General features: G+C 69.8%; 106 protein-coding genes (2 of these 106 only partly in view). 68 read left to right on the top strand and 38 right to left on the bottom strand.

The genetic code is table 11. The features are described from left to right. Positions 1–477, top strand: partial view of a 50S ribosomal protein L10 gene (rplJ, locus tag JOE59_RS12720; RefSeq protein ID WP_179552126.1) — the 3' portion only. The gene continues 9 nt to the left of window position 1, outside the view; the window shows 477 of its 486 coding nt (coding positions 10–486); its start codon lies beyond the left edge, outside the window; its stop codon occupies positions 475–477. 49 nt (positions 478–526) lie between these two features. Next, complete coding sequence (gene rplL, locus JOE59_RS12715) at positions 527–904, top strand: 50S ribosomal protein L7/L12 (RefSeq protein WP_056005581.1); 378 nt, start codon at positions 527–529, stop codon at positions 902–904. Positions 905–1,020: 116 nt separating this feature from the next. Here rplL and JOE59_RS12710 read toward each other — a convergent pair whose 3' ends face one another. Continuing rightward, positions 1,021–1,464, bottom strand: a complete 444-nt coding sequence (locus JOE59_RS12710) for a DUF805 domain-containing protein (protein WP_204460980.1) — start codon at positions 1,462–1,464, stop codon at positions 1,021–1,023. 169 nt (positions 1,465–1,633) lie between these two features. Between JOE59_RS12710 and JOE59_RS12705 the strand changes: the two genes are divergently transcribed. Together JOE59_RS12705 and JOE59_RS12700 are read left to right on the top strand one after the other, a co-directional pair. Continuing rightward, positions 1,634–2,107, top strand: a complete 474-nt coding sequence (locus JOE59_RS12705) for a MarR family winged helix-turn-helix transcriptional regulator (protein ID WP_204460977.1) — start codon at positions 1,634–1,636, stop codon at positions 2,105–2,107. A 23-nt stretch (positions 2,108–2,130) separates the two neighbouring features. Next, complete coding sequence (locus JOE59_RS12700) at positions 2,131–3,381, top strand: MFS transporter (protein WP_307837135.1); 1,251 nt, start codon at positions 2,131–2,133, stop codon at positions 3,379–3,381. A gap of 19 nt (positions 3,382–3,400) precedes the next feature. Here JOE59_RS12700 and JOE59_RS12695 read toward each other — a convergent pair whose 3' ends face one another. Next, the gene (locus JOE59_RS12695) at positions 3,401–4,423 is read right to left on the bottom strand and encodes a LacI family DNA-binding transcriptional regulator (RefSeq protein WP_204460975.1); all 1,023 of its coding nucleotides are present in this window, start codon (positions 4,421–4,423) and stop codon (positions 3,401–3,403) included. A 268-nt stretch (positions 4,424–4,691) separates the two neighbouring features. Between JOE59_RS12695 and JOE59_RS12690 the strand changes: the two genes are divergently transcribed. The 6 genes from JOE59_RS12690 (at position 4,692) to JOE59_RS12665 (ending at position 13,956) form a co-directional block, all read left to right on the top strand. After that, positions 4,692–6,050 carry an ABC transporter substrate-binding protein gene (locus JOE59_RS12690; RefSeq protein WP_204460973.1) on the top strand — a complete coding sequence of 453 codons (1,359 nt, stop codon included), beginning with the start codon at positions 4,692–4,694 and terminating at the stop codon, positions 6,048–6,050. Positions 6,051–6,165: 115 nt separating this feature from the next. Continuing rightward, a complete protein-coding gene (locus JOE59_RS12685; protein WP_204460970.1) occupies positions 6,166–7,131 on the top strand; it encodes a carbohydrate ABC transporter permease in 966 nt (321 codons plus the stop codon). Further along, positions 7,128–8,117, top strand: a complete 990-nt coding sequence (locus JOE59_RS12680) for a carbohydrate ABC transporter permease (protein ID WP_204460968.1) — start codon at positions 7,128–7,130, stop codon at positions 8,115–8,117. The genes JOE59_RS12685 and JOE59_RS12680 overlap by 4 nt, the downstream gene beginning before the upstream one ends. 120 nt (positions 8,118–8,237) lie before the next feature. After that, positions 8,238–10,172: an ABC transporter ATP-binding protein gene (locus JOE59_RS12675; RefSeq protein ID WP_204463389.1), complete on the top strand. Its 1,935-nt coding sequence runs from the start codon at positions 8,238–8,240 to the stop codon at positions 10,170–10,172. Positions 10,173–10,284: 112 nt separating this feature from the next. Next, a complete protein-coding gene (locus JOE59_RS19125; RefSeq protein WP_204460965.1) occupies positions 10,285–12,525 on the top strand; it encodes an adenylate/guanylate cyclase domain-containing protein in 2,241 nt (746 codons plus the stop codon). 3 nt (positions 12,526–12,528) lie between these two features. Then, positions 12,529–13,956: a mechanosensitive ion channel domain-containing protein gene (locus tag JOE59_RS12665; protein ID WP_204460963.1), complete on the top strand. Its 1,428-nt coding sequence runs from the start codon at positions 12,529–12,531 to the stop codon at positions 13,954–13,956. Between the two features lie 11 nt (positions 13,957–13,967). On the opposite strand, the gene JOE59_RS19005 is transcribed toward JOE59_RS12665, so the two are convergent. Both JOE59_RS19005 and JOE59_RS19000 read right to left on the bottom strand, forming a co-directional pair. After that, a complete protein-coding gene (locus tag JOE59_RS19005; RefSeq protein WP_307837061.1) occupies positions 13,968–14,723 on the bottom strand; it encodes a DUF305 domain-containing protein in 756 nt (251 codons plus the stop codon). Further along, positions 14,720–15,403, bottom strand: coding sequence for a thioredoxin-like domain-containing protein (locus tag JOE59_RS19000; RefSeq protein ID WP_204460960.1), 684 nt, complete (start codon positions 15,401–15,403; stop codon positions 14,720–14,722). The genes JOE59_RS19005 and JOE59_RS19000 overlap by 4 nt, the downstream gene beginning before the upstream one ends. Positions 15,404–15,641: 238 nt before the next feature. Here JOE59_RS19000 and JOE59_RS12650 point away from each other — a divergent pair, with 238 nt between their 5' ends. From JOE59_RS12650 to JOE59_RS12640, 3 genes are all read left to right on the top strand, one after another. Further along, positions 15,642–17,009, top strand: a complete 1,368-nt coding sequence (locus JOE59_RS12650; RefSeq protein ID WP_204460959.1) for a cystathionine beta-synthase — start codon at positions 15,642–15,644, stop codon at positions 17,007–17,009. Positions 17,010–17,160: 151 nt separating this feature from the next. Beyond that, positions 17,161–18,354, top strand: a complete 1,194-nt coding sequence (locus JOE59_RS12645; protein ID WP_204460958.1) for a cystathionine gamma-synthase — start codon at positions 17,161–17,163, stop codon at positions 18,352–18,354. 93 nt (positions 18,355–18,447) lie between these two features. Continuing rightward, positions 18,448–19,239 (top strand): slipin family protein, encoded by a 792-nt coding sequence (locus JOE59_RS12640; RefSeq protein ID WP_204460957.1) that lies wholly within the window; start codon positions 18,448–18,450, stop codon positions 19,237–19,239. Between the two features lie 6 nt (positions 19,240–19,245). Here JOE59_RS12640 and JOE59_RS12635 read toward each other — a convergent pair whose 3' ends face one another. Genes JOE59_RS12635 through JOE59_RS12625 form a run of 3 tightly spaced genes read right to left on the bottom strand, consistent with a single transcriptional unit; the run spans position 19,246 to position 22,022 of the window. Continuing rightward, on the bottom strand, positions 19,246–19,896 hold the full coding sequence (locus JOE59_RS12635) for a response regulator (RefSeq protein WP_204460956.1): 651 nt from the start codon (positions 19,894–19,896) through the stop codon (positions 19,246–19,248). Continuing rightward, positions 19,893–21,065 (bottom strand): sensor histidine kinase, encoded by a 1,173-nt coding sequence (locus JOE59_RS12630; protein WP_204460955.1) that lies wholly within the window; start codon positions 21,063–21,065, stop codon positions 19,893–19,895. The genes JOE59_RS12635 and JOE59_RS12630 overlap by 4 nt, the downstream gene beginning before the upstream one ends. 15 nt (positions 21,066–21,080) lie before the next feature. Further along, the gene (locus tag JOE59_RS12625) at positions 21,081–22,022 is read right to left on the bottom strand and encodes a hypothetical protein (RefSeq protein ID WP_204460954.1); all 942 of its coding nucleotides are present in this window, start codon (positions 22,020–22,022) and stop codon (positions 21,081–21,083) included. Between the two features lie 150 nt (positions 22,023–22,172). Here JOE59_RS12625 and JOE59_RS12620 point away from each other — a divergent pair, with 150 nt between their 5' ends. The 9 genes from JOE59_RS12620 to JOE59_RS12580 all read left to right on the top strand — a co-directional run bounded on the left by JOE59_RS12620 (position 22,173) and on the right by JOE59_RS12580 (position 33,904). Then, the gene (locus JOE59_RS12620; RefSeq protein WP_307837060.1) at positions 22,173–23,582 is read left to right on the top strand and encodes an APC family permease; all 1,410 of its coding nucleotides are present in this window, start codon (positions 22,173–22,175) and stop codon (positions 23,580–23,582) included. After that, positions 23,579–24,523, top strand: coding sequence for a cyclase family protein (locus JOE59_RS12615; RefSeq protein ID WP_204460949.1), 945 nt, complete (start codon positions 23,579–23,581; stop codon positions 24,521–24,523). Before JOE59_RS12620 ends, JOE59_RS12615 begins: the two co-directional genes overlap by 4 nt. 75 nt (positions 24,524–24,598) lie before the next feature. Further along, the gene (locus JOE59_RS12610) at positions 24,599–25,429 is read left to right on the top strand and encodes an aldo/keto reductase (protein WP_204460947.1); all 831 of its coding nucleotides are present in this window, start codon (positions 24,599–24,601) and stop codon (positions 25,427–25,429) included. An 84-nt stretch (positions 25,430–25,513) separates the two neighbouring features. Further along, positions 25,514–26,863 carry a phytase gene (locus JOE59_RS12605; protein WP_204460944.1) on the top strand — a complete coding sequence of 450 codons (1,350 nt, stop codon included), beginning with the start codon at positions 25,514–25,516 and terminating at the stop codon, positions 26,861–26,863. 88 nt (positions 26,864–26,951) lie between these two features. After that, on the top strand, positions 26,952–28,424 hold the full coding sequence (locus JOE59_RS12600; RefSeq protein WP_307837059.1) for an MFS transporter: 1,473 nt from the start codon (positions 26,952–26,954) through the stop codon (positions 28,422–28,424). Between the two features lie 129 nt (positions 28,425–28,553). Then, positions 28,554–29,609: a LacI family DNA-binding transcriptional regulator gene (locus tag JOE59_RS12595; protein ID WP_307837058.1), complete on the top strand. Its 1,056-nt coding sequence runs from the start codon at positions 28,554–28,556 to the stop codon at positions 29,607–29,609. A 196-nt stretch (positions 29,610–29,805) separates the two neighbouring features. Then, entirely contained in the window at positions 29,806–31,350 is a 1,545-nt protein-coding gene (gene mmsA, locus JOE59_RS12590) for a multiple monosaccharide ABC transporter ATP-binding protein (RefSeq protein WP_204460940.1), read from the top strand. Beyond that, complete coding sequence (gene mmsB, locus JOE59_RS12585) at positions 31,347–32,702, top strand: multiple monosaccharide ABC transporter permease (RefSeq protein WP_204460937.1); 1,356 nt, start codon at positions 31,347–31,349, stop codon at positions 32,700–32,702. Before mmsA ends, mmsB begins: the two co-directional genes overlap by 4 nt. A gap of 86 nt (positions 32,703–32,788) precedes the next feature. Next, on the top strand, positions 32,789–33,904 hold the full coding sequence (locus tag JOE59_RS12580) for a substrate-binding domain-containing protein (RefSeq protein WP_204460935.1): 1,116 nt from the start codon (positions 32,789–32,791) through the stop codon (positions 33,902–33,904). Positions 33,905–34,001: 97 nt separating this feature from the next. On the opposite strand, the gene JOE59_RS12575 is transcribed toward JOE59_RS12580, so the two are convergent. After that, the gene (locus tag JOE59_RS12575) at positions 34,002–34,385 is read right to left on the bottom strand and encodes a glyoxalase superfamily protein (RefSeq protein WP_204460933.1); all 384 of its coding nucleotides are present in this window, start codon (positions 34,383–34,385) and stop codon (positions 34,002–34,004) included. Positions 34,386–34,524: 139 nt separating this feature from the next. On the opposite strand from JOE59_RS12575, the gene JOE59_RS12570 reads away from it, so the two are divergent. Beyond that, positions 34,525–35,100: an HhH-GPD-type base excision DNA repair protein gene (locus JOE59_RS12570; protein WP_204460931.1), complete on the top strand. Its 576-nt coding sequence runs from the start codon at positions 34,525–34,527 to the stop codon at positions 35,098–35,100. Between the two features lie 132 nt (positions 35,101–35,232). Here JOE59_RS12570 and JOE59_RS12565 read toward each other — a convergent pair whose 3' ends face one another. Continuing rightward, positions 35,233–36,030 (bottom strand): alpha/beta fold hydrolase, encoded by a 798-nt coding sequence (locus JOE59_RS12565; RefSeq protein WP_204460928.1) that lies wholly within the window; start codon positions 36,028–36,030, stop codon positions 35,233–35,235. Positions 36,031–36,230: 200 nt separating this feature from the next. Here JOE59_RS12565 and JOE59_RS12560 point away from each other — a divergent pair, with 200 nt between their 5' ends. The 7 genes from JOE59_RS12560 (at position 36,231) to JOE59_RS12530 (ending at position 46,307) form a co-directional block, all read left to right on the top strand. Further along, positions 36,231–40,652: an endo-alpha-N-acetylgalactosaminidase family protein gene (locus tag JOE59_RS12560; protein ID WP_239560240.1), complete on the top strand. Its 4,422-nt coding sequence runs from the start codon at positions 36,231–36,233 to the stop codon at positions 40,650–40,652. 541 nt (positions 40,653–41,193) lie between these two features. Further along, positions 41,194–41,427: a glutaredoxin-like protein NrdH gene (gene nrdH, locus JOE59_RS12555; protein ID WP_056005481.1), complete on the top strand. Its 234-nt coding sequence runs from the start codon at positions 41,194–41,196 to the stop codon at positions 41,425–41,427. Between the two features lie 60 nt (positions 41,428–41,487). Further along, a complete protein-coding gene (nrdI, locus tag JOE59_RS12550; RefSeq protein ID WP_204460926.1) occupies positions 41,488–41,904 on the top strand; it encodes a class Ib ribonucleoside-diphosphate reductase assembly flavoprotein NrdI in 417 nt (138 codons plus the stop codon). Positions 41,905–41,936: 32 nt separating this feature from the next. Next, the gene (nrdE, locus tag JOE59_RS12545) at positions 41,937–44,042 is read left to right on the top strand and encodes a class 1b ribonucleoside-diphosphate reductase subunit alpha (protein WP_204460923.1); all 2,106 of its coding nucleotides are present in this window, start codon (positions 41,937–41,939) and stop codon (positions 44,040–44,042) included. 57 nt (positions 44,043–44,099) lie between these two features. Further along, positions 44,100–45,122: a class 1b ribonucleoside-diphosphate reductase subunit beta gene (gene nrdF, locus JOE59_RS12540; RefSeq protein WP_056005472.1), complete on the top strand. Its 1,023-nt coding sequence runs from the start codon at positions 44,100–44,102 to the stop codon at positions 45,120–45,122. Between the two features lie 92 nt (positions 45,123–45,214). Continuing rightward, positions 45,215–45,970 carry a hypothetical protein gene (locus JOE59_RS12535; protein ID WP_204460921.1) on the top strand — a complete coding sequence of 252 codons (756 nt, stop codon included), beginning with the start codon at positions 45,215–45,217 and terminating at the stop codon, positions 45,968–45,970. Positions 45,971–46,037: 67 nt separating this feature from the next. Further along, positions 46,038–46,307 carry a hypothetical protein gene (locus JOE59_RS12530; protein ID WP_074261996.1) on the top strand — a complete coding sequence of 90 codons (270 nt, stop codon included), beginning with the start codon at positions 46,038–46,040 and terminating at the stop codon, positions 46,305–46,307. Positions 46,308–46,415: 108 nt separating this feature from the next. Here JOE59_RS12530 and JOE59_RS12525 read toward each other — a convergent pair whose 3' ends face one another. Further along, positions 46,416–46,823, bottom strand: a complete 408-nt coding sequence (locus JOE59_RS12525; protein ID WP_204460918.1) for a VOC family protein — start codon at positions 46,821–46,823, stop codon at positions 46,416–46,418. A gap of 29 nt (positions 46,824–46,852) precedes the next feature. On the opposite strand from JOE59_RS12525, the gene JOE59_RS12520 reads away from it, so the two are divergent. The 5 genes from JOE59_RS12520 to JOE59_RS12500 all read left to right on the top strand — a co-directional run bounded on the left by JOE59_RS12520 (position 46,853) and on the right by JOE59_RS12500 (position 50,238). After that, positions 46,853–47,311, top strand: a complete 459-nt coding sequence (locus JOE59_RS12520) for a DNA alkylation repair protein (RefSeq protein WP_307837057.1) — start codon at positions 46,853–46,855, stop codon at positions 47,309–47,311. Between the two features lie 77 nt (positions 47,312–47,388). Then, the gene (locus JOE59_RS12515) at positions 47,389–48,525 is read left to right on the top strand and encodes a peptidoglycan-binding domain-containing protein (RefSeq protein WP_307837056.1); all 1,137 of its coding nucleotides are present in this window, start codon (positions 47,389–47,391) and stop codon (positions 48,523–48,525) included. A gap of 7 nt (positions 48,526–48,532) precedes the next feature. Then, the gene (locus JOE59_RS12510; protein ID WP_204460913.1) at positions 48,533–48,790 is read left to right on the top strand and encodes a hypothetical protein; all 258 of its coding nucleotides are present in this window, start codon (positions 48,533–48,535) and stop codon (positions 48,788–48,790) included. Positions 48,791–48,868: 78 nt separating this feature from the next. Further along, the gene (locus JOE59_RS12505; protein WP_204460910.1) at positions 48,869–49,612 is read left to right on the top strand and encodes a formylglycine-generating enzyme family protein; all 744 of its coding nucleotides are present in this window, start codon (positions 48,869–48,871) and stop codon (positions 49,610–49,612) included. Between the two features lie 143 nt (positions 49,613–49,755). Further along, positions 49,756–50,238, top strand: coding sequence for a hypothetical protein (locus tag JOE59_RS12500; protein WP_204460908.1), 483 nt, complete (start codon positions 49,756–49,758; stop codon positions 50,236–50,238). A gap of 57 nt (positions 50,239–50,295) precedes the next feature. Here the strand turns inward: JOE59_RS12500 and JOE59_RS12495 are convergent, their stop codons facing one another. After that, positions 50,296–51,093 (bottom strand): SDR family NAD(P)-dependent oxidoreductase, encoded by a 798-nt coding sequence (locus JOE59_RS12495; protein ID WP_204460906.1) that lies wholly within the window; start codon positions 51,091–51,093, stop codon positions 50,296–50,298. Between the two features lie 62 nt (positions 51,094–51,155). Here JOE59_RS12495 and JOE59_RS12490 point away from each other — a divergent pair, with 62 nt between their 5' ends. Continuing rightward, the gene (locus JOE59_RS12490; RefSeq protein WP_204460904.1) at positions 51,156–51,755 is read left to right on the top strand and encodes a TetR/AcrR family transcriptional regulator; all 600 of its coding nucleotides are present in this window, start codon (positions 51,156–51,158) and stop codon (positions 51,753–51,755) included. Positions 51,756–51,860: 105 nt separating this feature from the next. On the opposite strand, the gene JOE59_RS12485 is transcribed toward JOE59_RS12490, so the two are convergent. After that, on the bottom strand, positions 51,861–52,262 hold the full coding sequence (locus JOE59_RS12485) for a TIGR03618 family F420-dependent PPOX class oxidoreductase (protein WP_307837055.1): 402 nt from the start codon (positions 52,260–52,262) through the stop codon (positions 51,861–51,863). Positions 52,263–52,411: 149 nt separating this feature from the next. Here JOE59_RS12485 and JOE59_RS12480 point away from each other — a divergent pair, with 149 nt between their 5' ends. Both JOE59_RS12480 and JOE59_RS12475 read left to right on the top strand, forming a co-directional pair. Further along, positions 52,412–53,644, top strand: a complete 1,233-nt coding sequence (locus tag JOE59_RS12480) for a glycosyltransferase (protein WP_204460902.1) — start codon at positions 52,412–52,414, stop codon at positions 53,642–53,644. A 149-nt stretch (positions 53,645–53,793) separates the two neighbouring features. Continuing rightward, positions 53,794–54,273, top strand: a complete 480-nt coding sequence (locus JOE59_RS12475; protein ID WP_204460901.1) for a peptidoglycan-binding domain-containing protein — start codon at positions 53,794–53,796, stop codon at positions 54,271–54,273. Between the two features lie 87 nt (positions 54,274–54,360). On the opposite strand, the gene JOE59_RS12470 is transcribed toward JOE59_RS12475, so the two are convergent. From JOE59_RS12470 to JOE59_RS12450, 5 genes are all read right to left on the bottom strand, one after another. Continuing rightward, on the bottom strand, positions 54,361–55,425 hold the full coding sequence (locus tag JOE59_RS12470; RefSeq protein ID WP_204460900.1) for an amidase domain-containing protein: 1,065 nt from the start codon (positions 55,423–55,425) through the stop codon (positions 54,361–54,363). Between the two features lie 16 nt (positions 55,426–55,441). Continuing rightward, positions 55,442–56,413 (bottom strand): hypothetical protein, encoded by a 972-nt coding sequence (locus tag JOE59_RS12465; RefSeq protein WP_204460899.1) that lies wholly within the window; start codon positions 56,411–56,413, stop codon positions 55,442–55,444. A 9-nt stretch (positions 56,414–56,422) separates the two neighbouring features. Further along, positions 56,423–60,022, bottom strand: coding sequence for an IPT/TIG domain-containing protein (locus JOE59_RS19120; RefSeq protein WP_204460897.1), 3,600 nt, complete (start codon positions 60,020–60,022; stop codon positions 56,423–56,425). A 144-nt stretch (positions 60,023–60,166) separates the two neighbouring features. Then, positions 60,167–61,927, bottom strand: coding sequence for an L-aspartate oxidase (locus tag JOE59_RS12455; RefSeq protein WP_204460896.1), 1,761 nt, complete (start codon positions 61,925–61,927; stop codon positions 60,167–60,169). A gap of 69 nt (positions 61,928–61,996) precedes the next feature. After that, positions 61,997–62,446, bottom strand: a complete 450-nt coding sequence (locus JOE59_RS12450; protein WP_204460895.1) for a winged helix-turn-helix transcriptional regulator — start codon at positions 62,444–62,446, stop codon at positions 61,997–61,999. Positions 62,447–62,575: 129 nt separating this feature from the next. Here JOE59_RS12450 and JOE59_RS12445 point away from each other — a divergent pair, with 129 nt between their 5' ends. The 8 genes from JOE59_RS12445 (at position 62,576) to JOE59_RS12410 (ending at position 69,186) form a co-directional block, all read left to right on the top strand. Beyond that, on the top strand, positions 62,576–63,556 hold the full coding sequence (locus tag JOE59_RS12445) for a LysR family transcriptional regulator (RefSeq protein ID WP_204460894.1): 981 nt from the start codon (positions 62,576–62,578) through the stop codon (positions 63,554–63,556). An 81-nt stretch (positions 63,557–63,637) separates the two neighbouring features. After that, positions 63,638–64,039: a hypothetical protein gene (locus JOE59_RS12440; protein WP_204460893.1), complete on the top strand. Its 402-nt coding sequence runs from the start codon at positions 63,638–63,640 to the stop codon at positions 64,037–64,039. 115 nt (positions 64,040–64,154) lie between these two features. Further along, a complete protein-coding gene (locus tag JOE59_RS12435; protein WP_056657317.1) occupies positions 64,155–64,412 on the top strand; it encodes a hypothetical protein in 258 nt (85 codons plus the stop codon). Next, on the top strand, positions 64,412–65,647 hold the full coding sequence (locus JOE59_RS12430; protein WP_204460892.1) for a cupin domain-containing protein: 1,236 nt from the start codon (positions 64,412–64,414) through the stop codon (positions 65,645–65,647). Before JOE59_RS12435 ends, JOE59_RS12430 begins: the two co-directional genes overlap by 1 nt. Beyond that, positions 65,644–66,531 carry a ferredoxin family protein gene (locus JOE59_RS12425; protein WP_307837054.1) on the top strand — a complete coding sequence of 296 codons (888 nt, stop codon included), beginning with the start codon at positions 65,644–65,646 and terminating at the stop codon, positions 66,529–66,531. Before JOE59_RS12430 ends, JOE59_RS12425 begins: the two co-directional genes overlap by 4 nt. 202 nt (positions 66,532–66,733) lie before the next feature. Beyond that, positions 66,734–67,366 (top strand): hypothetical protein, encoded by a 633-nt coding sequence (locus tag JOE59_RS12420; protein ID WP_204460889.1) that lies wholly within the window; start codon positions 66,734–66,736, stop codon positions 67,364–67,366. Then, positions 67,363–68,136, top strand: coding sequence for a PspA/IM30 family protein (locus JOE59_RS12415; protein WP_204460886.1), 774 nt, complete (start codon positions 67,363–67,365; stop codon positions 68,134–68,136). The genes JOE59_RS12420 and JOE59_RS12415 overlap by 4 nt, the downstream gene beginning before the upstream one ends. Before the next feature lie 150 nt (positions 68,137–68,286). Next, complete coding sequence (locus JOE59_RS12410) at positions 68,287–69,186, top strand: lytic transglycosylase domain-containing protein (RefSeq protein WP_239560238.1); 900 nt, start codon at positions 68,287–68,289, stop codon at positions 69,184–69,186. 109 nt (positions 69,187–69,295) lie between these two features. On the opposite strand, the gene JOE59_RS12405 is transcribed toward JOE59_RS12410, so the two are convergent. After that, entirely contained in the window at positions 69,296–71,092 is a 1,797-nt protein-coding gene (locus JOE59_RS12405) for an acyl-CoA dehydrogenase C-terminal domain-containing protein (RefSeq protein ID WP_204460884.1), read from the bottom strand. A 164-nt stretch (positions 71,093–71,256) separates the two neighbouring features. Between JOE59_RS12405 and JOE59_RS12400 the strand changes: the two genes are divergently transcribed. The 4 genes from JOE59_RS12400 to JOE59_RS18795 are packed head-to-tail and all read left to right on the top strand — an operon-like array spanning position 71,257 to position 75,215. Continuing rightward, positions 71,257–72,033: an electron transfer flavoprotein subunit beta/FixA family protein gene (locus tag JOE59_RS12400; RefSeq protein WP_204460881.1), complete on the top strand. Its 777-nt coding sequence runs from the start codon at positions 71,257–71,259 to the stop codon at positions 72,031–72,033. Between the two features lie 10 nt (positions 72,034–72,043). Further along, a complete protein-coding gene (locus tag JOE59_RS12395) occupies positions 72,044–73,030 on the top strand; it encodes an electron transfer flavoprotein subunit alpha/FixB family protein (protein WP_204460878.1) in 987 nt (328 codons plus the stop codon). A 6-nt stretch (positions 73,031–73,036) separates the two neighbouring features. Then, positions 73,037–74,623 carry a cytochrome b/b6 domain-containing protein gene (locus JOE59_RS12390; RefSeq protein WP_204460876.1) on the top strand — a complete coding sequence of 529 codons (1,587 nt, stop codon included), beginning with the start codon at positions 73,037–73,039 and terminating at the stop codon, positions 74,621–74,623. A gap of 1 nt (position 74,624) precedes the next feature. Beyond that, positions 74,625–75,215 (top strand): TetR/AcrR family transcriptional regulator, encoded by a 591-nt coding sequence (locus tag JOE59_RS18795; RefSeq protein WP_204460874.1) that lies wholly within the window; start codon positions 74,625–74,627, stop codon positions 75,213–75,215. 13 nt (positions 75,216–75,228) lie between these two features. On the opposite strand, the gene JOE59_RS12380 is transcribed toward JOE59_RS18795, so the two are convergent. Further along, positions 75,229–76,368: an acyl-CoA dehydrogenase family protein gene (locus JOE59_RS12380; protein ID WP_204460871.1), complete on the bottom strand. Its 1,140-nt coding sequence runs from the start codon at positions 76,366–76,368 to the stop codon at positions 75,229–75,231. Between the two features lie 164 nt (positions 76,369–76,532). Here JOE59_RS12380 and JOE59_RS12375 point away from each other — a divergent pair, with 164 nt between their 5' ends. Continuing rightward, positions 76,533–77,036 carry a bifunctional nuclease family protein gene (locus JOE59_RS12375; RefSeq protein ID WP_204460869.1) on the top strand — a complete coding sequence of 168 codons (504 nt, stop codon included), beginning with the start codon at positions 76,533–76,535 and terminating at the stop codon, positions 77,034–77,036. A 14-nt stretch (positions 77,037–77,050) separates the two neighbouring features. Here the strand turns inward: JOE59_RS12375 and JOE59_RS12370 are convergent, their stop codons facing one another. The 3 genes from JOE59_RS12370 to JOE59_RS12360 are packed head-to-tail and all read right to left on the bottom strand — an operon-like array spanning position 77,051 to position 79,592. Beyond that, a complete protein-coding gene (locus tag JOE59_RS12370) occupies positions 77,051–77,725 on the bottom strand; it encodes a response regulator (protein ID WP_204463382.1) in 675 nt (224 codons plus the stop codon). Continuing rightward, a complete protein-coding gene (locus tag JOE59_RS12365) occupies positions 77,722–78,876 on the bottom strand; it encodes a sensor histidine kinase (RefSeq protein ID WP_204460868.1) in 1,155 nt (384 codons plus the stop codon). The genes JOE59_RS12370 and JOE59_RS12365 overlap by 4 nt, the downstream gene beginning before the upstream one ends. A 5-nt stretch (positions 78,877–78,881) precedes the next feature. Further along, positions 78,882–79,592 (bottom strand): DUF2306 domain-containing protein, encoded by a 711-nt coding sequence (locus tag JOE59_RS12360; RefSeq protein ID WP_239560237.1) that lies wholly within the window; start codon positions 79,590–79,592, stop codon positions 78,882–78,884. A 134-nt stretch (positions 79,593–79,726) separates the two neighbouring features. Between JOE59_RS12360 and JOE59_RS12355 the strand changes: the two genes are divergently transcribed. Continuing rightward, positions 79,727–80,527: an alpha/beta fold hydrolase gene (locus JOE59_RS12355; RefSeq protein WP_204460867.1), complete on the top strand. Its 801-nt coding sequence runs from the start codon at positions 79,727–79,729 to the stop codon at positions 80,525–80,527. 9 nt (positions 80,528–80,536) lie between these two features. On the opposite strand, the gene JOE59_RS12350 is transcribed toward JOE59_RS12355, so the two are convergent. Then, on the bottom strand, positions 80,537–81,217 hold the full coding sequence (locus JOE59_RS12350) for a YdeI/OmpD-associated family protein (protein ID WP_204460866.1): 681 nt from the start codon (positions 81,215–81,217) through the stop codon (positions 80,537–80,539). A 102-nt stretch (positions 81,218–81,319) separates the two neighbouring features. On the opposite strand from JOE59_RS12350, the gene JOE59_RS12345 reads away from it, so the two are divergent. Continuing rightward, positions 81,320–82,699 carry an FAD-binding oxidoreductase gene (locus JOE59_RS12345; RefSeq protein ID WP_307837052.1) on the top strand — a complete coding sequence of 460 codons (1,380 nt, stop codon included), beginning with the start codon at positions 81,320–81,322 and terminating at the stop codon, positions 82,697–82,699. Beyond that, a complete protein-coding gene (locus JOE59_RS12340; RefSeq protein ID WP_204460864.1) occupies positions 82,696–84,042 on the top strand; it encodes a class I SAM-dependent methyltransferase in 1,347 nt (448 codons plus the stop codon). The genes JOE59_RS12345 and JOE59_RS12340 overlap by 4 nt, the downstream gene beginning before the upstream one ends. Before the next feature lie 106 nt (positions 84,043–84,148). Here JOE59_RS12340 and JOE59_RS12335 read toward each other — a convergent pair whose 3' ends face one another. From JOE59_RS12335 to JOE59_RS12320, 4 genes are all read right to left on the bottom strand, one after another. Further along, complete coding sequence (locus JOE59_RS12335) at positions 84,149–85,327, bottom strand: beta-sandwich domain-containing protein (protein ID WP_204460862.1); 1,179 nt, start codon at positions 85,325–85,327, stop codon at positions 84,149–84,151. A 25-nt stretch (positions 85,328–85,352) separates the two neighbouring features. Then, on the bottom strand, positions 85,353–86,816 hold the full coding sequence (locus tag JOE59_RS12330) for a Gfo/Idh/MocA family protein (RefSeq protein ID WP_204460860.1): 1,464 nt from the start codon (positions 86,814–86,816) through the stop codon (positions 85,353–85,355). Positions 86,817–87,115: 299 nt separating this feature from the next. Then, on the bottom strand, positions 87,116–87,574 hold the full coding sequence (gene sufU / locus JOE59_RS12325; RefSeq protein ID WP_204460859.1) for a Fe-S cluster assembly sulfur transfer protein SufU: 459 nt from the start codon (positions 87,572–87,574) through the stop codon (positions 87,116–87,118). After that, on the bottom strand, positions 87,571–88,866 hold the full coding sequence (locus tag JOE59_RS12320) for a SufS family cysteine desulfurase (protein WP_307837051.1): 1,296 nt from the start codon (positions 88,864–88,866) through the stop codon (positions 87,571–87,573). The genes sufU and JOE59_RS12320 overlap by 4 nt, the downstream gene beginning before the upstream one ends. A gap of 155 nt (positions 88,867–89,021) precedes the next feature. Here JOE59_RS12320 and JOE59_RS12315 point away from each other — a divergent pair, with 155 nt between their 5' ends. From JOE59_RS12315 to JOE59_RS12300, 4 genes are all read left to right on the top strand, one after another. Then, the gene (locus JOE59_RS12315; RefSeq protein ID WP_204460857.1) at positions 89,022–89,525 is read left to right on the top strand and encodes a MarR family winged helix-turn-helix transcriptional regulator; all 504 of its coding nucleotides are present in this window, start codon (positions 89,022–89,024) and stop codon (positions 89,523–89,525) included. 55 nt (positions 89,526–89,580) lie between these two features. Next, positions 89,581–90,069: a GNAT family N-acetyltransferase gene (locus tag JOE59_RS12310; protein WP_204460856.1), complete on the top strand. Its 489-nt coding sequence runs from the start codon at positions 89,581–89,583 to the stop codon at positions 90,067–90,069. Positions 90,070–90,172: 103 nt separating this feature from the next. Beyond that, positions 90,173–91,858: a 3-ketosteroid-delta-1-dehydrogenase gene (locus JOE59_RS12305; protein ID WP_204460855.1), complete on the top strand. Its 1,686-nt coding sequence runs from the start codon at positions 90,173–90,175 to the stop codon at positions 91,856–91,858. 54 nt (positions 91,859–91,912) lie between these two features. After that, on the top strand, positions 91,913–92,965 hold the full coding sequence (locus JOE59_RS12300; RefSeq protein WP_307837050.1) for a CPBP family intramembrane glutamic endopeptidase: 1,053 nt from the start codon (positions 91,913–91,915) through the stop codon (positions 92,963–92,965). 3 nt (positions 92,966–92,968) lie between these two features. Here the strand turns inward: JOE59_RS12300 and JOE59_RS12295 are convergent, their stop codons facing one another. The 5 genes from JOE59_RS12295 to JOE59_RS12275 all read right to left on the bottom strand — a co-directional run bounded on the left by JOE59_RS12295 (position 92,969) and on the right by JOE59_RS12275 (position 97,422). Continuing rightward, positions 92,969–93,898 carry a prenyltransferase/squalene oxidase repeat-containing protein gene (locus tag JOE59_RS12295; RefSeq protein WP_204460852.1) on the bottom strand — a complete coding sequence of 310 codons (930 nt, stop codon included), beginning with the start codon at positions 93,896–93,898 and terminating at the stop codon, positions 92,969–92,971. Between the two features lie 68 nt (positions 93,899–93,966). Next, the gene (locus JOE59_RS12290) at positions 93,967–94,263 is read right to left on the bottom strand and encodes a Dabb family protein (protein ID WP_204460850.1); all 297 of its coding nucleotides are present in this window, start codon (positions 94,261–94,263) and stop codon (positions 93,967–93,969) included. Positions 94,264–94,327: 64 nt separating this feature from the next. After that, positions 94,328–95,425: a DNA glycosylase AlkZ-like family protein gene (locus JOE59_RS12285; protein ID WP_204460847.1), complete on the bottom strand. Its 1,098-nt coding sequence runs from the start codon at positions 95,423–95,425 to the stop codon at positions 94,328–94,330. A 34-nt stretch (positions 95,426–95,459) separates the two neighbouring features. After that, positions 95,460–96,818, bottom strand: coding sequence for an FAD-binding oxidoreductase (locus tag JOE59_RS12280; RefSeq protein WP_204460845.1), 1,359 nt, complete (start codon positions 96,816–96,818; stop codon positions 95,460–95,462). 46 nt (positions 96,819–96,864) lie between these two features. Next, positions 96,865–97,422 (bottom strand): TetR/AcrR family transcriptional regulator, encoded by a 558-nt coding sequence (locus tag JOE59_RS12275; protein ID WP_204460843.1) that lies wholly within the window; start codon positions 97,420–97,422, stop codon positions 96,865–96,867. Positions 97,423–97,542: 120 nt separating this feature from the next. On the opposite strand from JOE59_RS12275, the gene JOE59_RS12270 reads away from it, so the two are divergent. Beyond that, entirely contained in the window at positions 97,543–100,161 is a 2,619-nt protein-coding gene (locus JOE59_RS12270) for an MMPL family transporter (protein WP_204460841.1), read from the top strand. On the opposite strand, the gene JOE59_RS12265 is transcribed toward JOE59_RS12270, so the two are convergent. Genes JOE59_RS12265 through JOE59_RS18785 form a run of 3 tightly spaced genes read right to left on the bottom strand, consistent with a single transcriptional unit; the run spans position 100,139 to position 101,709 of the window. After that, positions 100,139–100,714: a GNAT family N-acetyltransferase gene (locus JOE59_RS12265; protein ID WP_204460838.1), complete on the bottom strand. Its 576-nt coding sequence runs from the start codon at positions 100,712–100,714 to the stop codon at positions 100,139–100,141. The two genes, JOE59_RS12270 and JOE59_RS12265, sit on opposite strands and share 23 nt — an antisense overlap. 52 nt (positions 100,715–100,766) lie before the next feature. After that, positions 100,767–101,042, bottom strand: a complete 276-nt coding sequence (locus tag JOE59_RS18790; protein ID WP_307837049.1) for a helix-turn-helix domain-containing protein — start codon at positions 101,040–101,042, stop codon at positions 100,767–100,769. Continuing rightward, positions 101,032–101,709 carry a hypothetical protein gene (locus JOE59_RS18785; RefSeq protein ID WP_239560236.1) on the bottom strand — a complete coding sequence of 226 codons (678 nt, stop codon included), beginning with the start codon at positions 101,707–101,709 and terminating at the stop codon, positions 101,032–101,034. Before JOE59_RS18785 ends, JOE59_RS18790 begins: the two co-directional genes overlap by 11 nt. A gap of 174 nt (positions 101,710–101,883) precedes the next feature. Here JOE59_RS18785 and JOE59_RS12255 point away from each other — a divergent pair, with 174 nt between their 5' ends. Genes JOE59_RS12255 through JOE59_RS12245 form a run of 3 tightly spaced genes read left to right on the top strand, consistent with a single transcriptional unit; the run spans position 101,884 to position 103,477 of the window. Beyond that, positions 101,884–102,252, top strand: coding sequence for an ArsR/SmtB family transcription factor (locus JOE59_RS12255; protein ID WP_204460834.1), 369 nt, complete (start codon positions 101,884–101,886; stop codon positions 102,250–102,252). Beyond that, positions 102,249–102,683: an SRPBCC family protein gene (locus JOE59_RS12250; protein WP_204460833.1), complete on the top strand. Its 435-nt coding sequence runs from the start codon at positions 102,249–102,251 to the stop codon at positions 102,681–102,683. The genes JOE59_RS12255 and JOE59_RS12250 overlap by 4 nt, the downstream gene beginning before the upstream one ends. After that, entirely contained in the window at positions 102,680–103,477 is a 798-nt protein-coding gene (locus JOE59_RS12245) for an SDR family NAD(P)-dependent oxidoreductase (protein WP_239560235.1), read from the top strand. The genes JOE59_RS12250 and JOE59_RS12245 overlap by 4 nt, the downstream gene beginning before the upstream one ends. Before the next feature lie 34 nt (positions 103,478–103,511). On the opposite strand, the gene JOE59_RS12240 is transcribed toward JOE59_RS12245, so the two are convergent. Together JOE59_RS12240 and JOE59_RS12235 are read right to left on the bottom strand one after the other, a co-directional pair. Beyond that, a complete protein-coding gene (locus JOE59_RS12240; RefSeq protein ID WP_204460832.1) occupies positions 103,512–103,883 on the bottom strand; it encodes a hypothetical protein in 372 nt (123 codons plus the stop codon). 126 nt (positions 103,884–104,009) lie between these two features. Next, positions 104,010–104,828: an NAD(P)H-binding protein gene (locus JOE59_RS12235; RefSeq protein ID WP_204460831.1), complete on the bottom strand. Its 819-nt coding sequence runs from the start codon at positions 104,826–104,828 to the stop codon at positions 104,010–104,012. Positions 104,829–104,967: 139 nt separating this feature from the next. Here JOE59_RS12235 and JOE59_RS12230 point away from each other — a divergent pair, with 139 nt between their 5' ends. Next, on the top strand, positions 104,968–105,960 hold the full coding sequence (locus JOE59_RS12230; protein ID WP_204460829.1) for an AraC family transcriptional regulator: 993 nt from the start codon (positions 104,968–104,970) through the stop codon (positions 105,958–105,960). 3 nt (positions 105,961–105,963) lie between these two features. Here the strand turns inward: JOE59_RS12230 and JOE59_RS12225 are convergent, their stop codons facing one another. After that, the gene (locus tag JOE59_RS12225) at positions 105,964–106,662 is read right to left on the bottom strand and encodes a TetR/AcrR family transcriptional regulator (RefSeq protein WP_239560234.1); all 699 of its coding nucleotides are present in this window, start codon (positions 106,660–106,662) and stop codon (positions 105,964–105,966) included. Positions 106,663–106,851: 189 nt separating this feature from the next. On the opposite strand from JOE59_RS12225, the gene JOE59_RS12220 reads away from it, so the two are divergent. The 5 genes in view from JOE59_RS12220 to JOE59_RS12200 are tightly spaced (at most 48 nt apart) and all read left to right on the top strand, a layout consistent with a single transcriptional unit that may run on beyond the window. Next, a complete protein-coding gene (locus JOE59_RS12220; RefSeq protein WP_204460824.1) occupies positions 106,852–108,510 on the top strand; it encodes an amidohydrolase in 1,659 nt (552 codons plus the stop codon). Between the two features lie 19 nt (positions 108,511–108,529). Continuing rightward, the gene (locus JOE59_RS12215) at positions 108,530–110,188 is read left to right on the top strand and encodes an ABC transporter substrate-binding protein (RefSeq protein ID WP_239560233.1); all 1,659 of its coding nucleotides are present in this window, start codon (positions 108,530–108,532) and stop codon (positions 110,186–110,188) included. 48 nt (positions 110,189–110,236) lie between these two features. Then, a complete protein-coding gene (locus JOE59_RS12210; protein ID WP_204460822.1) occupies positions 110,237–111,193 on the top strand; it encodes an ABC transporter permease in 957 nt (318 codons plus the stop codon). After that, on the top strand, positions 111,190–112,050 hold the full coding sequence (locus JOE59_RS12205; protein WP_204460819.1) for an ABC transporter permease: 861 nt from the start codon (positions 111,190–111,192) through the stop codon (positions 112,048–112,050). Before JOE59_RS12210 ends, JOE59_RS12205 begins: the two co-directional genes overlap by 4 nt. Next, positions 112,047–113,228: the 5' portion of a dipeptide ABC transporter ATP-binding protein gene (locus JOE59_RS12200; protein ID WP_204460816.1), read on the top strand. 555 nt of this gene lie beyond the right edge of the window; 1,182 of the gene's 1,737 nt are visible here — the first part of the coding sequence; it begins with the start codon at positions 112,047–112,049; its stop codon lies beyond the right edge, outside the window. The genes JOE59_RS12205 and JOE59_RS12200 overlap by 4 nt, the downstream gene beginning before the upstream one ends.

Below are 113,228 nucleotides of genomic sequence, written 5' to 3'. Positions count from 1 at the left end.
AAGGAAGCCTCGGTTGCCGAACTCACGAACCTGTTCGAGAGCTCGACCGCCGTTCTGCTGACCGAATACCGCGGCCTGACGGTTGCCCAGCTCAAGCAGCTGCGCAACAACATCCGTCAGGACGCGAACTACGCCGTGGTGAAGAACACGCTGACCAAGATCGCCGCGAACAACGCGGGTATCTCGACGCTGGACGCCGACCTCGTCGGTCCGTCCGCCGTCGCCTTCGTGCACGGCGACTTCGTCGCCACCGCCAAGGCCGTTCGTGACTTCGCCAAGGCAAACCCGAATCTTGTGATCAAGGGCGGCGTCTTCGAGGGCAAGGCCCTCAACGCCGACGAGGTCAACAAGTACGCCTCGCTCGAGAGCCGTGAGGTTCTGCTGGCGAAGGCAGCGGGAATGATGAAGGCGACGATGGGCAAGGCTGCCGCCACCATCGACGCGCTTCGCGAAAAGCTGGAGACCGCGGCCGCGTAAGCGCCCGACGTTCTCGTTCTACAACACCAAGAAATCTAGGAGATACATCATGGCGAAGCTCACCACTGAAGAGCTGCTCGAGCAGTTTGCCGGTCTGACGCTTGTCGAGCTCAGCGAGTTCGTGAAGGCGTTCGAGGAGAAGTTCGAGGTCACCGCGGCCGCTCCCGTCGCTGCTGCCGGTGGCGCTGGCGCCGCTGCTGAAGAGGTTGAGGAGAAGGACTCCTTCGACGTCATCCTCGAGGCTGCTGGCGACAAGAAGATCCAGGTCATCAAGACCGTCCGCGAGCTCACCTCGCTCGGCCTCGGCGAGGCCAAGGCTGTCGTCGACGGCGCTCCCAAGGCCGTGCTCGAGGGCGCGAACAAGGAGACCGCCGAGAAGGCGAAGGCTGCCCTCGAGGAAGCCGGCGCAACCGTCACCCTCAAGTAGTCGCCGCCTTCGCGAGAAGGTCGCAGCTTGAGGTGACTCGCGTCACCTGAACGAAACGGATGCCCCGTGGCTCACATGAGCCACGGGGCATCCGTCGTTGGCGGTGCGGGCCGCGATCAGCGGTCGAAGCGTGCACCTGCCGGGTCCGAGTCCAAGAGGAAGAACACCAGCAGGATGATGCCGCCGACGAGGGGGACGAGGCCGATGAAGTACCAGCCGCCCGAGCGGTTCGTGTCGTGCAGGCGGCGCCACGAGAGGGCGAGCCAGGGGATGATCGTCGCGAGCAGCCAGATGCTGTAGGGGATCACGGCGACGGCGAAACCGGGCCCCGGCACCATCATGCCGTTCTCGTACGACGAGCCGGCCGCCCCGCCAGCGGCGGCGATGCCGTAGAGCACGCCGCCGATGATGAGGTTGAAGAGGAACCACCACCAGAACTCGCTGCGGCTCGCGCGGCCCGAGAACGTGGCGTACTTCTTGAAGAACCTGCTGATCGCCTGTCCGAACGACGCTCCATACAGCGGGGCGGAGAGCGGAACGGCTGCGGTGCTGTCGGTCATGGTGACTCCTTCGGTCGTGCGATGCCGTGTCGGTGCGCAGGGTGAAGCGCGGCGGCGTGCCGTGCTGGCGCGATGACATCATGGCGGCGATGACGTCGGTCGCCTCGGCGGCGCGCCGGGGCGAGGGTCCGTCCGGGATATGCATAGCCAAGCTATGTATAGTGGTGGCATGACCCAGCTCGACCTCCCCACGGTGATCGGAGACCTCGTCTCCGTGAACCACCGCCTCACCCGGCTCGCCGCGACCGTGACGGGAAACACCGAATCGCCCGCCGTCTGGCGCACCCTGAGCGTGCTGCGCGACCTCGGGCCCATGCGCCTCGGCGAACTCGCGAAGGTCAGCCGCGTCACCCAGCCGACCATGACGAAGCTCGTGCACGCGCTCGACGAACGGGGATGGATCCGCCGTATCGTCGACAGCGGCGACGCCAGGGCGATGCTCATCTCGGCCGACCCGCAGGGACTCGCCGCGCTCGACGCCTGGCGGAGCGAGCTGGCCCATTCCCTCGCCCCGACGTTCGCCGACCTCGGCGACGACGAGCTCGAGACCCTCGCCTCGGCCGTCGAGATCGTGCGCACACGGCTCGAGCGGTCTCGCGCTGCGCTGGTCGAGGCCGCGGCGAGCACCGGAGACGTCGCGTGAGCGTCGACACCCGGGCCGTTCCGGTGCAGGCCGGCCACGCGGCATCCGGCGCCTCGATTCTGAAGCAGCCCAAGGCCGTCTGGGCGGTCGCGTTCTCGTGCGTCGTCGCGTTCATGGGCATCGGCCTCGTCGACCCGATCCTTCCCGCGATCGCCGCCGATCTCCAGGCGACGCCGACCGAGACCGAGCTGCTCTTCACGAGCTACCTCGTGATCACCGGCATCGCGATGTTCTTCACGAGCTGGATCTCGAGCCGCATCGGCGCCAAGCGCACCCTGCTCATCGGCTTGGGCGTGATCGTCGTGTTCGCCACGCTCGCCGGACTCTCGGGCGATGTCGAGTCGATCATCGGCTTCCGCGCCGGCTGGGGCCTCGGCAACGCGCTCTTCATCTCGACGGCGCTCGCGACGATCGTCGGTGCGGCGGCCGGCGGCAGCAGCTCGGCGATCATCCTGTACGAGGCGGCCCTCGGCCTGGGCCTCGCGATCGGCCCGCTCGTCGGCGGGCTGCTCGGTTCGTGGAGCTGGCGCGGCCCGTTCTTCGGCACCGCGGCGCTCATGGCGATCGGATTCGTGGCGATCGTCACGCTGTTGCGCACCGACGGCGTCGAGCGGTCCGTGCCGACGAAGCTCTCGGCCCCGTTCCGGGCGCTCGCGCGGCCCGCACTCGGCATCCTCGCCGCGGCCGCGCTGTTCTACAACATGGGCTTCTTCGTGCTGCTCGCGTACACGCCGTTCGCACTCGTGCCGCTCGGCATCCACAGCGCCATCGCGCTCGGCCTCGTGTTCTTCGGATGGGGGGTCGCGGTCGCCATCACCTCGGTGTGGGTCGCGCCGCTGCTGACCGCCCGCATGCGCCGCACCCGGGTGCTCTGGTTCGTGCTGCCGCTGCTCGCCCTCGATCTGCTCGCGCTCGCCGCCCTCATCGACTCGGCGGTCGCCGTCATCGTCGGGGTCGTCGTCGGCGGACTCCTGCTCGGCATCCTGAACACGGTGCTCACCGAGTGCGTGATGGACGCGACCGACCTGCCCCGCTCCGTCGCGTCGAGCGCCTACTCCGGCGTGCGCTTCCTCGGGGGCGCCATCGCCCCGCCCGCCGCGGCGGTGCTGGCCGCGACGGTGTCGCCGTCGAGTCCGTTCATCGCCGGGGCGATCGCGGTGCTCATCGCCGCGGCGATCGTCGTGCTCGGTCGCTCGAAGCTCGCGGCCGCCGACGGCGTCGCCGAGACCGCGGAGGGCGAGGCGGAGGCGATCGGCCTCGGCGACGCCGCCTGACCGGCGGGCTCCGTCGCGCTCAGCGCGGGGCGGCCGTCGAGCTCGCGCGCACGACGAGGCGGGTCGGCATCGGCGCGCCGGAATCGGGCAGCGGGTCGGCGACGGCGCCCTCGCCGAGGAGCCGCAGCACGACGCCCACGGCGGAGCGCCCCTGCTCGCCCGGGTACTGCTCGACGGTCGTGAGGTCGAACAGCTCGGCGTACTCGTGCCCGTCGACGCCGACGACCGAGAGCTCCCTGGGCACGGCGATGCCGAGGCGCTCGGCGGCGCGAAGGGCGCCGAAGGCGACTTCGTCGGATGCCGCGAACACCGCGGTCGGCCGCGGGCCGGGGTGCCCGAGCAGCTGCAGGGCGGCGCGGTAGCCGCCCGGCATGGTCATCTCGGTCTCGACGACGTCGGCAGGCGATGGGGCGTGGCCGGCCGCGTCCATCGCATCGAGGAATCCCTGTCGGCGCGTGCCCTGCACGGTGTCGGGCCGCCCGATCGCCCCGATGCCCGCGAGGTGCGCGATGCGGGTGTGACCGAGGTGCAGCAGGTGCTCGGTCGCGAGCTGGCCGACGGCCCGGTCGTCGATCGAGAGCCGTGCCGCGTTGCCGCCGGTTCCGCCGAGGCACACGAGCGGCTTCTCTCGGCGGTCGAGCGCAGCGACCTCGTGCTCGGCGAGGTCGACGCCCACCGCGATGACCGCGTCGACGCGCTTGCGAGCGAGGAAGAACTCGAACACGCGCGCCCGATCGGGGCCGCTGTCGGAGAGGTTGTAGAGCGTCAGGTCGTAGCCGGCGGCGAGGAGCGAACGCTCGATGCCCTCGAGCACCTCGCCGAAGAACCAGCGGTTGACGAATGGAATCACCACCCCGACGTTCTTGGTGCGCCCGGTGACGAGGCTCGCAGCGTCGGGGGAGGCGATGTATCCGATCTCGGCGGCAGCGGACTCGACGCGGCGGCGGGTCTCCTCGGCGACGTAGCCCTTGCCGGAGAGCGCCCGGGAGGCCGTCGCCTTCGAGACCCCGGCGAGGCGTGCGACATCGCCGATCGCGGCCATGCGCGCCTCCCCTCGTCGGGCTGCCTCGAGCCAGAGTGTACTGCCGCTGTCGGCGAATGTGGAACCGTTTCCTGCGTGGCGTACTCGACGGGTGCGCCACGGCACCTCGCTGGTGGGAGCGCTCTCCGCCAGTTCGTGCGGTGGAACGGGGGAGTGGCCGAACCGTGACCTCCCATCCCTTGTGAGGAGGGTGGCGGGTGTTCTAGCGTTGAGGCTGGAACCGGTTCCCGGCTTCGCCTGCACCACATTCACTCGACGAGGAGATGACATGAGAATCAGACGGCATCGCCGTTGGATGGCCCCCGTGGTGGCGGCCGCGGCGGTTGGACTCGCCCTCACGGGCTGCACTGGAGACGTCGCGCCGGAGGACGCCGCCGACGTCGACTGCGCCGATTACGAGCAGTACGGCACCTTCGAAGGCAAGTCGGTCTCGGTCGCCGGCACCATCCTCGACCTCGAGGCCGACCGCCTCAGCGAGTCGTGGGCCGACTTCGAGACCTGCACGGGCATCGAGGTCGACTACCAGGGTTCGAGCGAATTCGAGGCGCAGATCGCCGTGCTCGCCGAGGGCGGCAACGCTCCCGACGTCGGCATCGTGCCGCAGCCCGGTCTCCTCGGTCGACTCGCAGCCGGTGGCTGGCTGATCCCCGCATCCGCCGACGTCGAGGCCAATGTCGACGAGTGGTGGTCCGCGGACTGGAAGCAGTACGGTACCTACGAGGACACCTTCTACGCCGCCCCGCTCATGGCGAGCATCAAGGGCTACGTCTGGTACTCGCCGGCCGAGTTCGAAGAGAAGGGGTACGAGATCCCCAAGACCCTCGACGAGCTGACCGCCCTCTCCGAGCAGATCGCGGCAGACGGCGACCACAAGCCCTGGTGCGTCGGCCTCGAATCGGGCGACGCCACCGGATGGCCGGGCACCGACTGGGTCGAGGACTACATGCTGCGCCTGCACGGCGCCGACGTGTACGACCAGTGGGTCACGCACGGGATCCCGTTCAACGACCCGCAGGTGGCCGAGGCCTTCGACGCCGTCGGTGCATACCTGAAGAACGACGACATGGTCAACGGCGGCATCGGAGACGTGTCGACGCAGGTCACCGAGGCGTTCCAGACGGCCGGTCTGCCGATCCTCGACGGAACGTGCTCGCTGCACCACCAGGCCTCGTTCTACGAGACCTTCTGGAACCCCGAGGGCGGCGACGAGAACACCGTCGCGTCCGACGGCAGCGTGTTCGCCTTCCTGCTCCCGCCCGTCAACGCCGACGACCCGCTGTCGGTGACCGGCGGCGGCGAGTTCCCGGTCGCGTTCCGCGACGCAGAAGAGGTCGAGGCGTTCCGCACCTACCTCTCGAGCGACACCTGGGCGAACAACCGGGTGAGCCTCGGCGGCGTCATCAGCGCGAACAAGGGCCTCGACCCGCAGGTCGCCTCGAGTGAGCTGCTCACGCAGTCGATCGAGATCCTGCAGGACCCCGAGACCACGTTCCGCTTCGACGGATCCGACCTGATGCCGGGCGCCGTGGGCGCCGATTCCTTCTGGAAGGGCATCGTCGCCTGGGTCACGGGTGAAGACACCGCGCAGGTGCTCGACACCATCGAGTCGAGCTGGCCGAAGGGCTAGCTGGCGCGACTCACGCCCGAGGGGCATGATCGGAGGGCGGGGATGCGAAGTCCCCGCCCTCCGTCACCCGCCGCCGACGACGACCCCGATTCAATGACGAACACTGGGAGGCACGATGACCACCGCCGATCTGCTCGGCAAGCTGCTCCAGGTGGTGATGGGGCTCGCGGTGTTCGCCGCGGTGGTCGGCCTCCTCATCTTCTTCATCGACAAGGCTCCCAAGAAGGGTCGCGACTACTGGCAGCTCGCCCTGTTCCTGCTGCCGGCGATGCTCTTCATCGCCGTCGGACTCGTCTATCCCGCGATCCGCACGAGCCTGCTCGCGTTCCAGGACTCGAGCGGTGACTGGACGCTCGACAACTTCGTCTGGACCTTCACGCAACCCGCGGCCATCCGCACGCTGATCAACACGATCATCTGGGTACTGCTCGTTCCGACGCTCGCGACGGCGATCGGCCTCGCCTACGCCGTCTTCATCGACCGTTCGCGGGGTGAGAAGTACTACAAGGTGATCCTCTTCATGCCGATCGCGATCTCGTTCGTCGGCGCGGGCGTCATCTGGGGCTTCGTCTACGACTACAACGGGGTCGGCGAGCAGATCGGCCTGCTGAACGCATTGGTCGTCGCCGCCGGCGGCGAACCGGTGCAGTGGTTGCAGACCGACCCGATCAACACGTTCCTGCTGATCGTCGTCATGATCTGGATCCAGACCGGCTTCGCCATGGTGCTCCTGAGCGCGGCCATCAAGGGGGTGCCGACCGAGCAGATCGAGGCGGCCCAGCTCGACGGCACGAACGGTTGGCAGCGCTTCATGAACGTGACGGTGCCCGGCATCCGCGGTGCCCTCGTCGTGGTGCTCACGACGATCTCGATCGCGACGCTGAAGGTCTTCGACATCGTCCGCACGATGACCGCCGGAAACTTCAACACGAGCGTCATCGCCAACGAGATGTATACCCAGGCCTTCCGAGCGAGTGAGGTGGGGCGCGGTTCGGCCCTCGCCCTGATCCTCTTCGTGCTCGTACTGCCGATCGTCATCTACAACGTCAATGTGCTCCGCAAGCAGAGGGAGATCCGATGAGCAGCGTCGCCCCCGCCGACCTCCCGGTCGGTGACAACCTCGGCTCGATCGAGGCAGCAGAGCGCAGTGAGTACGGCACGAGGACCGCGCGGGTGAAGAAGCGGCTGACCTCGCGCACCGCGACGGTCATCGCGCTGATCATCGCGGTGGTCTGGACCATCCCGACCTTCGGCCTGCTCGTCTCGTCATTCCGGCCCGCCGAGCTGATCCGCACCACCGGTTGGTGGACGATCTTCCAGAACCCGGGCTTCACGCTCGACAACTACCGTGATGTGCTGTTCTCGACCTCGTCGTCGTCACCGCAGCTCGGCGCGTACATCGTGAACTCGATCGCGATCGCGCTGCTCGCCACGCTGATCCCGCTCGTCTTCGCGTCGATGGCCGCGTACGCGTTCGCGTGGATCCGCTTCAAGTGGGTCAACTGGCTCTTCATCTTCGTGTTCGCGCTGCAGATCATCCCGCTGCAGATGGCCCTCGTGCCGCTGCTGCAGATCTTCTCGACGTGGCTGCGGCCGATGCAGGCCTGGTTGCACGAGATCGTGCCGATCATCCCCGAGCAGAACTACCTGCCCCTGTGGCTCGCGCACTCGATGTTCGGGCTTCCGCTCGCGATCTTCCTGCTGCACAACTTCATCTCGGAGATCCCGTCCGACGTCATCGAGGCGGCGCGGGTCGACGGTGCGACGCACGGCCAGATCTTCTTCCGCATCGTGCTGCCGCTCGCGACGCCGGCGCTCGCGTCGTTCGCGATCTTCCAGTTCATCTGGGTGTGGAACGACCTGCTCGTCGCCCTGATCTTCTCCGGCGGCACGCAGGACGTCGCGCCGCTCACCCAGCGATTGGCCGAGATGGTCGGCTCGCGCGGTCAGGACTGGCAGCGCCTCACCGCCGCGGCGTTCATCTCCATCGTGATCCCGCTCGGCGTCTTCTTCGGACTGCAGCGCTACTTCGTGCGCGGACTGCTCGCAGGCTCCACGAAGGGGTAGGCGAGCGGCGAACATGAGCGGATGCCGCGGGCGAGAGTCGCCCGCGGCATCCGCTGCGCTGCGCCTCCGGCGAACGGCGGGTGACGCATCGGGGACCCGGCATAGGGTGATGCCATGAGCATGCACGGGGGAGCGCCACGCGGTGGGGGCGGCGGTGGAGCCCGCGGCGGCGGAGGCGCCGGCGGTGGGGGCGGCCCCCGACGGGGGTTCGCCGTCGACGAGGACGCGCAGCGGGCCGCGAACGCCGAGGCGCCGAAGATCCCCAACCTGCTCGGCCGCATCGCCGAGCTCTTCGCCGGCCACAAGGCCGCCCTCATCACCACGGTCGTGCTCGTGCTCGTCGGCGCTGCGCTCGCGATCATCCCGCCGCTGCTGACCCAGCGGGCGTTCGACGACGGACTCTTCCCGGTCGACGCGAGCGGCGAGGTCTCCGGCCCGAACCTGCCGGTGCTCGTGTGGATCGTGGTCGCGATGATCGCCGTGTTCGTCGTCTCGGCCCTGCTCGGCGTCTGGCAGACCTGGCTCACCGCGACGATCGGCAACAGCGTCATGGGCACGCTGCGCGTTCGGCTCTTCACGCACCTGCAGGCCATGGAGCTGAGCTTCTTCACGCGCACCAAGACGGGCGTCATCCAGTCGCGCCTGCAGAACGACGTGGGCGGCGTCGCCGGGGTGCTGACGAACACGGTGTCGAGCGTGCTCGGCAACACGGTGACGGTGATCTCGGCGTTCATCGCGATGCTCATCCTCAACTGGCAGCTCACGATCATCGCGCTCGTGCTCATGCCGTTCATGGTCATCGCGCAGCGCCGGGTCGGCCAGGTACGGGCGCGCATCGCCGGCAAGACCCAGGAGTCGCTCTCGGAGATGACGGCGATCACGCAGGAGACGCTGTCGGTCTCCGGCATCCTGCTCTCGAAGAGCTTCACCCGGCAGAAGAGCGAGATCGAGCGGTACGCCGACGAGAACAAGAACCAGATCGACCTGCAGGTCAGGCAGCAGATGACGGGCCAGTGGTTCTTCGCGATGGTCAACATCTTCATGTCGTCGATCCCCGCGATCGTCTACCTGGTCGCCGGCTGGCTCATCGCCGGCGGCACGGCGGATGTCACGGCGGGCACGATCGTCGCATTCACGACCGTGCAGGCGCGCCTGCTGTTCCCGCTCATGGGGCTCATGCGGGTCGCCCTCGACCTGCAGACCTCGAGCGCCCTCTTCGCCCGCATCTTCGAGTACCTCGATCTGAAGCCGGCGATCGTCGACCGGCCCGACGCCCGCGAGGTGCCCCTCGGCCCGGCGCTCGGCCGGGTCGAGTTCGACGAGGTCTCGTTCCGCTACCCCGACGCCGACGACGACTCTCGGCCGACGCTCGACGCGGTGAGCTTCACGATCGAGCCGGGGCAGTTCGCCGCGTTCGTCGGGCCGTCGGGCGCCGGCAAGACGACGGTGTCGTACCTCGTGCCGCGCCTCTACGAGGCCTCGGGCGGGGCGGTGCGCTTCGCGGGGGTCGACGTGCGGGAGCTCGACCAGGAGTCGCTCGTCTCGCACATCGGCATCGTCAGCCAGGAGACCTATCTCTTCCACGCCTCGATCGGAGAGAACCTCCGCTACGCGCGGCCCGACGCGAGCGACGCCGAACTCGAGGCGGCGGCGCGGGCCGCGAACATCCACGAGACGATCGCCTCGTTCCCCGAGGGGTACGACACCGTGGTCGGCGAACGCGGCTACCGGCTTTCGGGGGGCGAGAAGCAGCGCATCGCGATCGCACGGGTGCTGCTGAAGGACCCGGCCGTGCTCGTGCTCGACGAGGCCACGAGCGCGCTCGACACGATCTCCGAACGGGTCGTGCAGGAGGCGCTCGACGACGCCGCCCGTGGCCGCACGACCATCGCGATCGCCCACCGGCTCTCGACCGTCGTGTCCGCCGACGTGATCTTCGTGGTCGTCGCCGGCCGCATCGTCGAGCAGGGAACGCACGCCGAACTCGTGGGCGCCGAAGGGGTCTACGCCTCGCTCTACCGTCAGCAGGAGGAGCGCCCGGTGCTCGAGGCCTGAGCACCCCCTCCCGCGATTTCGGGGGACACGAGTTCGGTCGAGCCCCTTGCGACCGGTGCACCCTGCGCCGCTAGAGTGTGGAGCATCTTGCCGGGGGGCCGAGAGGGGCGACGTGTCGACGACCGAACGAGGGGCGCCGCCCGAGGCATCCGCCGCCGACGACCAGACGACGCCACCATCGGCCGCTCCGCCGGCCCCGCCGCGCTCGCCGAGGGTGCCGAAGCCGCGCGCGTCGAAGCCCCGCCGGGTCGGGCTCAGCATCCAGTCGAAGCTGCTCATCATGCTCCTCGGCGTGAGCCTCGTCTCATCGGTCATCGTCGGCGTCATCGGCTTCGTCAGCGGGCGGGAGTCGCTGCGCGCCGCCGCCGTCGACCAGCTGACGACGATCCGCGAACTGCGCACGGGCGAACTCGAGCGGGTCTTCGGCGGGGTACAGACCGGGGTCACCCTCGACTCGCGCAACCTCAGCGCGCAGAACGCGTCGATCGCGCTGAATGCGGCGTTCGAGGAGGCGCAGTCCCGGCCGCTGAGCGAGGCGCAGCGCGCGGAGCTCGAGGCGTACTACGACGACGAGTTCAACGCGGCCCTGTCGGCGCGCGCGGGCGGCACGTATGCGTCGGGCGCGTTCATCCCGGAATCCGTCGCCGGTCAGTACCTGCAGTACGAGTACACCTCGAAGGCCTACAAGTTCCCGGGCGGCGAACTCGACTTCGAATCCGCGATCGCCGCCGGCGATCCCGGTGACGGCAGCCCGTGGTCGGCTGCACGCGAGCGATACCACGACTACTTCCAGCGGATCATCGACGCGTCTGGCTACGACGACGTGCTCCTGCTCGACACCGAGGGCAACGTCGTCTACACCGCCTACTCGGGCCCCGACCTGGGCATGAACGTCATGACCGGTCCATTCAAGGACTCGCGGCTCGCCGAGGCCTACCGCGACGTGATGGCGACGAACTCGGTGAACGCGCTCGCGACGACCGACTACGAGCGGTACATGCCCTCGCTGAACGTGCCCGCGATCTGGGTGGTCTCGCCCGTCGGCAACTCGGAGCGGGTCACCGGCGCGCTGGCGGTGCAGATCCCCATCGACGTCATCAACGACGTGCTCACGGGTGACGAGCGCTGGAAGGAGCAGGGGCTCGGCGACACGGGCGAGGTCTACGTCGTCGGCAGTGACGACCTGATGCGCAGCAACTCGCGCCTGCTCATCGAGGACCCCGAGGCGTACGAGAAGCTCGCGGTGGCGAACGGCACTCCGTCCGACCTCGCCGCGCGCGAGGTCGAGGTCGGCGGCACGGTGCTGCTGCAGCCGGTCAACACGGTATCGGTGAAGCTCGCCCAGCAGGGCAAGTCGGGCACCACGATCTCGAGGGGCTACCTGGGCCGCGACAACATCACCGCGTACACCCCGGTCGACATCGACGGACTCAACTGGGTCGCGGTCGCACGCATCGACACCGAGGAGGCGTTCGCCCCGGTGGCCGATTTCACACGCAACCTCGTGATCTCGACGCTCGCGATCCTGCTCGCGGTGAGCGTGCTCTCGATGCTGCTCGCGCAGGTCTTCACGAGACCGGTGCGGCGTCTCTCCGAGGCGGTGCGCCGTGTCGCCGGCGGCGATCTCACCGTGCAGGTGCCCGCCGGAGCACGCGACGAGTTCGGCGACCTCGGCAACGCCTTCAACGACATGAGCTCGAGCCTGCGCATCAAGCAGGAGCTCATCGACGAGCAGCGCGCCGAGAACGAGCGCCTGCTCCACACGCTCATGCCCGAAGCCGTCGCGAAGCGCTATCAGGATGGCGAGGAGACGATCGCCGAGGTGCACCAGGACGTCTCGGTCATCTTCGCCGAGCTCATCGGCTTCGACGACTTCACGGCGGCGCTCTCGAGCGACGACGAGCTCGCGCAGCTCAACTCGCTCATGCGCGGCTTCGATGAGGCGGCGGAGCGCACCGGGGTCGAGAAGGTGCGCACGCTCCGCGGCGGATACCTCGCGAGCTCCGGCCTCATCGTGCCGAGGGTCGACAACGTGCGGCGCGCGGTCGAGTTCGCGAACGAGCTGCGCACCGTCATCGCACGGTTCAACGCCTCGAACGAGGCATCCGTCGAACTGCGGGCCGGCATCGCGACCGGAACCGTGACGAGCGGACTCGTCGGGCGCACGAGCCTCGCCTACGACCTCTGGGGCGACGCCGTCAACCTCGCCTACCGGGTGCGCAGCGTCGACGGCCGGCCCGGCATCTACGTGAGCCAGGCGGTGAAGGACCGTCTGCAGGACGGGGTGCGCATCGTGTCGGCCGGCGCGATCGAGACCGCCGACGGCACCGAGACCGTGTGGCGGGTGGAGTAGCGCATGGAGGAGCTCTTCGGCGAGGGATGGCTGTTCTGGGGCATCGTGCTCGCCCTCGGCGTGCCGGTGCTGCTCGTGGTGCTCACCGAGGTGCTCGGCTGGTTGACGCGGCGGGGGAGCGCCGCTGCCAAGCCGGTGCGGCTGCTGCGCAACTGGGTGGTGCCCGTCGGGGCGCTGTTCGGCCTGCTGATCTTCGCGCTCCAGTCGCCGGCCGATCAGGTGTGGGCGAGGGTCGTCGCCACCGTGCTCGGCTTCCTCGTGATCCTCCTGGTGCTGAGCGCCCTCAACGTCGCCCTCTTCGCCAACGCGAAGCCCGGCAGCTGGCGCGAGCGCATCCCGTCGATCTTCGTCGACCTCGGCCGGCTCGTGCTCATCGTCGTCGGCGTCGCGGTCCTCTTCTCCTGGGTGTGGGGCGCGGATGTCGGCGGGCTCATCGCCGCGCTCGGCGTCACATCGATCGTCATCGGCCTCGCGCTGCAGAACGCGGTGGGCGGCATCATCTCGGGCCTGCTGCTGCTCTTCGAGCAGCCGTTCAAGCTCGGCGACTGGCTCGACACCGGCAGCGTGCGGGGCAGGGTCATCGAGGTGAACTGGCGTGCGGTGCACATCGACACCGGTGCCGGCGTGCAGATCGTGCCGAACGCCTCGCTCGCCAGCTCCTCCTTCACGAACCTCAGCCTGCCGACCGAACTGCACCGCGCCATGGCGACCGTGACCTTCTCCACCGACGACCCGCCGCACGAGGTCATCGACCTCGTCGTCGACGTGGCGCGCGGACTGCCGATGGCCGCAACGGGCGAGCAGCCCGCCGCGCGGTATCTGGGCGCAGCCAAGTACGAGGTCGAGGTGCCCGTCTCCGGGCCGGCGGCGGCGGATGACGCGGTGTCGCTCCTGCTCGCCTGGCTCTGGTACGCGGCGCGACGGCGGGGCCTCTCGCTCGACGGCGATTCGACCGACCCCGTCGCCGAGCCCGAGCAGCTCGCCGCCGCGCTCGAGCTCATCGCGCCCGCGTTCCGTTTGAACGCCGAGGATCGCGAGCGGCTCGCGCCCTCATGCCACCTCGAGCGGTACGGTACCGGGGAGGTCGTGCAGCAGCCCGATCGGGTGCCCGACATGCTGCGGATCGTCGTCGACGGCCGCCTCGCACTCTCGATCGTCACCGATCGGGGCGCGATCGATTCGGGCGTCGCCGAGGTGGGCGAGTCGGTCGGGCAGACGGTGCTCACGCGGGAGCCGTCGTTCGTGCGCGCCGTCGCCGCGGAGGTCACCACGATCCTCGTGATGCCGCTCGCGGTGATCGACGAGATCGTGCGATCGAACCCCGCGGTCGCGCGCGACATCGGTCAGGCGATCGAGAACCGGCGGCGCGCGGCATCCGATGCGCTCGCGGCCGCCGGGATCGTGCGCGGTGCCCTCGGCGGTCGCGGGTAGGCGGTCTCCGCCTACGGCGTGCGCTCGGCGAGCATCCCGGTCATGAGCTCGATCTCGGAGGTCTGGCTGTCGACGATCGACTGCGCGAGCGCGACGACGACGTCGTTCGTGGAACGGGCGAGCACCGCGTCGGCCATCTCGACCGCGCCCTGGTGGTGGGCGATCATGAGCTCGAGGAAGCGGCGTTCGGCCTCGACGCCGGTGAGGCCGCGCAGCTCTTCCACCTGAGCCGGTGTCGCGAGGCCGGGCATCGGCGCGCCGGGCACGTGGGCCTCGGGATCGGTGGTCGCATGGTCGCCGTGACCCGCCGCGCCATCGAGCGCGGGGCGCGTCATCCACGTCATCGACGGCTCGGAGCCCGCCTGCGACAGGCCCCACCCGGCGAGCCATCCGTACATCTGGCCGGCCTGCTGCGCCTGCGTCGTCGCGATGTCGTAACCGAGCAGCCGCACCTCGTCGTCGTCGGTCGCATCGCGCACGATCATGGCGAGCTCCACGCCCTGCAGGTGGTGCACCTGCATGTCGCGGGCGAACCCGGCCTCGGCGCTCGTCGTCGTGGGCGTCGGCTCGGCGAGCGTCGAGAGGCGACCGATCGAGAACGCCACGGCAGCGATGACGATGAGGGCGACGGATGCCACGGCGATGACGGCGGTCCGGCCGCCCCGGCGCGGTCTCGGCGCGGCGGTGGCGGCCTGGTCGGTCGGGTCGGCCGGGTCGTCGGCGTCGATCACGACGTCGGCGGTCGATCGCTCGGGGGCTCGAGTCACGACACCTTGCCCGGAGCGTCGTACGCGCCGGTGCAGAGCGCGCCGGGCTCCGGCACGTTCTGGCTCTGCCAGTACTCCTCGAAGAACGCGGGGATGCGCTCGTCGTCGGCGCTGTCGAGGGCGAGCTGGGTGTTCCAGCCGCTCAGCACGATCGGCGAGTCGAGGCCCTCGAAGGGCGACAGCACGACGTAGGTCGACGGCAGGTGCGACTTCAGCGCCTCGAGCTCGGTGGCGGGCAGCTCGGGGTCGTAGGTGACCCAGATGGCCCCGTGCTCGAGCGAGTGCACGGCGTTCTCGTTCGGCACCGGCTGCTCGTAGACGCCGCAGTTGAGCCACATCTGGTTGTGCTCGCCGCCGGCGGGCGGGGTCTGCGCGTAGTCGACGACGCCCTCGACGTGACCGGCGCCGTTGTCGAAGGTCTCGACGCCGTCGATGTTCGTGCCGTCGCCTCCGGCGCCGTACGAGACGGCCTGCGGGGTCAGCACGATCGCCGTGACGATGATGCCGACGACCGCGACACCGCCGACGACCGCCGACCAGATGCCGATGCGCCGGTTGCGCTTGGCCTTGGCCTCGCGCTTCTTGAACTCGGCGAGCTTGCGCTCGCGCTCAGCCGCGCGCTGCTGCTTGACGGTGTTCTGCTGCTTCACCTTGGGGGGAACGGGCGGGGTCGCGCTCACACGTAGGCCTCTCTCGCATGGTTGTCGCTTCAATCATATGAACGTACACGCTGGGAGAACGCCGGGTCGAGGCATCCGCTCGGGCCTTCGCCATGGCCGTGCGAACGGATAGAGTGGCCTCGTGATCCTCTCGCTGTGTTGTCGCTGACGAAGACGTCGACCGACCCCACGCACGCCACGATCGTTCGCCGCTCCCGTCCGCCGACCGAGCGGACGAGCCGACAGCAAGGACACCACCATGAAGTACGCAGACACCATCGTCGACCTCGTCGGCGACACTCCGCTCGTGAAGCTGCACCACGTCACCGAAGGCGTGACGTCGGCGACGGTGCTCGTGAAGCTCGAGTACCTGAACCCCGGCGGTTCCTCGAAGGACCGTATCGCCGGCCGCATCATCGATGCCGCCGAACGCGAGGGCAAGCTGAAGCCGGGCGGCACGATCGTGGAGCCCACCTCGGGCAACACGGGCGTCGGCCTCGCGCTCGTGGCGCAGCAGCGCGGGTACCGGTGCATCTTCGTGTGCCCCGACAAGGTCGGTGAAGACAAGCGCAACGTGCTCACCGCCTACGGCGCCGAGGTCGTCGTGACGCCGACGGCCGTCGCGCCCGACAGCCCCGAGTCGTACTACGGCGTCTCCGACCGGCTCGCCCGAGAGATCCCCGGTGCGTTCAAGCCCGACCAGTACTCCAACCCCAACGGCCCGCGCTCGCACTACGAGACCACCGGCCCCGAGATCTGGCGCGACACCGAGGGAAAGGTCACCCACTTCGTAGCGGGCGTCGGCACCGGGGGCACGATCACCGGCACCGGGCGCTATCTGCGTGAGGTGTCCGAAGATCGCGTGCGCATCATCGGCGCCGACCCCGAGGGCTCGGTCTACTCGGGCGGCACCGGCCGGCCGTACCTGGTCGAGGGCGTCGGCGAAGACTTCTGGCCGACGGCGTACGACCCCGCCGTGCCGCACGAGATCATCGCCGTCTCCGACGCCGAGTCGTTCGACATGACCCGCCGGCTCGCCCGTGAAGAGGGCATCCTGGTCGGCGGCTCGAGCGGCATGGCCGTGGTGGCTGCGCTGAAGGCCGCTGCCTCCGCGGGCCCCGACGACGTGTTCGTGGTGCTGCTGCCCGACGGCGGACGCGGCTACCTCGGCAAGATCTTCAACGACAAGTGGATGCGCGCCTACGGCTTCTCGAACGCCCCTGCCGGTCACACGATCGCCGAGCTGCTCGCGGCGAAGGCTGACCGCACGGCGCCCCTCGTCTACGTGCACCCGAACGACACGGTGCGCGAGGCGATCGACCGAATGACCGACACCGGCGTCTCGCAGCTGCTCGTGCTGACCGCCGAGCCGCCCGTCGTGCTCGGCGAGGTGCTCGGGGCGCTCCATGAGGAGGCACTGCTCGAACAGGTCTTCTCGGGCCAGGTCAAGCTCACCGACAAGGTCTCGGGCGTCGTGGGGGAGCCGCTGCCACTCATCGGGGTCAACGAGCCCGTGGCATCCGCTCGCTCGTCGTTCTCGGCGACGCCCGCGATGCTCGTGACCGACGGCGGCAAGGCGCTCGGCGTGATCACCCGCACCGATCTGCTCGCCTATCTCTCCGCCTGACCGTCCCGACTCATGCGTTCCTCGCAACCCGCCGCCCCGCCATCGTCCTCGATTCAGGAGATCGTCGCGGAGTCAGGTCGATGTCGCCGATGTCGTCCTGATCCCGCGACTTCCTCCTGAACCCAACGACCACTGAAAGCGATCCCATCCCATGCACGACCACGCACGCTTCGACACCCTCGCCATCCACGCGGGGCAGGAGTTCGACCCCACCACCGGCGCCGTCATCCCGCCGATCTACCAGACCTCGACCTACGTGCAGGACGGAATCGGGGGGCTCCGCGGCGGCTACGAGTACTCGCGCGGCGGCAACCCCACGCGCACGGCGCTCGAGACGCAGCTCGCCGCGCTCGAGGGCGGTGAGCTCGGCCTGTCGTTCGCCTCGGGCCTCGCGGCCGAAGACGCGCTGCTGCGCACCGTGCTCGCGCCCGGTGACCACGTCGTCATCGGCAACGACGTCTACGGCGGCACGCACCGGCTCATCCGCCGAGTGCACGGCGCCTGGGGCGTGCGGCACACGACCGTCGACACGAGCGACCTCGACGCGGTGCGCGCCGCGATCGAACCGTCGACGAAAGTGCTCTGGGTCGAGACGCCGTCGAACCCCCTCATGAAGATCTCGGATGTCGCGGCGCTCGCCGAGCTCGGCCGCGCCGCGGGCGTGCTCGTGGTCGTCGACAACACGTTCGCCTCGCCCGCGCTGCAGCAGCCGCTCGCCCTCGGCGCCGACGTCGTCGTGCACTCGACGACGAAGTACCTCGGCGGCCACTCCGACGTCGTCGGCGGCGCGCTCGTGTTCGCCGGCGGCCTGGGCGACGGCGGCGGCGACTCCTCGCGCCCCGAGCTCGCCGACCTCGCCGAGCGCGTGACGTTCACCCAGTTCGCGGCGGGCGCGGTGTCGGGCCCGTTCGACGCGTTCCTCACCTCGCGCGGCATCAAGACCCTCGGTGTGCGCATGGAGCGGCACAGCTCGAACGCCCTCGCGATCGCACGGCGCCTCGACGAGCACGCCGGCATCGAGCGCGTGTACTACCCCGGGCTCGAGTCGCACCCGGGCCACGAACTGGCCGCCCGGCAGATGTCGGGGTTCGGCGGCATGCTCTCGATCTCGCTCGCGGGGGGCGGAGAGGCCGCGCGCCGGTTCGCCGAGTCGACCGAGCTGTTCCAGCTCGCCGAGTCGCTCGGAGGTGTGGAGTCGCTCGTCAACTACCCCTCGGAGATGACGCACGCCTCGGTGAAGGGCACCGATGCCGAGGTGCCCGAGTCGATCGTGCGCCTGTCGGTCGGCATCGAGCACGTCGCCGACCTGCTCGCCGACATCGACGGCGCGCTCGCCCGCCTGTAGCGGCATCCGCTCGCCGGGTCTCCGCAGCCGGATGAGTGGGAGAATGGGAGCAGGCGCACGGCACGACTCCGGCGCTTCGGGAGATGAGCTCTCATGGTCTGGTTCTGGATCACCGTGGTCATCGTCGCCATCCTGGCGATCGTCCTCCTCTTCATGTCGGTGAAGATCGTGAAGCAGTACGAGCGCGGCGTGGTGCTGCGATTCGGCCGGTTGCACAGCGTGCGCGAGCCGGGCATCCGGTTCATCATTCCGATCGTCGACGTGATGATCAAGGTGTCGTTGCGCATCGTGACGCTGCCGATCCAGTCGCAGGGCATCATCACGAAGGACAACGTCACCGTCGGGGTGTCGGCCGTGGCCTACTACCGGGTGGCCGACGCGGTGAAGTCGGTGATCGCGATCGAGAACGTGAAGTCGGCGATCGAGCAGATCGCGCAGACGACGCTCCGACGCGTCGTCGGCCAGCACCATCTCGACGAGGCGCTCGCCGATACGGCGGCGCTCAACGCCAACATCCGCGAGATCCTGGATGTCACGACGCTCGACTGGGGCGTCGAGGTCACGCTCGTCGAGCTGAAGGACATCCTGCTGCCCGACTCGATGAAGCGCGCCATGGCGAAGCAGGCCGAGGCCGAGCGCGAGAAGCGGGCGAAGATCATCGCCGCCGAGGGCGAGTCGCTCGCGGCGGTCCAGCTCGGCGTCGCGAGCGACACGATGATGTCGCATCCGCTCGCGCTGCAGCTGCGCACCCTGCAGACGCTCGTCGAGGTGGGCGTCGACAAGAACACGCTCGTCCTCTTCCCGGCGCCGCTCATGGCCTCGATCGGCGAGCTCACGAACTTCATCGATCGGGAGGCGGCGGTCGCCCAGGTGCGCGGACACTAGGCGTGGCTAGACGGGCGCGATGCCGTTCCGGTAGGCCCAGATGACGATCTGCACCCGGTCGCGGAGCGAGAGCTTGGTGAGCACCCGACCGATGTGCGTCTTCACCGTCGCCTCGGCGAGGTGGACGGTTCGAGCGATCTCGGCGTTGCCGAGGCCTTGCGTCACGAGCCGCACGATCTCGAGTTCGCGCTCGGTCAGGCTCGCCTCGGCGGCCGCGCGCCGACCGGGATCGGGCATCCCGGGAAGCATCAGCTCGACGAACCGGCTCGTCGTCGATGGGGCGAGCACTGCATCGCCGCGGTGTACCGCTCGGATCGCCGCGGCCAGTTCGTCGACCGAGGCGTCCTTCAACAGGAACCCGGATGCCCCGGCGCGCAGCGCCCCGAAGACGTACTCGTCGGCATCGAAGGTCGTGAGCACGAGCACCCGTGTGTCGGCGTGGTGTTCGAGGATCTCGCGGGTCGCGTCGACGCCGTCGAGCTGCGGCATCCTGATGTCCATCAGCACGACGTCGGGGGAGAGTCGCGCCGTCGCGCGCACGGACTCGGCACCCGTCGCGGCCTCGCCGACGACTTCGAGGTCGGCCTGGGCATCAACGCTCGCGACGATGCCGGCTCGCACGAGGTCCTGGTCATCGACGACGAGTACGCGGATCATGCGGTGGGCTCCGCCCGCGTCGGCACCGTGGCGGTCACCGTGAAGCTGCCGTCACCCGCGTCGACGGTCGTGAGGCTTCCGCCGACCGCACGCAGTCGTTCGCCCATGCCCAGCAGCCCGAGTCCGGGCTCGATCGTCTCGGCGCCACCTCGCACGCGCGCCCGGTCGTTCGTGATGATCACGGACAGCCGATCGTCGTCCCACCTCATCAAGAGGTCGACGATCGCGCCGGGGTGCGCGTGCTTGGCGACGTTGGTGAGCGCCTCCTGCACGACGCGGTAGATCGCAACTTGCGCGGCCGCCCCGATCGGAGTCGCCGTACCCTCCGTCGAATGCGCGATGACGAAACCGAGCGAACGCGCCCGCTCGATCAGCTCGGGGAGTTCGGCGAGGGTCGGTTGCGGGAGCGGCCGCGCATCGGGCGAAGCTTCGTCATCGCGGATGCCTCGGAGCAGCACCCTGATCTCGTGCAGCGAATCGCGTGCGGTGTCTTCGATCACGGTGAGCGCCGAGGTCGCTCGCGCCTCGTCGAACCTGGCGACCCGTGACTGGCCGACGATCACCGCAAGGGAGTGGGCGAGCACGTCATGCATGTCGCGCGAGATGCGGGCGCGCTCCTCGAACGCAGCGAGCGCCTCGCGCTGTGTGCGCTCGCGGCGTTCGCTCTCGGCCCGCTGCTCGGCGAGCTCTGTCGCCAGCAGCTGGGACCGTCGAAGGAGACCCATCGTCCATGCGCACAGCACGACCGCGGTGAAGAGCACGAAGAGCAGCCACGGCGACGGCCCGAATCCGGAGTCGACGACGTTCGGGTCTGCGGCGTAGCGGCCCGCCGCAGCGACCGACCCGACGAGCCCGATCACGAGCGGCATCCAGCGTGTTCCGTACGCGGTCGCGGCGTACACCGCGATCACGAACACGAGCGACGACGGCAGGACGAAGAACAGGCCCGTGACGACGGCCTCGCCGCCGACGCACCCCGCGATCACGAGCAGCGCAGCCGACGGGTGCGAGCTCCGCCACAACAGCGCGGCATGCCCGACGATCGCGAGCACAACCACGACCCACGCGCCCGGGGCCGGGATCGACGTGAACGAGACCAGCGCCGTCGGCGGCAGCAGCACCATCGCGGCAACGGCGGCGATGAGTGCGTCGTGGCGCGTCGGTGTCATGGTCACACCTCCAACCTATGCGGCGATGCTCGCTGGGGCGCGAGCGTGCTCGGCATCGCGAGTCGAACCGCGAGCATCGATGAATCCGAGTGTCGCGGTGAGCACCACCACTCCGAGCGCGAGCCACGTGCCGTAGACGCCCAGCACCATCAGGGTCGCCCCATCGCTTGCGAACACGACGGAACCCGCCGCGACTCCGGTCACCTGCGCCAGCAGCCCGAACACCATGAGGAACCCCATGCTGAGCAGTGCCATCGACGCGCACAAGCCGCAGGCGACGAGCAGCCATGCCGGGAGGGGCACGCGCCGTGACGAGGTCAGGAGCAGCACGAGCACGAGCGCTGCGCCGAAGGAGAGGAGTTCCATCACCGGGAAGCCGGCGGTGCGGTCGACCGGAGAGCTCGAGCGATCCTGTACCCACCACACCAGTTTCAGCAGCGGATAGGGAACGGCGAAGGCGACGGCGCACCACGCCACCGCGATTCGTGTGCGAGCGGATGCCGCGGCGCCGGCGTCGCGGGCATGACCGGCGCGGAGTCGCCATGCCCAGGCGACGGTGACGAGTGCGGCGAGGAGGCTCGCGGCCCGTGCGATCGCGCCAGGCCAGTCGACGGTCGCGAAGTCACCGGAGGGGATGCCCGTGGCCCAGAAGAACGCACGGAACCCGTCGAGGACGGCCCCTCCGGATGCGCCGAAGAAGAACACCGCCGCGGCCCAGCCGAGCACGCCCGCCGCACGCGTTCCGCGCGTCGAGCTCGTCATCCGCGCAATGAGCAGCGACGCGAGTACCAGGGTCACGGCGATCAGGGCGAGCCAACGAGGCGGGAAGATCCGCGCGTAATCGTCGGTGGGGCCGATCGCGAGGGATGCGGCGGCGGTGAGGGCGGCGATTGCTGCCGCGCCGATCGTGGCGGCGATGAGGGTCGGGCCTGCCGTTCGAGTGCGTTTCGTGATCATGCGTCCAGCCCAGCCGATGCCGACCCGGCGCACATCCACCGACGGTCGCGGCGACGTGCGACCTCGGTAGCTGAGTCACTGGCAGTATTTCGACGAAGTGTGTCAATCCTGCCAGCGGTGCATGACGGTGGGATGCCCCAGAATGAGCGGGTGACTTCGAACCAGACCGCTGTGGCCTCCGGCGCAGCACCGGCCGTCAGCGCGGCATCGGGCATCGCTCCCACGACCGATTCCGAGCCGCACCGCGGCAGTCTCGGCCTCGTGCAGGGCACGGCGCTCTACATCGCGAGCGTGCTCGGCACCGGCATCCTCGTGCTGCCCGGGCTCGCCGCCTCGGCCGCCGGTCCGGCCTCGGTCGTCGCGGTCGCCGTGGTGCTCGTGCTGTCGATACCGCTCGCCGGCACCTTCGCAGCGCTCGCCTCGCGTTACCCCGATGCGGGCGGCGTCGCGAGCTACGCGCGCCGTGCGCTCGGCGACACCGCCGCCCGCATGGCCGGGTACTGGTTCTACTTCGGCGTCTGCATCGGCGCCCCGGTGCTCGCCGTGCTCGGCGGCGAGTACGTGGTCGCGGTGCTCGGCATCGATCGCTCGGCGGTGCCGATCATCGGCTTCGCGGTCTTCGTGCCCCCGTTCATCGTCAACTGGTTCGGTGTGCGGGTCGCGGGCTGGGTGCAGTTCGTGCTCACCGGTCTCTTGATCGCCGTGGTCGTCGGCGTGGTCGCGGTCACGTTCCCGGCCGCCGAGGCATCCAACTTCACGCCGTTCCTGCCGAACGGCTGGGGCGGCGTCGGCGTCGCCATCAGCCTCTTCGTCTGGGCCTTCGCCGGCTGGGAGGTCGGCACCCACATCGCCGGGGAGTTCAGGAACCCGCGCAAGATCATCCCGCTCGCGACCGGCATCGCCGTCGTCGTGGTCGGCGCCGGCTACCTCGCCCTGCAGTTCGTCACCGTCGCGGTGCTCGGCGACCGGGCGGGCGACGGCCAGGTGCCGCTGCTCGACCTCGTCGAGACGACCGCGCCCGGCATCGGCCCCGTGCTCGTCGCGATCGTCGCGGCGATCGTCACGCTCGGCGTGATGAACGCCTACATGCCGGCGTTCGGCAAGCTCGGCGCCGCACTCGGGCGCGACGGCGACCTGCCCAAGTTCTTCGCCAAGGGCGCCGCCGACGGCGAGGTGCCGCGTCGCGCGCTCGCCCTCACCGGGGTGCTCATCGTCGCCTACTTCGGCCTCATGCTGCTGAACGACCTCGACCTCACGGGGTTCATCCTGATCCACACGAGCAACATGGTCGCGATCTACGCCGTGGGCATGCTCGCCGCGACCCTGCTGCTGAAGCGCTGGTCGTTCGGGTGGTGGCTCGCCGTCGTCGCGACGATCATGACCATGGGACTCCTCGTGCTCGCCTGGGCGAACCTCGTGGTGCCGCTCGTGCTCGCCGCCGCCGCGGTGCTCGTGACGGTGGTGCGCCGGGTGCGTGCCCGCCGCCGCGGTGAACCGATCGCTGCCGAGTCCGCACCTGCCGCCCACCCAGCCCAGCCCGTCGCACAGGAGACCGAATGACCGAGTACCGCGCCCACTTCGACGCCGACATCGCCTTCGTCAACGGGGGAGGCCTGCGCGCCGAGGCGTTCCGGCTCGACCTGCCGTCGCAGCACCTCACCGAGACGCAGATCGGCGAGCTGCTCGTGCGCCACCTCGGGCTCGCGCTCGTCGGCAGCGTCGAGCTCTCGAACCTCGAGATCGTCGAGGAGCCGCACAAGGGCTCGCGGGGCGTCGGCGCCGAGGCATCCGTGGGCGCCGAGGCATCCGCTGCTTCCGGCAGCATGCAGCGCGGGCGACTCGTCGACCTCAGCCATGTGATCAGCGAGGGGCTCGTGACCTACCCGGGCATCCCGGCGCCGGTGATCACGCCGCACCTCACGCGCGAGGCCTCGCGCGAGCACTACGCACCGGGCACCGAGTTCGAGATCGACATCATCCAGATGGCGGGCAACACCGGCACCTACCTCGACAGCCCGTTCCACCGCTACGCCGACGGCGGCGACCTCGCCAGCCTGTCGCTCGAGACACTCGTCGGCATCCCGGCCGAGGTCTTCCGGTTGACGGATGCCGCGGAGCGCGGCATTCCCGCAGAGGTCTTCTTCGACCGCGAGCTCGCGGGCACGGCGGTGCTGCTGCACACCGGCTGGAGTCGTCACTTCGGGAAGCCCGAATACCTGCACGGCGCGCCGTTCCTCACCGAGGCAGGTGCGCAGCATCTCGCAGATGCGGGCGTCGCGATCGTCGGCATCGACTCGCTCAACATCGACGACGCCGAGTCGGCCGGCGAGCGTCCGGCGCACTCGATCCTGCTCGCGGCCGGCATCCACGTGGTCGAGCACCTCACCGCGCTCGCCGAGGTGCCCGCGCGCGGCGCACGTTTCACGGCGGTGCCGCCGCGGGTCGCCGGATTCGGCACCTTCCCGGTGCGGGCGTTCGCGGAGGTTCCCGTCTCCGGCTGAGGCCGGTGGCGCACCGCCGGAATCCACGGGGCGTCGTATCTGGCATCCGGCGCTGGTGTGCGTGAGGATGGACAGATGATCGCACCCGCGTATGCACTCCGCGACGGCAACACGATTCCCGCGATCGGACTCGGAACGTACGGGCTCGACGACCAGGCGGGCATCGACGCGATCACCGCGGGCATCGCCGAGGGCTACCGCCTCATCGACACGGCCTTCAACTACGGCAACGAAGAGGCCGTGGGCGAGGCGATCCGTCGCACCGACGTCGATCGCAGCGACCTCGTGATCGCGACGAAGCTGCCGGGAAAGCACCACGGGTTCGACGAGACGATCGCGAGCTTCGAGCAGTCACGCATGCGGCTCGACCTCGACTGGGTCGACCTGTACCTCATCCACTGGCCGCTGCCGCGCCTCGGCAAGTACCTCGACAGCTGGCGGGCGATGATCTCGCTGCGCGAGAAGGGGCTCGTGCGGTCGATCGGGGTCTCGAACTTCACGCCCGAGATGCTCACCCGGCTCATCGACAGCACCGGCATCGTGCCCGTCGTGAACCAGGTCGAACTGCACCCCTACTTTCCGCAAGACGAGCTGCGCGCCTTCCACGACGAGCACGACATCCGCACCATGAGCTGGAGCCCGCTCGCCAAGCGCACCGAACTGCTGCAGGAGCCGGTCGTCGCCGAGGTCGCCGCCGCCCACGGCGTCACTCCCGCGCAGGCGGTGCTGCGCTGGCACGTCGAGCTCGAGGCGGTGCCGATCCCGAAGTCGTCGGATGCCGCACGCCGCCGTGAGAACCTCGACGTCTTCGGGTTCGCGCTCACGACCGAAGAGGTCGACGCCATCTCCGCGTTGTCGCGCGGCCGCATCTGGGGCGGCGACCCCGACACGCACGAGGAGTTCTGAGGCGCGACGCTTCGGGTTCTCGTCGTCGGGCCGAGTTCACCTGGTGTCCAGCCGGTGTTTCGCGGCATCAGCGAGTCTCATCGCATGACACCACTGCTGAAGGGTGCCGCGACGGCATCCGTCGCCGCCCTGCTCCTCGCCGCCGCGCCCGCCGCGTGGGCCGCCGCACCGCACCTCGCCGGTGACGCCCCGGCCGTCGTCACGACCGACAACGAGACGCCCGTGCTCTACGACGATGAGGCGGGCGGCAACGCCGTCGGCGACGACCCGGCGATCTGGGTGAACCCCGACGACACCGACGAATCGATCGTGATCGTGACGGCGAAGGAGGGTGGTCTGCGCGTCTACGACCTCGAGTCCGACGAACTGCAGTCGCTGCCCGCCACGGTCGCGCCGCGCGCCGACGGCACCGAGGGCCGGTACAACAACGTCGACATCGCCTACGGGGTCGAGCTCGCCGGCGAGCGCGTCGACGTCGCTGTCGTCTCCGACCGGTACAACGATCAGTTGCGCTTCTTCACGATCGACCCCGCCGGCACGGAGGCGGAGACTCCGCTCGTCGAGGTGACCGCGGCCGAGCAGCCGTTCCTCTTCAGCGCCGACCGGGCGACGGTCGATGAGGGGCACACCGCCTACGGCCTCGCCGTGTGGCAGCCGACCGCCGGCGACGAGGTGTACGCCGTGGTCACGCAGGAGGGCGCCACGACCCTCGCGACCGCCCGCATCGTCGAGATCGACGGTGCGCTCGGGTACGCCGACGTCGCCACGACCGACATGCCGGCTTCGTTCCCGCTGCCCGACGGCACCACCTGGACGCCGTGCGACGAGCCCGGCATCGAACCGCACCTCGAGGGTCTCACCGTCGACCAGCGCACCGGCGTACTGTACGCGGCGCAGGAGGATGTCGGCCTCTGGCGTCTGCAGCTCCCCTTCGGAGCGGCCGAGCCGCGGCTCATCGACCGGGTGAAGGACTTCGGCGTCCACGACGCGTACGACCCCGAGACCGAGGAATGCGCACCCGTCGACGCCGCCGACGAGGGCTTCGGAGGCTCGGTGCTCGAAGCCGACGCCGAGGGCGTCGACCTCTACTACGGCCCCGGCGCGACCGGGTACCTCATCGTCTCGAGCCAGGGCGACGACACGTTCGCCGTGTACGAGCGGCAGGGACGCAACCGCCTCGTCGGCACGTTCAGCGTCGACGGTGTCGACGGTGCCGATGAGATCAACGGCTCCGACGGGCTCGCCGTCACCAACCGCGTCGTCGGCGACTATCGCGACGGACTGCTCGTGACGCACGACGAGCCCGAGACCGGCGACGGCGTCGACGGCGACCGCGACGCGACGAATTTCTCGTACGTGGACTGGGACGACATCGCGGAGGCACTGCACCTGAAGGTGAGCACCTCGGCGGGCAACGATCCGCGCTTCCGCTAATCGACTGCATGGAGGCCCCGGGCGGCGGCTTCGCCACCCGGGGCATCCGCTTGAGCTCAAGCGCGCTTGAAGTCGTAGGCTCGACAGGGTGACCGAACCCACCGCAGAGACGCCCGCGCCGCCCTCGACCGACCCCGAGGCGACGAGCGCTGCCGTCACACCGAGCGCCGAGGCATCCGCCGCGCCGATCGCTGCCGCGCCCGAGCCGGTGCCCGCATCGGGGCCGCTGTCGAAGCCGTACCGGTGGCTGTCGATCGGCATGTTCTCGCTCATCTTCCTCGCCGCGTTCGAGGCGATGGCCGTCACGACGATCATGCCCCTCGTGGCCGAGCAGCTCGACGGCGAATCGCTCTTCGCGCTCGCCTTCGCCGTGCCGCTCGCCGCCGGCATCATCGGCATGGTCATCGCGGGCAACTGGACCGATCGCTCGGGGCCGATCCCGTCGCTGCTGGTCTCGGCCGCGCTGTTCGTCGTCGGCCTCGTGATCGCCGGCACCGCGGTGAACATGGAGGTGTTCATCGTCGGCCGGTTCGTGCACGGCCTCTCGGGCGCCGCGGTCATCGTGCCGCTCTACGTGATCGTCGGCCGTGTCTACCCGTCGGAGCTTCGGGCCCGGGTGTTCGCGGGCTTCGCCGCGGCCTGGGTGATCCCGTCGATCATCGGCCCGGCGCTCGCCGGCGTCGTCGCCGAGACGTTCAGCTGGCACTGGGTGTTCCTCGGCGTCATCGTGCTCGTCGTTCCCGCCGCCGCGATGATGCTGCCCCCTGTGCTGCGGGTGCGCAGCCAGGTGCAGGGCGACCGGTCGGTGCAGTGGAGCATCAGCCGCGTGGGCTGGGCGGTGCTCGTGGCAGCCGCGGCACTCGGCGTCTCGCTCTCGAAGGAGCTCGCCGACCCGTGGCGCTGGGTCGTCGCGATCGCCGCGATCGCGCTCGCCGCGTGGGCGGCTCGCCCGCTGCTGCCGCAGGGCACCCTGCGCGCGGCGCGCGGCATGCCCGCGACCGTGCTCTTGAAGCTCATCGTGGCGGGCGCGTTCTTCGGCAGCGAGATCTACCTGCCGTATCTCTTCATCGAGCGCTACGAGTTCTCGCCGAGCCTGGCCGGAGCGGTGCTGACCGGTGCCGGTGTCTCGTGGGCCGTCGCGTCGTGGCTGCAGGGACGGCTCACGCGGGTGTCCAACACACAGGCTGTGGTGATCGGCACGATCCTGCTCGCGATCTCGCTCGCGATCGTGTTCGTCGTCGCCCTGTTCACGCTGGCGCCGGCGATCGCGTTCACGGCGTGGACGCTCGCGGGCGGCGCCATGGGCTTCATGTACCCGCGGTTCTCGGTCGCGGTGCTCGCCCTCTCGCCAGTCTCGGCGCAGGGCTTCAACAGTGCGGCGCTGACGATCTCCGAGTCCCTGGGCGCCGCCATCGCGCTGGCCATCACAGCGCTCGTGTCGAGCGCGCTCGGCGCCGGCATGTTCGCCGCGGACTTCGCCGTGACCGTGGCGATCGCGCTGGTCGCGGTGCTGCTCGCGAGTCGGGTGCGACCGCTCAGCGCAGCGTCGCCCGCGAGCTGAACCGCGGCGGCGTCGCTCCGACGCCCCCATGTGACTGTCACACGTCTCGAAGGCGCGCGAAACGGCTTCCGCATGCATAATGGAAGCGCCGCTGATGTGAACGTGCACATCGGGGTGAACGGGTTGGCAGTGAATCCTGAGACTCCCAAAGGGCGGGCGCCCAGCATCCGCGATGTCGCGCGCCTCGCCGAGGTGTCGCACCAGACCGTCTCCCGGGTGCTGAACGACCATCCGAGCATCAGGCCCGAGACCAAGGAGCGCGTGCTCCTCGCCATGGAGACGCTGCAGTACCGGCCGAACCGAGCGGCGCGCGCCCTCGTCACGAGCCGTTCGCACACCATCGGCGTGCTGGCGGCGCGCAGCTCGGAGTACGGCCCGGCGACGAGCATCGCCGCGATCGAAGACGCTGCGCGTGAGCACGGCTACTACGTCAACACCGCGAATCTCGCAGCCGTCACGCCCGAGGCCATCACCGACGCCCTCGAGCACCTCATGCTGCAGGCGATCGAGGGGCTCGTCGTCATCGCCCCGCAGGTGCGGGTCTTCGACGTGCTCGCCGCAGCGCCCATCGGGGTGCCGTTCGTCAGCCTCCAGTCGACCGGGCGGAGCGATCATCTCGCGCTCTCGGTCGACCAGGTGACGGGGGCGCGCCGCGCCACGCAGCACCTCGTGAGCCTCGGGCACCGCGAGATCGTGCACCTGGCCGGCCCGCAGGACTGGATCGAGGCCGAGGCGCGCATGCGCGGATTCCTCGACGCGATCGACGATGCCGACCTCACGCTGCACCCGCCGATCCTCGGCGACTGGAGCGCCGACTTCGGCTACTTCGCCGGTCGTGAGCTCAGCCGCGCCCGCGATTTCACCGCGGTCTTCGCGGCGAACGACCAGATGGCGATCGGCCTCATGCACGCGTTCCGCGACGCCGGTCTCGACGTGCCGGGCGACATCAGCGTGGTCGGATTCGACGACATCCCCGTCGCCCAGCACGTGTGGCCGCCGCTCACCACGGTGCACCAGGACTTCCGCGAGGTCGGGCGCCGCGCGGTGGCCCTGCTCCTGAATCAGGTGCACGGGCGCGAGGTGCTCGAAATCGAGGAGATCGTGCCGCGGCTCGTCGTGCGCGGCTCGTCGGCCGAGGCATCCGGTCGGCGCCCCCGTTATGCAAGCGTGACTGACTCGGCTTGACAGCGCCGCATCTCGGATGCACCATTGGTCTCGATGTGAACGGTCACACGAGATCGCCCACAGGTACCGCCCCCGAACGAATGACATCGAGGTCGCACGTGAACCAGTCGCCGACGACACCCCTTGCGGACTCCCGCAGGTCGGGATCGGTGCCCGCCATGCCCGCCGCACGCAGCGGCGTCGCAGGAGGCGCCCGATGAGCCCCCAGCCCATTCTCGAGATGCGCTCCATCACCAAGGAGTTCCCCGGCGTCAAGGCGCTGTCGGATGTCTCGCTCACGGTGATGCCCGCTGAGATCCACGCGATCTGCGGCGAGAACGGCGCAGGCAAGTCGACCCTCATGAAGGTGCTCTCGGGGGTCTACCCGCACGGCACCTACACGGGCCAGATCATCTTCCGCGGCGAGGAGGTGCAGTTCCGCGACATCCGCCAGAGCGAGAACGCCGGCATCGCGATCATCCACCAGGAGCTCGCGCTCATCCCCGAGCTGTCGATCACCGAGAACATCTTCCTCGGCAACGAGATCAACCGCGGCGGTCGCATCGACTGGCGCGAGGCGAAGGTGCGGGCCATCGACCTGCTCGCACGTGTCGGACTCGACGAAGACCCCGACACGCAGATCAAGCACCTCGGCGTCGGCAAGCAGCAGCTCGTCGAGATCGCGAAGGCACTCGTCAAAGAGGTGAAGCTCCTGATCCTCGACGAGCCGACGGCCGCCCTCAACGAAGACGACTCGCAGCACCTGCTCGACCTGATCCGCGGCCTGAAGGGCAAGGGCATCGCGTCGATCATGATCTCGCACAAGCTCAACGAGATCGAAGCGGTCGCCGACGAGATCACGATCATCCGCGACGGCCACACGATCGAGACCCTCGACGTGCACGCCGGCGGCGTCGACGAGGACCGCATCATCCGCGGTATGGTCGGCCGCTCCCTCGAGAGCCGCTTCCCCGACCGCACCCCGCGCATCGGCGACGTGTTCTTCGAGGTGAAGGACTGGACGATCCAGCACCCGCAGGTGCCCGAGCGCCTCGTCGTGAAGGGCTCGAGCCTGAACGTGCGACGCGGTGAGATCGTGGGACTCGCGGGGCTCATGGGCGCCGGGCGCACCGAGCTCGCGATGAGCATCTTCGGGCGCTCCTACGGCACCTACCTCTCGGGCACGATCGTGAAGGACGGCAAGGAGATCGTGCTGAAGGACGTCGAGTCGGCGATCGAGCACGGCCTGGCCTACGTCAGCGAAGACCGCAAACAGCTCGGGCTGAACCTGCTCGACACGATCAAGCGATCGATCGTCTCGGCGAAGCTCTCGAAGATCGCGAAGCGCGGCGTGGTCGACGACTCGCGGGAGTTCGGCATTGCCGAGGACTACCGCAAGCAGCTGCGCATCAAGACGCCGAGCGTCGACGCAGGCGTCTCCAAGCTCTCGGGCGGCAACCAGCAGAAGGTCGTGCTGGCGAAGTGGATGTTCACCGATCCCGACCTGCTCATCCTCGACGAACCCACCCGCGGCATCGACGTCGGCGCCAAGTACGAGATCTACACGATCATCCAGTCGCTCGCGGCGCAGGGCAAGGGCGTCATCCTCATCTCGAGCGAGCTGCCCGAACTGCTCGGCATCGCCGACCGCATCTACACGGTCTTCGAAGGCCAGATCACCGACAACATCCCCGCAACCGAAGCGAACCCGGAGGCGCTCATGCGCAGCATGACCTCCGCCAAGAAGAAGGCGAACGCATGAGCACCACGGCGAAGGAACCGGCCGCCCAGAAGAAGGGCGGGCTCTCCGACATCCGCAAGATCTTCGGAGGCGGCCAGTCCAGCCTCCGCCAGTTCGGCATCCTCGGCAGCCTCATCGTCATCATCGTGATCTTCCAGATCTGGACGAACGGGCTGACGCTGTCCCCGACGAACCTGATCAACGTCGTCAACCAGTACTCCTACATCCTGATCCTCGCGATCGGCATGGTGATGGTCATCATCATGGGCCACATCGACCTGTCGGTCGGCTCGGTCGCGGCGTTCACGGGCATCATCGTGGCGAAGTCGATGGCGGAGTGGAACTTCCCGTGGCCGCTCGCGATCCTCCTCGGCATCGCGGTCGGCGTGGCGATCGGCGCATGGCAGGGCTTCTGGGTCGCGGTCATCGGGGTGCCCGCGTTCATCGTGACCCTCGCCGGCATGCTCATCTTCCGCGGCGGCAACCAGTTCATCGGCCAGTCGACGACCACGCCGGTGCCGCAGGAGTTCGGCATGATCGGCGCCGGGTACCTGCCCGAGATCGCGCTGCCGTTCAACTTCAACGTGCTGACGATGCTGCTCGGCCTCGTCGGTGCCGGCTGGATCGTCTGGAACGAGATCCACCTGCGCCGCCAGCAGAAGAAGATGGGCTCCGACTCGGCGCCCGTCTGGGTGAGCGTCGTCAAGGTCGTCGTGCTCGCGGGCGTCATCCTCTGGGCGGCCTGGCTCTTCGCCACCGGCCGCCCCGGCACGAGCTTCCCGATCTCGGGCATCATCCTCGTGGTGCTCGTCATCCTCTACTCGTTCATCACGCGCAACACGATCTTCGGCCGTCACATCTACGCGGTCGGCGGCAACCGTCTCGCGGCGACGCTCTCGGGCGTCAAGGACCGCCGGGTCGACTTCTTCGTGATGATGAACATGTCCGTGCTCGCCTCCGTCGCCGGCATGATCTACGTCGCCCGTGCCACGGCCTCGGGGCCGCAGGACGGCAACGGCTGGGAGCTCGACGCCATCGCGGCCGTCTTCATCGGTGGCGCTGCGGTCTCGGGCGGCATCGGCACCGTCATCGGCTCGATCGTCGGTGGTCTCGTGATGGCCTTCCTCAACAACGGCCTGCAGCTCATCGGCGCCGGCGCCGACGTGGTGCAGATCATCAAGGGCCTCGTGCTCCTCCTCGCCGTCGGCGTCGACGTGTGGAGCAAGCGCCAGGGCCGCCCGTCGATCCTCGGGCTCTGGTCGGGTCGCCGCAAGGCGCGCCTCGAGACCCAGGCCCCCGACGAGGCGCCGACCGTCGCCCCCACCAACCAGGCCAACGTGTCCTCGCTGCCCGAGGACCTCACCCGGCGCTGAGTCGCCAGCAGCGGCATCCGCTCGAAATCGTCACCATCGTCACCTCCGAGAAGTCCTGCAATTCCCATCGAGAAAGTGAAAGATCAATGAAGAAAATCACTCTTGCGGCCACAGCGATCGCCGCAGTGGCAGCGCTGGCACTGGCCGGCTGCTCGTCCGACCGTGGCGGAGAGGGCGGCGGTGAGACCGGTGCGGCCGGTTTCGCAGCCGACTCGACGATCGGCATCGCCCTGCCCGACAAGACGTCGGAGAACTGGGTGCTGGCCGGCGGTCTCTTCGAAGACGGCCTCGCCGACGCCGGGTTCAAGGGCGACGTGCAGTACGCACCTGCCTCGAACACCGTCGCCGAGCAGCAGAACCAGATCTCGGCCATGGTCACCAACGGCGCGAAGGTCATCGTCATCGGTGCGAAGGACGGCAAGCAGCTCGGCACGCAGCTGCAGCAGGCCGCCGACGCCGGCGTCACGATCATCGCCTACGACCGCCTGATCGAGAACACGGAGAACGTCGACTACTACGTCGCGTTCGACAACTTCAAGGTCGGCGAGCTCCAGGGCCAGGCCCTGCTCGACGGTCTCGCTGCGCGCTCGGGCCACGAGGCTCCGTGGAACGTGGAGCTCTTCTCGGGCTCGCCCGACGACGCCAACTCGGCCGTGTTCTTCGACGGCGCCATGAAGGTGCTGCAGCCGAAGATCGATGACGGCACGCTCGTCGTCGTCTCGGGTCAGACCGACATCGCCCAGACCGCGACCCAGGGCTGGGAGGCCGAGAACGCCCAGAGCCGTATGGACTCGCTGCTCGCCGCGAACTACGGCGACAAGAACGTCGACGGCGTGCTCTCGCCGAACGACAACCTCGCTCGGGCGATCCTCACCTCGACCAAGCAGGCCGGCAAGGACATCACGAAGGTGACCGTCACCGGTCAGGACTCCGAGGTCGAGTCGGTCAAGTCGATCATGGCGGGCGAGCAGTACTCGACCATCAACAAGGACACCAACCTCCTCGTGGAGCAGACGATCAAGATGATCCAGCAGCTCCAGAAGGGCGAAGAGGTCGACGTCAACGACACCGAGCAGTACGACAACGGCGTGAAGGTCGTTCCCTCGTACCTGCTCGACCCGGTCATCGTGACGAAGGAGAACGCGGCTGAGGCGTACGCCAACAACCCGAACCTCCTCGACATCGTGAACGCAGCGGGCTAGTCACCCACAGCACGACGGCCCTCGCTTCCTCCGGAGCGGGGGCCGTCGTCATGTGCACGGGTGAGCGGATGCCGCGACATCCGCTCACCCGTCGCAGTTACGACTGCTGGCTGTAGTCGGGCAGCTCCTGCAGGGTCCAGCGGTTGCCGTCGGGGTCCTTCAGCGTGACGAAGCGGCCCCAGGCCTGCTCGTCGACGCCCTCGGCCTCGACGCCCTTGGCGCGGAGCTCGGCGAGCACGGCGTCGGCGTCGGGGATGACGACCTGGATCGAGTCCTGCTGCCCGGGCTGCAGGCTGCCGCCCATTCCCTCGCCGAACGCGATCGAGCAGGCCGACCCGGGCGGGGTCAACTGCACGAAGCGCAGGCTCTCGCTGACCCGATGGTCGTGGTCGGCGTTGAAGCCGAGCTTGTCGACGTAGAACGCCTTCGCCCGATCGACATCGGTGACGGGCACGTAGATGAGCTCGATCTTCCAGTCCATGGTGACTCCTCGTAGGGGTGCGGTGGTGCGATCCGTTCCATCGAATCGCCTCCTTCGACGGTAGGCAACGAAGCGGTCGGTTTCCGTCCGCATTCGACAGCGAGCGGATGCCGCGGTCCTCGAGTGGAAGGATGGACGCATGGCATTGCACATCACGGGGGAGCAGGCCGCCGACGAGCTGCTCAGCGACGACGCGTTCGCGCTGCTCACGGGAATGCTCCTCGATCAGCAGGTGACCATGGAGTCGGCGTTCGCCGGACCCGAGAAGATCCGCTCGCGCATCGGTTCGATCGACCCCGAGGTCGTCGCGGGCTACGACCCCGAGGCGTTCGTCGAGGTGTTCAAGCAGACGCCGGCGGTGCATCGCTTCCCGGGCTCGATGGCCGGTCGCGTGCAGGCGCTCGCGGCTGCGATCGTCGAGGAGTGGGGCGGTGAGGCATCCGCTCTCTGGACGCGGGGCGACCCGGATGGCGCCGAGGTGCTCAAGCGGCTGAAGGCGCTGCCGGGCTTCGGCGACCAGAAGGCGAAGATCTTCCTCGCGCTGCTCGGCAAGCAGTGCGGGCTCGCGGCGCCGGGCTGGCGCGAGGCGGCCGGCTCGTACGGCGACGAGGGGTCGTTCCGCTCGGTCGCCGACATCGTCGACCCCGAGTCGCTGGCCAAGGTGCGCGCCACGAAGCAGGCGGCCAAGGCGGCCGCGAAGGCTGCGAAGGGCTGAGCCCGGCCGGGCGCGCTGCCCGGTGGCTCGCGCGGGATTCAGGCAAGCGGCCGTTGATCAGGAGACGATCGCCGATCCTCTCCTGAGCAACGGCCCTTCGCCTGTGATCCGTGCCGGTTCACGAATCCGCGCCTAGTCGACGAGGAACCCCGCGATCGCGAGCGCCATCGACTTCGGCTCCCACGCGTGGTCGGCCGCGGGCACGGTGCCGCGGAACGCGTGCGGCAGGCTCGTGACGAGTGAGTCGGCCGCCGGCGTCATGAGCTCGAGCGTCTGCTCGCCGACGAGCACGAGCGTCGGCTGGGTGATGCCGGCCCAGAGCGCCGGCCGCGCCGCGCTCTGCGTCCAGGCGAGCGCCTCGGAGTCGGGCTCGAGGCTCGGGCCCATCGCGGTCATGATCGGCCAGCCCTGGCTCGCCTTCGCGCCCGCGAGCCACTCGGGCGGCATGTCCTTCATGAAGTACTCGATCGTCGCGTCGCCGTCGCCCGACTCGATGCGCTCGCGCAGCCCGGCGAGGAACTCCGCGCCATCGGTGCCGAGCTCGGCGTTCAGCGGCACCTCCCACAGCACGAGTTTCGAGACCGCGAGACCGGATGCCGCGGCCGCGAGTGCGATCGCGCCGCCCGAGGAGCTGCCGAAGAGGGCGACGGCGTCGTCGGCGCCCTCGGTGGCGACGTCGATGAGCGCGCGCAGGTCGTCGAGCGTCTGCCCGAGGGTGATGGGGGGCGCTGCCGGGCTCTCGCCGCGCCCGCGCCGGTCGTAGTGGTAGACGGTGAACCCGTGCCGGGCGAGTTCGCCCGCCATCTCGACGCTCGCCGGGTCGAAGGCGCGGAACTGCATCGCGCCGTCGACGAGGATCACGGGCGGCCCGGATCCCTGCCGGTCGTAGGCGATGCGCGTGCCGTCTGCGGAGGTCGCGAACTCGGTCATCGGATGCCCCTTCGTCTCACTCGAGGTCAGGCTACGCCGTCGCTCGCGTCGGGACAATGACTGTTACCGATAAACAACCCGACGCCCTGATCTCGCGAAGCGACCCGAAACATTCAAGAAACATCTTGCATCGTGGCGTGAGCTCCATCAAGATGGCGGTTGATACCGATAACAATTGTGATCGACACTTGGAGCCAAGGATGCCTTCACCACGTTTCATCGACCGACTCGGCAGGATCGGCCTCGCGGGTGTGCTCGCGGCCGGCGCGCTGATCCCGATCACGGCGGCGTCGGCTGCCTCGGCCGCCCCGTTCGGCGTTGCCGCGACCGGCGCGCGCGCGGCTGCGACATCCGATGGGGTGCTGACGCTCACCTCGAAGCGACTCGAGGTCGCCGTCTCGGCGGCGTTCCCACAGGTGGTCGGCTACACCGACCGTACGACGGATGCCTCGCTCGCCGGCAACCCCGACGTGCTCACGAGCCTCGTGGTGAACGGCGCGGCCGAGCCCGTGAGCGTCTCGTCCGAGCAGGTCGACGGGCACACGGTGAACTACACGCTCACACCGACGAACCTCGACGGCGTCGTGATCGAGGCGCGCCTGCGCCTGAAGGGCAACGTCGTCACGTTCGCCGTGACCAGCATCGCCGATCCGGGCGAGGTCGTGCGCAGCCTGCAGATCCCCGGGCAGAACCTCGTGACCGTGTCGTCGGCCGACCCCGGGGCATCCGTCGCCGTGGCGAACCTCTCGGTGAACCGCAACGTGTCGGGCGACACGTTCATCCCGGTGACGCCGACGACGCCGCTCGACGCGAGCGCGAAGTCGTCGAACGCGATCATCGTGAACACCGGCGAGCTCGCCGCGGCGTTCGCGACGAACTCGCTCTACGACACCTCGTCGGGTCCGGGCAACAAGGACTCCGGCAACTTCTGGCGGCAGGCCGTGAGCGACGGCGCCGGCGGCGTCGAGGTCGGCGTCTCGAGCGGGCAGTGGCTCATCCGCGCCGGCCGCTCCACCACGATCGAAGAGCTGCCGTGGGTGAAGGTCGCCATCACGCCCGACGCCAACGGCGACGGCACGGTCGACTGGCAGGACGGCGCGATCGCGATGCGCGACATCCGCGTGGCCCCGTTCAAGGGCGATGAGACGCCCGACAACGTCGTGACCCACATCCCGTTCAACTTCGCCTCGCAGGCGACGCACCCGTTCCTGCGCACCCTCGACGACGTGAAGCGCGTCTCGCTCGCGACCGACGGCCTCGGCCAGGTCGCGATGCTGAAGGGCTACACGAGCGAGGGCCACGACTCGGCGAACACCGACTACGGCGACAACTTCAACGAGCGCGCCGGCGGCCTCGACGACCTCAACACCCTGCTGAAGCGCGGCGAGAAGTGGAACGCCTCGTTCGGCGTGCACGTGAACGCCACCGAGATCTACCCCGAGGCGAAGTCGTTCAGCGACGACCTCGCCGACGAGAACGCCAAGGGATGGAACTGGCTCGACCAGTCCTATTACATGGACCAGCGCGAAGACATCGTGTCGGGCACGCTCGACGAGCGCATCGGCGAACTCGCCGACGCGACCGACGACAACCTCGACTTCGTCTACGTCGACGTGTACTACCAGTTCGGCTGGCTCGCGCAGAAGATCCAGGACTCGCTCGTCGACCATGACTTCCGGGTCGGCTCGGAGTGGGCCGACAAGCTCAGCGAGAACAACACGTGGTCGCACTGGGCGAACGACGAGAAGTACGGCGGCACCGACAACAAGGGCGTGAACTCCCAGATCCTGCGGTTCGTGAACAACTCGCAGGCCGACGTCTGGAACCCCGACCCCAAGCTCGGCGCCACCCACATCATCGAGTTCGAGGGCTGGACCGGCCAGAACGACTTCGACGGGTTCCTGACGAACGTGTGGACCGCGAACCTGCCGGCGAAGTTCCTCCAGCACGAGGAGATCACCCGGTGGACGCCCGAGCGGATCGACCTCACCGGTGACGTGAGCGTCACTGGCGCCACTGCCGCCGAGCGCAACATCACCGTCGACGGCACGAGCGTGCTGCAGGGCGGCACCTACCTGCTGCCGTGGTCGTCAGAGGAGGACGACGAGCGCGACAAGCTCTACCACTACAACCCGGCCGGCGGCGCGACCACCTGGACCCTCACCGACGAGTTCGCGGGCAACAGCTCGCTGCAGCTCTTCACGCTCACCGACACCGGCCGCGAGAAGGTGGCGGATGTCGCCGTCGTTGACGGCCAGGTCACGATCGAAGCGGATGCCGCGCAGGCCTACGTGCTCACGGGCGGCAGCAAGTCGACCGTCGCGAGCGACCTGCCGAAGAAGGCCGAGTTCGGCGACGGCACCGTCGTGGCCGACCCCGGGTTCAACGCCGGCACGCTCGACGCCTGGAACCCCACCGGCGGCGCCGCGCCGCTGCGCGACGAGCTCGGGCGGCGCTTCGCGACCCTCGGCAACGAGGCATCCTCGATCAGCCAGAAGCTCGACAAGCTGCGCGCCGGCACCTACTCGGTGGGCGCCTGGGTCGAGGTCGAGCCGGGTGAGACCCGCTCGACGACCCTCTCGGTCGACGTGCCGAAGGGCGAGTCGCAGTCCGTCACGGTCGACTCCTCGGGGGCGACGAACTACGTCGCCGCCGATGACAAGACCGGCACGAACCTGCAGCGACTGCGGGTGCTGATCGACGTGCCGAAGGGCGGGGCGAGGCCCACGCTGACGATCGCGGCCGAGGTCGGCGAGGCATCCGTCACGATCGATGATGTGCGCGTCGTCGAGACCAGCCGTGCCGACCTCGCCGAGGGCCAGGTCTACGCCGAGGACTTCGAGGACGTCGACTTCGGCTGGGGTCCGTTCATCAAGGGCGACGCCGGCGGATCGACCGACCCGCGCACGCACATCGCCGGGCGCAACGAGCCGTTCACCCAGAAGGGCTGGAACGACCGCCCGGTCGACATGGTGCTGAACGGCGACTGGTCGCTCATGGCGCACGAGGAGAACCGCGGCCCCGGCGGCGGGCCCGGCATGGTCTACCGCACCTCGGAGTACACGATCCCGTTCGAGCCCGGCCACAGCTACCGCGTGTCGTTCGACTACCAGAGCTCGAAGGCGGGGGAGTACGCCTGGGTCTCGGGCTACGACCGAGCGAACGGGCCCGCGGTGACCGCCTCGACGACCTTCGGCGAGGCCACCGACACCACCCGGTTCAGCCAGACGGTCGACGCCGGGTTCTGCGGCGACACGTTCGTGGGGCTGCAGCGCATCGGCTCGGCCGACGGCGCCGAGCTGATGCTCGACGACCTGCTCGTCGAAGACCTCGGTGCGTCGAGCGCCGTGCCCGCCTGCGCCCAGCTCACGGCCGAGCTCACGCCCGACGTGATCGAGCAGGGCGTCGCCTCGGAGTTCGTGACGACGTTCACCTCCGACGAGGCGGCGGACATCGCCGACGTCGCGGTCACCCTCGAGGTGCCCGAGGGCTGGACGGCAGAGGCGACGGATGCCGCTGCGGCCGCCACCCTCGCATCGGGCGACTCGCTCGTCACCCACTGGAACGTCGTCGCACCGGCGAGTGCCGACGGCAGGTACGCCTTCACCGCGAACGCCACGTACTCGACCACGGTCGAACCGATCGGCGAGCGCACCATCTCGACGGAGACCACCGTGCGGACCCTCCCCGGCCCGCCGCAGGCCGACGTGTTCGCGAGCGACCACCCGTGGGTGAGCGCGACGAACGGGTGGGGCCCGGTCGAGCGCGACCGGTCGAACGGCGAGCAGGGCGAGGGCGACGGCACGCCGATCACACTGGCCGGCGTCGTCTACGAGAAGGGGCTCGGCACGCACGCGCCGAGCAGTGTTCGCTACTACCTCGGCGGCTTCTGCACGGCGTTCACCGCGCAGGTCGGCGTCGACGACGTGCAGAAGACGCGCGGCTCGGTGCAGTTCAGCGTGGTCGCCGACGGCCGCACGGTCGTGACCACCCCGGTGCTCGGCGCCACCTCGGCGACCGTGCCGATCGACGCCGACATCGCCGGGGCGCAGTACGTCGACCTGATCGTCGGCACCACGCCCGACGGCAACGGCAACGACCACGCCGACTGGGCCGACGCGAAGTTCGACTGCTCCGACCAGGCCACCGAACCCGGTGGCCCGACGGCGCCCGTCGGCACCGTGTTCGTGAGCGACCTGCCCTTCCTCTCGTCGGCCAACGGTTGGGGCCCGGTCGAGCGCGACCTCTCCAATGGTGAGGATGCCGCGGGCGACGGGTTCCCGCTGAAGGTCGGCGGGGTGACGTTCGCCAAGGGGCTCGGCACGCACGCCGACTCGAACGTGAAGGTGCTGGCCGGTGGCGTGTGCTCGGCGTTCACCGCGACCGTCGGCCTCGACGACTCGCACGACGCGAAGAAGAACGGCGACGTGATCTTCATCGTGAAGGGCGACGGCGTCGAGCTCGCCCGCACGGGCGTCATCACCTGGGCCGACCCGGGGCAGGCGCTGAACGTCGACGTCACGGGAGTCGATCAACTCGAGCTCGTGGTCGATCGCAATGCCGACGACGCGGGCGACGATCACGCCGATTGGGGCGACGCGACGCTCGTCTGCGCGTCGTGATCGGGTAGACGTCGTCTTCGGGTGACGACGGGCGGATCGGGGGGTCCGCGAGTGGCCGGTGAGGTGCATGGATGCCTCACCGGCCACTTCTCTGTGGGTTGAGCTTGTCGAAACCCGCCCGCGAGAAGGTTTCGACAAGCTCAACCAACAGAGAGGCGGAGCTCGACCCGAGGAGCCGCGCGTCGCGCCGCGGGGATGTCGGTGGGTGGTGGCAGTGTTGGGGTCACAACACCATATGTAGGGGTCGGCGGGTCGAAACACCCCCAAGGGTTCCGATTCGCGACACGCCCGGCATCCGTCCACAGGGCAAGAGATTTCGAAGACGACGGGTGTGGATAACCCCGGTCGAAGCCGCGAGAATCCGCCGGTCACCGCGGCATCCGCTGTTCATAACCCGTGGATAACCCGGTGGATAACTACACGAATGTAACTACAGCATGTTGTGGCAGTCGTGTTCCGCAAACACTAGATGTAGTATTGAAGTACGAAATGCAACACCGGGGGACAGGCTCCTCCAGAGCCTGAGAACGAGGGGAAAACAATGACGGTCACGGTCTACACCAAGCCTTCTTGCGTCCAGTGCAACGCGACGTATCGCGCCCTCGACAGTAAGGGCATCGAGTACGAAGTGCTCGACCTCTCTGTCGACGAGAGCGCCCTTGCGCAGGTCAAAGAGCTGGGCTACCTGCAGGCTCCGGTCGTCATCACCGACGAAGGCCACTGGTCGGGATTCCGTCCCGACAAGATCGACGAACTCGCCTCCCGCCTCGCCTAGCGAGTGCCGGTGAGCTCGGGGGAGTGAACCGGTGGAGAACGCAGTCGTGAAGGACGCACCATGACGAATCTGGTCTACTTCTCGAGCGTCTCGGGCAACACGAAGCGCTTCATCGAGAAGCTCGGCCGCCCTGCGGCCCGCATCCCGCTGCATGCGCGTGAAGAAGCACTGCACGTCGACGAGCCCTACGTGCTCGTCGTGCCGACCTATGGCGGCGGCGACGGCAAGGGTGCCGTTCCGAAGCAGGTCATCCGCTTCCTGAACGATCCCGACAACCGCTCGAACATCCGCGGCGTCATCAGCGCGGGCAACACCAACTTCGGTACGGCCTTCTGCCTGGCCGGCGACATCATCGCCGCCAAGACGGGGGTGCCGCACCTCTACCGCTTCGAAGTATTCGGAACACCAGACGACGTTCGCGCCGTCGACGATGGATTGGACGCATTTTGGCAAACGCAACAGCAACTGACGGCGTAGCGCTCATCGACGCACCGCGATCGGCGAGCGGCATGGATTACCACTCCCTGAACGCCATGCTGAACCTCTACGGTCCGAACGGCGAGATCCAGTTCGACAAAGACCGTGAAGCGGCGCGCGAGTATTTCCTGCAGCACGTCAACCAGAACACCGTCTTCTTCCACTCGCTGAAGGAGCGCCTCGACTACCTCGTCGAGAAGGAGTACTACGAGCAGGCCGTGCTCGACCAGTACTCGTTCGAGTTCATCACCAAGCTCAACGACCTGGCGTACTCGAAGAAGTTCCGCTTCGAGACGTTCCTCGGCGCGTTCAAGTACTACACGAGCTACACGCTGAAGACGTTCGACGGCAAGCGCTACCTCGAGCGCTTCGAAGACCGCGTCGTCATGACGGCGCTCGGTCTCGCTCAGGGCGACGAGAAGCTCGCCGTCAACCTCGTCGAAGAGATCATCGGCGGCCGCTTCCAGCCGGCCACCCCGACCTTCCTCAACACGGGCAAGGCCCAGCGCGGCGAGCTCGTCTCCTGCTTCCTGCTCCGCATCGAAGACAACATGGAGTCGATCTCGCGCGGCATCAACTCCGCCCTGCAGCTCTCGAAGCGCGGCGGCGGCGTCGCCCTCTCGCTGAGCAACATCCGCGAGGCCGGCGCCCCGATCAAGCAGATCGAGAACCAGTCGAGCGGCATCATCCCCGTGATGAAGCTCCTCGAGGACTCCTTCAGCTACGCCAACCAGCTCGGTGCCCGCCAGGGCGCCGGCGCGGTGTACCTGAACGCGCACCACCCCGACATCATGCGGTTCCTCGACACCAAGCGCGAGAACGCCGATGAGAAGATCCGCATCAAGACGCTGTCGCTCGGCGTCGTCGTGCCCGACATCGCGTTCGAGCTCGCCAAGAACGGCGAAGACATGTACCTCTTCTCGCCGTACGACGTCGAGAAGGTCTACGGCAAGCCGTTCGGCGACATCTCGGTCACCGAGAAGTACCGCGAGATGGTCGACAACCCGCGCATCAAGAAGACCAAGATCAACGCGCGCGAGTTCTTCCAGACGATCGCAGAGATCCAGTTCGAGAGCGGCTACCCCTACATCGTGTTCGAAGACACGGTGAACAAGGCGAACCCCATCAAGGGCCGCATCAACATGTCGAACCTGTGCTCCGAGATCCTGCAGGTCAACACGCCGACGACGTACAACGAAGACCTGTCGTACAACGAGATCGGCAAGGACATCTCGTGCAACCTCGGCTCGCTGAACATCGCGCTCACGATGGACTCGCCCGACTTCGGCAAGACCGTCGACACCGCCATCCGCGGCCTCACCGCCGTATCGAACATGAGCCACATCACCTCGGTGCGTTCGATCGAAGACGGCAACGACAAGTCGCACGCCATCGGCCTCGGCCAGATGAACCTGCACGGCTACCTCGCCCGTGAGCGCATCTTCTACGGCAGCGAAGAGGGCATCGACTTCACGAACATCTACTTCTACACGGTGCTGTTCCACGCGCTGCGCGCGTCGAACGCCATCGCCAAGGAGCGCGGCGAGACGTTCGTCGGCTTCGAGGACTCGAAGTACGCCTCGGGCGAGTTCTTCGACAAGTACACGGATGCCGCGTGGGTGCCCGCGACCGCCAAGGTCACGCAGCTCTTCGCCGACTCGAACGTGCACATCCCGACGCAGGAGGACTGGAAGGCGCTGAAGGCCTCCATCCAGGAGCACGGCATCTACAACCAGAACCTGCAGGCCGTGCCGCCGACCGGTTCGATCTCGTACATCAACAACTCGACGGCCTCGATCCACCCGATCGCGTCGAAGATCGAGATCCGGAAGGAAGGCAAGCTCGGTCGCGTCTACTACCCGGCTGCGTTCATGACGAACGACAACCTCGAGTACTACCAGGACGCGTACGAGATCGGCTACGAGAAGGTCATCGACACCTACGCCGCAGCGACGCAGCACGTCGACCAGGGCCTCTCGCTCACCCTGTTCTTCAAGGACACGGCGACGACGCGCGACATCAACAAGGCGCAGATCTACGCATGGAAGAAGGGGATCAAGACGATCTACTACATCCGCCTGCGTCAGCTCGCGCTCGAGGGCACGGACATGACCGAGTGCGTCTCGTGCATGCTCTGAGCATCGCGCACCGCTGAAGACCCGTCGCCACGAGACATCCGCTCAGAAGGAACAGACATGACTCTCACAGACCCGGTGAACTCCGCCAGCAACGACCCCGCCCACACGGGTGGCAAGCTGAAGCTGGTCAGCCACGTCAATGCGATCAACTGGAACCGCATCCAAGACGACAAGGACCTCGAGGTCTGGAACCGTCTGGTCAACAACTTCTGGCTGCCCGAGAAGATTCCGCTGTCGAACGACATCCAGTCGTGGAACACGCTGACCCGTGACGAGCAGGTGCTGACGATGCGCGTGTTCACCGGGCTCACGCTGCTCGACACGATCCAGGGCACGGTCGGCGCGGTCTCGCTCATCCCCGACGCGATCACCCCGCACGAAGAGGCCGTCTACACGAACATCGCGTTCATGGAGTCGGTGCACGCCAAGAGCTACTCGTCGATCTTCTCGACGCTGTGCTCGACGAAGGACATCGACGACGCCTTCCGCTGGTCGGTCGAGAACGAGAACCTTCAGAAGAAGGCCGCGATCGTCATGGAGTACTACCAGGGCGACTCCCCGCTGAAGCGCAAGGTCGCCTCGACGCTGCTCGAGTCGTTCCTCTTCTACTCGGGCTTCTATCTGCCGATGTACTGGTCGAGCCGCGCGAAGCTCACCAACACTGCTGACATGATCCGCCTCATCATCCGCGACGAGGCCGTGCACGGGTACTACATCGGCTACAAGTTCCAGAAGGGACTCGAGGGGCTGTCGCAGGCCGAGCGCGACGACCTGAAGGACTACACGTTCTCGCTGCTCTACGAGCTCTACGACAACGAGGTGCAGTACACGCAAGACCTCTACGACGGCGTCGGCCTGACCGAAGACGTCAAGAAGTTCCTGCACTACAACGCCAACAAGGCCCTCATGAACCTCGGCTACGAGCCGATGTTCCCGAAGACCGTCACCGACGTGAACCCGGCTATTCTCTCGGCGCTCTCGCCGAACGCGGACGAGAACCACGACTTCTTCTCGGGGAGTGGCTCGTCGTACGTGATCGGCAAGGCCGTTGTGACTGAGGATGAGGACTGGGACTTCTGACGGCGAACGGATCCGATCCGAGCCCGGAGACGCTCCCGTATCCTTCGCCTGAAGGATGGCTGCCCGATTCGCAGTACTTCTCGACTCCGGCCATGTGGGCCGTGGGTGGTGTCGCGGTAGCGGCCGGCATCGGTTCAGCGCTGCTCACCGCGGTGGGGTCGCTGGCGTGGGGCGTCGTGCTCGCCGTGCTCTTCGGTCTGCTGGCGCTGACCACCACCGCATTCGGGCTCTTCGCCGTGCGTCGGAGTCCTCCGGTGCTGATCAATGCCGTGACGCTCGGCCGAGCCACGGTGCGCCCCGTCGACGACTGGGTGCATTTCTGCCGTGAACGCCCGGTGCGGATCTGGAGCGTGCTGTGGCTGATCTTGACCGGGCTCGGCTCCGGGGTGCTGCTCGGGCTGGCGATGCCGGGCGTGCTGAGTGCACCCGGTGGCCTCTGGTGGCTGTTCCTGTTCGTTCCGCTGCTCGCGCTCTGCCTCGTGGCTCTCGGGGCCGGGGTGCTCCAACTCGTGCTCGACGGCAAGAACACCTCCTTCGGCAGGATCCCGGTCGGACTCACCCTCAGCCGTCATGGTGTGGCGCGCTATCTGGTCGCCGGGGGCGTGAGATGGGTGCCGTGGGACACGATCAGCGGCGTTGAGACGCAGCTCCACTCTCGCGTCAGCATCAGTCGCATCGGTAGGTCCGAGCCTTTGGAGTTCACCGCGGGTGTCTTCGAGCAGGACGCGGTGCTCCTGTACTGTGCGGTGCGTTTCTACGTCGATCACCCCGAATTGCGTGAGGAACTCAGCACGATCGTCGCGCAGCGCCGCTTCGAGAGCTGGGATCGCGCACTCAGCCTTCGCTGACGATGCCCGCAGCCGCCCGCAGCGCGGGTCTCATGAACTGCGGGGTGCCGACACGAGATAATGCAGCATGTCCTCCTCCGTCGAACGTCAATCCAATCCAACTGCCTGGGCCGCGTTCTGGTTCGCGCTGGCGGGCCTCGTGCTCATGCCCATCCCGCTGTTCATCGGGCTGATCCTCGGCGGCGTCCTCTCGATCATCGCCGCGATCCTCGCCGTGATCGCCCTCCTCAAAGGGCTCGCGCGCAGCGGCAAGGGCATCGCGCCCGTCGTGTTCGCCGCGATCTTCATCGCGCTCACATGGGGCGGCATCTCGGTCGGGGGCGGCACCGTCTGGTAGATCGATCGGCTTCGCGTGAGTCGACGGCGACGGCGACGACGAGACGCGTGCAGCCGAGGGCTACCCGCACTGCATCGAGCTGGGTGACGGAACGAGGCAGATGCCGGGTCAGTCTGCGACGGCGTCCTTCGGCGGGTTGAACATGAACTCGAAGCGGATGCCGTTGTCGTCTTCGACGAACGACGCGTAGTAGCGGTCGCTGAACCGCGTGAACACCTTCGGGTCGCGCACGGACGTCCAACCCGCGTCGACGGCGATCGTGTGCAGACGGTCGACCTCCTCGCGTGACCCGACGGGGAAGGCGAGGTGCTGCCATCCGACCTTGCCGTGCCGGTGCGGGCCGCTGCCCGATTCGCGCGTGGGGAAGAGGATGAGCTCGTCCTCGCCCTTGTACCAGGACACTCCGTTGTCGGCATCCTGCCGCGTGCAGCCGAGTGCCACCATCACCGGATCGAATTGTGCGATCGAGCGGGGCAGGTCTTCAACGGAGATTCCGAGATGGTCGAACAGGCGCATTCGGCCATCCTATGAGGGAGCATTTCGGGGTGACAACGCCCGCCGCAGAGTTCATCGACCGCACCCTCCAGGCCGAGGGATCGGAGGAGCGCGCGATCGCGGATGCCGCGCGCATCGCGGGCGGGCTGCGGTTCTACGGTGCGTCGATGGGCGCGGTGCGGGGCACCGTGAGAGACGCGCGGCGGCGGCATCCGGAACTGTCGCATGACGAGGTCACCGCGCTCGCGTCGGAGCTGTGGGCGGAGCCGGTGTACGAGCGCCGGCTCGCCGCGGTCGTGCTGCTGCAGGGGCAAGTGCCGACGCTGCTCGTGAGCGACTTCACGCGTCTCGAGCAGTTGCTTCGATCGGCGGGGGTGCGAGACCTCGTCGATCCGCTCGTCGCCGACGTCGTGCATCCACTGCTCGACCGGTTGGAGGGTGCCGACGCGGCGCGGGCTCGGCGCATCGTCGATCGGTGGGCGAGCGAAGGCCTGATGCGCGAATCATGAGTGCAGAATGTCCCGCGCTGCGACCGGCCTCGGTGCCATGATGTGAGCACGTTTCAATCCATGATCGGGGGATATGCGTGAACACAGATCGAGCGGGGATGTCGGGGCTCCTCGCAACTGCCATGGTGTCGATCGCTGTCGTGGTGGCGCTCGCCGGATGCACGGAGGGCGCTGACAGCGTCGACCGGGCCAAGGCGCAGGTGACCGCGAAGGAGAAGGCCGTGGCGAGCGCCCAGGCCGAGTTCGACGCAGCATCCGAAGCGTTCTGCGGTGCAAGCAGCGACTACATCAGCGCACTCGATCGGTACGGCGACGTGCTGAACGACACCGCACCCACCGTCGGCGACGTGCAGGTCGCGGGTGCCGATCTCGCGGATCCCCGCGACGACGCGTTCGACGACGCCGAAGCTGCGGTCGCTGCGCAACAGGCACTCGTGACCGCCCAGCAGGAACTCGTCGAGGCGCAGACCGCCCTCGCCGCGGCGGAGGCGGGGCCGACCGGCACGCCATCCGTCGTTCCGGCCGCGCCGACCAGCACGCCGCTGGCGCCGACCGCCTCGGTCGATCGGGTGGAGCAGGCCGAAGCCGACTTCGAAGACGCGCAGGCGTCGGTCACCGAGCAGACGCCGCTGGCCGACGCATCCGAGCAGTTCAACAGTGCGGTGGTCGCGCTCGAGATGGCGTGGCTCACGCTCTTCGCCGATGCCGGTTGCCTCACCGACGACCAGCAGGTGCAGGCAGTGACGGCGGTCGGCGCGTACACGTACGCGCTGCAGGGGGACCTCGCCACGGCCGGGTACTACACGGGCACCGTCGACGGGGTGTCGGGGCCGATGACCGTGCAGGCGATCGAAGACCTGCAGGAGGCGAACGGATTGCCAGTGACCGGCACGGTCGACAAGGCGACGGCCGCGGCGCTCCAGGCCGAACTCGTGGCGCTCGGTGGCGCCGCCGCTCAGGACTCGCTCGCATCGACGGCTGCCGTGCAGCAGACGCTGAACCTCGTCGGCTTCTGGGACGGACCGGTCGACGGGGTGTGGACGGATGAGCTCACCGCGGCGCTGCAGGCGTTCCAGACCGAACTCGGCGTCGAGCCGACGGGTGCCGTCGATGCCGCGACGATCGCCGCCTTCGAACAGGCGATCGCCGAGATGACCGCGCCGGATGCCGAGCCGAGCCCGTCGGCGTCGCCGACGAGCCCGCCGGCCGGCTGAGCAACGGATGGCCGATCGCCCGCGCGATCTCGCGCTGGAGCGAACCGTTCGAACCCCCGGAGTGGGGCGTACAGTGGGTAATTGGGGAGAGATCATGCCTGACAAATCACCGCACGATCATCACGTCAAGAAGCCGGCCACCAAGACGCTCAAGGAGAAGCGCGCTGAGAAGCACGCCAAGGAGCACGAACACGACATGAGCGCCGCATCCGATGCGGTGCAAGAGGCGCATAAGAAGGCAGACCAGGCGCACAAGAAGCACTAGGCCGTGTCCTCCTCGACGCAGGACGCGGAGTGGCGGTCGTTGAACCGCGGATACGGCTTGGCGTGCGAGACTGCCTCGGTGACCGACATCGAGATGGCGAGCATCGACGGCGGCACCGTCGGCCTGCACGACGCGCGCCGCAAGGAGCGCTGGAGCGTCGAGCTCGAGCCGTTCGAGATCGGGGTGTACCCGGTGACGCAGGAGCAGCTCGCCGAGATGCTCGGCGAGACGGCGACGCATCCGCGCCGCCCGGCGACCGACGTGAGCTGGCTGCGGGCGATCCGCTTCTGCAACGCGGCATCCGAGTGGGAGGGCCTCGACCCCGCCTACACGTATGACGGCGAAGACGTCACCTGGCACGTCGACTCCGACGGGTTCCGCCTGCCGACCGAGGCCGAGTGGGAGTTCGCGTGCCGTGCCGGCTCGACGCGCCCGCACTACGGCCCACTCGACGAGGTCGCCTGGACGAGCGCCGACGGCGTGACCGCGCCGCAGGACGTGGGCGGCAAGCATCCGAACCTCAACGGCCTCTTCGACACGCTCGGCAACGTGTGGGAGTGGTGCTGGGACCTGCTCGACCCGGCCCGCTACGACGCGTACCGCGTCTTCCGCGGCGGCGGTTTCGCCGACGACGCGTGGAGCGTGCGAGCCTCGGTGCGCCGGGGCGGCGCGCCACGCATGCACCACGAAGACGTCGGCTTCCGTGTCGCGCGAGGCGGCTTCGAGACGACGGATGCCGCGCAGGGCTGGTCTGCGGCCGCGGACCTGGAGCGGGCGGCGATCGACGGGCCGCTGCCGTCGGGGTGGACCCCTCGCGGCTGACGTCTCGGGGCTGATGTCGTCTTCGGGAGCCGACGAAGTTCGCCGCACGCTCGCCAGAACGCCCCGTTGCGTGGGAATCTGTGTGCATGGGCGAAGAGGCTGAGCATTCTCGTCATACCGTTGCGGAGGCGGCAGCACGCCCCGTGAGGTTCGTCCTCGACGCCTACAACACCGAGCACGCCGTCTACGGGTTGGTGCTCGTCACGGCGCTCATCACCGTCGGGTGGAAGTTCGACACCGATCTCGAAGTGCTGATCTTCATCGCCGGTACGGTCGGCGTGTTCTGGCTGACGCACGTCTACGCCGGCGTCGTCGCGGGCCGGCGCACCGCAGAGGGGCGTGCGGTTCCGATCGGCCGGGCCATCGCTCGCACCGCCTCGCGATCGGTCGGGATGCTGCTGGCCATGCTGCTGCCGGCCGTGGCACTTGCGCTCGCAACGCTGGGGTGGGTCGACGAGTACGTCGCGTACTACATCGCGCTCTGGATCGGGATCGTCAGTCTCGCCGTCATCGGCTGGGTCAATTCCGAGCGCAATCGCGGCGCCTGGTACCTCCGGCTGCTCAGCGCGGTGATCACGGTGGTGCTGGGGCTCGCAGTCATCTGGCTGAGCTCGCTCGTGCACTGAGCGAGGGCTCCAGTCGTGCGGCGCACGCCTCACCGCGCGCACGACTCCGCGAGCCGCTCATCGCGCCTGCTCCGCGAGCACCCGGCCGCTGGCCGCCAGCGCGAGACGTCGCGGCATGAACCGCACCAGCGCGCTGGTGAGCGCATTGGCCCGGCCGGAGACGACGCTCGCGGGCGGACGGCGCCGGTCGAGGCGACGCAGGGTGAGCGCCACGACCTGCTCGGGCGTCTGGAAGCTGCCGACCGCGGCATCGTGGGTGCCGACGACATCGAAGAACTCCGTACTCGTCGCGCCCGGGCTGAGCGCGAGCACCCGCAACGACGACGCGCGGGTCTCGTAGGCGAGCGCCTCGGTGAAGCTCAGCACGAACGACTTGGACGCCCCGTACACCGCCATGTCGGGGCAGGGCTGATACGCCGCGGTGCTCGCGACGTTCACCAGGGCGCCTCGACCCACGCGCACGAGATCGGGCAGGAACTCGCGCGTGATCGCCACGACGGAAGCGACATTCAGCTGCACCATCTCGGCGATGCGGGCCGGATCGGCGTCGACGAAGGCGCCCTTGACCCCGAAGCCGGCGTTGTTGACGAGGGTGTGGATGCGAATGCCCCGCTCGTCGAGCGCGGCTCGCAGGGCGGTGTGGGCATCGGGTCGAGCGAGGTCGAGGGCGATCGGCTTCGCACGCACGCCGTGCTCGCGCTCGATGCGCTCGGCCAGTTCGCGCAGTCGGTCTTCGCGGCGGGCGACGAGCACGACGTCGGCACCTCGGCGGGCGAATGCGATCGCGAAGGCGGTGCCGAGGCCCGAGCTGGCGCCGGTGATCAGGGCGGTGGTGCCGGTGAAGTCAATGGTCATGTTCGCAAATGTAGACAGTGACAGCATTGTTGTCAATGTCTACTTTCCGATAGAGTGCACGAGTGACCGAACGCGGCTATCACCACGGCAACCTGCGGCAGGCGCTCCTCGAGCGCGCGTGGGCGACGATCGACAGCGACGGCCTCGACGCGCTGTCGCTGCGACGGCTCGCACGCGACGTCGGCGTCAGCCACGGGGCATCCGCCCGCCATTTCGCCGACCGCACTGCGCTGCTCGATGCGATCTCGGTCGAGGGCTTCGCGCGCATGAACGACGCGCTTACGGCGGCAGTGGCGAGCGAGACGCAGTTCGCCGGGCAGTTGCGCGCCGCGGGGCTCGCCTACATCGGGTTCGCGGTCGAGCACCCGGCGATCCTCGACCTCATGTACAAGGCGAAGCACCACCCAGATGCGTCGCCTGAACTCGTGCGGCTCAGCCGGGCGAGCATGGCCGTCGTGATCGAATTCGTCGGCGAGGCGCAGGCGCGGGGCGAGGTTCGGCCTGGCGACGTCGAACGCCAGTCGCTCGTCGTGTTCGCCGCGGTGCACGGCGTCGCCTCGCTCGCCACCGACGACCTGCTCGACGGGGTGCCGTGGCGCGACGCCGCCGAGGCGACGATCGATGCCGTGCTCAGCTCGCTGACCGGGGTCGCGACGTCATGACCTCGCAGGCGTCGGTCGGCTCTGCGCGCCGTCAGCCCAGCGCGGCCACGCAGAAGGGGCCGGACGCCTCGTGGCATCGGGGTGTTCGGGGGTGGAACAGACAGGCTATCGAGCTGCGCGAACGCCGTCGCTCGCGCGCATCCCGGCCGAACCCAGTACGCGCTCGACCGTGAGTTCGAGCACGACGCGCTGCGGATTCGGGCGCGGCTGCCGGTAGCGCGCGGCGTAGAGCTCGACCGCGAGGGCGACCGCTTCAGGATCACCGTGAACGCGAGCCGGGCCCTCGAAGCTGATCCAGCGCGCACCGTCGACCGTGTTGACGCTCGCGCGGCCGCTGCGCTCGGCGTTGATGAACTTCTGCGAGCCGCTGCCGCCGATGATGCGGACGATCCCGTCGAGGTAGGTCATGCCGACCGGCACCGAGTGGATTCGGCCGTGCCGATCGAGGGTCGAGAGCGTGGCGAGGTGGTACTCCGAGAGGAACTCCCGGGCGGTGTCGGTCAGCACTTCGCGCCTTTCGTGCAGAGATGTGGCGGTGTGCCGAGATGATGGCCCGCTCACCGAGTCTACGAAAGAGCGGATGCCGCGATGCATCCGGCTCTCGTCAGGCAGGAGGTCACCCGCTCGCGGTGCGCCCTGCGCGCTAACGTTCTCGCATGGCCACCGTCTTGTTCTGTCCGGTGACGTTCAACCTTGCCGAGACGACGCGCATGATCCAGGTGGCGCAGGCCCTCGACCCGGCGCACCGCGTGGTGTTCATGGGGTACGAGACCGATTTCGTCGACCTCATCCGCGATGCCGGGTTCGACTACCGCGCGTGCGAACCTGCCTGGACTCGGGCGGAACGCGATCAGGCGATCGCGTTCGATCAGGGGCGCTCGTTCCGCAGCCCGTTCACGCCGGCCCTCGTCGGGGCGCGGGTCGGGCTCGAGCGCCGGATGATCCGCGAGCTCGGTGCTGCCGCCGTCGTCACGGGGTCGAACCTCACCTCGTTCATCTCGGCCCGCGCCGAGGGCGTGCCGCTGTTCTATCCGGTGCCGTTCCCCCTCACGCGTCCGCAGGTCGCGCAGGCGAAGCACCTCGGCCTCGTCGGCGGTCGCGGATGGCTCGCGCGCACGGCCGACCGGGTCGCGACCTCGGTCTTCCGGTGGATCTACAACTCGGCGCCCCTCGCGCCCCGCGCCTTCACGAGCGTCGCGAAGGCGAATGGCGTTCCTCCGCTCCGCACCGTCTCCGACCTGCTCACCGCCGATCGCAACCTCGTCACCGAGATGCCGTGGGAGATGGGCGGGTTCGAACTCCCCGACGGGTTCGAGCTCGTCGGGCCGATCTTCGCCCATCTCGAGTCGCCGATGCCCGACCTCGTCGCCGAGCTCGCTGCCGCGTCCGAGCCGCTCGTCTACCTCGGCCTCGGCTCCTCCGCCGACCGGAGGCTGGCGCTCGATGCGGCGCGCGCCCTCGGGACGCTGCCGATCAACGTCGTCGCGCCGATCCGGCACTACCTCGAACCCGGCGATGCGGTGCCGTCGAACGTCCACGTCACCCAGCTGCTTCCGGCGCATCGCCTCGGCGGGCTGGTCGACGCAGCGGTGCTCCACGGCGGCCAGGGCACCGTGCAGACCGCCTGCGCCACAGGCGTGCCGTTCGTCGGCATGGGCCTGCAACCCGAGCAGACCTGGCACGTGCGCGCATGCGAACGGCGGGGCAACGCGATCGCCGTCTCTCCGAAGCATGTGGCCCGACCCGAGTTCCTCGATGCGGTGCGTCGCGTGCTCGACGACCCGGGGATCCGCGCCGCGGCCGACGAGGTTCGCGAGGCCTATCGTGGCGCCGATGGGGCGGCCGCCTCGGCCCGCCTGATCGAGCGCGCCGTCGCCCCGATGATGTGAGCGTGACTCGCCCGGCTCGAACGGGCGATGGGGAGTGCTGCCCATTCTCCGGAGCCTGCCCGGCGTGGTGTGATCGGTGCGCGCGCAGACGCGCCGACCAGTCCGGGGCCGTTGGGGCGCCCGCCGAGCAGTGAATGGGGAAGACGCAGATGAAGAAGCTCAAGAGGGGGATCGCCGGCGGCGCGGTGGCGCTCGCGATCGCGGGGCTCTGCGCCATCGCCCCGGCGACCGCGGCGACGGCGTACAGCGGAACGACCGGCAAGGGCTGCACGGCCTACCAGTACTCGCGCGGCGGCTACGCGTCGTGCATCGGCCAGATCCAGCGAATGATGAACGGGGTGCAGGCGACGTACGGTCTGGGCAGCGCCCTCGCCGTCGACAACTCGTTCGGTCCCGCCACCGAGTCGCAGGTGCGCAAGTTCCAGAGCTGGGTGCACATCACGTCCGACGGCATCGTCGGCCGCAACACGTGGAACACGCTCTGCTCGTACGCCGGCCAGGTCAACTTCGCCTACTCGACTGCGAGCGCGGCCAAGCGCACGGCGTGGCAGGCCGCGTACGACGCGGGATGCTACGTCGAGAAGCCGGCCTCTGGTTCGCCCGGCTACGTCACGATCTCGAAGTACTGATCGTGGGTGAAGGGCCGGATGCCGCGGGGCGTCCGGCCCTTCGTCGTCGCCGGCGAGTGCGCGCGACTCGATGCGCTCCGATGCGCGTCACGCGACTCCGACGGCGCCGGTGAGCGCTGCCGTCCGATTCTCCTTGCCGGTGAATGATTTCTTGTCGGCGGCGAGCGTCACCTCGTCGACGGTGCCCGACTCCCACGCGATCACGATGCTGTCGGCCGTCGTGCCGGCGAACCAATGCCCTCTTCCCTTCGGCGAGCCCGGCGCGCCCGCTCCGGTCGGCTTCTTCGAGACCCAGCGGCATCCTCCGCCCTGCAGGAGGAAGTAGTAGTACGTCGAAGAGCCCATCGTCACGGTCCACCAGCCGGCGAGTGCCGTCAGCGCACCGAGCGGCGGGTCGTCGTGACTGAAGTGCAGCACGCTCACGAACGGATGCTCCGGGGTCGTGCGGATCTGCCAGGTGCCCTCGCCGGGCAGGTCGGCGTGGTCGAGCGTGGAGTGACAGGTCATCCGTGCGTCACCCGTCGTCGAGTCGACCGTGACGAGCATGCCGCAGTGGCCGTTGCGGCCGTTCCGCGCGAACGTCAGTACGTCGCCGGGTTTCACGATGTGGGCGAGCGCCTTGAAGACCAGCTCGACGTCGGCCTCGCCGGCCATGTTGGTGAGGCGCTTGACCTGCGTGGCCGGACGCTCCGAGAGCAGGTTGTAGATCTGCTGGGCGCCCCGTGTGGGCCACACGTCACCGGGTGACGACGGCCCGAGGTAGGTGACGCCGCCCGCGACGAGGCAGTGCGAGACGTAGGCGGTGCAGTCGTTCAGGCCGCCCGGGCTGCCCGGCACTCCCGCCGTGCCGAACCAGTCGTGAGCCAGGAATCGATCGCTGGCGGGAATGTCCTTCTCGAGGAACTTCGTGCCGACATGGGCGGGATCGACGAAGTACAGTCCGTCGGCCTCACCCGGGGTGCCCGTGCTGACATCCGTCGCGATCTTGCGCAGGAAGACGGGCTCCCAATCGGCTTCCACCTTCTTCTTCGCGAGCAGCGATGCCTTGAGGGTGACGACGTTGATCGCGAAGCTCTTCGCCCAGACGAGGTTGTCGTCGGTCGGCCGGAACCAGTGGTTCTTCGCATACGCGACCGCGTCGGCGCGCTTCATCGCGGCCATGGTCGTATCACGAGCCGGCGTCGACGAAGTCGGTGCCGTTCCAGAGCTGGTCGACTCGCTGAGCGAAGGGCGAGTCCGCGATCGCATCGGAGAGATGAAGGAGTTCGAGCTCGTCGCGGAGTCGCGTGACCCCCGGCACGAGTCCCGCGGTGCTTGACAGCGCGGCCCAGGAGAGGTCCGACCGTGTCACGGGCGGGGTTCCCGCGGCGGTCAGCCAGCCGTTCGCGGCGAGGATCGGGGCGATGCCGACGAGCTTGGTGAGGCCGAGTTGCACAATGATCGGTGCGCCGGTCGCGGCATCGAACGCCGCCGCCTCGACGTCGAGGTCGGCGAGCGTCGCGGTCGGGGCGGCCGCGGCATCCGGTCTCGCCATCACCGCGAAGGCGGGAAGGCCGTCGAGATTGTGCGCGAGCACGATGCTGTCGGTCGCGGGATCGGTGAGCGCTGCAGTCGGGAGCACGTGCAGGCGCCGCCCGAGCACCGTGAGCACGTCGGTCGAGCCGGACACCGTCGGTGTCACGGGCGGCGACCACAGCGGCAGCACCGCTCCGAACTCGTGCAGGGCCGCCTTCGCCGCGATGATGCCCGTCGCGAGATCTGCTCTCACCAACACGGTCGACGGTGCAGTGACGGATGCTGCGCCCACGGGCCGGTCGTTGTCGACTGCGGTGAAGGTGAGCGGTGCCGCCTTCGCCGCGAACGACCGGGCGGATGCGCTTGCGATGCCGAGTGCACCCGCGAGCACGTCGGGGATCGACCTTCGCTGGCCGACCGTCTCGAGCATATTGAGGTAGCCGCCGACCTCGGTGATGTTCTTCGGCGGGGGGAGCCGCGAGGGGATGATGTCGCCGTCGAGTGCGAGCCGGCGCAGCAGCAGCGCCTGCGCCTCGGCGACCGCCGGTCCCGAGGCGGTCTGGATGACCGAGATCAGCGCATCGAGTGCGCGGTCCTCGGCGGTGTCGGCAGGTGAGTCGGCCATGGCGAGCTCCTACGCGTCGATCGTGAACTTCGACTTGGTGGACGCCGTGCTGACGCCCTTCGGGGTCGTGACGAGCACGTCGACCGCGCCCGGCGGCACTCCCGGCGGTACGTCGCCCTCGATCCGGGTGTCGTCGACGACCTTGAGGTTGCCGAGCGGCTTGCCGCCCACGGTCGCCTTGGTGGCACCCGTGAGTTTGGTGCCGATGACCGCGAGCTTGTCGCCGGCCTTGCCGTGCGCCGGCGTCAGCTCGCTGACCGTCGGGGCGTCGGCGGTCTGCGCCGGCTTCTCCTCTTCCTTGCCCTTGTCGCCGGCAGCGGCCTTTCCGGCCTTCGCGGCGATGACGTCCGGGATCGAGTCCATCGCCTTCGAGGCCATCGCCTGTGCGCCCGCGAGTGCATCCTTCCGTGCGGATTCCGCGGTCGACAGGGTCGCCTTCACGAGGTCGGCAAGGGCCGACGATCCGGTGAGGGATGCCACGTCGAAGCCCTTCGCTGCGGCGCCGGCCTTCACCAGCTCCGCCAGCACGCTGAAGTCGCTCGCAGGCCCGGAGGTGCTGAAGTTCTGGATCGCCGGCGCGATCGTCGACAGCGTCGACGGGGCCTGCAGACCCTGGGTGAGCGAGCTGTTCGGCATCGTCACCGCTTCGATCGCGGTCGCATCCTCGGTGGGCGAGTCCTGCCAGTTCCAGAACCGGGTGAGGTCGATCTTCTCGGCCGACGGGCAGTGCCCGAGCACGGCCTCTCCCAGCACACCACGCGTCGGCAGTGCGATGGTCGAGACCGGCGGTGAGAACCCGGTCGTGTGGTACCTCGTCAGGGCGTCCTGCACGGATGCCGTCGTGAACTCGACCCCGTCGACCTCCTTGCGCTTGGCGACGAGCGGCGCGGGGATCATGAACGGCAGCACCATCGAGTTGCCGTAGAAACCGAGCAGCTCGTTCGCGACGCAGGCCAGCAGCGGAATCGTCTGACTGTCGTCCGCGACGCCGTCGGCCGTGCCGATCGTGTAGCCCTCGAGCAGCATCACGCGTTCCTCGGGCGTGAGCGACATCCAGATCGCCTTCGAGTAGCTCACCGTGTTGGCGATCGCGTGTTGCAGCGCCTTCTCGATCTCGAGGATCGCCGCGTACCGCAACTCGGGCGGAAGCTGGGTGGCCGAGAACGGCAACGGCGCCGTGCCGAACTCGCCGCCGCCGAGGTACTCGTCGAGGTACATGTGGCCGGCCGGGATCGTGTCGTTGAGCGACACCGACGGCTCGGCGAGCGCTGCGCGCACTCGCACGAGATTCACCCCGCCGACCTCGGCCTCCAGTCGCTCGGGCGTGAGCACGACGTCACGGGCGGGCGTCGCGTTCGCGACGAGCTTGTCGATGATGCCGTCGAAGCCCGAGAAGCCGATCGCCTTCAGGCGCGCGATCTCAGAGCTCGCGGTCGAGGCGAAGTGATAGCGGATGTCGCGGAACTGGCGGTTGATCTCGACGCCGATCACGTCGGTGCGGGCGAGCCACTCGGGCAGCGCGACGCTCCGGCTGATCACGGAGGCCGCGCCGTCCCGGCGGCGACGCAGGTACGCGATCAGTTCCGCCTCGGAGGCGAACGCCTGGGAGGCATCCGACGACGAGGGCAGGCCGTCGATGCCGCCGGTCGGCACGGGGTACGGTCCGAGGCGGCGTCCGCCGGTTGCGAGCAGGGTGACCCGCACGTCTTCGAACGGGAGGAAGGTGCCCTGCAGGTGCACGCTGACGATGTTCGTCGCCGAGTCGGATGGTGACTGCACGCCGGCGCGCGGATCGGACGCGAATTCCTCGAGCACGGCGAGGCCCTTGCGATACGGGCGTTCGATCACGCGGCGCAGGGTGTCCGAGTAGTTCAGCAGCTGCGAATACCGGCGCAGCACGTCGGTACGCGACAACGAGGCATCCGTCAGCGAGATCGACTCCCCGGGAGGAAGGAACCGCACGGGATCGAGCGGAACGAAGCACACGAGTGACACGCCCTCGACCGTGGAGCGCACGTCGAAGAGGCGCAGCACCTCCCAGTACTGCATGGTGAGCGCGTGCGTGCGGTTGTGGTTCGCGATGACCTTCGTGACGACCTCGTTGCGCTCGGATGCCGAGGCGAGGCGCATGCCCATCCGTTGCAGGCTGCGCGTCGAGCTCGCGGAACGTTCCACGGAGGCGTGCGAGGCCTGCGCTGCCGTCGACGTGTAATTGCGCACGCCGCTCATCCAGTTGTTGGTGGAGCCGTTGGCGTTCGCGCTGCCGCCGCCGCCGGCCGCGCCCCCGCCGATCGCGATCGGGCCGAGTGCGAAGCCGATGCCGCCGGCCGCGCCCCACGACGACGACTCGGAGTCGGTGTGGAACGAGCTGCCGCCCTCGGCCTTCTCGCGCATGCCCGACTCGAACGTCGCACGGGTCGAGGCGTCGTCGCGCTCGCGGAACGCCATCGTCTCGCGGGCTTCGAGCCGCTCGGTGTCGGTCACCGAGCTCGTGGCGCGCCGGTCGACGATCGCGATGCGCTGCTGTTCACCCGGAGCCAGCGGCAGCGAGTACACCAGGTCGCCGAGTGAGAGCCCCATCGGAGTCCAGCGCTGGGCCATGTGCACGATGTAGCCGAGGCCCAGGGTGCCCGCGATCGGCACCGTCGACGCGGCACTCCCTCGGCCCCCGGGGGTGATGCCGGCGACGCCGTCGCGGAAGGCGTCGACGCTCACGGGCTGGTCGATCGGCAGTCGCTCGGCGTGCGCGTACGGGCGATTGTCCTTGCCGAGTGTCGCGAGGAACGCCGCGGAGACGAGCACCTTCCGGTTCCCGCGCGTCAGTTGCACGGCGAGGGCGCCCACACTCGGCCGTGGTTCGACGAGGCGCACGAGGACGCCGTACGGGAAGCGGTCGAACGACATGTCGCTTCGGAACACCTGGGTGCAGACATCCGTGCCGAGCTCGAGTGCGGGCTGAGTGCCGGTTGCGGCCGCGGGCGATCCGGCATCGCCGGGCGTATCGAGCCCGGTGACGATGTCGGCGAGCTGTGCGACGACGGGCACCGGGAGCGGTTCGAGGGCGGCGGGCAGGCTCAGGACGCCGACCGAGCCCGTGCCGTCGATGTCGGCGAACTTCACGTCGAGGTCGGTCGTCTTCACGGCGCCGACGACGCGCAGCACGATGTTCGTGACACCGGTGACCGTTCGAACGTCCTCGGGCACACGGATCGCGAAGGATCCGTCGTCGCCGGTGATGGAGGAGCCGGGGCCGGCTCCGCTCGGGAACGGCTTGGCGATCGACACCCGGAGTCGCTTCGCCGGGAGGCCCGCAGGATCGACGAGCTGCCCGGTGAGCTGCCCCGGCAACGTCGTCGTGAGCAGGGTGCCGAGGTCGAACGACGGATCCTTGATGAGCTCGTTGAGGCGATCGGAGAAATGAGTGGCGGCGAGCACGCGACTCTCGGCCACGGCGGCCGCGAGCGCGTCATCAGATTTCAGGAGGCGAACGGTGGCCGCATCGAGTGGATCGAGTCGGGGAGTCGCACCCCGGATGAACGGCGAGACCCGGTCGTCGATCTCGATGAGCGGGCGTGACGATCCTTCGGCGGGCAATCTCGACGTGGCCACGTGCGTTCCCCCCAGAACAGCTTGAGGGCGACCGGTGAGAAGCAGAGTTCAGGATCACGTCGCGTCGCCCATACATGAGCAGTGCTCACCATAGACCCAAAGCAGGGAGGGCGGCAAGAGTGCGAACGCTGGGCCGCGAGAGGGCTACTCCACGAGCTTTCCGGCCACCGAGACCTCGTCGCGCATGAGCGCCGCGATCTCGTCGGGGATCGGCGGGATCGACTCGCGCGTCACGCCGGTGGACGGCGACCAGACGAGGTTCACCTGCAGTGCGGCATCCGTCTCGGGGTAGTCGCTGCGGTTGTGGCAGCCGCGGGTCTCGCGGCGTTCGAGCGCCGCAGCGAGGGTCGCGCGCGCGGCGAGCGCGGCCGACTTGAGATCGAAGGCGTGCGCCAGGTCCTGGTAGCCGGCGATGTCGGGGTGCACGCCGATGTCGGCAATGCGGGACTCGATCGCGTCGAGCTCGGCGAGCCCGGCGAGGAGGCCGGCCTCGTCGCGCACGACGCCGGCGTGCTCGGTCATGGTGTCGCGGATGGCGCGCTGCAGGGCGCGCACGTTCTCGGTGCCGTCGGAGGCGAGCAGCCCCGCGATCTCGTCGCGCGCGGTCTGCACCGCGGCCGCGGACCGCGTCTGCGCGTCGAGCGACGCAGAGTAGGCCGCAGCGGCCTGTCCCACGATGCGGCCGAAGACGAGCAGCTCGATGAGCGAGTTGCCGCCCAGCCGGTTCGCGCCGTGCAGGCCCGAGGATGCCTCGCCGATGGCGTAGAGGCCCGGGACATCCGTGCCGTGGTCGTCGGGGCGCACCCACACGCCGCCCATCGAGTAGTGCGCGGTGGGCGCGATCTCGATCGGCTCCTTCGTGATGTCGAGCATCTGCAGCTCGAGCATGGTCTGGTAGACGCGGGGGAGGCGAGACATGATCGTCTCGCGGGGCAGGTGCGAGACATCCAGCCAGACACCGCCGTTGGGGGTGCCGCGCCCCTCCTTGATCTCGGTGTAGCAGGCGAGGGCCACGCGATCGCGGGTCGAGAGTTCGAGGCGCTCGGGATCGTACTTGTGCATGAAGCGCTCGCCGAGGCCGTTGGTGAGGATGCCGCCCTCGCCGCGGGCCGCCTCGCTGATGAGGGTGCCCGCCGCGTTCTCGGGCTCGATGATGCCCGAGGGGTGGAACTGCACGAGCTCGGGGTCGCGCAGCCGCCCGCCCGCCTCGACGGCGAGGCGGAACGAGTCGCCCGTGTTCTCGTCGCGCCGCGACGAGGTGCGCCGCCAGATGCGGTTGTGGCCGCCGGCCGCGAGGATCACCGCGTCGGCGTGGATGAGGTAGCGGGTGCCGTCTTCGAGGTCGAAGCCGTAGGCGCCGAACACCGCTCCGTCGTCGTTCACGAGGATGCGGGTCACGTAGACCGTGTCGAGGATCGGCACCTTCAACTGCGCGGCCCGGTTGACGAGCGTGCGCTGGATCTCGAGCCCGGTGTAGTCGCCTGCGAACGCGGTGCGACGGTAAGTGTGCGCGCCGAAGAAGCGCTGCGAGATGCGGCCGTCGTCTTCACGTGCGAAGGGCATGCCGTAACGCTCGAGGTCGTCGATGCCGCGCGCGGCGCCCTCCGTGACCGTGACGACGGTGCGCGGGTCGGCGAGCAGGTAGCTCTCCTTGAGGGTGTCGGCGGCGTGCTGCTGCCAGCTGTCGTCGGCGTCCATCGTGGCGAGGGCGGCGTTGATGCCGCCGGCCGCGAGCGAGGTGTGCGCGTCGGACTTGGGGCGCTTGCCGAGGGCGAGCACGTCGACGCCCGCCTCTGCGAGCTCGATGGCGGCGCGCAGGCCGGAGCCGCCGGTGCCGATCACGAGGACGTTGGTGGAGATCTGGCGCTCTGAAGGGGTGCTGCCTGAGTGGCTCGGGGTGCTCATGGCGTCCACGCTAGATTCGCGCATTGGATTACTCCAATGCATATATAACGTCGCGACGATACGCCTCGGCTATCGAAGTGCTGCGGAGGCCTCGTGCTCGTCGTCGAACGCCTCGCGGGCGTCGAGGATGTCGTCGTGGTGCGCGGCCGCCCAGCGGGCGAGCTCGATGACGGGCACCGAGAGCGAACGGCCGAGCGCCGTCGCCGCGTATTCGACCCGGGGCGGGATCTCGGGGTAGCTCGTGCGCGTGACCAGGCCGTCGCGCTCGAGGCTGCGCACGGTCTGGGTGAGCATGCGGTGCGAGATGCCGTCGACCTTGCGCTGCAGTTCGGTGAATCGCAGGGGGCCGTCGTGCAGCACCCCGATGACGAGCATGCTCCACTTGTCGCCCACGCGGGCGAGGGTCTCGCGGATGACGCGGCTCGCCGGGTTGTCGACGCTGCACGCCTCGCTGCCCACGTGCTCCAGGACCGGGTCGACGGGCCGGTCCGAGAGCACGCGGATGGAGTCGGTCGTCATGGTGGCCTCCAGATGCCGGGATCTTCAGGGACGCTATCAGGTCGTGCGTTACGTACCCTGAGTAACCGACCGCCGGGGCATCCGTCTACGGCATGGATGTCTCGGCCACGATGCGCGTACGGTATCGGTATGAACCTCGAGCAACTCCGCAGCTTCGTCGAGGTGGCCCGGTTCGGCAACTTCACCAGGGCCGCTGAGGAGCTCTACCTCGCCCAGCCCTCGTTGAGCCGCCAGATCGCCGCACTCGAGCACGATCTCGGCGCCGACCTGTTCCACCGCGCCCGCGGCGGCAGCACCCTGACGACCGCGGGGGAGTCGCTGCTGCCGCTCGCCCGGCGCATGCTCGCCGACGCCGAATCGGTGCGGCGAGAACTCGCCGAACTCGCCGGCCTCGAGCGCGGCCGGGTGCGGCTCGGCGCCACCCCCACACTCTGCATCAGCCTCGTCGCCGAGGTGCTCAGCGCGTTCCACGCGGAGCATCCGGCCATCGAACTGCACCTCTCGGAACAGGGCTCGCGCCGGCTCCTCGACGAACTCGCCGGCGGCGAGCTCGACCTGGCGCTGATCACGACCACGGATGCCTCGACCGCCGAGCGCTTCACCGTGACCCCGCTGCTCGTCGAGGAGCTCGTGGTCATCTCATCGGCCGGCGCGCCGCCGATCACCGCGCGCGACACCATCGAACTTGCGGATGTCGCGGCGTTGCCGCAGATCGTCTTCAGCTCGTCGTACGACCTGCGCAGCGCCACCGACGCGGCGTTCCGCGCAGCCGGCCTCGCGCCCGAGGTGGTGCTCGAAGGGGCTGAGATGGATGCCGTGCTGCGGTTCGTCGAACGGGGGCTCGGCGTCGCGATCGTGCCCGCGATGGTGCTCATCGACCGGCCGGGTCTGCGATCGGTGCGGCTGGAAACGCCGGGGCTCGGGACACCGGCGCTCGAACGCTCGATCAGCCTCGCCTGCTCGGCCGACGTCGCGCCGACCGCGGCCGTCGAGGTCATGCGGCGCACGATCACCGCGAGCGCCACGTCGTTCGCGGCCAGGGCGGGGGAGACGATGCGACTCGCCGGTGAGCGTCGGGGCGTCTCCGGGGCATCCGTCGAACCTCGGTGAGGATGACCCTGACGTAGGCGCGATGCGCTCCCGTGAGCGTCGTCGTATCGTGTGCCGCAGGGACCGGCGGAGGAGCAGGCCATGACACGATTCGCGATCGACACCCTTACGGCGCTGCGACTGGTGCAGGAGGGGGTCACCGTGCCGGATTCCCACCAGCTGGTCGCACCGAACGTGCTCCGCTCGCGGGTGATGTCGCACCTGTACCGCGGAGTTCGCAGTGGAGAGCTGAGCGGCGATGCTGCGCACGTGCAACTGAACCGGCTCACGTCGGTGCGTGTGCGTCTCTTGGGCGACCGCGTGTCTCGTGCGGTCGCCTGGAAGGTCGCCGAGCTGTTCGACTGGGAGGATACGACGAACGCCGAATTCGTCGCCGTCGCCAAGCTGCAGGCCGACGCCTTCATCACCCTCGACCCCGAACTCGCGCGCCAGGTGGAAGGCATCGTCACGATCGCGCCGTTCGATGCTCTGCGAGCGCAGTGAGCTCATCGAGCGGATCCCCGATCGTGCTCACATCGCTGCGATCGGATTCGTCAACCCATTCCGCAGGAACGGCGCCCTCGATACGCTGAGCGGGCAGGCGAGGAGAGGAAATCTCATGACGATCAACGATGACGACATCACCCTCGAGCCCGGAGCCGAAGGGGAAGGCACCGCCGATGGCGGTGCCAACCCGAAGGGCCACGATGGAGGCGCCGACGGATCGGCCGCTGAAGGAGAGGGCGTCGCCGACGGCGGTGCGAACCCCGGTGGTCACGACGGCGGCGCCGACGGGTCCGCGGCAGCGGGGGAGGGCGTCGCCGATGGCGGTGCGAACCCCGGTGGTCACGACGGCGGCGCCGACGGTTCGGCGTAGTGACCGAATCGGAGCGCGGGCCGATCGAGCGGCCCGCGCTTTCGCGCTGCATCCGTGTCCCGGCTGACGAGTTCGCCGAACGGTACTGGGGTCGCGAACCGCTGCTCTCGACCGCCGCCGAGCTCGGGGCCGGCTTCGACGACCTCTTCTCGGTCGCCGCCGTCGACGAGCTCATCACGCGTCGCGGGGTGCGCACGCCGTTCATCCGCATGGCGAACGAGGGCGCGGTGCTCGCGGCATCCGCGTACACCGCCTCGGGTGGTTTCGGGGCCGAGGTCGCGGACCAGGTCTCGAGCGACAAGGTGCTCGCCGAGTTCGCCGGCGGCGCGACCATCGTGCTGCAGGGACTGCACCGGCTGTGGCCGCCGATCATCGACTACACACGCGAGCTCATCGACGACCTCGGCCACCCGGCGCAGGTCAACGCCTACGTCACGCCGCCGTCGTCGCAGGGGTTCGACCCGCACTACGACACCCACGACGTCTTCGTGCTGCAGATCTCGGGCGAGAAGCACTGGCGCATCCACGCGCCGGTGCACGTCGATCCGCTGCGCGCCCAGCCGTGGGACCAGCACCGCGGCGCCGTGGCGCGTGCGGCCACGGGGGAGCCGGTCATCGATGCGGTGCTGCGCCCGGGCGATGCGCTCTACCTGCCGCGCGGGTGGATCCATTCGGCGACGGCGCTCGGCGCGACATCCGTGCACCTGACGATCGGCATGGCGCCCTTCACTCGCGCCGACGTGGTCGACGTGCTGCTGCGCGGGGTCGGCGAGAATGCCGCGCTGCGCACCTCGCTTCCGCTCGGCATCGACCTGCGCGACGAGGATGCGCTCGCACCCATCGTCGCGCAGACGGTGCAGGCACTCGTCGAGACGCTGCAGCAGACGGATGCCTCGCGGCCGGCCGCCGTGCTCGCGAACCGGTTCGACGGCGAGACCCGCGCGGAACCGGTCGCGCCGCTCGCGACGCTCGAGGCGCTCGAGGCGCTGGATGCGTCGACGGCCGTGCGCTGGCGCGCATCGCTGCCCGTGCTCGTCACGACCATCGACGACCGTGTGCGCATCGTGGGGCGTGCGAAGACGTTGTCGCTCCCGATCGAGGCCGAACAGGCCGTGCGCCGGCTCGCAGCGGGAGGCGCCGTCAGGGCGGGCGAGCTGCCCGGCCTCGACGCCGAGAGCGCGGTCGTCGTGGTGCACCGCCTCGTGCGCGAGGGGTTCGTGGTGGCACCCGCGTGACTCTCGCCGTCGAGCACTGGGCACCGTGCAGCGATCGCGCTCGGGAGCGGAGCGATCCGCTCGTCGGCACCGGCCCGCGCGGGCTGCGCTGGTTCCTCATCGAAGTGGCGGGCAGCTGGGGGCAGAACGCCCTGCTCGACGCGCCGTTCGACCGCGAACTCGGGCGCGCGCTGGTGCGGCGCATCGAGGGCGCCGGCATGCGGCCGCTCGCGATCCGCCGCACCGGTCGGCGCGCTGCTCCGACGGTGCAGCGGTGGGCGATCGTCGATTCACGGCCGGGTCGCGAGCGCGTCGTCTGGGGTGAGGTGCCGAATGCGGCGGCCCTGCTCGACGTGCCGCTCGACGGGTCGACGGGCACGCCGTCGTCGCAGCCCGTCTACTGCGTCTGCACTCATGCCCGGCACGACCGATGCTGCGCGGTGCGCGGTCGTCGGGTGGTCGCCGCGCTCGCCGAAGCGCGCCCTGACGAGACCTGGGAGTGCTCGCACCTCGGCGGCGACCGGTTCGCCGGAACCATGGTGGTCTTCCCGCACGGGCTCTACTACGGGTACGCCGACGACGGCGACCCCGTGCGCATCGCCGACGCCTTCGACGCCGGCCGCATCGTGCCCGACCGATACCGGGGGCGCAGCTCGCTGACGCATCCGGTGCAGGCCGCCCAGCACTTCGCCCGTGAGGCGCTCGGCGACGAACGCATCGACTCGTATGCGCCGATCGCCGAGGAGGCGGCTGACACCGGATGGCGCGTTCGGCTCGGCGGCGACCGTGGCGACCTCGTCGTCGAGCTCGAGGAGACCCGCTCCGAACCCCTGTTGTCGACGTGCGCCGCGACCCGGTTCGTGCAGGTGCGGCAGTATGCGCTCCGGTCGATCAGCGGGCCTTAGCCGAGTGGGATGGTGCACCGACCCGCTCCTCTCGCAGCGCCGCGAGATCATCAACTGAACGGGCGGCGTCGGCGTCGCCCCTGCGTGCTGCCTGCGAATCGGGCGCCGGGGCTCACGGTTCCGGCGATTCCGGAGTATCTTGTGCGAGACGCGTTATATCGCGTTCTCGGCAGTGCTGTCGGAATTGAGCGGGGTGGTGCACGTGACCGGCATCGAAGCGATCCTGATCGGGCTCGGCACGATCGTGCTGCTCTCGATCGCCGTCATGGTGACGTTCGTGCTCGTCGTGCGAGCGCTCGTGCGCCGCATCAGACGGAGTCGCGTCGGGGCGACGGCGCTGCGCGCCCGCGCGCGAGTGAGCCACGGGCCGCAGCGTACGGTGCTCGCCCTGCGGGTGCGTCTCGATGACGCATTGCGCAGCGGCGCCGCCGCCGTCGATCTCGCCGGCGAATCGGGCGGATCGGGCGGTGCCCGCGGCGAGCTGCCACGGCTCTTCCGGCGAATCAGCGACGAGGGCGGCGTGCTCGACCTGCAGCTGCGGTTGATGGAGTCCGAGACGAGTACCGCTGTGCTCGCCGAGGAGATACCCGCGGCTCGTCGCCGCGTCGATCAGGTCGAGGCGCTCGTGCGACGGGTGCGTGATGCCGTGGCATCCGATCTCTCGGGCACGACCGACGACGCCCTGTCCATGCTCGGCTCGGACGTCGACCGCGAGGTCGCGGCGCTCCAGGCGGGCATCGAAGAACTTCAGGCACTGAACCGACGTGACGGTCGCGTCGCAGTGACGCGACCACCCACGACTTCCACCGTTCGAGATGAGGGGAACCGACCATGAGCACCAGCAACAGCAACTCCGCGCGGATGCGGACCATCTTCCGGAGCAAGACCTCGAAGGCGCTCGATCGCATGGAGGACCCGCGTGAGACCCTCGACGACAGTTACGACCAGCAGGTGAAACTGCTTCAGCAGGTGCGCCTCGCGGTCGCCGAGGTCGCGACCGCCAAGAAGCGCATCGAGTTGCAGGGCGAAGAGATGGGCGCGCGCTATCAGCGCCTGGGTTCGCAGGCCGCGGAGGCGCTCGCGCAGGGGCGCGAAGACCTCGCACGGGCCGCGCTCGAGCGTCGCGCCATGCTCGAAGGCCAGGTCGCGCAGTTGCAGCAGCAGTTCACCGCGCTCGATCGGCAGACGGCGCAGCTGCAAGACCGGGAGCGACGGCTCACCGACCAGGTGGCCGCGTTCCGCATCGAGAAGGAGACCATCAAGGCGACGTACACGGCATCCGAGGCGCAGGTGCGCGCCAACGAGGCCGTGTCCGGCATCAGCAACACCATCACCGACGTCGGGTCGAGCCTCGATCGCGCGCGCGACCGCGTCGCGCAGATGCAGGCCCGCGCCGCCGCGACCGATGAACTGCTCGCCAGTGGCGCCCTGACCGACCTCACGGCCGCACCCGACGCCGACATCGAGCGTCAGCTCGCCGCGGTCTCGGCCCAGGCGGAGATCGAACGCCAGCTGCAGGCGCTGAAGGGCGCATCGGGGCAGGCCGGCGGTGCAACGGAGCGTCCGGGGCCCGACGGGTGGTTGAGCATCGGGCGAGCGGGGTGACGCAGTACCCGGGCGTCTGCCGCGACTGATGCGGCAGCCGCGATGCGCGGGTACTGTGAAGGAGCGGTTGTGATCGCCGGGCTCGGATGAGCCGGCGGAGAACGACCCGGTGGGAACCCTGCACCCACGCCTGAACGGAGCGAGCCACCGATGTCCTGGCATGACGATTTCGACGACGACGAGTACGGAGAGCGTCGCCCGGGCCGAGCGCCGGGGTCGAAATGGCGGCTCGTCCGGCGCGCCGCGGCATCCGTCGGCATCGTGGTCGGGGCGGTCGCACTGGTGGTCGGCGGTGTCGTCGCGGTGAACCTCGTCGGCACGGCGACCAACCCCGACGGCTTCGCAGCGCCAGACGCCTACGGACCGGGTGTGGCGATGCCGCAACTGACCACGCCGCCCGAGGCCGAGGTCGATGAGCAGCCGACGGACGGCGATGCCGGCACTCCCGAGGAGCCGACCGGACTCTCCGGCTCGAAGCTGGCGCCCATGCCGTCGGTCGACCCCGAGTGGCTCGCGACCATCTCCGAGGCCACCGGCATTCCCAAGCGGGCGCTGTCGGCCTATGCGCTGGCCCACGTCATGATCGCCGAGGAGGACGCCGAGTGCGGTCTCGATTGGGCGACGATCGCCGCGATCGGCGCCGTCGAGTCCGATCACGGGCGCCACGGCGATTCGAAGCTCGACTCCAACGGCAATGCCCAGCCGCCGATCATCGGCCCGGCCCTCGACGGCGGCGCCGACGTCGCGAGGATCGACGACACCGATGACGGCGAGTTCGACGGCGACACCAAGTGGGATCGCGCGGTCGGCCCGATGCAGTTCATCCCCTCGACATGGCAGAAGTGGGGCAGCGACGGCGACGGCGACGGTGTCGCCGACCCGAACCAGATCGACGACGCGGCCCTGTCGACGGCGCGCTATCTCTGCGAGTCGGGCGAGATGACGAACTCCGAGGGCTGGCGTGCTGCCGTCTTCTCGTACAACCACGACAACGACTACGTCGACAAGATCGCGACCGTCGCGCTCGAGTTCGCCGACTCGGTCGACTGAGCCGCGCAGCGGATGCCGCGGCATCCGCTCGATGCGCGTCGATGCCGCGTGAACGACGATGCGCCCGCCCTCGAGAGGGCGGGCGCATCGGTCGTGCTGAGCGGTCGGATCAGACGCGAACTCCGCGGGCTGCTGCGTTGCCGAGCGCCTCGCCGCTGAGAGCGAAGAGGTCGCGTGACCCGGCGGTTGCTGCGCCGACGAGGCCTGCGGCCTGCGGCAGCAGCTGCTCGGCGTAGAACCGTGCGAGCGGCAGCTGCGTCTCGGCGGTGCCGTCGTCGTCGAGGCCGCGAGCGGCGAGGGCCGACTTCGCCATGAGCCATCCGCCGACCACGAGACCCCAGATGCGCTGGTACGGCGTGGAGCCCGAGAGCACGGCGTTCGGGTCGGTGGCGCCGGTGCGGAGCATCCACATCGTGGTCTGCTCGAGCGCGTCGAGCTGGGCGCCGAGCTGCGTGCGGATCGAGGCGAATTCCTCACCGGCAGCGGCGAGTTCGCCGTCGAGCTCGCGCATCGACGCGATGAACTCGAGAGCGGATGCCCCGTCGCGCACCGGGAGCTTGCGGCCGACGAGGTCGGCGGCCTGCACGCCGTTGGTGCCCTCGTAGATCGCGGCGATGCGCACGTCACGGTAGTGCTGTGCCGCGCCGGTCTCCTCGATGAAGCCCATGCCACCGTGGATCTGCAGCGCGAGCGAGGTGAGCTCGTTGCCCAGGTCGGTGCCGAACGACTTGTTGATGGGCGTGAGCAGGCCGACGATCTCGTTGGCGCGAGCGCGCGTCGCGGGGTCGGGGTGGTGCGTCGACACGTCGGTGTAGGTCGCGGTCAGGAGCATCATGCGGCGCATCGCGGCGATGTATGCCTTCTGCGTCATGAGCATGCGGCGCACGTCGGGGAAGTCGATGATGGGGGAGTCCTGGGTGGCGCCGATCGCGCGGCCCTGGATGCGCTCCCGCGCGTAGTCGAGCGACTGCTGGTAGGCGCGCTCCGACACCGCGAGGCCCTGCATGCCGACCGAGAGGCGGGCGCTGTTCATCATGACGAACATGATGCGCATGCCGATGTTCTCTTCACCGACGAGGTAGCCGGTCGCGTCCTCGTACGAGAGCACGCACGTGGGCGAACCGTGGATGCCCATCTTGTGCTCGACGCCGACGGTGTGCACGCCGTTGCGCTCGCCGAGCGAGCCGTCGTCGTTCATGAGGAACTTCGGCACGATGAAGATCGAGATGCCCTTGGTGCCGGCCGGCGCATCGGGGGTGCGAGCGAGCACGAGGTGCACGATCTGCTCGCTGAGGTCGTGGTCGCCGAAGGTGATGAAGATCTTCTGGCCCGTGATGGCGTAGGTGCCGTCGTCGCGCTTGACGGCCTTCGTGGTGAGCGCGCCGACGTCGGTGCCGGCGTGCGGTTCGGTGAGGTTCATGGTGCCGGCCCACTCGCCGGTGACCATCTTCGGCAGCCACTGCTGCTTCTGCTCGTCGCTGCCGTAGTGCAGCAGCGCCTCGATCGCACCCTGCGTGAGCAGCGGCGCGAGGGCGAAGGCCATGTTCGCGGTCGCCATGAGCTCCTGGAGCGCGAGGCCGATCGTGCGCGGGAATCCGCCGCCGCCGAACGCCTCGGGCAGCGGCACCGAGCCCCAGCCGGCGTCGACGTAGGCCGAGTAGGCCTCCTTGAAGCCGGTGGCCGTGGTGACGGAGCCGTCGGAGTTCAGCTTCGAACCCTCGAGGTCGCCGGCTCGGTTGGTCGGGGCGACGACTTCGGCCATGAAGTTGCCGGCCTCGTCGAGGATCTCGGTGACGGTCTCGAGGTCGGCGTGCTCGAAGCCGGGCAGCTGCGCGACGGCGTCGTAGTCCACGACATGCTCGAGGGCGAAGGCGATATCTGCAACAGGGGGTCGGAATCCACTCATGCCCGCAGCGTAACCCGGCGTCTCTCGAGTGGGCATGAACTGTGCGGGTTCCACGAGTGCGGCCCGGTGCTGCGCGAGCGGGTTTGGCGGCATCCCACAAAACAGGCCCCTTTTCGGGCAAGCAAGTGCTTGGTTAGGATGAAGCAACTCGTCGAAGGAGCGGAATGAAGATCGTCGTCCTGGTCAAGGAAGTCCCCGACACGTACGGGGACCGCAAGCTCAACCTGCAGACGGGCCTCGCCGACCGCGCTGCGAGCGAGACGGTGCTCGACGAGATCAGCGAGCGCGCGCTCGAGGTGGCGCTCGCGTACGCCGACTCCCACGCCGACACCGAGGTCGTCGTGCTGTCGATGTCACCCGGGTCGGCTGCGGCGACCGTGCGAAAGGGCCTCGCGATGGGCGCCGCGGGTGCCGTGCAGGTCGCCGACGAGGCGCTCCTCGGCGCCGACCTCGGCCTCACCGCGGAGGTGCTCGCGGCCGCGCTGCAGCGCATCGGCTTCGACCTCGTGATCGCGGGCAACCAGTCGACCGACGGTTCCGGCGGCGTGCTGCCGGCCATGATCGCGGAGCTCCTCGACGTGCCGAACGCGACGAGCCTCAACTCGGTCGAGATCGACGGCGCCGAACTGCGCGGCGAGCGCGCGACCGACCACGGCACGATGCAGGTCACGGCGTCGCTGCCCGCGGTGATCTCGATCACCGAGGCCCTGCCCGATGCCCGGTTCCCGAACTTCAAGGGCATCATGGCCGCCAAGAAGAAGCCGTTCGAGACGCTCTCGCTCACCGACCTCGGCGTCGACGCCGAGAGCACCGAGGCGTCGCGCTCGATCGTGATCTCCCTCGGCGAGAAGCCGCCCCGCTCGGCGGGCACCAAGATCGTCGACGAGGGTGATGCCGGCGAGCGCCTCGCCGAGTACCTCGTCCAGAACCGGCTCGCGTAAAGGGACCCCGATGACTGACTACTCCGCAGACTCGATCCTCGTGCTCCTCGACGTCACGCCGTCGGGGGCCCTCTCCAAGAGCGCCGCCGGCCTGCTCGGCGCCGCAGCCGGGGTCGGCACCCCTGTCGCGCTGCTCGTCGCCGCCCCCGGTGCGGGCGAGCAGGCCGCAACGGATGCCGCCGCGCTCGGCGGGGCCCGTGTGCTCGTCGCCGAGCACTCCGCTGCCGGTTCGGGCCTCACCGTGCCGGGCGCCGACGCGCTCGCCGCGGCCGCCGAACTCGTGCGACCCGACGCGATCCTCGTCTCGAACTCCATCGAGGGCCGTGAGATCGCCGCCCGCTTCGCCGCGCGGTCGCGCTCGGGCCTCGCGGTCGACGCCGTCGGGGTCTCCCGTGACTCCGAGGGCATCGTCGCCCACCACTCCGTGTACGGCGGCGCCTACAACGTCGACTCCGCCGTCACCTGGGGTGCACCGGTCATCACCGTCCGCGAGGGCTCGATCGACGCCCGCGCCGAGGCGCAGCCCGCCTCGATCGAGCGGCTCGAGGTCGCGGCATCCGGTCGGAAGGCCGCCGAGGTCGGCGCGCTCGAAGAAGAGGTCGTCGCGTCGTCGCGCCCCGAGCTGCGCGGTGCGGCGAAGGTCGTCTCGGGCGGTCGCGGCCTCGGCTCCGAAGACCAGTTCGCGCTCGTCGAGCAGCTCGCCGACGTGCTCGGCGCCGCCGTCGGCGCGTCGCGTGCCGCGGTCGACGCCGGCTACATCCCGCAGTCGCACCAGGTCGGCCAGACCGGCGTCTCCGTGTCGCCGCAGCTCTACATCGCGCTCGGCATCTCGGGTGCGATCCAGCACCGCGCCGGCATGCAGACCGCGAAGACGATCGTCGCGATCAACAAGGACGGAGACGCCCCGATCTTCGAGATCGCCGACTTCGGCATCGTGGGCGACCTGTTCACGGTCGTGCCGCAGCTGATCGCCGCGCTCGAGGCGCGGAAGGCGTAGCGCGCGATGGCGACCTACGGGCGAACGACGCGGCAGGGCCTGCCCCGCGTCGCCGGCGGTGACCCCTGGCCCCCCGTGTCGGAGATCGTGGGAGTCGAGGTGGCTCCGGTTGCCGTCGCGGTCGTTGAGGCGAGCGCTCCGGCGGTGGCGGATGTCGCGGCGCCGGTTGCGCCTGCGGCCGCCGTCGCTCCTGCCGTCGCGGTCGCATCGACTGCTCGCCCCGTGCGCCGCGGGCTGCCCCGCGTGCCCGGCGGCGAACCGTGGCCGCCTGCCGCGACCGCTCCGGTCGTCGAGACCGTGGCGGCTGCCGCGGTCGCGACCCCTGCAGCGGATGTCGCTGCCGTCGTCGATCGCGCCGACTCCGTTCCCGCGGCTGCGGCTACGGCTACGGGTGCGGTGGCGTCGGCCGGTGGCGGCGAAGCGCTCCGCCGTGGACTGCCCCGCACTCCCGACGGCGAGCCCTGGCCGCCCGCCGGTTCGGCGCCCGCGCGGCCCGAGCGCGTCGTCGCGGAAGCAGCGGTCGAGGTCGCTCCCGAGCCGACACCCGAACCGGTCGTGGCAGCAGCAGTCGCCGCCGCACCCGTGGCTGTGGCGGCACCGGCTCCTCAGCGCACCCCGATGCAGCCGCCCCGTCGCCCGGTCGCGGCCGCCGCGGCATCCGCTCGCCCAGCTGCCGAGCCGTGGCCGAAGCTGTACGGTCCGTACTCGCGTGCGGAGTGGGCCGGTGCGCTCGTCATCGGCGGGTTCGGCCTGCTGCTCGCCGCCACCGGCGTCGTGGTCGTGGTCAACTGGCTGCTCGGCCTCGCGCCGATGCAGGACTTCATCGCTGCCTACCCGGGCGAGTACCACCTGCCCGAGTCGGCGCCCATCGGCATCCCGGCCTGGATCGGCTGGCAGCACTTCTTCAACGTCTTCCTGATCGTGCTCATCATGCGATCGGGCCTGCAGGTGCGGACCCAGAAGCGGCCGACCGCGTTCTGGTCGCCGCGCTGGAACCCGCAGCGCAAGATCAGCCTCTCGCTGTGGTTCCACCAGTCGCTCGACATCCTGTGGCTCGTCAACGGCGCGGTGTTCGTCGTGCTCCTCTTCGCGACCGGGCAGTGGATGCGGATCGTGCCGACGAGCTGGGAGGTCTTCCCGAACGCGCTGTCGGCCCTGCTGCAGTACCTCTCGCTCGACTGGCCGACCGAGAACGGCTGGGTGAACTACAACAGCCTGCAGCAGATCGCCTACTTCCTCACCGTCTTCATCGCGGCGCCGCTCGCGGCGATCACGGGCGTGCGCATGTCGGGCCTCTGGCCGAAGAACGCGAAGACGCTGAACCGCATCTACCCGGTGGAGTGGGCGCGCGCCGTGCACTTCCCGGTGATGCTCTACTTCGTGGCGTTCATCATCGTGCACGTGGGTCTCGTGTTCGCGACCGGCGCGCTCCGCAACCTCAACCACATGTACGCGAGCCAGGACGTCGTGAACTGGACCGGGTTCTGGATCTTCGTCGCCTCGCTCGTGGTGATCGCGGCGGTCTGGGTCGCCGCGCGCCCGCTCGTGCTCGCGCCCATCGCCCGCCTCTTCGGCAAGGTCAGCGGGCGCTGACGTGGGCGACGGTTCCGAACGGCGCGACCAGATCATCGTCATCGCGAGGCGGCTCATCGCCGCCCGCGGGTACTCGGCGACGACCGTGCGCGACATCGCCGACGAGGCCGGCATCCTGTCGGGCAGCCTCTACCACCACTTCGCCTCCAAGGAGGCGGTGCTGCAGGAGATCCTGCACGGCTTCCAGCACGACACGCTCTCGGCGTTCGAGCGCATCGCCGCAAGCGGGGGCAGCGCACGCGAGCGCCTCGACCAGTTGATCGAGCACGCGTTCCTCACGATCGAGCAGCGGCCCGACGACGTGCGCATCTACCAGAACGAGACCGGCTTCCTCATGACTCAGCCGGGGTTCGAGTTCCTCGCCGACGGTGCCGTGCGCATCGAGGAGCTCTGGCTCGAGCAGATCATGGAGGGGCAGGCCACCGGCGTGTTCCGCGACACCATCGATCCTCGGCTCGCGTTCCGGTTCATCCGCGACGCCGTATGGTCGACGGTGTTCTGGTTCCGCCCCGGCGGCAGTCACACGGCGGCGAGCATCAGCGAGAACTACCTCGATCTGCTGCACCACGGCATGCTCACGGTCGAGGGCTGAGGCGAGGCTCGCGTCAGCGGCCGAGCAGCCGCCGGCCGACGATCATGCGCATGATCTCGTTCGTGCCCTCGAGGATCTGGTGCACCCGCAGGTCGCGCACCACCCGCTCGATGCCGTACTCCGAGAGATAGCCGTAGCCGCCGTGCAGCTGCAGGGCGCTGTTCGCCGCCGTGAACGCGGCATCGGTCGCGAACCGCTTCGCCATCGCGCACCTCGAGGTGGCATCGGGGCGTCCGGCATCGAGGGCCTCTGCGGCGTCGTGCACGAGCAGTCGCGCTGCGTGGAGGTCGGTGGCCATGTCGGCGAGCGTGAAGACGACCGACTGATGCTCGCCGAGCGGATGCCCGAACGTCTCGCGCTCCTGCACGTAGCGGAGGGTCTGGTCGAGCGCCCACTGCGCACCGCCGATGGAGCACGCGGCGATGTTCACCCGGCCGCCGTCGAGTCCCGACATCGCGATCGCGAAGCCGTCGCCCTCGGCGCCGAGGCGGTTGCCGACGGGCACCCGCACGTCTTCGAGCACGACCTGGCGCGTCGGCTGCGCATTCCAGCCCATCTTCTTCTCGTCGGGGCCGAATGAGAGACCGGATGCCCCGGCGGGCACGACGATCGCGCTGATGCCGCGCGACCCTGGCTCCCCGGTGCGCGCGAAGACGAGATACACCGCGGAGGACCCGGCGCCCGAGATGAACTGCTTCACGCCGTTCAGCACGTACTCGTCGCCCTCGCGCCTGGCGGTCGTCGTGATCGCCGCGGCATCCGACCCCGCCGACGGCTCGGTGAGGCAGTAGCTGCCGCGATCCACGAGCGTCGTGAGCGCGGGCAGCCACTGCTCGCGCTGCGCGTCGTCGCCGTAGCGGTCGATCATCCACGCGACCATGTTGTGGATCGAGAGGTAGGCCGCGATCGCGGTGTCGCCGCGGGCGAGCTCCTCGAAGATGAGCGCGGCCGTGAACCGGCCGAGCTCCGAGCCCCCGACGTCCTCGCGCACGTAGATGCCCCCGAGACCGAGTCGGCCGGCGTGTTCGAGCGCCTCGATCGGGAACTGCTTCGTCTGGTCGCGTTCGTTCGCGAACGGGGCGAGCTCGGTCGCCGTGAATTCGCGCACCGCATCGACGATCGCGAGCTGGTCTTCGGTGAGTGCGTTCCCCATGGTTCCCTCGGCCCTTCGTCGCTGCCGCCGAGGCCGAGCCTAGTCGCGCGTGCCGTGATCGGGGCGGACGGTCCGTTCCGTGTTGCATCCCAGACGCCCGGGGCCGCTGAGCGGCGCTCGACGTACGATGGCAGGGTCACACCCGATCATCCGGCGGGAGGCAAGTGGTCCAGGTTCGAGTCCTCGGAATCGCGCTCGATTCCCTGCAGCGCAATCTCGTGCTGCTGAAGCCGCTGCACGAGGAGACGGGCACCGGGCTCGTGCTGCCGGTCTGGATCGGTTCGCAGGAGGCAACGTCGATCCTCATCGCCCTCGAGGGGCGACAGCCGCCCCGGCCGCTGTCGCACGACCTGATCGCCACGCTGTTCGGCGCGGTCGGGGCCGAGCTCCGGCGGGTGGACCTGACCCGCATCGAGGAGGGCACGTTCTTCGCCGAGCTCTCGCTCACGACCCCCTCGGGGCCGCAGACCATCGATTCGCGTCCGTCCGACGCCATCGCGCTCGCGTTGCGGGCTGACGCCACCATCTGGGTCGCCGAAGACGTGCTCGAGGCCGCAGGCATCCCGGCCGAGATGGTCGACTTCGGCACCGAGGCCGGCGATGAGGCGAGGCTCGACGAGTTCAAGCGATTCCTCGAGGACGTGGACCCGGAGGACTTCCAGGGCTGACCGGCCCGAAGGCCTCAGTCGCGACGGCCGCGGCCCTCGCCGAGCGCCCAGATCGCGAGCTCGACCCGGTTGCGCGCACCGAGCTTCGTCATGAGGCTCGCGATGTGCGTCTTCACCGTGCTGAGCGAGATGTGCAGTTCGCCGGCGATCTCGGTGTTGCCGAGGCCGCGGGCGACCGCGGCGAGCACCTCGCGCTCGCGGGCGGTGAGCGGTTCGAGGAGCGGCGCACCGTGCGCGTCGTCTCGTGTGTCGACCGGGTTCGCCTCGGCGAACGCCTCGAGCAGTCGCACGGTCACGTTCGGCGCGATGAGGGCGTCACCGCGAGCGGCGGCGTGCACGGCCTCGGCGAGCATGGCCGGGCCGGCGTCCTTCAGGAGGAACCCTCGAGCGCCGGCGCGCAGGGCCGCGTAGACGTACTCATCGAGGTCGAAGGTCGTGATCACGACGACCGGGATCGGCTCCGCGACATCCGGACCGGCGATCGCCCTGGTGGCCTCGAGGCCGTCGGTGCCCGGCATGCGGATGTCGAGGAGGCACACGTCGGGCCGCAGCCGCCGCGCGAGGGCGATCGCCTCCGCGCCGTCGGCGGCCTCGGCGATCACCTCGATGTCGGGCTGCGTGTCGAGGAGCACCCGGAGCCCCGCCCGCACGAGCTCCTGGTCGTCGGCGATCAGCACGCGCACGGTCACGTCGACCACCCGCTGCGGGGGAGTGCCGCGGTCACGGTCCAGCCGCCCTCGGGCGCTGCGCCCGCAGCGCACGTGCCGCCGAGCAGTGTCGCGCGCTCGACCATGCCGACGATGCCGAACCCGGGCGAAGCGGATGCCGCAGCGGCGCCGTCGTCGTGCACGTCGAGCCGGATGCCGGCGTCGTCGACCTGCACGAGCACCTCGACCCGAGTCGCCCCGCGAGCATGACGCCGCGCGTTCGTCACCGACTCCTGCGCCATGCGGTAGACGGCGGCGCCGATCGTCGGCGGCACGGACTCGGCGTCGCCGGTGACCCGCACCTCGACGCGGGGAGATGCCGATGCCGAGTCGGCGGAGTCGGCCGAGGCGGCCGACGCGAGTCCACGGAGATCGCCGAGGCCCGGCCCCGGCGCGAGCTCGGCGGCATCCGCTCGGCGCAGCACCCGCACGATCGATCGCATCTCGGCGAGCGTGCGCGAGGCCTCGCCCTCGATGGTGCGCAGCGCTGCGATCGCGGCATCGGGGTCGGTGGCCGCCAGCACCGTGCCGGCCTGCGCCTGGATCGCGATCGCCGAGACGTGGTGCGCCACGGTGTCGTGCAGGTCGCGAGCGAGCTGCTCGCGCTCGTCGAGTTTCACCCGGTCGAGTTCGCGGGCGCGCGACCCCGCCCGCCAGCGGAACGCCGCGCCGAGCGAGATCGTGGCGACGAGCACGGCCGTGCCGCCGATGAGATCGGTGAGCGTCGTCGGTCCGAAGGCGAGGGAGAGCGTCGTCGAGCCGACGAGGAGCGCTGCGCCGACGATGCGCGCCGGGCCGTCGCCCCACCGGAACGCGGCGTAGACGAGCACGAGCATGTAGGCGGTCGCGGCGAGCTGCGGGTCGCCGCCCGTCGCCACCGAGACCACCGCGCCGGTGCCGAACGCGATGACGAGCATGAGGAGCGGCCGGGTGCGTCGCCAGAGCAGGGTCGGCACGAGGGCGATGAGCACGACGGCCCAGAGCCAGCGCCACGGCACGTCGGTGCGCAGCGCCGCCTCGAGCAGCACGAGCGGCGGGATGGCCGCGACGAGCACCCAGTCGCGCCAGACGCGGCGGGGCGGGGGCGGCGACGCGGCCGGCGCATGCCACAGCGCGCGGGCGGGGCTCGTCATGCCCCTCATCGTAGGGCTGCGGCGGCACGGGCGGATCGGCCGGAAGGACGGAACATGCCGCGGGCGTCGCGGCGCCGGATGACGACCTCGGCGACGGCGAGGTTGATCAGCCAGCCGGCGGCCATGAGCGCGGCGCGCTGGTTCACATCGGGCACGCCGAACAGCAGGAACCACGGGAGCATCGTGAACACCTGCGTGCCCGCGGCCAGGCCGATCGCGTAGCCGCGAGTCATCCATGCGCTGTGGGTGCGGATGTCGCCGCGCCGGATCGCGACGAAGGCGACCACGATGCTCGCGGCCATCGCGGTGCCGAACACGAGGCGGATGAAGAGCAGCGCCTGTCCGTCGGAGGTGGGCAGGTCGGAGAAGACCGTCAGCCAGAGGCCCGACAGGGCGGCGAGGAGGCCGGCCGGCGCCGCGATGCGTCCCGAGAGGCGGTGCCAGCGATGACGCCGCAGCGACGGCGCGAACTGCAGGGCGCCGAGCAGCGCGAAGACGGTCGCGCCGACGATGTGCACGACGACCGGCGCGGGGAACACGACGAACCGCGCATTGTCGGCCGTCACGACCGGGTCGCTCGCGAGTTCGGTGAGCCGCATGCTGCCGGCGACGATCGGCACGAGGCTGAGGAGGATGAGGCCGGCTGGTGCGAGCCATTCCCGGCGGCGGGTCGCAGTCGTGCGCGACATGATGGGGCGAGCGGATGCTTCGGTCATGACCCGATGCTCGCGGGAACCGGCCGGCGCGACATCGGGCGATCGGCCCGACCTGCCTCGTCCCTTCGGCCGAGGCGTCGCCGTAAGGCGCGGCGACCTCCGGGGCATCCGCTCCGAGGGCCAGAATGGCTGACATGGATGCCTCGCTCCCCGCCCTCACCGAGATGCCAGCGCCGCAGTACGTGATGTCTGGCGACGGCATCCGCATCGCCACGTACTCCTGGGGAGACGAGGACGCCCCGACGGTGCTCTGCGTGCACGGCTTCGCGTCGAGCTGCCGAGACAACTGGGTGAGCACGGGGTGGGTGCGCGACCTCACGCGCGCGGGGTACCGGGTGCTCGGCATCGACCAGCGCGGCCACGGCGCCAGCGACAAGCCGCACGAGGCATCCGCCTACGGCATGGACGCCTTCGTCGACGACATCACGACCGTGCTCGACACCTACCTGCTCGACACCGTGCTCTACGCCGGCTACTCGCTCGGCGCCCGGGTCGGCTGGCAGGTCGCCGTGCAGGTGCCCGACCACGTCGAGCGCGCCGTGCTCGGCGGCATCCCCGACGGGCGGCCGCTCGCGCGGCTGCAGATCGCCGAGGCGCGAGCGTTCGCGGAGTACGGCACCCCGGTCGAGGACCAGGTGACCCGCAACTACGTGACACTCGCCGAGCGGGTGGCCGGCAACGACCTCCTCGCGCTCGTCGCGCTCGCCGAGGGCATGCGGCTCGGCGACGCCGATCCCGACGTCGCGCACCCTCCGCTGCAGCCGATCCTCTTCGCGACCGGCAGCGAAGACGCGATCCTCGCGCAGTCGAAGCTGCTCGCGCGTGCGACGCCGAACGGCACCTTCGTCGAACTGCCGGCGCGGCACCACTTCAACGCGCCCGGCTCGCGGGTGTTCCGCGAGAGCGCCCTCGGCTTCTTCGCCGGTCGGGGCTGATCGGCGCGGTCAGTCGGCCGATGCAGCGGATGCCGCGGCTCGCGCCGCCTCGGCGGCACGCTCCGCCCATTTCGGGGTCTCGCCGTATCGCTGGAACGGCACGAGCAGCCCGGCGGCGCTGTCGTCGATGAGCTGGGCGAGCCGCCGCTCGCGGGTCGCCTCCTGCTTCGCGGTCAGCACCCAATGCGTGACCACGCGGCGGTAGGTCGGCGTCGCGGTCTGCCAGAACGCGGAGGCGGCCGGGTTCGCCGCGAGCCGCGCCGCGGCCTCGGCCGGCAGCCCCGGATCGGGGTTCTCGTGGGAGTAGATGCCCGATCGATCCTCACGACGTCGTTCGAAGGCGGCGATGCCGGCCTCGTGCATGCGGCCGGCAGCCGTGAGCTGCTCGACGAGCGCGATGTTCACGCTCGACCACGTGCTCGTGGCCTTGCGCGGGGTCCATCGCTGGCGCCGTGCATCGTCGTCGATGCGCTGCGAGACCGAGTCGATCCAGCCGAAGCACAGGGCCTCGGGCACCGCCTGCTCCCACGTCAGCCCGCGATCGGGCACGTGCTTCTTGGACAGGCCCATCCAGAGTTCGGTGGCCGTGTCGTGGTTGGCCTCGAGCCACGCTCGGAACTCCTCGGGCGAGGCGAAGAAGCGCGCCGGGCGCTCGGGGGTGCCGCCGGGGGTGCCGATCTCCGTCGTCATGCCCCGAGTCTGCCAGCACCCGCCGACGCGTCGGCACTGGTGCGACGCACTCCTGCGCGCGAGCTGATGCGCACGAGGGGCACCGCGGACTAGTTTGGAGGCGTGTCCGCACCAGCGACCGATGCACGCACCACCCACGCCGCCGGCGTGGAGCGCCTGCTCGCGAGCTACCGGGCCGTGCCGCCCGGCTCGCCGGTACGGCTCGCCAAGCGCACCTCGAACCTCTTCAGATCGAGGGCGGCGACGGATGCCCCGGGCCTCGACACCTCCGGACTGACGCACGTGATCTCGATCGACGTCGAGGCGCGCACCGCCGACGTCGCGGGCATGTGCACCTACGAAGACCTCGTCGCGGCGACCCTGCCGTTCGGACTCGCGCCGCTCGTGGTGCCGCAGCTGAAGACCATCACCCTCGGCGGAGCGGTCACCGGTCTCGGCATCGAGTCGACGTCGTTCCGCAACGGCCTGCCGCACGAGTCGGTGCTCGAGATGGACATCCTGACGGGGGCGGGGGAGGTGCTCACGGCATCACCGATCGAGCACGCCGACCTCTTCCGCGCCTTCCCGAACTCGTACGGCACGCTCGGCTACGCGGTGCGCCTGCGCATCGAGCTCGAGCCGGTGCTGCCGTTCGTCGCGCTCACCCACCTGCGATTCCACGCCGTCGCCGACCTGCTCGCCGCGATGGAAGGGATCGTCGAGACGGGCCAATACGACAGCGTCCCTGTCGACTACCTCGACGGCGTCGTCTTCAGCGCCGAGGAGTCGTACCTCTGCGTCGGCCGGCGCACCGCGGCATCCGGACCCGTCAGCGACTACACCGGGCAGCAGGTCTTCTATCGCTCCATCCAGCACGACGACGGCGCAGCCCGCGACCGACTCACGACGCACGACTACCTGTGGCGGTGGGACACCGACTGGTTCTGGTGCTCCGAGGCGTTCGGTGCGCAGCATCCGCTCGTTCGACGACTCTGGCCGCGCCGGCTCCGGCGCAGTCGGTCGTACGCGACGTTGATGCGACTCGAACGGCGCTACGACCTCGGCAACCGCATCGAGGCGGTCAAGGGCCTGCCGCCGCGCGAACGCGTGATCCAAGACGTCGAGGTGCCGATCGAGCGGTGCGCCGAATTCCTCGACTGGTTCCTCGAGCACGTGCCGATCGAGCCGATCTGGCTGTGCCCGCTGCGGCTGCGGGGCGACGACGCCTGGCCGCTCTACCCGCTCGAACCGCATCGCAGCTACGTCAACGTCGGCTTCTGGTCGACCGTGCCGGTCGGGGCGACCGAGGGCGAGACGAACCGCAGCATCGAACGCGAGGTCAGCGCGCTCGACGGCCACAAGTCGCTCTACTCCGACGCCTTCTACTCACGATCGGAGTTCGACGCGCTCTACGGCGGCGACGCCTATCGAGTCGCCAAACAGCGGTACGACCCGGATTCCAGACTCCACGAACTCTACGCGAAGGCGGTGCAACGACGATGACCACGACCAAGGGCACGGCGGCCGAGACGGCTGAGACACCCGAGCACCATGAGACGACGGATGCCTCGGGCAAGCTCACCCTCGCCGAGATCCTCGAGATCTTCGCCGGCGGCCGACTGCCGCTGCACTTCACCGCCTACGACGGCAGCTCGGCCGGGCCGCCCGACGCGACGCTCGGCATCGAGCTGAAGAGTCCGCGGGGCACCACCTACCTCGCCACCGGGCGCGGCGACCTCGGTCTGGCCCGCGCATACATCGCCGGCGACATCGACATCCACGGCGTGCACCCCGGCGACCCCTACGAGCTGCTGAAGGCGCTCGCCGACGAGCTCGTCTTCAAGCTGCCGCCGCCGCGGACCATGGCCAACGTGATCCGATCGATCGGGCTCGAGCACCTGCGCCCGATCGCGCCGCCCCCGCAGGAGGCACCGCCCCGCTGGCGCCGCGTCGCCGAAGGTCTGCGGCATAGCAAGAGCCGCGACGCCGAGGCGATCCACCACCACTACGACGTCTCGAACACCTTCTACGAATGGGTGCTCGGGCCCTCGATGACCTACACCTGCGCGTGCTATCCCGACGCCGAGGCCTCACTCGACGAGGCACAGGAGAACAAGTACCGGCTGGTGTTCGAGAAGCTGCGACTGCAGCCCGGCGACCGGCTGCTCGACGTCGGCTGCGGGTGGGGCGGCATGGTGCGCTACGCCGCGCGCCGCGGGGTGCGGGCGCTCGGGGTGACGCTGTCGGCCGAGCAGACGGCGTGGGCGCAGCAGGCCATCGTCGACGAGGGGCTGAGCGACCTCGCCGAGGTGCGGTACGGCGATTACCGCGACATCACCGAGTCGGGCTTCGACGCGGTCTCGTCGATCGGCCTGCTCGAGCACATCGGCGTCAAGAACTACGCGTCGTACTTCACCTTCCTGCAGTCGCGACTGCGCACGGGCGGGCTGCTGCTGAACCACTGCATCACGCGCCCCGACAACCGATCGGAGCCCGCGGCGAAGGGGTTCATCGACCGCTACGTGTTCCCCGACGGCGAGCTCACCGGCTCGGGCCGCATCATCACCGAGGCGCAGGATGTCGGCCTCGAGGTGATGCACGAGGAGAACCTGCGCCTGCACTACGCGCTCACGCTGCGCGACTGGTGCGCGAACCTCGTCGCGCACTGGGACGAGGCGGTCGCCGAGGTCGGACTGCCGACCGCGAAGGTGTGGGGCCTCTACATGGCGGGGTCTCGCCTCGCCTTCGAGACGGGCGGCATCCAGTTGCACCAGGTGCTGGCCGTGCGGCCCGACGAGCGCGGCGGCACGGGCGACCTGCCGCTGCGACCGTGGTGGACGCCCTGACCCGCTAGCGCTCGCTCGCGAGTGCTCGTGCCGGCACCGGTCCCCGCGTACGTTCACGCCCGGCCGGTGATCACCGGCCGGGCGCGAATCGATCAGCGTGAACGGATCAGGGAGCGACCGCGATCGAGAAGATGTGCATCGAGCTGTTCGTCGGCAGCACGACGAAGTCGACCGTCTTGCCTGCGGTCAGCGGCACCGAATGCGCGAACATGCGGTACTGGTAGGCGGCGTCTCCGTACCCGCTCGGTCGGTTCCGGCCGTTCGTCGAGATCACGAGTTCAGCACCGTGCGCATTCTCGTCGTGGAACGACCAGTTCGGGAAGCCGATCGCACCCGAACTGGTCGTGCCGTCGGTGTAGAAGACGGTCGCGGTCCCGGCCGCGTTGAGGCTGGAGCCGGAGCCGAGGAAGACGAGCCGCTGGCCCTGCGCGCCGATGCGCAGTGCCTGCCCGGCGGCCGTGACGTTGTCGGCGGTGCCCGGCTGCGACGACGGCATCGTGAGCGTGGCTCCGAGCGCCTCGATCTGGGCGCCCGGTGCGGCGCCCACCGCTGCGAGCTGCTCCGCCGAGAACGTGTTGCCCTCGCCGTCGAAGTTGCCGGCGGTCGTCTGCGACAGGGCCGTGATGCCCACGTTGTTGAAGAGCGTGGGGAGCGAGTCGGTGGGCGGCGTCGTCGGCATCGCTCGCACTCCGGTCGCGCTTCCCGCACCGTCGCCGCCCTTGTAGGTGACCGTCGAGGTGAAGACGCGCAGTGCGAAGCCGGGGCGCTTCTCGGGGACGCGCATCTGGAAGGTCGCGGTCTGGTCGCGGCCGGGCTTGATCGCGTCGACCTTCTGGCTCGACGGCACGACCTGCCAGCCGACCGGGCCCGCGAAGGAGACGACGACCGAGCTCATCTTCTCGGACGAGTCGTTCGACACGGTGACCTCGACCTCGGCGATCGCCGGGCCGTCGAGGTCGACCTCGGGAATCGAGACCACGATCTCGGGCGCGGGCTCCGCCGCTGCGGACGTCTCGGGGTCATCGACCTCCGACGACGTCGCCGACTCGGTGGGTGCCTCGGCGGCGGGTGCCTCCGATTCGGGTGCCTCGGTCTCGGGCGCCTCGGTCTCGGGGGCCTCGGTCTCCGGTGCTGCGGTCTCCGCCGCATCGGAGGCGGCGGGTGGTGCGGTCGCGGCCGGCGACTCCTCGGCGAATGCGCCGGCCACGGCCGACGTCGACCACGTGGACGCGGCGAGCACGAACACGCCGGCGATCGCGGCACGGCGAAGGAACTTCATCGACATGGTGAATCCTCTCTCAGCTGATCGATCAGACGACGGCGGGCATGGCGGAGCGGGTGGAGTCGAGGCCGAGGCGCATCTTCTTCCACTCGCCACGGGTGAAGTCGGGCACCTCGACGGGCTTGCCGCCCTTCTCGAGCGACGTCACGCTGAGCGGCACCGGCGCGCACCAGGCGGCGGAGTCGTAGACGTCGATGTCGGGCACGAGGCCGGCGCGCATCTGCTGCACGATCCGCCACTGCAGGATGTAGTCCATGCCGCCGTGGCCACCGCCGGCGGCCGGACCCTCGAGGTCCTTCCAGAGCCAGTGGTCGAACTCCGTGCGCATCGCGCTCGCGCCGCGCCAGGTGTCACCGCCGTGGTAGGGCTCCGCGTAGATGCGGGCACCCGTGGAGTCACCGCCGATGTAGTCCTCGAAGATGCCCCTGCTGCCCTCGAGCGTATTGATGCGGCTGTAGGGGCGGGCCTGGCTGACGTTGTGCTCGGCGCGGATCGTGCGGCCGTTCGCCGTCGTGATCATGCAGGTGACGAGGTCGCCGTTGATGTACTCCTCCTTCCACGAGCGGTGGTCGCGGGGCACGAAGCGTTCGCGGTAGTCGGCGAGGCCGCGCGCCGCCGTCGCCGTCGCCGTCAACGTGTCGAGGCGGTCGCCCCGGTTGATGTCCATGGCGGCGGCGATCGGTGCGAGTCCGTGCATGGGGTAGAAGCTCGCGGTGCTGCGGGTGTGCCAGAGCCGGCGCCAGTCGTCGGTGTAGTAGCCGTCGGCGAACAGCAGTGCGCGGAGGTCGTGCAGGTAGCCGCCGTGGCCGCTCGTCACGTCGCCGAAGACGCCCTCGTGCGCCATCTTCAGCATCGCGAGCTCGTTGCGCCCGTACGAGCAGTTCTCGGCGAGGAACAGGTGCTTGCGTGTGCGTTCCGACGTGTCGACGAGGTCCCAGAGCTCGTCGAGCTCCGTCGCGATCGGCAGCTCGATCGCCGCGTGCGCTCCCGCGAGCAGGGCGGCCTTGCCGTGCGCGTGATGGAACTCCCACGGCGTCGCGATGTACACCAGGTCGAGCTCTTCGGTGTCGAGCATCTTCTGGAACGACTCGTCGCTGCCGCCGTACTCGCGAGGCCGTGGTTTGCCCTTGCCGGCGACCCGATTGGCCGCAGTGGTGGCACGGTCGGCCCGGATGTCGCAGACCGCCGTGACGGCGGTGCCGGGCACGTCGACCCATCCGTTCAGCATGCCCATGCCCCGGTTGCCGAGGCCGATGAGGCCGATCTTGACGACGTCGACGGCTTCGAACGGCTCATTCGCCATCGACGTTGCGCCGCCCTTCCGGGCGGGGATGATCGCCGCGTTGGCGACCGAGGGAACGACGGCCGTGACGGCGACGCCGGCGAGGATTCCGCCGAGGAGGTTTCGCCGGCTGAAGCCGAATGCCCCCGAGTCCCGATCAGCACTGATCGGATCCTCGGTCGGGCGGGGGATGGTGAGAAAACGCGTCATGACACTCTCCAGGTGGGTTAGGGAATGCTCGGTGATGCTCGGTATCCCACACCCTGCTGGCCTGATCGTTTCGTGTCAAGAGTTGACGGAATATTGAGGATTTCGATCACAAATGATCAGTCGGCCTGCGCGCACGCACGAGAAGGTCGTGGTGTTCGGCCGCGCGAATACGACGTGACGGTGCGCAGAAATCACTGCTGATCTGGGGGAGCGCGACCGGCATCGGCTCCGATCGCCGAGCGCTCGCACTGAGCGGATCCTGCTCGTTCGCTCGCGGCCCGCCGGCGGGGTCGCCTGCGTCAGGAGCGCGCGGCGTCGGCGCTCGCCGCGGCGATGCAGGCCTCGAGCGCGACCCACGCGAGCATCGCGCACTTCACCCGCATGACGTACTTCGAGACGCCGTGGAAGGCGATCGCGTCGCCGAGCAGCTCCTCATCGGCCTCGCCCGCGCCCTGCGAACGCATCATCGCGCGGAACCCGTCGATGAGCTCTCGCACCCGGTCGAGGTCGGCGCCGGCGGCGAGTTCGGTGAGCGCCGAGGCCGAGGCCATCGAGATGCTGCAGCCGTCGCCGGTCCAGCCGATCGCCTCGAGCGCGGTTCCGGATGCATCGAGCCGGATGCCCATCGTGATCTCGTCGCCGCACGTGGGGTTCAGCTCGTGATGCGTCGCGTGCGGCTCGGCGAGTTCGCCGTCGCCGAGTCGTCGGCGCGAGTGGTCGAGGATGAGCTCCTGGTACAGACCCGACAGGTCGCTCATGCGCCGACCCCGAAGAAGCCGCGCACCTCGGAGAGCGCCGCGGCGAAGCGGCGCACCTCGTCGGCCGTCGTGTAGACGTAGGCACTCGCGCGCGTGGTGGCGCGCAGCCCCAGCCGCCGGTGCAGGGGCTGGGCGCAGTGGTGGCCGACTCGCACGGCGATGCCCTGCGAGTCGAGGAACTGGCCGACGTCGTGGGCGTGCACGCCCGGCACGTCGACGCTCGCGAGGGCGGCGCGCGGGCTGCCGGGCGGTGGGCCGACGAGGCGAACCCCTGCGACCCGCGAGGTCTCCTCGACGAGGAGTTCGGCGAGCGCCGTCTCATGGGCGTGCACGTTGTGCATGCCGAGCGCCTCGAGGTAGCGCACCGCCTCGGCGAGGGCCACGGCCTGGGAGACCGGCTGCGTGCCGGCCTCGAGGCGCTGCGGTGCGGGCAGGAACGACGCCGACTCCATCGTCACGGTCGTGATCGTCGATCCGCCGGTGCGCGCGGGCGGCAGCGCGTCGAGCAGGTGCGCCGTGCCGTAGAGCACGCCGATGCCCGTCGGGCCGAGCATCTTGTGCGCCGAGAAGGCGGCGAAGTCGACGCCGAGCTCGGCGAAGTCGACCGGGCGGTGCGGCACCGACTGGCAGGCGTCGAGCATGACGAGGGCGCCGTGGCGGTGGGCGAGCTCGACGACCTCTGCAGCGGGCGCGAGGAAGCCGGTGACGTTCGAGACGTGCCCGAAGGCGACGACCCGGGTGCGGGGCCCGATGACGGATGCCGCGTCGTCGATCGACCAGGTGCCGTCGTCGTTCACGGGGATCCAGCGCAGCGTCGCACCGGTCTTCGCCGCGAGGTGCTGCCACGGGATCAGGTCGGCGTGGTGCTCTGCCTCGGTCACGACGATCTCGTCGCCCGGCCCGAGCCTGAAGATCTCGGCCTCCGCGCCGCCGAGGCCGGCCGCGGCATCCGCCATACCGAGCGCGACCATGTTGATCGCGTCGGTCGCGTTCGAGGCCCACACGATCTCGCGGGGGCCCGCGCCGACGAAGCGGGCGACGGTCTCGCGCGCGTCTTCGAACGCGGTCGTCGACGTGCCGACGAGGGTCGACGCGCCGCGGTGCACGGCGGCGTTCGCGTGCTCGAGGTAGGCGCGCTCGGCGTCGAGCACGGCGAGCGGTCGCTGCGCGGTCGCCCCGGAGTCGAGGTAGGCGAGCGGATGCCCGTTCAGCTCCTGGTCGAGGTACGGGAAGTCCCGACGGAGCCCCGTCGGCAGCAGACCGTCGATGGTCGTCGTTCGATCGAGGGTCACGGTTCCTCCCAGTGGCCGGCGCGGGGGTGGCCGGCACCCTTCCAGTCTGACGCAGTTTCGATCGGTGATCGCCGTGATCGGGTCATCCGTCATCTGCCGCGTTCGAAATGTGATCGGCGGGCCTCGACGGGATACCGTTTGGTATGCCCCGGAGCATGAGTGAGCGCGGTGACCGCGATGACGAGGTCGACCTGCTGATCGACGCCTGGTCGCATCGCCTGCCCGGCGTCGACCTGACACCGCTCGACGTCATGTCGCGGCTGCGGCGCGTGGCGAACCGCCTCGGGCGGCTGCGGGCGAGCGCGTTCAGCGGCGCGGGGCTCGCGGTCTGGGAGTTCGACGTGCTGGCCGCGCTCCGGCGCGAGGAGCCGCCGCACGAGTTCAGTCCGGCGCAGCTCATCGAGGCGACCATGATCGGCAGCGCCGCGATGACGAACCGGCTCGACAACCTGACCCGCCGCGGCCTCGTCGAACGCCGGCCGAACCCGCGAGACGGTCGCAGCGTGCTCGTGCGTCTCACCGACGAGGGCGCGACGCGCGTCGACGCGGCGATGCGCACCCTCGCAGAGCGCGAGGCGGAGGAGCTCCGCGGCCTCAGCCGCGAGGAGCAGGCGACCCTCGCGGCCCTGCTGCGGCGGCTCGGGCAGGACCGGGAGTAAGGCGTGAACGGATGCCGCGGCATCCGTCTTCCCGTCGCTGTGAGAGGTTGAGAGCATGCAGTTCGCGATGCTCGAAGCCGGCGGGTCCACCTTCACACTGCGGCGTGCGGAGCGCGGCGACCTCGCGGCACTCGTCGCGCTGATCGCCGCGGATTCGCTCCGCGCCGCCGAGGAGGCGGCCTCGGCCGACGAACTCGAGCCCTACGAACGTGCCTTCGCAGCGATCGACGCCGACGACGCCCAGACGTTGACGGTGCTCGAGGCCCCCGATGGCCGGGTGGTCGGCACCATGCAGCTTTCGCTGATCCCCGGGCTCGCCCGACGCGGGGCGATGCGCATGCAGATCGAGGCCGTGCGCGTCTCGGAGGAGCTGCGGGGCCTCGGACTCGGCTCGGCGATGATCGAGTGGGCGATCGGCCATGCACGCGAACGCGGGGCGTCGCTGGTGCAGTTGACGTCGGATGCGCGCCGTGCCGACGCCCATCGCTTCTACGAGCGGCTCGGCTTCGCGGCATCCCACGTGGGGTTCAAGCTCTTCCTCTGACTCGCTGGTGGCCCTTGGTTGGCACGATGTGCCTATTGTGCACGACGTGCACATCGGCGAGGATGGCTCCATTGTCTGCCGATGAATGGGAGCTCCGTCGAAGATGACCGAGAACATGACGATCGACCTGCTCGTGGTCGGATCGGGAACCGGGCTCGCCGCCGCCCTCTCCGCGCACGAGCAGGGCGCCGAGGTGCTCGTGATCGAGAAGACCCGATTCGTCGGCGGCTCGACGGCGCGCTCGGGCGGGGCGTTCTGGATTCCCGCGAACCCGGTGCTCGATGAGCGCGGCGCGAACGATTCACCCGAGAAGGCCCGCGAGTACCTGACCGCGGTCGTCGACGGCACGAGCCCCGAGCCGCGGTGGGAGAGCTTCCTCGAGCACGGCCCCGACACCGTGCGCATGCTCGAACGCACGACGCGCATGCAGTTCACGTGGGCAGAGGGCTACTCCGACTACCACCCCGAGCTGCCCGGCGGCTCGCCCGCCGGTCGCAGCTGCGAGTGCCGGCCGTTCGACGTCGCCCGGCTCGGCACGGAACGTGCGCGGCTCCGGCCCGCCGTCATGGAGGCACCGTTGCCGATGCCCGCGACGGGTGCCGACTACAAGTGGCTGAACCTCATGGCGAAGTCGCCGGTGCGCGGCTTCGGCGTCGCGATCAAGCGCGCGATCCAGGGCATCGGCGGCAAGCTCATCGGCCGCGAGTACGCGGCCGGCGGTCGCGCGCTCGCCGCGGGCCTCTTCGACGGCGTCGTGCGCGCCGGCATCCCCGTGTGGACCGAGGTGGGCCTCGAGCGGCTCGTCACCGATGCCGACGGCGGCGTGATCGGCGCGGTCGTCACCCGCGACGGCCGGGAGATCACGATCACGGCCCGGCTCGGCGTGGTGCTCGCCGCCGGCGGATTCGACCACGACCTCGCGCTGCGGCGCACCGTGCAGTCGGCGTCGCTCGAGGACTGGAGCCTCGGCAGCGACGGCAACACCGGCGACGCGATCCGCGCAGCTCAGGAGCTCGGCGCGGGGGTCGCCCTGATGGACCAGGCCTGGTGGTTCCCCGCGATCTCGCCGCTGCCCGGCGAGCGGCCCATCGTGATGCTCGCCGAGCGCTCGCTGCCAGGCTCGTTCATCGTCGACGCCTCGGGCGACCGGTTCCTCAACGAGGCCGAGGACTACATGTCGTTCGGCCACGACGTGCTCGAACGGGAGCGCGAGGGGCGGCCGGTCGGCACCATGTGGCTCGTCTTCGACCAGGAGTACCGCAACAGCTACCTCCTCGGCGGGCAGGTGTTCCCGCGCATGGCGCTGCCGAACGCCTGGTACGAGCACGGCATCGCCGTGCGCGGCTCGTCGTGGGTCGAGCTGTCCGAGCAGATGGGGGTGCCCGCTGCCGCGCTGGGGGAGACCGCTCGCCGATTCAACGAGCTCGCCGCCGCCGGATCCGATGACGACTTCGGCCGGGGGGACAGCGCCTACGACCGCTACTACGGCGACCCGACGATCGCACCGAACCCGAACCTCCGCCCGCTGAACCCCGCAGGGCTGTACGCGGTGCGCGTCGTGCTCTCCGACCTCGGCACCTGCGGCGGTGTCACCGCCGATGCCGACGGCCGGGCGCTCGCCGAAGACGGCACACCCATCCGGGGCCTGTACGTGATCGGCAACGCAGCGGCCAACGTGTTCGGCGAGAGCTATCCCGGTGCCGGCGCCACGATCGGCCAGGGACTCGTCTACGGGCACATCGTCGCGAGCCACGCGATGGCGACGCGGGCGGTCGACGCGGAGCGCTGAACTCCGTCGCACGGGGGATTCGCGAGGGGGTCACCCGTCGGTAGCGTCGATGGCGTGAGCGATGAACGTGCCGACCCGACCGTCTCGATGACCCCCGTCTCCGCCGTGCCCGCGGTGTCCGCGATGCACGCCGTCCCCGACGCCGTACCGGTCGACGCGCCGCTCGAGGCACCCGGGGCGCAGCGCGTGCCGTGGGCGGCGGTCGCCGTCTTCGCGATCGTCTCGTGCGGGCTCGCGTGGCTCGTCGCCTCGCCGCTCTGGGTGCGAGGGCTCGGCATGACCGACCCGCTGCTTCCCGTGATCGCCGCCGCCATGATGCTGACCCCGGCGATCGCCACGATCGCCGCGCTCCTCGTGGAACGGCGCCACCGCGGGCGGCGCGGTGCACGCGGCATCCTGCGAGACCTCGGCATGTGGCCGCTGCGGCCCGTCGGCCGCACACTCGGCATGTCCGCCGCCGCGATCCTCGCGCTGCCGTTGCTGATCGCGGCGGGGCTGCTCGTGGTCGGGCTGCTCGGCCTCGCCCGCTTCGATCTCATCGGCTTCTCGGGATTCGCCGAGCAGCTCGACACCCTGCTCCCGCCGGGCACGCCCGCCCCGCCGATCGCGCTGCTCGTCGCCATGCAGCTCGTGATGATCCCTGTCGGGGCGATCATCAACGCACCGTTCGCATTCGGCGAAGAGGTCGGATGGCGCGGCTGGCTGCTGCCCGCGCTGCGGCCCCTCGGCGTCTGGCCGGCGCTGCTCGTCTCCGGCGCGTTCTGGGGCTTCTGGCACTCGCCGCTGATCCTGCTCGGCTACAACTTCGGGCTCACCGACATCACGGGCGTGCTGCTCATGATCCTCGCCTGCACGGTGCTCGGCGTGCTGCTCGGCTGGACCCGGCTCCGCACCGGGTCGGTGTGGCCGGCGGTGTTCGGGCACGGCGCCTTCAACGCGGCGGCCGGCCTCGGCGCGCTGGTCGTCGCCGCCGATTCCCCGGTGCCGCCCGCATGGCTCGCCGGGCCGGCCGGACTCATCACCTGCGCGGTGATGGCGGCGGTCGTCGCACTGCTCGTGGCCGCCGGGCAGTTCCGTCGCGAGCGGCTCGACGCCCGCCTGGGCTGACGCCTAGCCCTGGTCGAACCAGCGCAGCACGCGCAGCGCCCGCAGCGTGTTCCATCGGCTCGGCTCGCCCTCGGGCGCATCGACGGCGAAGAACACCTCGCCGTTCCACGGCGTGCCCGCGAGCCAGCGGCCGTCGGCGCCGCGCTGCGAGACCACCAGTTCGACCGCATCGGCGATGCGCGGGTCCGGTCGGTCGTCGGCCAGCCGGAAGTAGTCGAGTGCGCGCAGCACGTCGTAGGTCCAGTACGGCGGGAACTTGGAGTTCGCGTAGCGGGGGAGCACGATCTCGCCGGTCGAGCGGCGGCGGAAGAGGCCCCGTTCAAGCAGGTACTCCTCGCCGAGGCGGCGGGATGCCGCGACCTCGGGCGGCGCGTCGGGCACGGCTCGTTCGTAGGCGAGCAACCCCTCGAGCACGCAAATCGTCGAGTCGAACGAGGAGCGGGTCGACTCCTCGATCGGCTCGCAGTTCCACCCTCCGTCGGCGAGCTGCTCGTGCAGCAGTCGCTCGATGATGCGGCCGCTGCCGGCGCCGAGCTCGCCGAAGTACGCAGCGAGTGCGAGCACGCCGCCGTTCACGCACTCCTCGACCTCGCCGTGGAAGAAGGGCAGGTCGCCCCACTCCCGCCAGACCACGCCGTCGCGCACCCGGGCGATCGCCGAGCGGGTCTGCGGGGCATCGGGGTCGATGCCGAGGCGTCGCAGCAGCTGGAGGGTCCAGATCACGCTCCGGCGATCGCCGTCGATGCCGTACTCCTCGCCGCCCCAGTAGCCGTCGTCGGGCTGCAGGGCGAGCAGGCGGGCACCCCAGCCTTCGGTCGCGATGCGAGCGCGCTCGCGATCGGTCTCGTCGGGCGGCGCGTCGAGCAGGTCGTGCATGACCTGCCAGCGGATCGCCGGGTCGGAATCGAGCAGCCATTCGGTGACATCGTCCATGCGCCCATGTTCGCGGACTTCTGCCGCGGTGACCAGATGCGGCCGGAACTCGCAGGAGCCCCCCGGTCTCAGCCTCCGAGCGGCACGTAGTCGAGCTCGAGGAACTCCTCGACCTCGGGCACCCAGCGATCGCGCACGAAGGCGACGTGCACCGGGTGCGCGTTGTAGCCGTCGTAGGCTGCCTGGTCGGCGAACTCCATCGAGAACCCGAACGCGTAGGCGTTCTTCGAGCTGACCTGGTCGAGCTGCTCGAATCGTTCGACGCCGGGGATCGCGGCGAGCGACTCGGCTTCGGCGAGGAAGGAGCGCTCCTCCGCGGAGCCGGAGGGATGCCGCAATCGGAAGGCGACCGTGTGTCGGATCATGTGCCCACTGTACGGCCGCGGCGTTGTGGCCGGCGGACTCGCGCACCAGTCGCCGGCTGATCGGTCAGGCCCCGACCACCTCGACGGAGAGCCACTCGGCGAGGCTCGCGACCTCGTCGTCGACGGCTCGGCGGATGTCGCGGCTGAACGGCACGTCTTCGTGCACCGCGTGCACGGTGAGCGTGCCGGCCTTGCGGTCGGCCTTCGCGTCGAGCTTGCCGACGAGGCGGTCGCCGTGCAGGATCGGCAGCGCGAAGTAGCCCCATCGACGGGCCGTGGCGGGCTTGTACATCTCGAGCACGTACTCGAAGTCGAAGAGCTGCTGCGCCCGCACGCGATCGTAGGTCAGCCGGTCGAACGGCGAGAGCAGGGCCGTACGCCCGGTGAATGGCCGGCCGAGCGCGGCAGGGTCGACCCGCCAGGCGCCGGGCACTCCCTCGACGATCGCCGGTTCGCCGGCCAGGCCGACGTCGACGGGCTCGAGCGGCATCTTCGTCGACTTCTCGCGGGCGATGCCGAGCGCCGTGAGCCGGCGCTCATTGCGCACCCGCAGCGCTTCATCGGCCGAGATGACGGGGGCCGCGAGCAGCTCGGCGGGGTACACCCGATCGGCAGGTGCCCAGAGCCGTTCACGCCCGCGTCTGGCGGCGATCGCGATCTCGCCGCGCAGCGCGAGGAGCTCGAGCATCCGGCCGACGTTCTGATTGTGGGTCCACCCGCTCGATTCCCACGGCACCGCGCTCGTGTCGGGGACGTCGCGGGAGAGCAGGGGTTCAGGGGACTCGGCGAGTCGGCGCAGGATGTCGCGGCGGAACGACTCGTTCTGCTCGAGCCACTCCCGTGACCGCTGCCACGTCGGCCACGTCGCCATGTCGGCGCGGTGCAGCGCGAGGTCTTCGATCGGCCGGATGAGCGCGTCGACCTCGAAGAGCGAGCGATCGTGCTCGAGCGCGCGGACGAGGTCGTCGGGCCGATACGCCGCGCCGAGACGACTCCACGCGACGAGGTCGGCGTTCGGCGCGATCGCCGCGGTCGGGTCGACCTGCAGCAGGGTGAGCCGGCGCACGACGTCGAGCAGAGCGGTCGGCCGGTCGGCGTCGAGCAATTGCGCGCGAATCGCGATGCGTCGCGCCTCGGCGCGATCGAGACGGTGGGGCTCCATGCGGCTCACGCCCCGTGCGGAACGACGAGCCGCATCAGCTGAGCGGGCGGTTGCTGCGGATGAGGCCGTCCGGGTCGACGCGCCGCTTGACGGCGGCGAGTCGGTCGAGCACCTCGCCATCGTAGGCATCGGCGAGCGTCGCGCCCGAACCGAGGAACGTCGGCAGCAGCGTGCCGCCCGGGTACTTGGCGGCGAGGTCCCGCATCGGCTCGAATGCCGCGGTGGCGTCGAGTGACGGGTCGAAGAGCAGCACGCCGCAGCTCATCAGGCCGTCGGACTGCGTCGCCCCGACCGCGGCGAACTCGGCGCCGAGTTCGTCGGCGATCGCACCGCCCATGGCGCGGATGCTGCAGCGCATGAGACCTCGCTCGGCACCGCGCAGGAACGCGTCGACGAAGTCGTGCGCGAAGGCGGCGGCGTCGAGTCCGTCGAGAGCTGCACCGAAGTCGGCCGACGGCATCGGATCGACCGGCTCCGCCGCGACGGCGGCGAGCGAACCGATCGTGAAGCTCGTGAGCGTGTCGGCGATCGGTTCGGCGACGGCGACGAGACGGTCGGCGAAAGCGCGCCCGGAGGCCTCGTCGCCGACGTGCACGAGCCCGACCGTCGCCACCGTGCGGCCGCGCAGATGCGGCGGGGCCTGGGGTGCGTCGGGGAAGTGCATCATGCCGATGTCGAGCCCGAGTTCGGGTTCGTCGCGAGCGAGGCCGAGGGCGGCGGCGACGACGGTTTCGGCCGCCTCGGCCGGGAACATCAGGCTGCCGCCGAAGATCGCCTCACCGGGGTAGAGCACGAGCTCGACCTCGGTGACGATGCCGAACAGGCCGCCGCCTCCGCGCAGCGCCCACATGAGTTCGGCGTCGTCGGCGTCGGTCACGCGGTGCAGCGTGCCGGCCGCGTCGACGAACTCGACGGAGATGATCGATCGGGCGGTGATGCCGTAGCGGCGACTGAACATCGAGTGTCCGCCGGCGATGGCGAGGGCGACGACGTTGACCTCGGGGTTCGACCCCGCGAGGGCGACGAGCCCGGTGCCGTCGAGCCGTTCGAGCGCGCGACCCCAGTTGACGCCAGCGCCGGCGCGGAGCACTCTGGCCTGTTCGTCGACGATGAGGGTGTCGAATCTCGTGGGTCGGATGAGCACGACGTCGCTCAGGTCGCCGGAGGCGCCGTGGCCGTTGGGCTGCACCGTCACTCCGAGACCGGTGGCCGCCGCTGTGCGGAGGATGGCCTGCAGGTCCGCGACAGCCGCCGGCTCGGCGATGGCCGCCGGCCGTTGGTCGACGCTGAGGTTCCACGGCATGCGCGCGGCCTCGTAGTCGGCGTCGCCGGGAAGGACGAGCGAACCGGCGAGTTCGGAGCGAAGAGCGAGGAGTTCGGATGCGGAGGTCATCGCATTCCTTTCGTCGGGGTCAACCTAGCGGAGACGACCGACGGCGTCACGCCCAGCCGGCTCCCGGGCCGAGCAGCGCGCGCCAGACCCAGCCGGCGCCGACGTCGACCGACGGGCGCGGATCGCGCATGAGCCAGGCCTCGACGACCCCGAGCGCCGAGCCCGTGATGCCGGCCGCGATGATGTCGAGCGGCAGGCCGTCGTACGCCCGGGAATCCGCGGTGACGAAACCGGCGCGCACGATCGCGTCGATGCGAGCACGCAGGCGGGCCAGCACCGCGGCCGACCCCGTCGGTCCGAAGACCGACCGGTAGAGCTCGGCGTGATCGTCGACGTGCTGCAGGAAGACGACGAGCGCCTGCGGCGGACCGGTCGGCGGCTCGTAGGTGTTCGGCAACATCGCGGCGGCGGCCTCGGCCGCCGCGTCGAGGGCGTCGGCGAGCAGCGTCTCCTTGTCGGAGTAGTGCTGGTAGAAGCTGCTGCGATTCACGCCGGCGCGCGCCGCGATCTCGGCGACCGTCACCTCGTCGAGCGGTCGTTCGCGGGCGAGTTCGAGCAGGGCGTCCTGCAGGCGTCGCCGCGTTCGCTCCACCCTGACGTCCATAGGGGGATTCTGCCAGCTCCGGATGTCCCGACGCGGCAAGATCTCCGACAGATGTCGGTTATCCTCGAGAGGGCTCGATGAAGCGCCGACCTCGTCACCTCATGAAGGGCGCCTCGGCTCATGGCTGAACTCCTCTACCGCATCGGTCGATTCTCCGTACGCCGGGCCTGGCTCGTGCTCGTCGGATGGCTCGGTGTGCTCGCACTCGCCGGCGGCGCCTTCCTCGCCTTCGGCGGCACGCTCACGCAGAGCATGAGCATCCCGGGCACCGAGACCGAGCGCGTCACCGAGCAGCTCGACGCGCGACTCGACGGGCTCGGCGGCGCCACCGGCACCGTCGTCTTCCAGACCGACGACGGCGAGGCGCTGAGCGATACGCAGCGAGAGGAGATCTCCGCGCTCCTCGCCGACATCGCCGAGATCGACGGCGTCTCGGACGTCGTGGATCCGTTCACCACGACCGCCGCTCGCGACGACCAGGCGGCGCAGCTCGCCGACGGCGCCGCGCAGATCGAGGCGGGCCGTGCCGAGCTGGCAGCGGGCCAGACCCAGCTCGATGCCGCCCGAGCCGAGCTCGACGCGGGGCAGGCGCAGCTCGACGCGGCGATCGAGCAGGCGAAGGCCGCAGGGGCGTACGACCAGGCAGCCGCCCAGTTCGACGCGCAGCAGGCGCAGCTCGACGCGGGCGCCGCCGAGCTCGACGCGCAGCAGGCCGAGCTCGATGCCGGCGCCGAGGAGCTCGACGCCTCGGCCGCCGAACTCGAGGACGGTGAGCGACTCATGGACGCCGCCGCCGAGATCCGCACGGTCTCCACCGACGAGAGCACGGCGATCGGCGCCGTCATGTTCGAGGACGACCTCTTCTCGCTGTCGAGCGAGCTGAAAGCCGAGGTCGCCGCCGAGCTCGACGGAGCCGACATCGACGGCGTGAACGTCGACTACTCCTCGGAGATCGCCGCGTCGATCGACGGGCTCATCGGCGTCGGCGAGATCGTCGGCGTGCTCATCGCCGCGCTCGTGCTCATCATCGTGTTCCGGGCGCTCCTGCCGGCCACCCTGCCGATCATCTCCTCGTTCATCGGCGTCGGCATCGGCGTGGCCGGGTCGCTCGCCTTCTCGGGCGTCGTCGACATGTCGTCGGTGACCCCCGTGCTCGGCGTCATGCTCGGCCTCGCAGTCGGCATCGACTATGCGCTCTTCATCATCAACCGGCACCGGCGCCAGGTGCTCGCCGGCATGGAGCTGCACGAGTCGATCGGGCTCGCCAACGGCACCGCGGGCAACGCCGTCGTCTTCGCCGGCTCGACCGTGCTCGTCGCGCTGCTCGCGCTGAACGTCACCGGCATCCCGTTCCTCGGCATCATGGGCACCGTCGGCGCGGTCTGCGTGCTCGTCGCCGTGCTCATCGCGGTCACGCTCACCCCGGCGCTGCTCGGCCTCATCGGGGTGCGCGTGCTCTCGAAGCGCGCCCGTGCCGAGATCGGCCACGAGTCGCACGCCGCGCCGAAGCTCGTCGCCATGCCGACGTGGCGGGCGATCGTCACCGCGGTCGTGTCGATCGTCGTGCTCCTCGTCATCGCCATCCCGGCGCTCTCGATGCGGCTCGGCCTGCCCGACGGGGCATCCGAATCACCGGATGCCACGACCTATCAGGCCTACACCGCGGTCTCCGATGCCTTCGGCGCCGGCCAGAACGGTCCGCTGCTCGTCACTGCGACGCTGCCCGACGGGGTCGCCGAAGACGAGGTCGTGGCCACCCAGGCCGATCTCGCCGAGTGGCTCATGGGCGTCGACGACGTCGTCGCCGTCGCCCCGGCGGGCGTCTCCGACGAGCGCGACTTCTTCGCCTTCCAGGTCGTGCCGAGCGACGGCCCCTCGAGCGAGTCGACCGAGGCGCTCGTGCACGAACTGCGCAGCCAGTCGCCGATCGACGGCGACGAGGCATCCGCTGCCGGTCTCGACGGCGTCGAACTCGGCGTCGCGGGCGGGGCGAGCGGCAACATCGACATCTCGGCGAAGCTCGCCGGGGTGCTGCCGCTCTACCTCGCGGTCGTGGTGGGGCTCTCGCTCATCATCCTGATCCTCGTGTTCCGCTCGATCCTGGTGCCGCTCATCGCGACGGCCGGCTTCGTGCTCTCGCTGTTCGCGGCGTTCGGCGCCACGGTCGCGATCTTCCAGTGGGGCTGGTTCGGCGAGGTCTTCGGCGTGCACAACCCGGGGCCGGTGCTGAACTTCGCGCCGATCATCGTGATGGGCGTGCTCTTCGGCCTCGCGATGGACTACCAGCTGTTCCTCGTCTCGGGCATGCGCGAGGCCTACGTGCACGGCACCCCGGCGCGGGTCGCCGTCGTCGCGGGCCTGCGCGGCGGGCGGGCGGTGGTCACCGCGGCGGCGATCATCATGGCGGCCGTCTTCGGCGGCTTCGTCTTCTCGCACCTCACGATGGTGCGGCCGCTCGGCTTCGGCCTCGCGATCGGCGTGCTCTTCGACGCCTTCATCGTGCGCATGCTGTTGACGCCGGCGATCATGCACCTGCTCGGCCCGGCCGCCTGGTGGCTGCCGAAGTGGCTCGACCGGCTGCTGCCCGACGTCGATGTCGAGGGCGCGGCCCTCGAGCGGAGCCACCCGGTGCACGGGGCGACGACCGCCGATGCGGCGACGACGGATGCCTCGGCGGAAGAGTCGGCGACGTCGGCGACGGACGAGGCGACGGGGCTCAGCGCAGATCGAGGCGCATGAGCACGCGGGGGAACCCGCCCACCACCGACTCGGTGTCGGCCGCCTTCGTGAAGCCGGCCCGCTCGAACAGTGCGCGGGTGCCGACGTAGGCCATGGTCAGGTCGACCTTCTCGCCCCGGTTGTCGACCGGGTAGCCCTCGATCGCCGGCGCGCCGTGCTCGCGGGCGAACTCGACCGCGCCGGCGAGCAGGTGGTGGCTGATGCCGCTCTTGCGGTGCCCGGGCCGCACGCGGATGCACCACACCGACCACACGTCGAGGTCGTCGACGTGCGGGATCTTGCGGTTCTTCGCGAAGCTCGTGTCGGCGCGCGGATGCACCCCCGCCCAGCCGACCACCTCGTCGCCGTCGTAGGCGAGCACGCCGGGCGGAGGGTCGAGCGCGCAGAGCTCGCGCACGCGGTCGGCGCGCTCGGGCCCGCGCAACTCGACGTTCTCTTTCGAGGAGAGCAGCCGGTAGCTCAGGCAGAAGCACACGTTCGACGTCGGGTTCTTCGGCCCGACGACCGCCGCGACGTCGTCGAACTCGGTCGCCGCGCGCACCTCGATCGCCATGACGTCAGCCTGCCACCGCCGACCGACATCTGGAACCCGCCGGCGGCGACGGTCAGTCGTCGCGGGGCTCGTAGCTGAAGAGTTCGGCGGGCGTCGTGTCGAGGGCCTCGCAGATCGCGGTGAGGGTCGTGAAGCGAACCGCGCGGGCCTTGCCGGTCTTCAGGATCGACAGGTTGGCGAGCGTGACGCCGATGCGTTCGGAGAGTTCGGTGAGGGTCATGCCGCGCTGCTCGAGCACCTCGGCGAGGTGCACGACGATGCGATGGTCGCTGTCCTCGGAGTTCCGCGGCGTGCCGTGCTCGGTCTGTTCACCGCGGTCAGACGACACCCTCGACCTCCGCCTCGAGGCGCGAGCCCTCGCGGAATGCGGCGGCGACGGCGGCGGAGATGATGCCGAGCACGAAGAAGATCCAGGGCCAGTCGGGGAGGTTCGTGCCGAGCGCCTGGTAGTCGCCGCCGAGCCCCCACGGGCCGTCGGGGTAGCCATCGGTATTCGTGCGAGCGAGGGCGGAGAGGACCCCGACGGCGACCGTGTCGAGGAGGCCCTGGAGACCGCCGCCGACGATGAGCACGACGCTGAGCAGCGCCCACGCGCGAACGCCGACCGTCGTGAAGGGGCGGCCGCCTTCGATGACCCGGATCGCGCGCGTCACCAGGATCGTCGAGACGAGCACCACCACGAGATGCACGAGGGTGGGCAGCGCGCAGAGGGCACGGACCCAGATGGAGAGGTCGGTGAGGTCGGCGGGGTCGGCGCCCTCGCGGAGTTCCGCCTGGATGAACTGCGGGAGCGCGGTGAGCGACTGATGCGCCTCGACATCGCCCTGCAGCACGTTCACGAAGAACAGCCCCGTCGTGATCGAGAACAGCGCCAGCGCGTCGAAGAGCATCGCGAAGGTCGCGATGACCCAGATCAGCCCGATGCCGATCGAGGTGCCGCGCGGCGTGCGCGTGCGTGCGTTCGGTCGGGCAGCGGATGCCTCGGTGACGGTCACGACCAACTCCTTATCGTTTTTCGATCTTATCGAAGAACAATAAACACCCGACGTGTCATGGTCAAGGCATCGCCGTTCTGCGGTCTCGTGAGACGCCGGCAGGCGCGCACCGGAATCGGTCCACGATCGTCGAACCCCTTGACGCGGGTTCGCCTCGGGCATATATTCACCCCCATGGGTGAATATCAACTCGACACCGTGCTCAGCGCCGTCGCCGATCCCACGCGACGCGCGATCCTCGACCGCCTCCGCGTCTCCGACGCGCGCGTCACCGAACTCGCGCGCGAGTTCCCGATCTCGCTGAACTCCACGAGCAAGCACATCAAGGTGCTCGAGCGCGCCCGGCTCGTGGAGCGGCACGTGCGCGGGCGCGACCACGTGCTGTCGCTGCGCGCCGAGGCGCTCGGTGAAGCGGTCGCGTGGATGACGCAGTACCGCGAGTTCTGGGAGCAGCGCCTCGCCGCGCTCGAGGCGTTCGTGCTCGCCGACGCCGACGGGGACGTCGATGCCGACGCCGGCACCACGAGCGGAGCGCTGCGATGACCGCGGTCGTCACGGTCAGCCGGCGCATCGCGGCATCCGCCGAGCGTCTCTTCGACGCCTGGCTCGACCCCAAGAGCCTCGCCGTGTGGATGCGCCGCGACGGCAGCGCCCCGTCGGGCGCGGTCGCCGATCGCCGGGTCGGGGGCGCCTTCGCGATCACGATGCACGACCCGAACGGTTCGTTCGTGCACGCGGGCAACTACACGGTCATCGACCGGCCGCACACGCTCGAGTTCACCTGGCGCTCGGCCGCCACGCACCAGACCGACTCGGTGGTGCGGGTGACGTTCCGTCCCGACGGCGACGCCACCGTCGTCGAGGTGCGCCACGAGCTCCTGCCCGACGCGGAGGCCGTGCAGCGGCACACCGCGGGCTGGACCGAGATCATCGACCGGTTCGCCAGGACCCTCGCAGAGAACGGAGACGCATGATGCTGCTCGACGACAAGGTGGCCGTGATCCACGGCGGCGGCGGGTCCATCGGGGCCGCGACCGCGCGGGTGTTCGCGCGCGAGGGCGCCCGGTTGTTCCTCGCCGGCCGCAGCCTGCCGCGACTCGAGACCGCAGCATCCGCAGCGCGCGAGCTCGGGGCATCCGTCGACCTCGCCGTGGTCGACGCGATGGACCAGGCGGCCGTCGACCGGCACGTCGACGAGGTGACGGATGCCGCGGGCCGCATCGACATCGCCCTGAACGCCGTGGGCTTCGACCACGTGCAGGGCCTGCCGATCGCCGAGACCTCGCTCGCCGACTACCTGCACCCGGTCACCGGCTACCTGCAGACGAACTTCGTCACAGCCAAGGCGGTCTCCCGCCCGATGCTCGCGCAGGGCAGCGGCGTGATCCTCACGATCTCGACGCCCGGCGCGCGGCTCTCGGGCACCGGAATCATCGGCAACGCCGCGCAGAGCGCCGGGCTCGAGGGCTTCTCGCGGGCGCTCGCCGGCGAGCTCGGCCCGGGCGGCGTGCGGGTCGTCTGCGTGCGCCCGCACGCGATGGCCGACGCGTACGACACCTCGTACACCGGCGAGATGTTCGGCCGTATCGCTGCGGCGGGCGGCATCGGCCGCGACGAGTGGCTCGCCGGGCTCGCCGGCACGACGCTGCTCGGCCGGCTGCCGTCGCTCGCCGAGGTCGCGGAGTACCTCGCGTTCGCGGCATCCGACCGGGCGCGCTCGATGACCGGCGTCATCTCGAACCTCACGGCCGGGGCGCTCGTCGACTGAGCCGGCGCTGGGCGCCGGGTCGCCGACGGCGGTGCTATCCGAGGGCGATGAGGAGGCTGAGCACGGCGAGCACCACGACGATCGGTGTCATCGTGTACCGCTCGGCCCTGCTTCGCGAGACGGCGTTCATCGGGATGCCGAGCACGAAGTACCCGAACACGACCCACATGCCGACCGTCGAGATCACGTCGGAGACGACGTCGATGGCACCCGCGCGATCGAGTGCGATCACCGCGATCACGGCGTAGATCACGATCGCGACGGCGCTGCCGATGCGCAGTCGTGCGGGCAGCACGCGATGCTGCCCGCCCCACGCGAATCGCCCGATCGGCGCCCCGAGGGCGAGCGCGAGCTGGAAGACGGCGAGCACGCCGAGGATCACGCAGAGTACGACGACGGCGAGCATGCCGTGAGCCTATCGAGTGGCGGGTGCGGGTACGACCGAGGCCGATGCGTGGAGCACCGGGCCTCGGTCGTCGGTGTCGCCCGTCCGACGGTCGATGCCGCGATCCCGGCTCGGTCTCGCCGGGTCTCACGGCCGTGCTGTCGTGGCGGCAGCGGCGGTCGTCAGCACGGAGCGCAGGTCGCGCGGCGGCCGACCGAGTGCCGCGGCCACGCCCCCGGTCGGGAGCACGTTGCGGCCGTCGAAGGTCTCGCGGCACAGCTCGGTGAGCAGGTTCGCGACGGACTCGCCCTCCTCGGCGGCGACCGCGGCGTGGAATTCGTCGAGCTCCATCGGCACATAGACGATCTCGCGTCCCGTGGTCTCCGACAGGATCGCCGCGACCTCTGCGAACGTGAGCGACTCCGGCCCGGTCACCTCGTGCACGCGGCCCTCGTGCCCCGGTCCCGTGAGCGCCTCGACGGCGACTGCTGCCACGTCGTCGACGTCGACGAACGGCTCTCGCACGTTCCCGGCCGGAAGCGCCAGCACCCCCGTGACGGCCGCGTCGGTCAGCATGCCCTCGGTGAAGTTCTGCGCGAACCAGCTCGCCCGCACGACCGCGGCGGGCACGTTCGAGGCGAGCAGGATGTCCTCGCAGCGACGCGCCCCGTCCTCTCCTCGGCCCGAGAGCAGCACGATGCGCTGCACGCCGACCTCTTCGGCGATCTCGACGAAGCGAGTGATTGCCGACTCGGAGCCGGGGGCCGCGAGGTCGGGGACGTAGGCCGCGTACAGCCGGTCGATGCCCTGCAGTGCGGAAGCCCACCCTTCCGGGTGCTCCCAGTCGAACGCCGGGCTCGTGCCGCGGGCGAGGCGGCGCACGGCGTGGCCGTCCGCCTCGAGGAGGTCGGCGACGCGACGGCCGGTCTTGCCGGTGGCGCCGATGACCGCGAAGTTCTCAGACATGTTCGTGTCCTTTCGGTGAGTGATGATGCATCCAGCGTGGGTCTCTCGAGCGGGACGCACAATCTCTCAACGGCCGGATTTCTATGCTGTTCGTCCAGATTCTCGGATCTTCGGCGGATCTGCATGGCACGCTGGACGCATGGTCAACCCGCGCACCCAGGCCGCCGGCGATTCGCTGGGCGACGGCCTGCAGCTGCTCCGATTCACCGGCGCCCTCTACTGCCGCGCCGAGCTCACAGCGCCGTGGGGCGTGGAGTTCCCCGAACTCGAGGGGTTCATGATGCTGCCGGTCGTGCTCGCCGGCCGGTGCGTGCTCGAGATCGACGGTGAGCGGCACGAGCTCGAGGCCGGCAGCGCCGCGCTCATCACGGGCGGTGCGTCGCACCGACTGCTCAGTGCAGCGGATGCCTCGAGCACGCCGCTCTTCGAGATCCCCGTCGAACAGGTGAGCGACACGTACGAGCACATGCGCATCGGGGGAGGGGGCGATCGCACCCTGATCGCGTACGCGGCACTGCAGGTCGACGGGCCGCTCTCCGCACGCATGATCGAGGAGCTGCCCGGCCTCATCAGGGTCGACTCCTGGGACGACGGCGAGGCGGGTGCGTTCCAGACCGTGCTGCGACTGCTCGCGCGTGAGGCGGAGAGCGTTCAGCCGGGCGGCGAGGCGGTCATGACGAGCCTCGCCGACGTGCTCGTCGTGCAGGTGCTGCGCTCGTGGCTGCGCACGTCCGATCCGTCGGCCACCGGATGGCTCGCCGCACTCCGCGACCCGCACGTCGGCCGTGCTCTCGGCCGTATGCACGCCCGCATCGACCACGACTGGACGTTGGTCGAGCTCGCGCGCGAGGCGAACATGTCGCGGTCGGCCTTCGCCGAGCGGTTCACCGCCCTCCTCGGTGAACCGCCGATGCGGTACCTCGCAGGCTGGCGTCTCCAGCAGGCCCGGGCGGAGCTCGCGAGCACGAGCGACCCGATCGCCACGATCTCGCGTCGGGTCGGCTACTCCTCGGAGGCCGCGTTCAGTCGTGCCTTCAAACGGCACCATGGCTCGACGCCGGGGGAGGCGCGGCGCGAGGGGCCGCGGTTCGGCATCGCGGCGCTTCGGCCGGCGCCGGCGGCGCGGAGCTGAGCGCTACTCCGCGTTGCGCGCCACGGTCAGTTCGGCCGACTGGATGACGGCTTCGACCCCGAGCAGGAAGAGGTCGACGTCCTGGAGGTCGGCGAGCTCGCTGTTGAAGGCCGTGATCAGGGGGAACCGGCGGGGGTCGGCGAGGATCGGGCCGTCGAACCAGGGGCCGGGCTCGGGGCCGTCGCCCCGCTCCGCGCGGCCTCGTGCGATGCCGGCGGCACTCGAGAGCACATGCGAGGCGAGCAGCGCATAGTGCCGCACGACGTCGTCGCCGGTGAGCCCGGCCTCGGAGAAGGCTTCGAGCATGATCTCGATCGCCTCGAGTTCGCCGGGGCCGTGGGTCGTGAGCACGATCGCCTCGGCGCCGATGGCCGGGTGTGCGGAGTAGTGCCTCAGGGTGGCCTGCGAGAGCTGCCGCAGACGCTCGCGCCAGTCGGATGTCTCGGCGGTGACGGCGGCGACGCTGCGGAGCGTCAGCTCGTCGAGGAGCGCCTCCATCAGCTGCTCCTTGCTGCGGAAGTGGCGGTAGATCGCCGTCGGGTCGGCGCCGAGCTGGGTGCCGAGTTCGCGCACCGAGATCGTCGTCGTCACCGAGGTCGCGGCCAGTTCGAGTCCCGCGGCCACGATCGATTCGCGGTCGAGGCGAGCCCGGCCGGTCGACGCGCGCGCGGCACCGCCACGGTTGGAGTCAGTCGCAGTCAAATCGCCCTCTTCATCCTCGAAGTTCGAAGTCCATCGTGCCACGCTCCACGGTCCGTTCGGATCTGAGCCGCGCTCGATAACGTCAGCATAACGAATGCGAGCACAATGTTGTCAACACAGTTGACAGCAGTGCTGAGGCGTCGCTAACGTCACCTTCACCAACCCGTTCGACGAGGAAGCGAGGGCGACGTGTCAGCTGCCGATGTGCTGTTCACCGGAGCGGCCGTGTTCACAGGAACCGGCCGACCAATTCAGGGCCACGTCGTGGCCGTCACCGGCGATCGCATCACGGCGGTCGTTCCCGAGGCCGAGGCGCAGGCGCTCATCGGCGAGGGAACGCAGGTCGTCCATCTCGACGGCGCGCTGCTCAGCCCCGGCTTCCAGGACGCGCACGTGCATCCGATCGGAGCCGGCGTCGAGCTGCTCATGTGCAACCTGACCGAGACCGAGAGCGCCGAAGAGGCCGTCGCCGCCGTGAAGGCGTACGCCGATGCGAACCCCGACGAAGCGTGGATCCTCGGCGGCGGATGGTCGATGGACCAGTACCCGGGCGGCGCGCCCGTGCGCGCACTGCTCGACGCCGTCGTGCCCGACCGCCCCGTCGTGCTCTCGAGCCGCGACCACCACAGCGTGTGGGCGAACACGGCGGCCATCACCCTCGCGGGTCTCGACGCATCGACCGCCGACCCCGTCGACGGGCGCATCGAGCGCGAGGCCGACGGGTTCCCGGCCGGCACGTTCCACGAGGGCGCCGAGCACCTGTTCAGCGCGGTGCGCCCCGGAATCGAGGCCGACTTCGCCTACGCCGGTCTGCTGCGCGCGCAGGACGAACTGCTCGCGCTCGGTATCACCGGCTGGCAGGACGCCATGATCGGCAGCATCTCGGGCATCGAGAGCGTCGACGAGGTCTACCGCAGGGCCGTCGCAGAGGGCACGCTGCGCGTGCACGTGGTCGGCGCCCAGTGGTGGGAGCGCGACGGCGGCATCGAGCAGGTCGAGCAGATGATCGCGCGTCGCGACGAGCTCGTCGCTGCGGGCACGACCGCTCGCTACTCGCTCGGCACGACCAAGATCATGGTCGACGGCGTCGCCGAGAACCAGACGGCTGCCATGCTCACGCCCTACCGCGACAGCCACGGTCACGACACCGACAACAGCGGACTCTCGTTCGTCGACCCCGAGTTCCTGAAGCAGGTCGTCACCGACCTCGACGCCGCAGGCATGCAGGTGCACTTCCACGCGCTCGGCGACCGGGCGGTGCGCGAAGCGCTCGACGCCATCGAGGCGGCGCGCACGGCCAACGGGCCCGGTGACGGACGCCACCACCTCGCACACCTGCAGATCGTCGAGGAGTCGGAGACGGCGCGATTCGCCCCGCTCGACGCGGTCGCGAATCTGCAGGCGCTCTGGGCGACCCACGAAGACCAGATCGACGACCTCACCCTGCCGTTCCTGCAGGACGGCGCCGAAGCCCGCCAGTACCCGTTCGGCGACCTGGTGCGCCACGGCGCACGCCTCGCGGCGGGCAGCGACTGGCCCGTCTCGAGCGCCGACCCGATGGACGCGATCCACATCGCCGTCAACCGCATCGCACCGGGCCTCGACTCCGAGCCCCTCGGCGGCGAGCACCAGCGTCTCGACCTCGAGACGGCGATGGCCGCCTACACCTCGGGCACCGCCTACGTGAACCACCGCGACCACGACACCGGATACATCCGCGAGGGCTACCTCGCGAACCTCGTCGTGCTCGAACCGAACCCCTTCAGCCTCCCCAAGGAGGAGATCCACCGCGCGACGGTGACCTCCACCTGGATCGAGGGCACGTCCGCCTTCACCCGCACTGCCTGACCAAGAGGAGCCGCCAAATATGTCCCCGTCCCCTGTCATGCCCGCCCGAGGCACCGGTCGCCGCGTCGCGTCGCTCGTCGCCGCCGGACTCGGAGCCGCACTCGTCCTGACCGGCTGCTCCGGCGCCGAACCCGAGAAGGCCCAGCCGGCCGAGTGGGAACTCACCGCTCAGACCGACGCGCCCTCGGGTGACCTCGACTCGTTCACGTGGGCGAACTACGCCGAGCCCTACTCGCTCGACTACGCCTACGCGTTCGACTACGCCGACAACATGGTGCTCGCCAACGTCTGCGAGTCGCTCATGCGCCTGAACCCCGACTGGACTCTCTCGCCCGGCCTCGCCGAGTCGTTCGCGCACCCGACGCCCGAGACCTGGGTCTACGAGATCCGCAGCGGCGTCACCTTCCACGACGGCACCCCGCTGACCGCGGCCGACGTCGTCGCGTCGATGAGCCGCCACCTCGACCCGGCCGTCGGCTCGTCGTGGTACTCGAACTACCAGAACGTGGCCTCGATCGAGCAGACCGGCGACATGCAGGTCACGGTCACCATGACCGGGCCCGACTCGCAGTTCAACCTCGGCATGGGCGGCTCCGCCGGTGTCATCGAGTCCGCGGCCACCCTCGCAGAGAAGGGTGCCGACTACGGCAACTCGACCGGCGGCGTGAACTGCACCGGCCCGTTCAGCTTCGGCGAGTGGCAGTCGGGCGAGTCGATCACGCTCGAGCGCTACGACGGCTACTGGGACCCCGAGCTCACCGCGCGCTCGGCCGAGGTGAAGTTCATCTTCATGAACGACGCCAACGCCCGCACCAACGCGCTGAAGTCGGGTGAGGTCGACGGCGGCTGGATGATTCCCGCCGACGCCGTGCCCCAGCTGCTCGACTCGGACCAGGGCGACATGCTCTTCGGCCTGAACACCGCGGTCAACAACCTGATCATCTCCGACCTCGAGGGCCCGCTCGGCGACGTGCGCGTGCGCCAGGCGCTGCTCATGGCGCTCGACCGCCAGGGCATCGTCGACGCGGCGGTCAAGGGCTACGGCAACACGACCGACGTGCTCACGACCGAGTCGGTCTGGGACGGCGCGAGCGACGCCGCCATCGCGAGTGCGTTCGGCGACATCGAGGAGTACCCGTACGACCTCGAGGCGGCCAAGAAGCTCGTCGAGGAAGCCGGCGTGGCCGGCGAGGAGCTCACCTACGTGACCGCCCCGATCAGCAGCGACTTCAACGTCTACGCGCAGGCCACCGCAGCGGCGGCCGAGGCGATCGGCCTCAAGGTCAACATCGAGACCGTCACGCCGAACGCCTACACGGCACTGTTCTCCGACCCGACCGCTCGCGAGGGCGTCGACCTGTTCTACACCTCGTGGTACCTCTCGAGCCCCGACCCGCTCGAGATGTACAGCGTGCTGCGCACCGGCGAGTTCAGCAACTACGGCGAATGGTCCAACCCCGAGTTCGACGCCGTCGTCAACGAGGCGCTCACGATCGAAGACCCCGCTGCGCGCTCGGAGAAGACCGCCGAAGCACAGCAGATCGCGAACGAGGAGCTCCCGTGGCTGCCGATGTTCGAGGCCCCCGTGACCCTGTTCATGGGTGAGCGCATCACCGGCGTCGCACCGTCGATCGCCTTCCTGTACTACCCCTGGGCAGCAACCATTGGCGCACGCTAGCACTGACGGGCGCAGCCTGGTCCACCTCGGCGGAGCGGCGGTCATCCGATGACCACGCTCCGCCGGGTGGCGGGCAAGCTCGGCGCCCTGCTCCTCACGCTCTTCCTCGCATCACTGCTCGTGTTCTTCTCGCGGTTCCTCGTGCCCGGCGACCCCGTCAGCTTCCTGCTGCGCGGCCGGAAGCCCAGCCCCGAGGCCGTGGCCCAGGTCACCGCCCAGTACGGGCTCGACCTGCCGCCGTGGCAGCAGTACCTGAACTGGCTCACCGGCGTGCTGCAGGGTGACTTCGGTCGCTCGCTGCAGTACCGGCAGGATGTCTCGCAGGTGATCGGCGATCGCCTACCGGTGACCCTCGGCCTCGTCATCATGGCCGGCACGATGATCGCAGTGGTCGGCCTCACGGCCGGCATCGTGGCATCCCTCAACCGGGGCAAGGTGCTCGACCGTGCCGTGCTGATCGGCCTCACCGTGCTCGGCGCCATCCCGTCGTTCGTCGGCTCCATCGTGCTGATCGCGATCTTCGCGGTGCAGCTCGGCTGGTTCCCGTCGTTCGGGTCCGGCGAGGGGTTCTTCGACACGATCTACCACCTCGTGCTGCCGTCGATCGCGCTCGCGATCGTCTTCGTCGTGCTCGTCGGCAAGGTCACCCGATCCTCCATGGTCGAGCAGCTCGGTCGTGAGCACGTCGAGGTGGCGACCAGCCGCGGACTCAAGCGCGGCACTGTCATCCGTCGTCACGTCTTCCGCAACTCGATCGGCCCGATCCTCACCGTCAGCGGCGTGCTCGTGGCAGGCCTCCTCGTCGCGAGCTCGATCGTCGAGGCGGCGTTCGGTCTCGCCGGCATCGGCTCGCTGCTCGTCGCATCGGTCGACCGTCTCGACTTCCCGGTCGTGCAGGCGATCGTGCTGCTCATCGTCACGGCGTTCGTCGTGGTGAACGCGATCATCGACGTCCTCGAACCGTGGATCGACCCCCGAGCCGCTGCAGGAGCTGGTGCCCGATGACCACCCCCACCATGGCCATGAAGGTGCTGCGGGCTCCGCGCGTGCGGCGCTCGAGCACCACGTTCCTCATCAGCGCCGTGTTCCTCGGCGTCGTGACGCTCGCCGCGATCTTCGCGTCGTTCCTCGCCCCGTATCCGCCGAACCAGGTCGACCTGCTGAACATCCAGGCCGGGCCGAGCCCGGCGCACTGGCTCGGCACCGACGCGCTCGGCCGCGACACCCTGAGCCGCATGATGTTCGGTGCGCGCACCGCGCTCCTGGCGCCGCTGCTCGTCGTCATCTTCTCGACGATCGTCGGCATCCTGCTCGGCCTCCTGGCCGGCTGGCGCGGCGGTTGGATCGACTCGGTGCTCGGCCGCATCTTCGACGTGATCTTCGCCTTCCCGGCGCTGCTCCTCGCGATCATGGCGGTCGCGCTCTTCGGCAAGGGCCTCGTCGCCCCGGTCGTGGCCATGAGCATCGCCTACGCCCCGTTCGTCGCGCGGCTCACGCGCTCGCTCATCGCGTCCGAACGCTCGCGTCCGTACGTCGCGGCCTATCGTGTGCAGGGCTTCGGCGGCGGGTTCATCGCGCTGCGCCGAGTGCTGCCCAACGTGATGCCGATCGTCGGCGCGCAGTCGACGCTGAACTTCGGCTACGTGCTCGCCGAGCTCGCCGCCCTCTCGTTCCTCGGCCTCGGCGTCCAGGCGCCCACAGCCGACTGGGGCGCGATGGTGAACGAGGCCCAGTCCGGCCTCATCGGCGGATACTTCCTTCCCGCACTCGTGCCAGCGGTCGCGATCGTGCTCGTCGTCGTCGCGGTCAACGTGATCGGCGAAGAACTCTCGGACCGCATCGGAGGCGAGATCCCCGCATGACACTCCTCGACATCTCCGAGCTCACGCTCGACCTGCCGAACGGCAGGCGACTGCTCGACGGCATCAGCCTCACGGTCGCCGAAGGGGAGACCGTCGGCCTCGTCGGCGAGTCGGGCTCGGGCAAGTCGCTCACGGCCCGCTCGGTGCTCGGCCTCCTGCCCAGCCGGGCGACCATGGGCGGATCGGTGCAGCTGCTCGACCAGTCGGTGCTCGACGCGAGCCGCAGCGAACTGCTGGGCCTGCGCCGCACGCGTGCGTCGATGATCTTCCAGGACCCGCGGGCCGGCATCAACCCGATGCGCACGGTCGGCGACCACCTCACCGAGACGATGCGTCTCTGCGAGGGTCGCTCGGCGGCCGACGCGAAGGCCGTCGCCATCTCGCTCATGGAGGCGGTGCGCCTGCCGCGCCCCGAAGAGCACCTGAACCAGTACCCGCACGAGCTCTCGGGCGGCATGCTGCAGCGCGTCATGATCGCCGGTGCGCTCACGAGCTCGCCGCGCCTGCTCATCTGCGATGAGCCGACGACCGCGCTCGACGTCACGACGCAGGCCGAGATCATCGGCGTGCTCGCCGAGCAGCGTGCGAGCCGGGGCATGGGCATGCTCTTCATCACCCATGACCTGAACCTCGCCGCCGCGATCTGCGATCGCGTCTACGTGATGAGCGCGGGCCGGGTCGAGGAGCAGGGCGACGCCCGCCAGGTGTTCAGCAACCCCCAGGCGGCGTACACCAAGCGACTCGTGGCGGCCACGCCGACGATCGTCGTCGCGCGCGACTCAGCAGCATCGGCCGGTCCGGGCACGGATGCCTCGGCGACGACGACCTCCGACAGGGTCGTCGCACCGCAGTCGGATGCCGCGGCATCCGCTTCGGCAACTGCGCCGTCTGCGCCCGCCGAGGCGATGCTCTCGGCGAGCGGCATCTCGAAGACGTACGTGCGCCGCGGCAAGGAGCCGGTGCGCGCCGTCATCGACGCCTCGATCGAGATCCCGCGCGGCGGCGCCCTCGGCGTCGTCGGCGAATCGGGTTCGGGCAAGTCGACCTTCGCCCGCATGATCGTGGGTCTCGAGCAGGCGGATGCCGGCGACATCCGCATCGCCGGACGCGAACGCACCTCGGTGCCGAGCTCGCGGGTCGAACGGCTCGAGCACGCACGCTCGGTGCAGATGGTCTTC

The sequence above is a fragment of the Agromyces cerinus genome (genome assembly GCF_016907835.1).
Classification (GTDB): Bacteria; Actinomycetota; Actinomycetes; order Actinomycetales; family Microbacteriaceae; genus Agromyces; species Agromyces nitratus.
This window is presented reverse-complemented; position numbering and strand designations above follow the sequence as displayed.

Coding starts and splice junctions, on each gene's coding strand:
- rplL (WP_056005581.1), top strand. CDS start 527: ATGGCGAAGCTCACCACTGAAGAGCTGCTCGAGCAGTTTGCCGGTCTG.
- JOE59_RS12710 (WP_204460980.1), bottom strand. CDS start 1,464: ATGACCGACAGCACCGCAGCCGTTCCGCTCTCCGCCCCGCTGTATGGA.
- JOE59_RS12705 (WP_204460977.1), top strand. CDS start 1,634: ATGACCCAGCTCGACCTCCCCACGGTGATCGGAGACCTCGTCTCCGTG.
- JOE59_RS12695 (WP_204460975.1), bottom strand. CDS start 4,423: ATGGCCGCGATCGGCGATGTCGCACGCCTCGCCGGGGTCTCGAAGGCG.
- JOE59_RS12690 (WP_204460973.1), top strand. CDS start 4,692: ATGAGAATCAGACGGCATCGCCGTTGGATGGCCCCCGTGGTGGCGGCC.
- JOE59_RS12685 (WP_204460970.1), top strand. CDS start 6,166: ATGACCACCGCCGATCTGCTCGGCAAGCTGCTCCAGGTGGTGATGGGG.
- JOE59_RS12680 (WP_204460968.1), top strand. CDS start 7,128: ATGAGCAGCGTCGCCCCCGCCGACCTCCCGGTCGGTGACAACCTCGGC.
- JOE59_RS12675 (WP_204463389.1), top strand. CDS start 8,238: ATGCACGGGGGAGCGCCACGCGGTGGGGGCGGCGGTGGAGCCCGCGGC.
- JOE59_RS12665 (WP_204460963.1), top strand. CDS start 12,529: ATGGAGGAGCTCTTCGGCGAGGGATGGCTGTTCTGGGGCATCGTGCTC.
- JOE59_RS12650 (WP_204460959.1), top strand. CDS start 15,642: ATGAAGTACGCAGACACCATCGTCGACCTCGTCGGCGACACTCCGCTC.
- JOE59_RS12645 (WP_204460958.1), top strand. CDS start 17,161: ATGCACGACCACGCACGCTTCGACACCCTCGCCATCCACGCGGGGCAG.
- JOE59_RS12640 (WP_204460957.1), top strand. CDS start 18,448: ATGGTCTGGTTCTGGATCACCGTGGTCATCGTCGCCATCCTGGCGATC.
- JOE59_RS12635 (WP_204460956.1), bottom strand. CDS start 19,896: ATGATCCGCGTACTCGTCGTCGATGACCAGGACCTCGTGCGAGCCGGC.
- JOE59_RS12630 (WP_204460955.1), bottom strand. CDS start 21,065: ATGACACCGACGCGCCACGACGCACTCATCGCCGCCGTTGCCGCGATG.
- JOE59_RS12625 (WP_204460954.1), bottom strand. CDS start 22,022: ATGATCACGAAACGCACTCGAACGGCAGGCCCGACCCTCATCGCCGCC.
- JOE59_RS12615 (WP_204460949.1), top strand. CDS start 23,579: ATGACCGAGTACCGCGCCCACTTCGACGCCGACATCGCCTTCGTCAAC.
- JOE59_RS12610 (WP_204460947.1), top strand. CDS start 24,599: ATGATCGCACCCGCGTATGCACTCCGCGACGGCAACACGATTCCCGCG.
- JOE59_RS12605 (WP_204460944.1), top strand. CDS start 25,514: ATGACACCACTGCTGAAGGGTGCCGCGACGGCATCCGTCGCCGCCCTG.
- mmsA (WP_204460940.1), top strand. CDS start 29,806: ATGAGCCCCCAGCCCATTCTCGAGATGCGCTCCATCACCAAGGAGTTC.
- mmsB (WP_204460937.1), top strand. CDS start 31,347: ATGAGCACCACGGCGAAGGAACCGGCCGCCCAGAAGAAGGGCGGGCTC.
- JOE59_RS12580 (WP_204460935.1), top strand. CDS start 32,789: ATGAAGAAAATCACTCTTGCGGCCACAGCGATCGCCGCAGTGGCAGCG.
- JOE59_RS12575 (WP_204460933.1), bottom strand. CDS start 34,385: ATGGACTGGAAGATCGAGCTCATCTACGTGCCCGTCACCGATGTCGAT.
- JOE59_RS12570 (WP_204460931.1), top strand. CDS start 34,525: ATGGCATTGCACATCACGGGGGAGCAGGCCGCCGACGAGCTGCTCAGC.
- JOE59_RS12565 (WP_204460928.1), bottom strand. CDS start 36,030: ATGACCGAGTTCGCGACCTCCGCAGACGGCACGCGCATCGCCTACGAC.
- JOE59_RS12560 (WP_239560240.1), top strand. CDS start 36,231: ATGCCTTCACCACGTTTCATCGACCGACTCGGCAGGATCGGCCTCGCG.
- nrdH (WP_056005481.1), top strand. CDS start 41,194: ATGACGGTCACGGTCTACACCAAGCCTTCTTGCGTCCAGTGCAACGCG.
- nrdI (WP_204460926.1), top strand. CDS start 41,488: ATGACGAATCTGGTCTACTTCTCGAGCGTCTCGGGCAACACGAAGCGC.
- nrdE (WP_204460923.1), top strand. CDS start 41,937: ATGGATTACCACTCCCTGAACGCCATGCTGAACCTCTACGGTCCGAAC.
- nrdF (WP_056005472.1), top strand. CDS start 44,100: ATGACTCTCACAGACCCGGTGAACTCCGCCAGCAACGACCCCGCCCAC.
- JOE59_RS12535 (WP_204460921.1), top strand. CDS start 45,215: ATGTGGGCCGTGGGTGGTGTCGCGGTAGCGGCCGGCATCGGTTCAGCG.
- JOE59_RS12530 (WP_074261996.1), top strand. CDS start 46,038: ATGTCCTCCTCCGTCGAACGTCAATCCAATCCAACTGCCTGGGCCGCG.
- JOE59_RS12525 (WP_204460918.1), bottom strand. CDS start 46,823: ATGCGCCTGTTCGACCATCTCGGAATCTCCGTTGAAGACCTGCCCCGC.
- JOE59_RS12510 (WP_204460913.1), top strand. CDS start 48,533: ATGGCCGATCGCCCGCGCGATCTCGCGCTGGAGCGAACCGTTCGAACC.
- JOE59_RS12495 (WP_204460906.1), bottom strand. CDS start 51,093: ATGACCATTGACTTCACCGGCACCACCGCCCTGATCACCGGCGCCAGC.
- JOE59_RS12480 (WP_204460902.1), top strand. CDS start 52,412: ATGGCCACCGTCTTGTTCTGTCCGGTGACGTTCAACCTTGCCGAGACG.
- JOE59_RS12475 (WP_204460901.1), top strand. CDS start 53,794: ATGAAGAAGCTCAAGAGGGGGATCGCCGGCGGCGCGGTGGCGCTCGCG.
- JOE59_RS12470 (WP_204460900.1), bottom strand. CDS start 55,425: ATGAAGCGCGCCGACGCGGTCGCGTATGCGAAGAACCACTGGTTCCGG.
- JOE59_RS12465 (WP_204460899.1), bottom strand. CDS start 56,413: ATGGCCGACTCACCTGCCGACACCGCCGAGGACCGCGCACTCGATGCG.
- JOE59_RS12455 (WP_204460896.1), bottom strand. CDS start 61,927: ATGAGCACCCCGAGCCACTCAGGCAGCACCCCTTCAGAGCGCCAGATC.
- JOE59_RS12450 (WP_204460895.1), bottom strand. CDS start 62,446: ATGACGACCGACTCCATCCGCGTGCTCTCGGACCGGCCCGTCGACCCG.
- JOE59_RS12445 (WP_204460894.1), top strand. CDS start 62,576: ATGAACCTCGAGCAACTCCGCAGCTTCGTCGAGGTGGCCCGGTTCGGC.
- JOE59_RS12440 (WP_204460893.1), top strand. CDS start 63,638: ATGACACGATTCGCGATCGACACCCTTACGGCGCTGCGACTGGTGCAG.
- JOE59_RS12435 (WP_056657317.1), top strand. CDS start 64,155: ATGACGATCAACGATGACGACATCACCCTCGAGCCCGGAGCCGAAGGG.
- JOE59_RS12415 (WP_204460886.1), top strand. CDS start 67,363: ATGAGCACCAGCAACAGCAACTCCGCGCGGATGCGGACCATCTTCCGG.
- JOE59_RS12410 (WP_239560238.1), top strand. CDS start 68,287: ATGTCCTGGCATGACGATTTCGACGACGACGAGTACGGAGAGCGTCGC.
- JOE59_RS12405 (WP_204460884.1), bottom strand. CDS start 71,092: ATGAGTGGATTCCGACCCCCTGTTGCAGATATCGCCTTCGCCCTCGAG.
- JOE59_RS12400 (WP_204460881.1), top strand. CDS start 71,257: ATGAAGATCGTCGTCCTGGTCAAGGAAGTCCCCGACACGTACGGGGAC.
- JOE59_RS12395 (WP_204460878.1), top strand. CDS start 72,044: ATGACTGACTACTCCGCAGACTCGATCCTCGTGCTCCTCGACGTCACG.
- JOE59_RS12390 (WP_204460876.1), top strand. CDS start 73,037: ATGGCGACCTACGGGCGAACGACGCGGCAGGGCCTGCCCCGCGTCGCC.
- JOE59_RS12380 (WP_204460871.1), bottom strand. CDS start 76,368: ATGGGGAACGCACTCACCGAAGACCAGCTCGCGATCGTCGATGCGGTG.
- JOE59_RS12365 (WP_204460868.1), bottom strand. CDS start 78,876: ATGACGAGCCCCGCCCGCGCGCTGTGGCATGCGCCGGCCGCGTCGCCG.
- JOE59_RS12360 (WP_239560237.1), bottom strand. CDS start 79,592: ATGACCGAAGCATCCGCTCGCCCCATCATGTCGCGCACGACTGCGACC.
- JOE59_RS12355 (WP_204460867.1), top strand. CDS start 79,727: ATGGATGCCTCGCTCCCCGCCCTCACCGAGATGCCAGCGCCGCAGTAC.
- JOE59_RS12350 (WP_204460866.1), bottom strand. CDS start 81,217: ATGACGACGGAGATCGGCACCCCCGGCGGCACCCCCGAGCGCCCGGCG.
- JOE59_RS12340 (WP_204460864.1), top strand. CDS start 82,696: ATGACCACGACCAAGGGCACGGCGGCCGAGACGGCTGAGACACCCGAG.
- JOE59_RS12335 (WP_204460862.1), bottom strand. CDS start 85,327: ATGTCGATGAAGTTCCTTCGCCGTGCCGCGATCGCCGGCGTGTTCGTG.
- JOE59_RS12330 (WP_204460860.1), bottom strand. CDS start 86,816: ATGACGCGTTTTCTCACCATCCCCCGCCCGACCGAGGATCCGATCAGT.
- sufU (WP_204460859.1), bottom strand. CDS start 87,574: ATGAGCGACCTGTCGGGTCTGTACCAGGAGCTCATCCTCGACCACTCG.
- JOE59_RS12315 (WP_204460857.1), top strand. CDS start 89,022: ATGAGTGAGCGCGGTGACCGCGATGACGAGGTCGACCTGCTGATCGAC.
- JOE59_RS12310 (WP_204460856.1), top strand. CDS start 89,581: ATGCAGTTCGCGATGCTCGAAGCCGGCGGGTCCACCTTCACACTGCGG.
- JOE59_RS12305 (WP_204460855.1), top strand. CDS start 90,173: ATGACCGAGAACATGACGATCGACCTGCTCGTGGTCGGATCGGGAACC.
- JOE59_RS12295 (WP_204460852.1), bottom strand. CDS start 93,898: ATGGACGATGTCACCGAATGGCTGCTCGATTCCGACCCGGCGATCCGC.
- JOE59_RS12290 (WP_204460850.1), bottom strand. CDS start 94,263: ATGATCCGACACACGGTCGCCTTCCGATTGCGGCATCCCTCCGGCTCC.
- JOE59_RS12285 (WP_204460847.1), bottom strand. CDS start 95,425: ATGGAGCCCCACCGTCTCGATCGCGCCGAGGCGCGACGCATCGCGATT.
- JOE59_RS12280 (WP_204460845.1), bottom strand. CDS start 96,818: ATGACCTCCGCATCCGAACTCCTCGCTCTTCGCTCCGAACTCGCCGGT.
- JOE59_RS12275 (WP_204460843.1), bottom strand. CDS start 97,422: ATGGACGTCAGGGTGGAGCGAACGCGGCGACGCCTGCAGGACGCCCTG.
- JOE59_RS12270 (WP_204460841.1), top strand. CDS start 97,543: ATGGCTGAACTCCTCTACCGCATCGGTCGATTCTCCGTACGCCGGGCC.
- JOE59_RS12265 (WP_204460838.1), bottom strand. CDS start 100,714: ATGGCGATCGAGGTGCGCGCGGCGACCGAGTTCGACGACGTCGCGGCG.
- JOE59_RS12255 (WP_204460834.1), top strand. CDS start 101,884: ATGGGTGAATATCAACTCGACACCGTGCTCAGCGCCGTCGCCGATCCC.
- JOE59_RS12250 (WP_204460833.1), top strand. CDS start 102,249: ATGACCGCGGTCGTCACGGTCAGCCGGCGCATCGCGGCATCCGCCGAG.
- JOE59_RS12245 (WP_239560235.1), top strand. CDS start 102,680: ATGATGCTGCTCGACGACAAGGTGGCCGTGATCCACGGCGGCGGCGGG.
- JOE59_RS12240 (WP_204460832.1), bottom strand. CDS start 103,883: ATGCTCGCCGTCGTCGTACTCTGCGTGATCCTCGGCGTGCTCGCCGTC.
- JOE59_RS12235 (WP_204460831.1), bottom strand. CDS start 104,828: ATGTCTGAGAACTTCGCGGTCATCGGCGCCACCGGCAAGACCGGCCGT.
- JOE59_RS12230 (WP_204460829.1), top strand. CDS start 104,968: ATGGTCAACCCGCGCACCCAGGCCGCCGGCGATTCGCTGGGCGACGGC.
- JOE59_RS12215 (WP_239560233.1), top strand. CDS start 108,530: ATGTCCCCGTCCCCTGTCATGCCCGCCCGAGGCACCGGTCGCCGCGTC.
- JOE59_RS12210 (WP_204460822.1), top strand. CDS start 110,237: ATGACCACGCTCCGCCGGGTGGCGGGCAAGCTCGGCGCCCTGCTCCTC.
- JOE59_RS12205 (WP_204460819.1), top strand. CDS start 111,190: ATGACCACCCCCACCATGGCCATGAAGGTGCTGCGGGCTCCGCGCGTG.